Annotated in this window: 104 protein-coding genes and 3 pseudogenes (2 of these 107 cut by a window edge); 31 read left to right on the top strand and 76 right to left on the bottom strand. The window is 46.6% G+C overall.

Annotation, left to right across the window (positions count from 1 at the left end; translation table 11 throughout):
• The 9 genes from BLU97_RS09275 to BLU97_RS09235 form a co-directional block, all read right to left on the bottom strand.
• Positions 1-604 carry the 5' end (the start) of a glycosyltransferase family 4 protein gene (locus tag BLU97_RS09275; protein WP_074761278.1) on the bottom strand. The gene continues 665 nt to the left of window position 1, outside the view, so only the first 604 of its 1269 coding nucleotides appear in the window; its start codon is at positions 602-604; its stop codon lies beyond the left edge, outside the window.
• A gap of 12 nt (positions 605-616) precedes the next feature.
• The gene (locus BLU97_RS09270) at positions 617-2566 is read right to left on the bottom strand and encodes a glycogen debranching enzyme N-terminal domain-containing protein (protein ID WP_074761276.1); all 1950 of its coding nucleotides are present in this window, start codon (positions 2564-2566) and stop codon (positions 617-619) included.
• 151 nt (positions 2567-2717) lie between these two features.
• A complete protein-coding gene (locus BLU97_RS09265; protein WP_074761275.1) occupies positions 2718-3653 on the bottom strand; it encodes a diacylglycerol/lipid kinase family protein in 936 nt (311 codons plus the stop codon).
• Complete coding sequence (gene miaA, locus BLU97_RS09260; RefSeq protein ID WP_175456361.1) at positions 3644-4576, bottom strand: tRNA (adenosine(37)-N6)-dimethylallyltransferase MiaA; 933 nt, start codon at positions 4574-4576, stop codon at positions 3644-3646. Before miaA ends, BLU97_RS09265 begins: the two co-directional genes overlap by 10 nt.
• 19 nt (positions 4577-4595) lie before the next feature.
• On the bottom strand, positions 4596-5618 hold the full coding sequence (locus tag BLU97_RS09255) for an AAA family ATPase (protein ID WP_139208968.1): 1023 nt from the start codon (positions 5616-5618) through the stop codon (positions 4596-4598).
• 1 nt (position 5619) lies between these two features.
• Complete coding sequence (locus BLU97_RS09250) at positions 5620-6999, bottom strand: TMEM43 family protein (protein ID WP_074761272.1); 1380 nt, start codon at positions 6997-6999, stop codon at positions 5620-5622.
• 44 nt (positions 7000-7043) lie between these two features.
• Positions 7044-8468: a bifunctional metallophosphatase/5'-nucleotidase gene (locus BLU97_RS09245; protein ID WP_074761270.1), complete on the bottom strand. Its 1425-nt coding sequence runs from the start codon at positions 8466-8468 to the stop codon at positions 7044-7046.
• The gene (locus tag BLU97_RS09240) at positions 8465-8671 is read right to left on the bottom strand and encodes a hypothetical protein (RefSeq protein WP_074761268.1); all 207 of its coding nucleotides are present in this window, start codon (positions 8669-8671) and stop codon (positions 8465-8467) included. The genes BLU97_RS09245 and BLU97_RS09240 overlap by 4 nt, the downstream gene beginning before the upstream one ends.
• Before the next feature lie 38 nt (positions 8672-8709).
• Positions 8710-10353: a DUF2207 family protein gene (locus BLU97_RS09235; RefSeq protein WP_074761266.1), complete on the bottom strand. Its 1644-nt coding sequence runs from the start codon at positions 10351-10353 to the stop codon at positions 8710-8712.
• Positions 10354-10494: 141 nt separating this feature from the next.
• On the opposite strand from BLU97_RS09235, the gene BLU97_RS09230 reads away from it, so the two are divergent.
• Complete coding sequence (locus tag BLU97_RS09230; RefSeq protein WP_074761264.1) at positions 10495-10899, top strand: PaaI family thioesterase; 405 nt, start codon at positions 10495-10497, stop codon at positions 10897-10899.
• Positions 10900-10904: 5 nt separating this feature from the next.
• Here the strand turns inward: BLU97_RS09230 and BLU97_RS09225 are convergent, their stop codons facing one another.
• Positions 10905-11357, bottom strand: coding sequence for a YcbK family protein (locus tag BLU97_RS09225; protein ID WP_074761263.1), 453 nt, complete (start codon positions 11355-11357; stop codon positions 10905-10907).
• Positions 11358-11391: 34 nt separating this feature from the next.
• On the bottom strand, positions 11392-11715 hold the full coding sequence (locus BLU97_RS09220) for a hypothetical protein (protein WP_254771695.1): 324 nt from the start codon (positions 11713-11715) through the stop codon (positions 11392-11394).
• A 21-nt stretch (positions 11716-11736) separates the two neighbouring features.
• Between BLU97_RS09220 and BLU97_RS09215 the strand changes: the two genes are divergently transcribed.
• The 3 genes from BLU97_RS09215 (at position 11737) to BLU97_RS16065 (ending at position 13070) form a co-directional block, all read left to right on the top strand.
• A complete protein-coding gene (locus tag BLU97_RS09215; RefSeq protein ID WP_254771694.1) occupies positions 11737-11928 on the top strand; it encodes a DUF4113 domain-containing protein in 192 nt (63 codons plus the stop codon).
• A gap of 470 nt (positions 11929-12398) precedes the next feature.
• Positions 12399-12953, top strand: a complete 555-nt coding sequence (locus BLU97_RS09210) for a DNA-binding protein (RefSeq protein WP_074761261.1) — start codon at positions 12399-12401, stop codon at positions 12951-12953.
• Between the two features lie 15 nt (positions 12954-12968).
• A complete protein-coding gene (locus tag BLU97_RS16065; protein ID WP_175456354.1) occupies positions 12969-13070 on the top strand; it encodes a smalltalk protein in 102 nt (33 codons plus the stop codon).
• A gap of 101 nt (positions 13071-13171) precedes the next feature.
• Here the strand turns inward: BLU97_RS16065 and BLU97_RS09205 are convergent, their stop codons facing one another.
• From BLU97_RS09205 to gap, 3 genes are all read right to left on the bottom strand, one after another.
• On the bottom strand, positions 13172-13729 hold the full coding sequence (locus BLU97_RS09205; RefSeq protein WP_074761260.1) for an outer membrane beta-barrel protein: 558 nt from the start codon (positions 13727-13729) through the stop codon (positions 13172-13174).
• A 175-nt stretch (positions 13730-13904) separates the two neighbouring features.
• Positions 13905-14945, bottom strand: coding sequence for a hypothetical protein (locus tag BLU97_RS09200; RefSeq protein ID WP_139208965.1), 1041 nt, complete (start codon positions 14943-14945; stop codon positions 13905-13907).
• Between the two features lie 112 nt (positions 14946-15057).
• Entirely contained in the window at positions 15058-16083 is a 1026-nt protein-coding gene (gap, locus tag BLU97_RS09195) for a type I glyceraldehyde-3-phosphate dehydrogenase (RefSeq protein WP_027451058.1), read from the bottom strand.
• A gap of 260 nt (positions 16084-16343) precedes the next feature.
• Between gap and mscL the strand changes: the two genes are divergently transcribed.
• Complete coding sequence (gene mscL, locus BLU97_RS09190; RefSeq protein WP_074761257.1) at positions 16344-16742, top strand: large-conductance mechanosensitive channel protein MscL; 399 nt, start codon at positions 16344-16346, stop codon at positions 16740-16742.
• Positions 16743-16780: 38 nt separating this feature from the next.
• Here mscL and BLU97_RS09185 read toward each other — a convergent pair whose 3' ends face one another.
• From BLU97_RS09185 to BLU97_RS09165, 5 genes are all read right to left on the bottom strand, one after another.
• On the bottom strand, positions 16781-18541 hold the full coding sequence (locus BLU97_RS09185) for a RagB/SusD family nutrient uptake outer membrane protein (protein WP_175456353.1): 1761 nt from the start codon (positions 18539-18541) through the stop codon (positions 16781-16783).
• Between the two features lie 13 nt (positions 18542-18554).
• Complete coding sequence (locus tag BLU97_RS09180; RefSeq protein ID WP_074761255.1) at positions 18555-21773, bottom strand: SusC/RagA family TonB-linked outer membrane protein; 3219 nt, start codon at positions 21771-21773, stop codon at positions 18555-18557.
• 207 nt (positions 21774-21980) lie between these two features.
• Positions 21981-23585, bottom strand: a complete 1605-nt coding sequence (gene guaA, locus BLU97_RS09175) for a glutamine-hydrolyzing GMP synthase (protein ID WP_074761254.1) — start codon at positions 23583-23585, stop codon at positions 21981-21983.
• Positions 23586-23590: 5 nt separating this feature from the next.
• Positions 23591-24292, bottom strand: coding sequence for a nucleotidyltransferase family protein (locus BLU97_RS09170; protein WP_074761252.1), 702 nt, complete (start codon positions 24290-24292; stop codon positions 23591-23593).
• 103 nt (positions 24293-24395) lie between these two features.
• Positions 24396-27347, bottom strand: a complete 2952-nt coding sequence (locus BLU97_RS09165; RefSeq protein WP_074761251.1) for a TonB-dependent receptor — start codon at positions 27345-27347, stop codon at positions 24396-24398.
• Positions 27348-27503: 156 nt separating this feature from the next.
• Here BLU97_RS09165 and aroB point away from each other — a divergent pair, with 156 nt between their 5' ends.
• On the top strand, positions 27504-28553 hold the full coding sequence (gene aroB / locus BLU97_RS09160; RefSeq protein ID WP_074761250.1) for a 3-dehydroquinate synthase: 1050 nt from the start codon (positions 27504-27506) through the stop codon (positions 28551-28553).
• A 92-nt stretch (positions 28554-28645) separates the two neighbouring features.
• Here the strand turns inward: aroB and BLU97_RS09155 are convergent, their stop codons facing one another.
• From BLU97_RS09155 to BLU97_RS09115, 9 genes are read right to left on the bottom strand one after another with little or no spacing between them, the layout of a single operon-like run.
• Positions 28646-29617, bottom strand: coding sequence for an AMP-binding protein (locus BLU97_RS09155; protein ID WP_074761248.1), 972 nt, complete (start codon positions 29615-29617; stop codon positions 28646-28648).
• Positions 29605-30621 carry an o-succinylbenzoate synthase gene (gene menC, locus BLU97_RS09150; protein WP_410543911.1) on the bottom strand — a complete coding sequence of 339 codons (1017 nt, stop codon included), beginning with the start codon at positions 30619-30621 and terminating at the stop codon, positions 29605-29607. Before menC ends, BLU97_RS09155 begins: the two co-directional genes overlap by 13 nt.
• On the bottom strand, positions 30618-31469 hold the full coding sequence (gene menB, locus BLU97_RS09145) for a 1,4-dihydroxy-2-naphthoyl-CoA synthase (protein ID WP_074761245.1): 852 nt from the start codon (positions 31467-31469) through the stop codon (positions 30618-30620). The genes menC and menB overlap by 4 nt, the downstream gene beginning before the upstream one ends.
• A complete protein-coding gene (menD, locus tag BLU97_RS09140) occupies positions 31438-33129 on the bottom strand; it encodes a 2-succinyl-5-enolpyruvyl-6-hydroxy-3-cyclohexene-1-carboxylic-acid synthase (protein ID WP_074761243.1) in 1692 nt (563 codons plus the stop codon). Before menD ends, menB begins: the two co-directional genes overlap by 32 nt.
• A complete protein-coding gene (locus BLU97_RS09135; RefSeq protein ID WP_074761241.1) occupies positions 33116-34156 on the bottom strand; it encodes an isochorismate synthase in 1041 nt (346 codons plus the stop codon). The genes menD and BLU97_RS09135 overlap by 14 nt, the downstream gene beginning before the upstream one ends.
• Positions 34156-34569, bottom strand: coding sequence for a PaaI family thioesterase (locus tag BLU97_RS09130; RefSeq protein ID WP_074761239.1), 414 nt, complete (start codon positions 34567-34569; stop codon positions 34156-34158). Before BLU97_RS09130 ends, BLU97_RS09135 begins: the two co-directional genes overlap by 1 nt.
• Positions 34570-34609: 40 nt before the next feature.
• Positions 34610-35593: an ROK family protein gene (locus tag BLU97_RS09125; protein ID WP_074761237.1), complete on the bottom strand. Its 984-nt coding sequence runs from the start codon at positions 35591-35593 to the stop codon at positions 34610-34612.
• Positions 35594-35610: 17 nt separating this feature from the next.
• Positions 35611-36600, bottom strand: coding sequence for an ROK family protein (locus BLU97_RS09120; protein WP_074761235.1), 990 nt, complete (start codon positions 36598-36600; stop codon positions 35611-35613).
• 1 nt (position 36601) lies between these two features.
• On the bottom strand, positions 36602-37582 hold the full coding sequence (locus BLU97_RS09115) for an ROK family protein (protein WP_074761486.1): 981 nt from the start codon (positions 37580-37582) through the stop codon (positions 36602-36604).
• A 156-nt stretch (positions 37583-37738) separates the two neighbouring features.
• Between BLU97_RS09115 and lysS the strand changes: the two genes are divergently transcribed.
• From lysS to BLU97_RS09100, 3 genes are read left to right on the top strand one after another with little or no spacing between them, the layout of a single operon-like run.
• Entirely contained in the window at positions 37739-39466 is a 1728-nt protein-coding gene (gene lysS, locus BLU97_RS09110) for a lysine--tRNA ligase (protein WP_074761233.1), read from the top strand.
• Between the two features lie 27 nt (positions 39467-39493).
• Positions 39494-40489: an NAD(P)H-dependent glycerol-3-phosphate dehydrogenase gene (locus BLU97_RS09105; protein WP_013064950.1), complete on the top strand. Its 996-nt coding sequence runs from the start codon at positions 39494-39496 to the stop codon at positions 40487-40489.
• A gap of 2 nt (positions 40490-40491) precedes the next feature.
• Entirely contained in the window at positions 40492-41262 is a 771-nt protein-coding gene (locus BLU97_RS09100; protein WP_074761232.1) for a DNA alkylation repair protein, read from the top strand.
• On the opposite strand, the gene BLU97_RS09095 is transcribed toward BLU97_RS09100, so the two are convergent.
• Positions 41259-41597, bottom strand: coding sequence for an MGMT family protein (locus tag BLU97_RS09095; protein ID WP_074761230.1), 339 nt, complete (start codon positions 41595-41597; stop codon positions 41259-41261). The two genes, BLU97_RS09100 and BLU97_RS09095, sit on opposite strands and share 4 nt — an antisense overlap.
• The gene (locus BLU97_RS09090) at positions 41598-42761 is read right to left on the bottom strand and encodes an FprA family A-type flavoprotein (RefSeq protein WP_074761229.1); all 1164 of its coding nucleotides are present in this window, start codon (positions 42759-42761) and stop codon (positions 41598-41600) included.
• Positions 42762-42907: 146 nt separating this feature from the next.
• Between BLU97_RS09090 and BLU97_RS09085 the strand changes: the two genes are divergently transcribed.
• The gene (locus BLU97_RS09085) at positions 42908-44911 is read left to right on the top strand and encodes a polysaccharide biosynthesis protein (RefSeq protein WP_074761227.1); all 2004 of its coding nucleotides are present in this window, start codon (positions 42908-42910) and stop codon (positions 44909-44911) included.
• Here the strand turns inward: BLU97_RS09085 and BLU97_RS09080 are convergent, their stop codons facing one another.
• On the bottom strand, positions 44912-46006 hold the full coding sequence (locus BLU97_RS09080; protein WP_074761225.1) for a glycerate kinase: 1095 nt from the start codon (positions 46004-46006) through the stop codon (positions 44912-44914).
• A 182-nt stretch (positions 46007-46188) separates the two neighbouring features.
• Between BLU97_RS09080 and BLU97_RS09075 the strand changes: the two genes are divergently transcribed.
• The gene (locus BLU97_RS09075) at positions 46189-46641 is read left to right on the top strand and encodes a helix-turn-helix domain-containing protein (RefSeq protein ID WP_074761223.1); all 453 of its coding nucleotides are present in this window, start codon (positions 46189-46191) and stop codon (positions 46639-46641) included.
• Here BLU97_RS09075 and BLU97_RS09070 read toward each other — a convergent pair.
• The gene (locus BLU97_RS09070) at positions 46638-47588 is read right to left on the bottom strand and encodes a hypothetical protein (protein ID WP_074761221.1); all 951 of its coding nucleotides are present in this window, start codon (positions 47586-47588) and stop codon (positions 46638-46640) included. The two genes, BLU97_RS09075 and BLU97_RS09070, sit on opposite strands and share 4 nt — an antisense overlap.
• Before the next feature lie 59 nt (positions 47589-47647).
• On the opposite strand from BLU97_RS09070, the gene metF reads away from it, so the two are divergent.
• From metF to BLU97_RS09050, 4 genes are read left to right on the top strand one after another with little or no spacing between them, the layout of a single operon-like run.
• Complete coding sequence (gene metF, locus BLU97_RS09065; protein WP_074761219.1) at positions 47648-48613, top strand: methylenetetrahydrofolate reductase [NAD(P)H]; 966 nt, start codon at positions 47648-47650, stop codon at positions 48611-48613.
• Positions 48614-48619: 6 nt separating this feature from the next.
• Positions 48620-49732: an ATP-binding protein gene (locus BLU97_RS09060; protein WP_074761218.1), complete on the top strand. Its 1113-nt coding sequence runs from the start codon at positions 48620-48622 to the stop codon at positions 49730-49732.
• A 26-nt stretch (positions 49733-49758) separates the two neighbouring features.
• Positions 49759-50913, top strand: coding sequence for a stage 0 sporulation family protein (locus BLU97_RS09055; RefSeq protein WP_074761216.1), 1155 nt, complete (start codon positions 49759-49761; stop codon positions 50911-50913).
• Positions 50903-51367 carry a gliding motility lipoprotein GldH gene (locus tag BLU97_RS09050; protein ID WP_074761215.1) on the top strand — a complete coding sequence of 155 codons (465 nt, stop codon included), beginning with the start codon at positions 50903-50905 and terminating at the stop codon, positions 51365-51367. The genes BLU97_RS09055 and BLU97_RS09050 overlap by 11 nt, the downstream gene beginning before the upstream one ends.
• On the opposite strand, the gene rodA is transcribed toward BLU97_RS09050, so the two are convergent.
• From rodA to BLU97_RS08920, 26 genes are all read right to left on the bottom strand, one after another.
• Complete coding sequence (gene rodA / locus BLU97_RS09045; RefSeq protein WP_074761213.1) at positions 51353-52828, bottom strand: rod shape-determining protein RodA; 1476 nt, start codon at positions 52826-52828, stop codon at positions 51353-51355. The two genes, BLU97_RS09050 and rodA, sit on opposite strands and share 15 nt — an antisense overlap.
• The gene (gene mrdA / locus BLU97_RS09040; RefSeq protein WP_074761211.1) at positions 52809-54668 is read right to left on the bottom strand and encodes a penicillin-binding protein 2; all 1860 of its coding nucleotides are present in this window, start codon (positions 54666-54668) and stop codon (positions 52809-52811) included. The genes rodA and mrdA overlap by 20 nt, the downstream gene beginning before the upstream one ends.
• On the bottom strand, positions 54665-55165 hold the full coding sequence (gene mreD / locus BLU97_RS09035) for a rod shape-determining protein MreD (protein ID WP_074761209.1): 501 nt from the start codon (positions 55163-55165) through the stop codon (positions 54665-54667). The genes mrdA and mreD overlap by 4 nt, the downstream gene beginning before the upstream one ends.
• 4 nt (positions 55166-55169) lie before the next feature.
• The gene (mreC, locus tag BLU97_RS09030) at positions 55170-56039 is read right to left on the bottom strand and encodes a rod shape-determining protein MreC (RefSeq protein WP_074761208.1); all 870 of its coding nucleotides are present in this window, start codon (positions 56037-56039) and stop codon (positions 55170-55172) included.
• A gap of 20 nt (positions 56040-56059) precedes the next feature.
• The gene (locus BLU97_RS09025) at positions 56060-57082 is read right to left on the bottom strand and encodes a rod shape-determining protein (protein WP_013064665.1); all 1023 of its coding nucleotides are present in this window, start codon (positions 57080-57082) and stop codon (positions 56060-56062) included.
• Between the two features lie 35 nt (positions 57083-57117).
• Positions 57118-57720 carry an IMP cyclohydrolase gene (locus BLU97_RS09020; RefSeq protein ID WP_013065513.1) on the bottom strand — a complete coding sequence of 201 codons (603 nt, stop codon included), beginning with the start codon at positions 57718-57720 and terminating at the stop codon, positions 57118-57120.
• Positions 57721-57842: 122 nt separating this feature from the next.
• On the bottom strand, positions 57843-58358 hold the full coding sequence (locus BLU97_RS09015; protein WP_139208963.1) for a hypothetical protein: 516 nt from the start codon (positions 58356-58358) through the stop codon (positions 57843-57845).
• A 31-nt stretch (positions 58359-58389) separates the two neighbouring features.
• A complete protein-coding gene (gene asnA, locus BLU97_RS09010; protein ID WP_074761205.1) occupies positions 58390-59427 on the bottom strand; it encodes an aspartate--ammonia ligase in 1038 nt (345 codons plus the stop codon).
• 500 nt (positions 59428-59927) lie between these two features.
• Positions 59928-61352, bottom strand: coding sequence for an NADH-quinone oxidoreductase subunit N (locus tag BLU97_RS09005; RefSeq protein WP_074761203.1), 1425 nt, complete (start codon positions 61350-61352; stop codon positions 59928-59930).
• Between the two features lie 19 nt (positions 61353-61371).
• Positions 61372-62892 (bottom strand): NuoM family protein, encoded by a 1521-nt coding sequence (locus tag BLU97_RS09000; RefSeq protein ID WP_013064082.1) that lies wholly within the window; start codon positions 62890-62892, stop codon positions 61372-61374.
• A 4-nt stretch (positions 62893-62896) separates the two neighbouring features.
• Entirely contained in the window at positions 62897-64885 is a 1989-nt protein-coding gene (gene nuoL, locus BLU97_RS08995; protein ID WP_074761202.1) for an NADH-quinone oxidoreductase subunit L, read from the bottom strand.
• Between the two features lie 37 nt (positions 64886-64922).
• Positions 64923-65231 (bottom strand): NADH-quinone oxidoreductase subunit NuoK, encoded by a 309-nt coding sequence (gene nuoK / locus BLU97_RS08990; protein WP_013065623.1) that lies wholly within the window; start codon positions 65229-65231, stop codon positions 64923-64925.
• Positions 65228-65743, bottom strand: a complete 516-nt coding sequence (locus BLU97_RS08985; RefSeq protein ID WP_013065044.1) for an NADH-quinone oxidoreductase subunit J — start codon at positions 65741-65743, stop codon at positions 65228-65230. Before BLU97_RS08985 ends, nuoK begins: the two co-directional genes overlap by 4 nt.
• A gap of 6 nt (positions 65744-65749) precedes the next feature.
• Positions 65750-66295: a 4Fe-4S dicluster domain-containing protein gene (locus BLU97_RS08980; RefSeq protein ID WP_013064037.1), complete on the bottom strand. Its 546-nt coding sequence runs from the start codon at positions 66293-66295 to the stop codon at positions 65750-65752.
• A gap of 9 nt (positions 66296-66304) precedes the next feature.
• The gene (gene nuoH, locus BLU97_RS08975; RefSeq protein WP_028903147.1) at positions 66305-67393 is read right to left on the bottom strand and encodes an NADH-quinone oxidoreductase subunit NuoH; all 1089 of its coding nucleotides are present in this window, start codon (positions 67391-67393) and stop codon (positions 66305-66307) included.
• 39 nt (positions 67394-67432) lie between these two features.
• Positions 67433-68998 (bottom strand): NADH-quinone oxidoreductase subunit C, encoded by a 1566-nt coding sequence (locus tag BLU97_RS08970; protein WP_074761201.1) that lies wholly within the window; start codon positions 68996-68998, stop codon positions 67433-67435.
• Entirely contained in the window at positions 68995-69708 is a 714-nt protein-coding gene (locus BLU97_RS08965; RefSeq protein WP_074761199.1) for an NADH-quinone oxidoreductase subunit B, read from the bottom strand. The genes BLU97_RS08970 and BLU97_RS08965 overlap by 4 nt, the downstream gene beginning before the upstream one ends.
• Positions 69699-70049: an NADH-quinone oxidoreductase subunit A gene (locus tag BLU97_RS08960; RefSeq protein WP_028903144.1), complete on the bottom strand. Its 351-nt coding sequence runs from the start codon at positions 70047-70049 to the stop codon at positions 69699-69701. Before BLU97_RS08960 ends, BLU97_RS08965 begins: the two co-directional genes overlap by 10 nt.
• Positions 70050-70103: 54 nt before the next feature.
• Positions 70104-71615, bottom strand: a complete 1512-nt coding sequence (locus tag BLU97_RS08955) for an alkaline phosphatase family protein (protein WP_074761197.1) — start codon at positions 71613-71615, stop codon at positions 70104-70106.
• A gap of 58 nt (positions 71616-71673) precedes the next feature.
• Complete coding sequence (locus BLU97_RS08950; protein ID WP_175456352.1) at positions 71674-72951, bottom strand: AGE family epimerase/isomerase; 1278 nt, start codon at positions 72949-72951, stop codon at positions 71674-71676.
• Complete coding sequence (locus BLU97_RS08945) at positions 72948-74291, bottom strand: MFS transporter (RefSeq protein WP_074761195.1); 1344 nt, start codon at positions 74289-74291, stop codon at positions 72948-72950. Before BLU97_RS08945 ends, BLU97_RS08950 begins: the two co-directional genes overlap by 4 nt.
• A 6-nt stretch (positions 74292-74297) precedes the next feature.
• Entirely contained in the window at positions 74298-75488 is a 1191-nt protein-coding gene (locus BLU97_RS08940; RefSeq protein WP_074761194.1) for a glycosidase, read from the bottom strand.
• 268 nt (positions 75489-75756) lie between these two features.
• The gene (locus BLU97_RS16375) at positions 75757-78045 is read right to left on the bottom strand and encodes a glycosyl hydrolase (RefSeq protein ID WP_175456351.1); all 2289 of its coding nucleotides are present in this window, start codon (positions 78043-78045) and stop codon (positions 75757-75759) included.
• A gap of 249 nt (positions 78046-78294) precedes the next feature.
• Positions 78295-78837: an NADPH-dependent FMN reductase gene (locus BLU97_RS08930; RefSeq protein ID WP_074761190.1), complete on the bottom strand. Its 543-nt coding sequence runs from the start codon at positions 78835-78837 to the stop codon at positions 78295-78297.
• A 133-nt stretch (positions 78838-78970) separates the two neighbouring features.
• On the bottom strand, positions 78971-80038 hold the full coding sequence (locus BLU97_RS08925) for a Fic family protein (RefSeq protein WP_074761189.1): 1068 nt from the start codon (positions 80036-80038) through the stop codon (positions 78971-78973).
• Between the two features lie 73 nt (positions 80039-80111).
• The gene (locus tag BLU97_RS08920; protein ID WP_139208961.1) at positions 80112-80690 is read right to left on the bottom strand and encodes a superoxide dismutase; all 579 of its coding nucleotides are present in this window, start codon (positions 80688-80690) and stop codon (positions 80112-80114) included.
• 240 nt (positions 80691-80930) lie between these two features.
• On the opposite strand from BLU97_RS08920, the gene BLU97_RS08915 reads away from it, so the two are divergent.
• Complete coding sequence (locus BLU97_RS08915; RefSeq protein ID WP_074761484.1) at positions 80931-81179, top strand: hypothetical protein; 249 nt, start codon at positions 80931-80933, stop codon at positions 81177-81179.
• Between the two features lie 27 nt (positions 81180-81206).
• Here the strand turns inward: BLU97_RS08915 and BLU97_RS08910 are convergent, their stop codons facing one another.
• Together BLU97_RS08910 and BLU97_RS08905 are read right to left on the bottom strand one after the other, a co-directional pair.
• Entirely contained in the window at positions 81207-82205 is a 999-nt protein-coding gene (locus BLU97_RS08910) for a type II toxin-antitoxin system antitoxin SocA domain-containing protein (protein ID WP_081352943.1), read from the bottom strand.
• A gap of 5 nt (positions 82206-82210) precedes the next feature.
• Positions 82211-82561 (bottom strand): toxin, encoded by a 351-nt coding sequence (locus BLU97_RS08905; RefSeq protein WP_074761187.1) that lies wholly within the window; start codon positions 82559-82561, stop codon positions 82211-82213.
• Positions 82562-83070: 509 nt separating this feature from the next.
• Between BLU97_RS08905 and BLU97_RS08900 the strand changes: the two genes are divergently transcribed.
• Entirely contained in the window at positions 83071-83331 is a 261-nt protein-coding gene (locus BLU97_RS08900) for a DUF2188 domain-containing protein (RefSeq protein WP_254771693.1), read from the top strand.
• A 416-nt stretch (positions 83332-83747) separates the two neighbouring features.
• Here the strand turns inward: BLU97_RS08900 and BLU97_RS08890 are convergent, their stop codons facing one another.
• From BLU97_RS08890 to BLU97_RS08835, 12 genes and pseudogenes are all read right to left on the bottom strand, one after another.
• On the bottom strand, positions 83748-84494 hold the full coding sequence (locus BLU97_RS08890; RefSeq protein ID WP_175456350.1) for a transposase: 747 nt from the start codon (positions 84492-84494) through the stop codon (positions 83748-83750).
• A gap of 120 nt (positions 84495-84614) precedes the next feature.
• Positions 84615-85004 (bottom strand): hypothetical protein, encoded by a 390-nt coding sequence (locus tag BLU97_RS16215; protein WP_254771704.1) that lies wholly within the window; start codon positions 85002-85004, stop codon positions 84615-84617.
• A gap of 50 nt (positions 85005-85054) precedes the next feature.
• Positions 85055-85258: pseudogene (locus BLU97_RS16210) on the bottom strand (helix-turn-helix domain-containing protein); the annotation flags it as partial.
• A 179-nt stretch (positions 85259-85437) separates the two neighbouring features.
• A complete protein-coding gene (locus tag BLU97_RS08875) occupies positions 85438-86151 on the bottom strand; it encodes a hypothetical protein (RefSeq protein ID WP_074761179.1) in 714 nt (237 codons plus the stop codon).
• Between the two features lie 18 nt (positions 86152-86169).
• The gene (locus tag BLU97_RS08870) at positions 86170-87525 is read right to left on the bottom strand and encodes a DUF1848 domain-containing protein (protein ID WP_074761178.1); all 1356 of its coding nucleotides are present in this window, start codon (positions 87523-87525) and stop codon (positions 86170-86172) included.
• The gene (locus BLU97_RS08865) at positions 87522-88211 is read right to left on the bottom strand and encodes a hypothetical protein (protein ID WP_074761177.1); all 690 of its coding nucleotides are present in this window, start codon (positions 88209-88211) and stop codon (positions 87522-87524) included. Before BLU97_RS08865 ends, BLU97_RS08870 begins: the two co-directional genes overlap by 4 nt.
• 280 nt (positions 88212-88491) lie before the next feature.
• Positions 88492-90375: an Eco57I restriction-modification methylase domain-containing protein gene (locus tag BLU97_RS08860; protein WP_081352942.1), complete on the bottom strand. Its 1884-nt coding sequence runs from the start codon at positions 90373-90375 to the stop codon at positions 88492-88494.
• Positions 90354-91079, bottom strand: coding sequence for a hypothetical protein (locus BLU97_RS08855; RefSeq protein ID WP_074761176.1), 726 nt, complete (start codon positions 91077-91079; stop codon positions 90354-90356). The genes BLU97_RS08860 and BLU97_RS08855 overlap by 22 nt, the downstream gene beginning before the upstream one ends.
• Positions 91079-92176 (bottom strand): hypothetical protein, encoded by a 1098-nt coding sequence (locus BLU97_RS08850; RefSeq protein WP_074761175.1) that lies wholly within the window; start codon positions 92174-92176, stop codon positions 91079-91081. Before BLU97_RS08850 ends, BLU97_RS08855 begins: the two co-directional genes overlap by 1 nt.
• Positions 92176-94446, bottom strand: coding sequence for a sensor histidine kinase (locus BLU97_RS08845; protein ID WP_074761174.1), 2271 nt, complete (start codon positions 94444-94446; stop codon positions 92176-92178). Before BLU97_RS08845 ends, BLU97_RS08850 begins: the two co-directional genes overlap by 1 nt.
• A gap of 128 nt (positions 94447-94574) precedes the next feature.
• Positions 94575-95378 carry a transposase gene (locus BLU97_RS08840; protein WP_074761173.1) on the bottom strand — a complete coding sequence of 268 codons (804 nt, stop codon included), beginning with the start codon at positions 95376-95378 and terminating at the stop codon, positions 94575-94577.
• Between the two features lie 96 nt (positions 95379-95474).
• A pseudogene (locus BLU97_RS08835) lies at positions 95475-95672 on the bottom strand (helix-turn-helix domain-containing protein); the annotation flags it as partial.
• An 802-nt stretch (positions 95673-96474) separates the two neighbouring features.
• On the opposite strand from BLU97_RS08835, the gene BLU97_RS08830 reads away from it, so the two are divergent.
• From BLU97_RS08830 to BLU97_RS08780, 11 genes are all read left to right on the top strand, one after another.
• A complete protein-coding gene (locus BLU97_RS08830) occupies positions 96475-97323 on the top strand; it encodes an ABC transporter permease (RefSeq protein ID WP_074761172.1) in 849 nt (282 codons plus the stop codon).
• The gene (locus BLU97_RS08825; protein ID WP_074761171.1) at positions 97320-98591 is read left to right on the top strand and encodes an ABC transporter ATP-binding protein; all 1272 of its coding nucleotides are present in this window, start codon (positions 97320-97322) and stop codon (positions 98589-98591) included. Before BLU97_RS08830 ends, BLU97_RS08825 begins: the two co-directional genes overlap by 4 nt.
• Before the next feature lie 44 nt (positions 98592-98635).
• Positions 98636-99337 carry a hypothetical protein gene (locus BLU97_RS08820; RefSeq protein ID WP_074761170.1) on the top strand — a complete coding sequence of 234 codons (702 nt, stop codon included), beginning with the start codon at positions 98636-98638 and terminating at the stop codon, positions 99335-99337.
• Positions 99327-100457 (top strand): glycosyltransferase family 92 protein, encoded by a 1131-nt coding sequence (locus BLU97_RS08815; protein ID WP_074761169.1) that lies wholly within the window; start codon positions 99327-99329, stop codon positions 100455-100457. Before BLU97_RS08820 ends, BLU97_RS08815 begins: the two co-directional genes overlap by 11 nt.
• 27 nt (positions 100458-100484) lie before the next feature.
• Positions 100485-101444, top strand: a complete 960-nt coding sequence (locus tag BLU97_RS08810; RefSeq protein WP_081352940.1) for a glycosyltransferase family 92 protein — start codon at positions 100485-100487, stop codon at positions 101442-101444.
• A 195-nt stretch (positions 101445-101639) separates the two neighbouring features.
• Positions 101640-102440, top strand: coding sequence for a glycosyltransferase family 92 protein (locus BLU97_RS08805; protein WP_175456349.1), 801 nt, complete (start codon positions 101640-101642; stop codon positions 102438-102440).
• On the top strand, positions 102437-103360 hold the full coding sequence (locus BLU97_RS08800) for a glycosyltransferase family 2 protein (RefSeq protein WP_074761166.1): 924 nt from the start codon (positions 102437-102439) through the stop codon (positions 103358-103360). Before BLU97_RS08805 ends, BLU97_RS08800 begins: the two co-directional genes overlap by 4 nt.
• Before the next feature lie 10 nt (positions 103361-103370).
• A complete protein-coding gene (locus BLU97_RS08795; protein ID WP_074761165.1) occupies positions 103371-104252 on the top strand; it encodes a glycosyltransferase family 2 protein in 882 nt (293 codons plus the stop codon).
• 54 nt (positions 104253-104306) lie between these two features.
• Complete coding sequence (locus BLU97_RS08790; RefSeq protein WP_175456348.1) at positions 104307-105515, top strand: CDP-glycerol glycerophosphotransferase family protein; 1209 nt, start codon at positions 104307-104309, stop codon at positions 105513-105515.
• Positions 105512-106228: a 2-C-methyl-D-erythritol 4-phosphate cytidylyltransferase gene (locus BLU97_RS08785; RefSeq protein ID WP_074761163.1), complete on the top strand. Its 717-nt coding sequence runs from the start codon at positions 105512-105514 to the stop codon at positions 106226-106228. Before BLU97_RS08790 ends, BLU97_RS08785 begins: the two co-directional genes overlap by 4 nt.
• 17 nt (positions 106229-106245) lie before the next feature.
• Positions 106246-107286 carry an NAD-dependent epimerase/dehydratase family protein gene (locus BLU97_RS08780; protein ID WP_074761162.1) on the top strand — a complete coding sequence of 347 codons (1041 nt, stop codon included), beginning with the start codon at positions 106246-106248 and terminating at the stop codon, positions 107284-107286.
• Here the strand turns inward: BLU97_RS08780 and BLU97_RS08775 are convergent.
• The 3 genes and pseudogenes from BLU97_RS08775 to BLU97_RS08765 all read right to left on the bottom strand — a co-directional run bounded on the left by BLU97_RS08775 (position 107255) and on the right by BLU97_RS08765 (position 109797).
• The gene (locus BLU97_RS08775) at positions 107255-107692 is read right to left on the bottom strand and encodes a WbuC family cupin fold metalloprotein (RefSeq protein ID WP_074761161.1); all 438 of its coding nucleotides are present in this window, start codon (positions 107690-107692) and stop codon (positions 107255-107257) included. The two genes, BLU97_RS08780 and BLU97_RS08775, sit on opposite strands and share 32 nt — an antisense overlap.
• Positions 107693-107699: 7 nt before the next feature.
• A pseudogene (locus BLU97_RS08770) lies at positions 107700-108629 on the bottom strand (MraY family glycosyltransferase); the annotation flags it as partial.
• 211 nt (positions 108630-108840) lie between these two features.
• The gene (locus BLU97_RS08765; protein WP_175456347.1) at positions 108841-109797 is read right to left on the bottom strand and encodes an ORF6N domain-containing protein; all 957 of its coding nucleotides are present in this window, start codon (positions 109795-109797) and stop codon (positions 108841-108843) included.
• Positions 109798-110412: 615 nt separating this feature from the next.
• Between BLU97_RS08765 and BLU97_RS08760 the strand changes: the two genes are divergently transcribed.
• The 3 genes from BLU97_RS08760 to BLU97_RS08750 all read left to right on the top strand — a co-directional run bounded on the left by BLU97_RS08760 (position 110413) and on the right by BLU97_RS08750 (position 113145).
• Positions 110413-110892, top strand: coding sequence for a hypothetical protein (locus BLU97_RS08760; protein ID WP_139208955.1), 480 nt, complete (start codon positions 110413-110415; stop codon positions 110890-110892).
• A complete protein-coding gene (locus BLU97_RS08755; protein WP_073043770.1) occupies positions 110889-111149 on the top strand; it encodes a helix-turn-helix domain-containing protein in 261 nt (86 codons plus the stop codon). The genes BLU97_RS08760 and BLU97_RS08755 overlap by 4 nt, the downstream gene beginning before the upstream one ends.
• Before the next feature lie 61 nt (positions 111150-111210).
• On the top strand, positions 111211-113145 hold the full coding sequence (locus BLU97_RS08750; RefSeq protein WP_074761159.1) for an SIR2 family NAD-dependent protein deacylase: 1935 nt from the start codon (positions 111211-111213) through the stop codon (positions 113143-113145).
• A 96-nt stretch (positions 113146-113241) separates the two neighbouring features.
• On the opposite strand, the gene BLU97_RS08745 is transcribed toward BLU97_RS08750, so the two are convergent.
• A protein-coding gene (locus BLU97_RS08745) for a P-loop NTPase fold protein (protein ID WP_074761158.1) crosses the window boundary here: on the bottom strand, positions 113242-115343 show its 3' portion. It continues 157 nt past the right edge of the window; the window shows 2102 of its 2259 coding nt (coding positions 158-2259); its start codon lies beyond the right edge, outside the window; it ends in the stop codon at positions 113242-113244.

Genomic DNA, 115343 nt, shown 5'->3' with positions numbered 1-115343 from the left:
CGGATACACACATGATACAATCGGCCCAGTCCATACCATTCTTCTCGATGCTGTAAACGGTAGGATTAACCTTACCACGCGAGCGATCGAAGTCGGTAGCATGAACATGGATACACAGAGGTTTGCCACTTACCTGCTTGGCATGGATACCAGCGGGGAAGGTGAGCCAGTCGTGAGCGTGGATAATATCAAACTCCTCAGTGCGGGCAACCTGTCCGGCAATGATCGAGTAGTTATTAATCTCCTCGTGCAGGTTGCCAGGATAACCACCGGCAAACTCCATGGCACCAAGGTCGTTCACGTTCATATAGTTAAAGTCGGCGTAGATATGCTCGCGCAACTTAAAATAGTAATCGGGATCCATGATATTGCCCACGCGCTGCTTTACGTAGTCGTAATCTACATCGCGCCACACAATGGGCACAGCGTTCATGGCAACGATACGGCAGGCATGCTGACTCTCATCGCCAAAGGGGTGAGGCAAGCACAGAACCGTCTCGATATCGCCCTGAGCCTTCAGGCCCTCAGAGATACCATAGTTAGCGGTGGCCAATCCACCGAATACGTGAGGAGGATACTCCCATCCAAACATTAATACCTTCATAGCAGTTCCTCCTTACTTTTGATATGAATACTTTTCCATCAACTTGAGCGTGCGCAGAATCTCGGCCACGTTCATAGCAAACGACATGGCACCACGACCATGGAATGGCGGGTTACCGTCGAAAAGTTCAGAGATGGTACCAATGGCATGATAGTCCATTTCGTCTTCATAGCCCACCATCTGCCGCTCCACAAAGCTCAGGCGTGAGCGCTTGTACAGCTTCAGACAGGCCTCCATATAGAAACCACCCAGCCAAGGCCATGCGGTACCCTGATGGTAAGCATAGTCGCGCTGGGTCTGCGGACCCACATAGATAGGATTATAACCACCACTCTTTGGCGAGAGCGAACGCAATCCCTTCGGCGTCAGCAGCTCGCGGGTACAGATATCCACCACGCTCTTCATCTGCTGCTGGTTCAGTGGCGAGTAGTCGAGGGCTACAGCGAAAATCATATTCGGACGTACGCTCCAGTCCATCATCGTGCCATCCACATAGTCCAGCAGATAGCCGTACTCGTTTACAAAGGTTTCTACGAACGAATCCTTCACCTTGGCAGCCAGTTTTTCAATCATTTCAGCGCCCTTCACATCGCCCTTCTCGCTAGCCATCGAGGCACAGAATTTCAGAGCGTTATACCACAGGGCGTTAAACTCTACGATATAGCCCGAGCGTGGCACCACGGGCTTACCGTTGGCTGTAGAGTTCATCCACGTTACAGCCTTATCCTTTCCGTTCGAGTAGAGCAAGCCGTTATCATCCAGTCGCAGGTTGGGGTGCTTACCGTCCAGTATATACTTCACAATCTTGTGTAACAGTTTGCCATACATCTCGAAGCACTTGTCGCGACCCACCTCCTTGGCGTACTGCTGCATGGCCCATACGGCCCACAGGGGCACATCGGGCTGCTCCATCTCGTATATCTTTCCACTCAGTGGCTGCTCGTCCATAAAGGCACGCAGGTCGCGCTCGGCTGTCATCATCACCTTCTCAAAGTAGTCGATCTCGCCGATAGCGAGTGTGAGTCCTGGCAGGGCGATAAACGTATCGCGGGCACGACACTTGAACCAGGGATAACCAGCCAGCAGATAGCGGTCGTGGTTCTTCTCCTTGCGGTGGAACTGGTGTGCAGCTGTTACCAAGCAGTGGTAGAAGTTGTCGCGAGGCACGCGATCGGCCACCTCGTCGTCGAACAGCTTCTTCATAGCCGTTGGCTTGATGGCCGAGGTAGAGGCAGCAAAGATAATGCTCTCACCCTTCTTGATAGGCAACTCGAAATAACCAGGCACGTAAAGGTCCTCGTTCGAAGCGTAGCCACGCTCCTGCTCCTTCGGATACTCTATGCCACGATACCAGTCGGGCTGGAAGATAAACTCGTTTTTCTTCGAGAACTGCATGTACAGGTCGGGATAGCCGGCATACATACAGGTCTTGATTCCATTTTCAACTTCGCTGTACTCTCTGCTGGCAGTAGCGTTCTCGTGTGTAAACTGGCGCACGCTGCGGAAAGCAAGGAATGGACGGAAACGTAGTGTAGTAGCTGAGTGTGCATCCACCAAAGTGTAACGAATTAAGATGCGATCCTCATAGTGTTGGAAGATAACCTCCTTTTGCAAAATCACTCCGCCAACGCGATAGGTAGTAGTAGGTACCTTTGTAGCATCGAACTCGCGGATGTATTTGTGTCCATTAGGACTAAAATTGTTGCCCTGATACTTGTGCAGGCCGAGGTTAAACTCGGCGCCATGCTGGATAACCGTGCAGTCGAGCGACGAAAGCAACACGTGGTTTTCGTCATCCAACTCAGGCACGGGCACTACCAGCAATCCGTGGTACTTTCGCGTATTACAGTCCACCAGTGTAGAGCTGCTATAGGCGCCCGAACGATTGGTTCGGAGGAACTCACGGACCAGACTTTCCTGCAGGTTAGTCATCACGGCCTTTTCTAAACGTAGGTAGCTCATAGTTCCTGTCTAAAGGTATTTATTAGTGAATATTCAAGTTTGATTTTCCAAAGGTAGGCATTTTTATGCATAACTCAAAGAAACCAAAACGATATTTAACATTTATTTATAATTAATGAAAAAGGTGCGCAATCGTTGCGCACCCTTATTCTTATTCAGGTATCAAGAAATTTACAACTTCTTGTTCAACCGTAATTCTGTACGAGCCCACAGGCGTTTTCATCATGCGCCCATCAATGCCCACGATGGCTTTCTTGGCATACTCCACCTCAATCTCCTTGGTGCGGTAAGGATGCACGCTGCGATGGTTCAGGAATCGGCCTGCCACCAACAGCCACAAACCCTCGATCAACTGCACCACCTCGGGGTGGTAAACCACGCTCACATCCAGCATGCCGTTATAGGGCACTGCATTAGGTGTCTGCCCGTAGCCGGGGCCCGAACCTATGCACACCGTCATCACCTTGCGCTCTATCACCTCGCTGTTAATCTTCAGCTTCATTTTGTACTCCATGCGGTGGAACAGCATCACAAACAAACTTACCAAGAACGATAAGGTTTGCGATCCGAACAAACGACGCGTCTGGCGACGCAGATTCATGATGTCGGCAGTCAATCCGATGTTAATACAATTCAAGAAATAGCGGTGACATTTGTCGCCATTCTTGTTGGTATAGCGAATGCATCCCAGGTCGATCTTGCGCACACGGCGCTTGATGAGCCAATCGATGGTTTGCTCTATCTTATCATCATCGAAATCCCAGAACTTGGCAAAGTCGTTCAGCACGCCATTGGGTATCACGCCCAAGACAATCTCGTCGCGTACGGCTTTCTCTTCCATCATCAGGCAGTTCACGGCATCGTTCAGGGCCGAGTCGCCACCCACAATCACAATGGTTTTGTAGCCGTTCTGTATCAGCATTTTCACCAGTCGTTCCACACTGTCGGCTGTCTCACTCTGTACAAAGTCGTACAGCACGTGGCGCTCGTCCAGCGCCTTCTGTATTCTTTCCCAACGTTTGTTCGAGTTAAAGATACCTGTTTTAGGGCAATACAGAATGCCCCATCTTGTACTTTCTACTGCCATAGTTCTAATATTTTATTCACTTTTTCGTCCATTGGGAGGGTGGCATCAATCCAGTGGATGGTAAAGCCACGACGCTCCATGCCGCGGAACCACGTCATCTGTCGCTTGGCAAACTGATGAATGGCTATCTCGAGCTTGCTGAACATCTCATCGTATGTGAGCTGTCCTGTAATATATTCTGTCAAGAATTTATACTCCAACCCGTAGTAAATCAAATCCTCGGGTGCAATGCCTTCGTCGAGCAAACGGCGCACTTCGTCGACCATTCCCATTCCCGCTGACGCGCCTACCCGTTGCCTTTCCTCAAGTCTAGCTTTCAATCTGCGGGTAATCTTCTCACGTCGCAGCTCTCTGTCGATGTCGATACCGATGATGAGCGAATCCACAGGTGGCAGCTCGCGGCGGGGCACTGGGTTCTCGAGATTATACGTCTCAATCTCGATGGCACGGATGGCACGCTGGCACGAATCCACATCTGTTTTGTTATGCATGTTCGAGCCCGTTCTGGCCTTCAGCTCCTGCAGCATCTTGGTAAGCTCTGGTAGTGTCTTACCCTCCAGACTGTCGCGCAGCGCCTGGTTCTGAGGCACAGGCGATAGTTTGTAGCCCTTCAGCACAGCCTCGATATAAAGGCCCGTACCACCACACAGCACGGGTGTTTTGCCCCTACCCTGTATATCCTGGTAGACATCGTAAAAATCCTGTTGGTATTGAAACAAATTGTATTTGGTACCTGGTTCGCAGATATCTATCAGGTGATAAGGCACCTCGCCGTAGTCGGCCAGGTCCTTACCCGTTCCGATATCCATGCGACGATAAACCTGACGCGAGTCGGCCGAGATAATCTCGCCCCCGATCTTGGCTGCCAGGTGGGCCGCCACGGGTGTTTTACCCGAGGCTGTTGGTCCCAATATCGTTATCATTCTATTCATTAGCACATTGTTATATATTCGATTTAGATGCGAAGCCGGCCTTCAGGTCATCAGCCGTCAACTCCGTGAGCTGGTCCTTGCTCAGATTGCTCATACCACCCAAACGATTGGCCTGGGCCTGTATGCTCTTCTCAAACACATTACGCGCATAACGGGCATTACCAAAGTTGCGGTCCTTGTGCGCCACGGCATATTCAAAACGCTCCTTCAGATACTGCTCAGCATCGGCCGAGAGGGTGTACTGGTTCTTCTTCATGTACATCTTGAATATCTGAGCCAGCTCGCCACCTGTGTAATCGGGGAAATCGATATAGCGATTAAAGCGCGACTGCAAGCCGGGGTTCGAGTCGATAAAGCGCTGCATCTCGTTCTTGTAACCAGCCACGATCACCACCAGGCGGTCGCGATAGTCCTCCATACGCTTCAGGATGGTAGATATGGCCTCCTGTCCGTAGTCGTTGCCATTGCCCTGTTCAGGCACCAGCGAGTAGGCCTCGTCGATAAACAGCACACCATCCAGCGCCTTCATAATCACGCTGTCGGTCTTTGGGCCTGTCTGTCCCACGTACTGGGCGCACAGGCCTGCACGGTCGGTCTCCACGGTATGTCCACGCTTCAGCACGCCAAGGTCCTTATAAATACGACCCACGATACGAGCCACGGTGGTTTTACCCGTACCTGGCGATCCGTAGAACACCAGGTGGTAGCTTACCTTAGCCGTTTTCAGTCCCTTGGCCTCGCGCTGCTTCTGCAGCTTTACAAAGTTGGCCAGCGATCGCACCTCGTCCTTCACGCTGCCCAAGCCTATCAGCTCGTCGAGCTCCTGGTAGGGGTCGCCCTCCAGGGGCTCGTTCACAATCACGCTGTCACGTTTCTCTACCTGTTCCGTCTGGGCCGTCTGGTTCTCATCCTTGTTCTCCTCTTCCTCATCGGGCACGAAAATGCAGATGAGGGCTACCAGAACGAAGCAGATGATGCTCACGCAGCCACACCCTTTCAGAAACTTATTGGCAAACTCTTTAAAATCCATCATATTACTTGGTTGCAGCCTTAGCGGCCAGTTCCTTCAACTTATCCTTGCCCTTAAAGGCAAATACCCATACCAGGAAACCTGCGATAACCAGCAAGGTAATGCCCAACAGCGGACGATAGAACAGCCATGCCAGGGCAATCACTATCAGGCTCCATACCACACCCAGGATGGTGCATACCAAGCCAACACCCCAGCCGAAAATGCCAGCGATGAATGGTACCACCTTCAGGATGGTCTCCAGGAATCCGAAGATGCCCTTCAGTCCGCCAATCACCATCAGGATACCCACAATGCGCAGGGCCCACTTAATAAAGTTGTTACCCTCTTTCTTGGCCTCAATAATCTCGTCGCCACTCTTCTTGCCCATCACCAGTGTCTGGAATCGCTTGCCGTTCTTGGCTTTAAAGGGCTTAAAGGTGTCGCCATCCACCACGGCCATCACCGTTACCTTGGCAGGCACCACTTTCTCAAAGGTCACGCGCACATCACCTACCTCAGGACTTCCAGGCACACGTCCAAAGTACAGCACGTTGCCAGCCTGGTGTACATAGGCCAGATCCTTCTTGTTCTGGGCAGCCTCCATGGCTTTGTTTATCGAGTCGTTCACAGCCTGTATCGAGTCCAGCTGGGCCTTTACCGAATCAGGCAGCAGGGCCTTGATCGAATCGGGGATGGCAGCAGGCTGCTGGGCCTCAGGTGCAGGCTGATTGTTATTCTTTGGGGCACCATAGAATCGCTCATAGGCAGTCTGGGTATTCTTATCCAACTGCTTCAGCAGATCCTCGGCAATGGTCAGGTCGAGTGCCTCACGCGAAGAGATGGCGTGAATCAAGCTCTCGTTCAGCTTGTAGGCGCCCCACTCTACGTTCTCGGCATACTGCTGGTCGTCCTCAACGGTAGTCAGCACCATGTTCTTTTTCTGATAAGCGGGATCCTTGAATTCGGCACTCTCAACGGGACGGCTCACCCACTCTTTTGTATAGGTATAGGTGGTGGTAGTTACCTCTTTGCCACCCAACTTGTCTTCGCTCTGCTCCTTAGCATGCTCTACCCACTGGTAGTACTCTACGCTACGCTGCATGGCAATGGCTTTAGCGCCTACGCCAAAATCCTTATCTATCAGCGAATCCTGCGTGGTGGCCAGTGCCGTACCACAAATCAGTTCGCCCTCCAGCTGGGCATCTTTCTTGGCGGGGTTAGGCATCTCTACATAGGCGCTGCCTGCCTCTTCCAGCATTTTTTCTGTCTTCACGGCACGCCCTTCGTTCCACCACAGTAATGCAGTACCCAGACAGAACAGCACAATGCCGCCGCCTATTGCCTTAAACGAATTTCCCACACGGGTTCCATATCCCGTTGTTCTTACTTCTTGATAAGCCATAATAATAAATAATAGGTTATTGGTATAATGTTAATGTTTAATCTTTAATGTCTAAAGATTCTCCTGCTGCCCTGATAGCTCACGTGGCCCTGGTGCTCCAGATAGTCCATAATCAGCTGCGCTGTAATCTTACCGATACCCTTACCTGGGTCCTTGCGGTTTGTAGCGCTGATGGCCACCGTATAGCTGTTGGTAATCACCTTGTAGGTCTTTTTCAGGTTCAGCTTCTTGCCGTCCTCGCCATACAGCACCACCTTTGTCAGGGCCTTGGTAGCTGGGTCTACAGTGTAGTCCACCTTCATGCCACTCACATAGGGGAATCCCTGGTTATCGTTGTCGTAGCACTTCTTCATCATATCTATCAGCTCCTTACCTGTCAGCTGCAGTTCGATAGCCTCGTTCTGGAATGGGTCCAGTCTCAGGGCATCGGCCACGGTAAAGCCACCCACGGGCTTGGTTTCATAGCGCACGCCACCCGGATTCTGGAAACTCAGGTCGGCATGCCCCTCCACCTTGTAGGCATCACACATCATGTTACCCAACTCCTCGTAGCACTCAAACGGCGTGTCAACCTGTGCCAGCACACGGTAGAAGGCAGGGTTCTGCGAGAAATAATCCACCAGGCCCCTAACCACCTTGTTCTCGTTCTTACCACCACGAATGGCAATGTTCTCGGCCTGGCGATCCACCACCTTGCCATCCTCAAGCGTCAGTGTGGTATGGGTAACACAAGCCAGGCGGTTCTTGTTCTGAGTGATAAACAAGCCATTGTGCATCTCGCCACCCTTCAGCTGGGTATGACTGTGTCCACCCACGATGATATCCACCCAAGGCAGATCCTTCGATAGCTTCACATCGCTCTCAAAGCCCAGGTGCGAGAGAAACAGCACCACATCGCACTCCTTGCGCAGGAACTGGTACTGCTGCAAAGTCTCCAAGGGATCGGTAAACTTAATATCCGTGGTGTTCATAGGGTGACTCTCGGGGATACCCATCGCGCCCAGCGCCACAGCACCTACGATACCTACCTTGATACCGCCGCAATCAAACACCTGATAGGGTTTTACGTGCATATTCCACTTGGCATCGGGCTGCACATTGGCACACAGCGTGGGGAAAGCCGACATACTGATGAGCTTGGCCAAGCCCTCCTGACCCGAGTCGAACTCGTGGTTACCCAGCGTGGTTGCATCAAAACCTATGATATTCATCAGCGCCACCATCGGATAGGCAGGTATCTCGTACATATCGTTCAGGGGCTCGCCCGAACGGTTATCGCCGGCGCTCAGCACCAGCAAGTTAGGATACAAGGCACGCAGCGAGTCGGCCACGAATCCTAAGCGTGGCATGCACTCTATAGCCGCATGCATATCGTTAGCACTCAGTATGTGTAGCTCTTTCTTTTCGCCCGCCTGAACACCCAGTCCTGCCAGCAGCATCAGCGATGCCAATACCAGTTTCTTCATCATTGCTCTTTAAATGTCAGTCTGATTTGGGTAAATGCACTTGCGGGAGCATCCAGATCTATCTCATGCCCCCACACGTCGCGTACTTCTAACTGTTCCAAAAACTTCAAGCTCATCCGCCTTCTGGTCAGATAAGTAATCAATGCGTGGCGTATCTCTGCGCCCTCAAACAACTCGATGGTTGTACGATTCACTTTCAGTTTCATTTAGCTATACGTTCCTTAATTATTATATCGTTTCATGTTTAACGCACGCCGCCACCTCCGCCGCCGCCCGAGAAGCCGCCTCCGCCGCCTCCCCACGACGAGTGTCCGCCACCACCGTGTGCACGGTGTTCGCGTGCTGCCTTGGCAGCCACAGCACTCGATGTACTACGCTGCAGGGTACTGTAAATCAGTGGCAGCGTCATGTTGTCGGCCATGGTACTGGCCACGCGGTCCATATCAAAGTAGGCAGGGTTCACCTGCTTCATCTCCTTAATCACCTTATCGGCAATACCAAACAGCGTGGCATATATCATATAATCCTTCCACAACTTTACTTCCTTCAGTTCGCGCTCGTCAAGCAGTGTAAATTCTTTCAAGAATTTTCGTAACCCAAACACCTCGTTCACATCCTTATCGTATGGAGGATATTTCGACAGATCCTTCTTGGCGTGCAAGGTAGTAATAAACTGGTCGATAGCACTCTGGTGGGTTCTGCTCTTCATATACGACTTCAGCTCCCAAGGCTCCAGTATCCTGTCGCTGCCTGCCGCATCCTTAAACATCTTGTACAGCTGGCGCATCAGCACAGGCTGCTTGTCAATATCCTTATAGTCGTGCATCACAAAGTTAGGCTCCATCTTCCCCTTCGAGTTAGGTTTCGTCTCGATGGTGATAATACCCATACTGATGAGCTTCAGAATACAGGCCGACATCAGATTGTTATAATCGCTGTTAAAATATTTATAGGCATTCAATATTTTATTAGCCTCCTGCAGATCGCCTTTCAGCGGCACGCCGCGATACCACATCAGCCCCTTGTTCAGTTGGCGATTAGCTCGCCATACGCGGTAAATCTGCCACACGGCGCCACCAATAACCACCAGGGCTGCACCGCCGTAAAACAGGATGAACAGCACCCACTCAAAGGGGCTCATATCGTCCTCGTCGTCCTCATCATACACGTAGTCGCTACCCTCAAAGGCCTCGTCTTTCTTATTCTCAAAGGTATCGTTCTCCCATACGGTAGGCTCAAACATGCTCTTGGGGAATTTCACCATCAGGTACAGACCTGCCTCGCTGCTCATGGGCTTGGTGGTCTCGGCCATCACAAAGCCATCCTGCATCCATATCTCGCCCTCGAACTTAAAGCCCCACACACCGCACGAGTCCTCGTTAATCACCATCGTACTGTCGGCCATGGTAATAGCCACACGGGCATGCTCGGGTTTAGGCGATACAGCGGTATCCAGAAACACGTGGCGGATGGCACAGGCATCGGGATAGCCGCGCACCAGTCCAGTCATCACATAGGTAGTGGTGTACGTGCGCTCGCCCTCGGCACCCAGGCCCCAACACAGCTCAAAACCGCGCTTGGTAGTTACAATACCGCATTTGTACTGTTTCCAACTGCGACTCTCGTTCACGTCCCAATCCGTATATACGTATCGCGCGCCCGTTTCGTCGGTCACTGTCAGGTTCTTTACAATGCTTGGGCCCATGTTAGCCAAGCCGATATAGCACTCTGTACCCTCGCTGTCGATGGTCATCTGTCGTGTTTCAGTAATCAGGGCATCGCCATTCCTGTCGAGCACCACCCGTATGTCCAGATCGTGCAACTGCGGACGGGCCAACACCTGTATCACCCCAAGCAGTAAAAGTACAATTGTCAATTTCGCTTTCATTACAAGGTGCAAATTTAAAAAATAGTGCCGAAAGTTGCTCCTTTCGACACTAATATTTAACGTTTCTTCCTTTAAACTATGTTAATTGGCTTTAATAAAACATATTTTTATGTATCTTTGCACGCAAAAAACAGTATAAACATGGATATTAAAGAATTACTTAACCAGACCGACCACTTTGCAGCTGGCGCTGGTTGCAGGATTGTAGAGGTAGACGATCAGCATGCTGTAGCAGAGATGACCGTTACCTCCATGCACCTGAATGGCGGTCATGTGTGCCAGGGCGGTGCCCTCTTCACCTTAGCCGACCTTGCCATCGCCGCCTTAATGAACCAGCACGGCGAGTTGACCTTCGGCATCTCCAACAACATTATGTTCGTGGCCAGCGCTATCGAGGGCGACCATCTTAGGGCCGAAGCCACCTTCGTGGCCGATCACCATAAGATTCCCTCCGTTCAGGTAAGCGTCACCAACCAGGACGGCAAACTCATCTGCCACGTCACCGGCATGGGCTACCGCAAATCCAAGCCCCTCCCGAAAGAATAGCTTGTCTACGCTCGTATAAACGCGACCTTGCGCCTGTTTTCTTTGGGTCGTACAGCAAAGTGCAACCATACGGCGCCATAGCGGTTCTTCTCCATCAGCAGTTCGTCATAATCCTGTGCTGATTCATTGGCGTAGGCTATGAGGATGGCTGCATAACAGATGGCCTGCTCCATACCGTTAGTGCGGATATCCACGGCACAACCCGTTAAGTGATTACTGGTGGGCGCTCCCCCAACCTTTCGGTTCAACTGTGGCGATCGATAACCTGAGTTAATGATAATCGGTTGTGAGGCTTTCTCTCGCAAAACCTCCAGCCAAGTGCAGAGGTTTTTCAAATGCGCAATAACCTCATGACTAGGGATATTATATACTTCAGGATACTTGCTCCTGGTGAACTCTCCGAGCACAAAATGCTCGGAGAGGTTTGCTTTACTGTTTAACTGTACTATTGGTTCCATTTTCTTAATGTTAGTTTGTTAGGATGTTAGGACGTTAGATCATGAGCAGACCGGTTTTACGATAGCGCACCTTGGCGCAACCATCTTCAACATAGTCTTCGGCCTTTTCTATCAGTCGGTCCTTAGTCAGACGACTTATTCGCATATAGGCTGTAGCAGCACTCTTAAGCTGGAAACAACGCACCACATCGTCGGTTGTAAACACATCGGGCAGGCGTTCGAAACCTTCGTAGGTTTTCTGACGTCGCTGCACGTTTACGCTGGCATCCTTCAGTTTGTTGTCGAAGTAGGCTTCGGCCATCGCACCAAAGTAATAACGCTGGCAGGCATACTGTATGTTTACTATCAGTTCAGCCAATCGCCAATCTATCTACAAAAGATGAGAAGACTTGACGAAGTGGTAGACCGTATTAACCGCATGCATGGATCGGAAACAGTTGTTATTGGAGCTCAGCAATACACGCAAAAAAACGGAAAAGGAAAGGCCAATGTATTTGCCAATGCCATTAAGCACGACCACAAAAGTCCCTGCTATACCACTCGCTGGAAAGATGTGATTAAACTGAAGTAACGCTGTTGCGCTGTTGCGCCGTTGCACTGTTGCTTTAAGTAATTGCTATATTGTGGTGCGCGCGTTAAAAATCTAATATAATATTTATATATATTATATATTATAATATATAATATATATAAGATAATAAGTAACTGTTTAGGCTACGTTGTCGGTACCAAATGCAACTGCGCAACTGTGCAACTGTGCAACACCGACAAAGTAGTCTAAAAAAATATTTGATTTTATGAAAAATAATCGGGGGAAACTATTGTTTTGTATTTGAATTTTTCGTACCTTTGCATTGTCAAATTGAGAGAGCAAGAGCAGCGGCATTAAGGCTAAAAATTGCGAGAATTAATTCTAGAAATTGCGCGCATTAATAGTAACAATTGAAAGTACTAATAGCGGTTAAAACCTGCACTCCAAAGCGACAAAGCGAGAATAAGTAAAATATTTAACAAACAAACTATTTAAAAACTAATTGAATTATGGCGATTAAAGTAATTGCTCAGCGTCGAGAGCTTAAAATCGGCAACAAACCAGGTAAGCGTTTCATTATGCGCCCCGACCTGTATAGTGCAATCGCAGAGAAGAAGGTGTTTCGCGACGCAGCCACTCGTAGTGGTATCTCTGCAGGTGTAATTAAGGCAGCTTGGGATGCTGCAGGTGACGTAATCCGCACGTGGGCCACCGAAGGTCACTCAGTGCCCCTGCCAGGACTGGGAACCATGCGATTTGGTGTGCGCAGTAAGGCCGTGGAGGACCTGGAGGATGTGAAGACTGGCCTGATCACCACCCGTCGTATCGTGTTCACCCCCAGCACCGACGTAAAGGACGAGCTGAAGAATACGGCCATCCAGATTACCTGCCTGGACGAGGACGGTAAGGTGCTGAAGCGCGTGACCAGCAGCGACAGCGGCGACATCGAGGATCCTGACCAGCCATCGAACGGCGGCGGCAATACCGGTGGAAACACTGGTGGCGGCGGTAACCAGAACCAGGGTGGCAACAGCGGTGACGACGATGAGTCGTACGGAGACTAAGAAAGGAGGTGAGCTATGACAAAGAAGGAAACATTTAAGTTCATCGTACAGATGATTGCCAGTATCGCAACGGCGATTGTAACGGCACTGGGTGCCACCTCGTGCATGGGGCTTTAGAAAATAGCCAAGGACCTGCACTGCAAAAAGAAAACGATGATGGCTGCACCGGGAAGGGCGCAGCCATCTGTTTTTGATTTATATAAACTAAGCTGTTACTATTAGAAGTTGTAGTAAACACCGAAGCTGAGGTCAGAACCATCGAGGTCGAAACCGAAGGTGTTAGCAGCCTTGGCGCCATCAACATCCTCCTTCTCGCTCTGCCAACCCAGGAAACCTGCGTGAGCTACGAAGCTGAGGTTCTTGTTGAGGTTAACAGCGATACCTGGCTTGATGCCCAGACCGAAGGTGTTTACCTTGTTACCTGCTGCGGGATCCTCGTGGATATAATCGAAACCACCATCGAGGAAGAGGTTTACCTTATCGAACTTAGCAAAGGTGTAACGTGCGTATGGGCTGATCTGGAACAACTTGTCCTTAACTGATACAGTCTTAGTAGCAACCTTGGTTGAATACTCGTCCTCAGCATATCCGAAAGCTACACCAATGGCCCAACTGTCGTTGATGTTGTAACCAATCTCGGGCATGAGCTTGAGCTTAGTGTTGGTGTTGCCATCCTGAGATGTAGAAGCCAGACCAAGACCACCACCTACGTAAACCTGTGCATTCATTGTTGCAGCTACACACACTGCTGCGAGTGTCATAAAAATCTTTTTCATTTCTTTTCTTTTTAATAATTAAACACACTGCAAAGGTAAGGCGAAAACTTAAATCTGAAGCAATAGTTTTGCAGAAAATGCCAAATTAGGCCGATATTGTTGACTAGAATCACAAAAATCGGCCTAATATAAAAAAATAGTAAAAATCCTTTGTGGATAGGGGAAACCCTACGGATTAGAAGTTCTTACGGACACCTTGCCACTCGGGGAATTTGAGCTTGAGGTACTCATCGTCGAGGAAGAGGGCCGACTGAGCTACCTGGCCTTTGAGCTGCCAGTCGAGCCACTTTACTACGGCCTTGGCATAGTTGCCGCCATGGGCCTCGTAATAGGTGCCGCTGTGGCCATCCTTTGAGTTGAGCATCACCACGGGGATATCGTCGGCAATGCGCTCGTAATCCTTCTGGGCGTTGGCATAGGCGATATCAGCAGGACCACCAATCATATAGAACATAGGGGTGTGCAGATTCTTAAGGCACTCCTTGGTGGCGCCCATCATCTCCATATCGCCAATACCGGTGTTGAGCATCACACAGGTGCGGATACGGGGATCGTAAGCGATGGCAAGTACCTGGGCACCACCACACGATTGCCCCATAGCGGCTACACGCTGCAGATCCAAGCAGTGGTAATACTCGGAACCAGCAGCAGCATTCTGCTCGGTAAGCCAATCGAGCACCTCGAGCAGCATCTTGGGATAGGTGCTGAACTGTGGGGCAGCGGCCTTCTTGGCCTTCTTGGTGGCCTGGGCCATCATCTTGGCCTGCTCTTCCTGCTGGGCCTTAATCTCCTCAGGGGTAAGGGGCTTAATCTCCTCGCCATTGGCCATCACTACCTTGCCTTTGGTGGCAGGATAGGCCGACTTGAGCACACCACGCCACTGGGCCATCACATCGGCCTCGTCGTAAGGACCGATGGCTGCTGCCACGTAGCCATACGAGGCCACCTCGCTCAACAGCAGGCGCATCTCCACATTATTATTAAAGCAGGCGCCGTTGGCATAGACAATGACTGGCAGGGCGCCTTTCTGGGCTACCACCTGCTGCAGGTTCTGCGGGCGATACACGGTGAAGCCTGGGCAGGAGGCATCGCCTACCACCTCGGACTTAAACGGGCCTGTACCACCCTCTTCTACAATCTGTTTCTGAACTGTCTGGGCAGTAACCAGCCCGGTACTTGCTGCGAACAGCATAGCTGATAATAGTAACTTTTTCATTTTTACGTTAGGTTTACTGTAATAATACGTTATTTTACGAAGGCAAAGGTACACAAAAAAAGCCACCCGACAAAATCGAGTGGCTTAAAATATGTCAAACTAAGATTTGATCTTATTTGAGCTCAGCGAGGTACTTGATAGTACGAACCATCTGAGAAGTGTAAGAGTTCTCGTTGTCGTACCAAGAAACAACCTGTACGAGTGAGTTGCCGTCCTCCATCTTGCTTACCATTGTCTGGTTAGCGTCGAAGAGTGAACCGAACTTCATACCGATGATGTCGCTTGAAACGAGCTTCTCCTCAGTGTAACCGAATGACTCGTTCTGAGCAGCCTTCATGGCAGCGTTGATGCTCTCAACAGTTACATCACCCTTAACAACAGCGTGCAGGATAGTTGTAGAACCAGTTGGAGTTGGAACGCGCTGAGCAGCACCGATGAGCTTACCGTTGAGCTCAGGAATTACGAGACCGATAGCCTTAGCAGCACCAGTTGAGTTAGGAACGATGTTCTGAGCACCAGCACGAGCACGCTGAACATCACCCTTGCGCTGAGGACCGTCGAGAATCATCTGGTCACCTGTGTAAGCGTGAACAGTTGTCATGATACCGCTCTGGATTGGAGCGAGGTCGTTCAGAGCCTTTGTCATAGGAGCCAGACAGTTTGTTGTACAAGAAGCAGCGCTGATAACAGTGTCAGCAGGAGTCAGAGTCTTGTGGTTTACATTGTAAACGATAGTAGGCAGATCGTTACCAGCAGGAGCAGAGATAACAACCTTCTTAGCACCAGCAGTGAGGTGAGCAGAAGCCTTCTCCTTAGATGTGTAGAAACCTGTGCACTCCAGAACAACGTCTACATCCAGCTTACCCCAAGGGAGCTCAGCAGCGTTAGGAATAGCATAGATAGTGATCTTCTTACCATCAACAACGATGAAATCCTCACCAGCCTCTACAGTGTGCTTGTTCTCACCGAACTTGCCGCAGAAACCACCCTGAGCGGTATCGTACTTCAGCAGGTGAGCGAGCATCTTAGGACTTGTCAAGTCGTTGATTGCTACTACTTCATAACCTTCAGCCTCGAACATCTGACGGAATGCGAGACGACCAATACGGCCAAAACCGTTAATTGCTACTTTTGTCATTTTACTTAATTATTTAAATGGGTTATACCTATTATTACTAACTTTTTTAGCTCGAAAAACGAACTTTTTTTTATTTTCGGATGCAAAGTTACAAAATTATTCCTATATTTGCAGCATAAATCACTTAAAAATAAAGTGAAAAGTGAAAACTGAAAAGTAAAAAGTATAAAAATCGGCGGCAAAAAACCAATGATTGCAAAATACAGATTACAATTCACACATTAATATATTAAACATTAAACATTAAACATTTAAAGCTTATGGGATTTATTAAAGAATTCAAGGAGTTTGCCGTTAAGGGCAATGTGATGGACATGGCAGTGGGTGTTATCATTGGCGGTGCCTTTGGTAAGATTGTTAGCTCGCTGGTTGACGATGTACTGATGCCTGTTGTAGGTATGATTACTGGCAATGTAGATTTTACCAGCCTGGCTTTCCAGATTGGCGACGGCGAGGGTGCAGCTGTGCTGAAGTATGGTACGTTTATACAGAACGTGGTAGATTTTGTGATCGTAGCATTCTGTATCTTCCTGATGCTGAAGGGTATTAACAAACTGAACCGCAAGAAGGAAGAGCCTGCTCCAGAGCCCGAGGCTCCTAAGGGTCCCACCCAGGAAGAGCTGCTGGCTGAGATCAGAGATCTGCTGAAAAATAAATAAACAATAAAAAAGCCCCGCCGATTAGCGGGGTTTTTATTTTACTTGAACTTATACGGCAGGTCGCCCTTGGCCCAGTTGGTGCCATCGCCCCAGCCGGGGTTCTGCTCGAGCACACCCTCCGACAGGGTTACCTGATCCTCAGGAATCTTGAAGAATCCACCACCTGTTTCGTTATAACGCTGCATGAAATCGTTGGTAAAGGCATACTCGCCAGGGATGCCCTGGTTGGTAATCTTATTGCCTACCTGATTCTTAACCTTATCGGCCACATCGCCCCAACGGCGCAGGTCGTTCCAGCGCAGAGCCTCGAAACACAACTCGTAGCGGCGCTCCTTTTTCAGGGCGGCCAGACTATAGGTGATATCGTTCAAGCCGGCACGCTGGCGAACGGCATTCAGTCCGCTCTTGCCATTGAGCACAGCCTTACCATCGGTAAGCTCGGAGTGCATGAGCAGCACATCGGCAAAGCGCAGCCATACCAGCGACTGAGTAAGACCCGACTGGCGGTTGTTCTCAGAGCCATAGTAGTAAGCATAGCTAAGGTAGCGGCTGCTGTGATCCTCGCTATAGGCCTCGCAACCTATGTACTTCTTAGCCAGCAGGTTGGTGTTCTCTACCTCCTTGGCGGGATCGCCCTTGTACTTAGGAATCTCGACGGCACGATCGCAGATAGAACCTACACGGCGATAGTCGCCCTGATAGTCGGGATCGGCAGCCCAATCGGTCCACAGTTTTTCGCACACAGGACCGTTAGAATAACCCTGAACTGAGAATGGGAAGGCATCAACAGTGGTCTTGCGCAGGCCGTAGAACTCAACAATACGGTTGTGGCGCAACTGCGAGTCGGCACTCCAACCGGCCTTGTTACTCATCTTAACGGCAAACATGTTCTCCATATTCTCGTCGGTCACCCAATTCAAACCGTTGTCGAGGGCATAAGGATAATCCTTGGCGGTATAGGGGTTGGTGTAAGGCCACAGGTTGCGCTGATCGCTAACCAGGCCAAAGCCAGAGTTCTGGATACAATCCTCGAGCCACGAGGCTACCTGAGCCTTTGAGATGCTACCACCCTCGGCCAAAGGCAGCTCGCTCTTGTTATAGAAGCCTGTATAGAACAGCCATACACGGGCCATCAAACCCTCGGCTGCCCATTTTGAGGCACGACCCTCGCCAAAGGCGGGATACTTGGTTGAAGGACCATTCTCGATAGCAGCCTTCAGGTCGCTACCAATCTGGGCATACACATCGTCGGCTGTGGCGCGTGGCAGGTTCTGCGGCTCGGTGCTGAGCACCAGGGGCACACCATTAAACACCTGTGCAAGGTTGAAATAATAGAATGCACGCAGGAAGTAGATTTCGCACAGCAACTGCTTTTTCTTATCGGGCGAGCTCCACTCGGTAACGTTGTCGATGGTTTCGAGGGCGTTGTTGGCACGGTTGATACCTGCATAGCGCTGCTTCCAAAGGGGTTTCATCCAATCCACATAGGCATTCATGAGGCGATCGACACCCTGAGCGCCAATGTTACTCTGACTACCACCACCCAAGCGGTCGTCGCCAGCGATATCGAATATAAAGAAGGGGTCTTCCTCGGGGTCGGCCAGGTTGCGGTTCATAACAGAGTAGATACCATTTACCATCTGCACGGCATCGGTCTCGTTAACAGGGAAGTTCGAGGTATCCTTCATCGTAAGGTTCTCGGTATCCAGGAAATCGTCGCAGGCGCAAGCCAGCAATATGGCTGCTACTGCTATGCCAAAATTACGTAATTTAAGCATGAAAGATTTATCGTGTTTCATAATTACCATGAGTTTAGAAGTTTATATTCAGTCCTACCTGCCATGAACGAGCCGATGGATAGTAACCACAGTCGATACCCGAAGCCCAGCTGGTGCCATTGCCGAAACCAACCTCAGGATCCATACCCGAGTAGCCGGTGAAGCAGAAGTAATTGCTGAGGGCCACATAGAGGCGGCACTTCTGCACGGGCAGCTTATGATAGAGCTTCTTAAAGTCGTAGCCAAAGGCGATGCGAGAGATCTTGAAGAAGTCGGCATCCTCTACCCAAACCTTCGAGATTTCGCTCATGTTCACGTTCTTACCATCGGAGAAGCGTGGATACTTGTTGGTGCTACCCTCGCCTGTCCAGTACTTGGTGTAAACATCGGTACAGTAGTTGTCATCGGGGTGATCGGAGAACTGACGATAGCTCTTGGCCACCTGCTGTCCGAACGAGCCGTAGCCATTCAGAGCCAGGTCGAAGCCCTTATAAGCCAGATTGATGTTGAGACCAACGGTAAAGTCGGGGTTAGGATCGCCAATCATGGTCTTGTCGGCATCACCTGTGTCAATCTTACCATTGCCGTTCACATCCACGAACTTCACGTCGCCAGGCTGCAGCGATTCGCCCTGCAGCGAGTTCTTCTTATCGCCACTACAGTTACGGTTGATGTAATCCTGCAGGTCGGCCTCGTTCTGGATGATACCCTCCATGGCATAGCCCCAGAAGTAGCCGATAGGATAACCTACCTGCAAGCGATACAGCTCGGCCGTGTTCTGGGCGATGGCATTAGAACCACCATGGATGATACCCTCGGAGTTGGCCAGGCGGGTAACCTCGTTCTTATTATGCGAGAAGTTGAAGGTTACGCCATACACAAAGTCCTTACCCACCTTATCGTTCCAGGTAAGCTGCACCTCGTAACCCTTGTTCTGGATATCACCACCGTTTACGTAAGGCGCACCTGTACCGTACGACAGCAACATGGGCGCACGTACCAGCCAGTCCTTGGTGGTTTTGTTATACCAGTCGAAGGCCACGCCCAAGCGGTTGTTCAGGAATCGGGCATCGAAACCAAGGTCTAACTGCTCAGAGGTTTCCCACTTTACATCCTTGTTAGGCAGGATGTTAGGATAAGCACCGATGCCAGGATTATCCTTGCTCTCGAAATAGTAAGGATCGTCGAATGCGATGGTACCTACATACTGGAAGTTAGAGATGTTACAGTTACCATTCTGACCCCAGCTGGCACGGATCTTCAGGAAGTCGAGCCACGACTTGGTCTTCTCCATAAACGCCTCGTTGCTGATAACCCAACCAGCGCTGACTGATGGGAAATACCCCCAGCGCTTGCCACGGGCAAAGTTCGACGAACCATCGGCACGCAGCACGAGCGAGAGCAGATAGGTCTCATCATAGTTATAGTTGATACGACCGAAGAACGACGACAGGGCTCCCTGATCCTCGGGGCTACCACCTATCGAGGTGTAGGCAGGGTCAACCACATTGGCGTTGGTGATATAGGCATGATCGAACGAGCCTGGGAACAGCGAGTTACTGTTGGTGACGCTGACGCTGCTGCCATAACCCCACTTCTCGATACTCTGACCCAGCAGGGCGTCGATATTATGCAGGCCGAACGACTTAACGTAGTTGATAGTGTTCTCTAACGACCAGCGGATGCTGTACGATTGGTTCTGGCTCACGTCGTCGTTAGGATTCGACTTCTTGGTACTGAGCTCGTAAACAGGCTTGTAGCTGCGGCCCTCGCGATGGCGATACAGCCAACCGGCACTGGCACGATAGGTAAGATCCTTGATGGGCGAGAACTCGAGGAAGAAGTTGCTCTGCAGGCGCCAGCCCTTGGTATAGCCGTAGCCCTCGTCGTACTTCATCTGAGCCAACGGGTTGGCCATCTCGGCACTGAAATCCCAGCCATCGGCCACAATATCCTTGTACTCGTAGAAACTGCCATCCTCGTTATAGGCAGGCAGTAGCGGGCTCATGGCCAGCAGGTTACGGATGCTGTTACCATAGATACCACCAATGCTTACACCTTTCTTATTAGTAGCCGAGAAGGTGATGTTCTCGCCGAACTTGAGCACGTCGCGACCCTTCTTGCGGATGAGCGAGTAATCGGAGTTAAGGCGAACGGTATAGCGATCGTACTTAGGATCGGCAGGATAGCCGATAGTACCCGTCTGGTGATACTTACTGAAACCTAACGAGAAGCGCGACACATCGCTACCACCAATGATATTGATAGAGGCATTGTGCATGGGCGCATCGTGGATGGTGGTCTCCTCCAGCCAGTTGGTGCCATTCCAAGTGCCATTCATAATCTGTGCATACTGCTTGGGGATAAGCTTGGCCCAGTCGTAGGTGCTCACACCCTGTATCTGATAGGCCTTATCGTTAATCTCCATATACTGCTTGGCATTCAGCGGGGTAACACCATTGGTATTAGGATTCTGCCATCCCATATAACCATCGAAGGTTACCTGCACCTTGCCACTCTTACCCTTCTTGGTGGTTACCAGGATAACACCGTTTGAGGCACGGGCACCATAGATGGCACTCGAAGCAGCATCCTTGAGCACGTCGATACTCTCGATATCGTTAGGCGACAGGTCGGTGATAGATCCACCAGGCACACCATCGATGACATACAGCGGGGTGTTGCTACCGGCTGTACCCATACCACGGATAACTACCTTGTAGCTCTCGCCTGGCTGACCAGAGTTCATCACAATGTTCATACCGGCAGCCTGACTCTGCAGAGCACCAAAGGCATCAACAGCATTGATGGCAGCAATATTGTCGGATGTTACGTGTACGGTTGAACCTGTAACCAGCTTTTTGCGCTGGGTACCATAACCCACTACCACCACATCGTTGAGCACCTCGGAATCCTCTTCCAAAGTAACATTCACGCTCTTGCCGGCGGTAGGCTTAACAGTTACATTCTTGTAACCCACAAAAGAGATACGGATACTTGCACCCCTGGCAACGGTAATGCTGAAGGAACCATCGGCTCCTGTAAGCGTTCCATTACTCTGTGTGCCTAACTCAATGACACTGGCGCCTATAACAGGTTCGCCACTGGTGTCGAGAACCACACCCTTCACCTGCACAGTAGGCTTAGCCTGAGTAACAACCTGACTAGCTCGCGCCTGAGCCACGGGCATGGTTGAACCCATCACCAACATTCCTGCACAAACAGCAGAAAGGATCTTTGAATAGTTGTACATAATGATAATAATTAATTAGTAATATAACCGGTATTTGGTTTTTAGTTCCATGTTATATCAACCCTATGTTTATGGCTAGGATTGATTAATTCAGCATGTCCGCTTTTTAACGTCGCAAATATACGATATATATCTGATAGTTGCAAGTAATTTAAGGATTTTAACAAAAAAGCCCTGCCAACCGGCAGAGCTTTAAAGTATTGATGTTTACTCCCACTCGATGGTTGCGGGTGGTTTCGACGAGATATCGTAGCAAACGCGGTTTACGCCACGTACCTTATTAATAATCTCGTTACTTACCTTAGCCATGAAGTCGTAAGGCAGATGTGCCCAGTCGGCTGTCATCGCATCAGTTGATGTTACAGCGCGCAGGGCAACGGGATGCTCGTAGGTACGCTCATCGCCCATCACACCTACACTGCGAACAGTAGAAAGCAGGATGGCACCTGCTTGCCAGATCTGATCGTAGAGCGAAACCTCGATCTCGCCATCCTTCATATCGGCAGGGATACCGGCAGCCAGCACCTTGCGGGCCTCTTCGCCACTCAGCTTTACCTTGTAATCGCGCAGACCGCGGATATAGATATCGTCGGCATCCTGCAGGATACGTACCTTCTCAGGAGTGATATCGCCCAGGATACGAACAGCCAAGCCAGGACCAGGGAAGGGGTGACGGGTAATCAAGTGCTCGGGCATGCCCAACTGGCGACCTACACGACGAACCTCGTCCTTGAACAACCACTGCAGGGGCTCGCAAAGCTGCAAGTGCATCTCCTTAGGTAGACCGCCTACGTTATGGTGGCTCTTGATGACCTTACCTGTGATATTCAAGCTCTCGATACGGTCGGGGTAGATAGTACCCTGAGCCAGCCACTTGGCATCGGTAATCTTCTTAGCCTCGGCATTGAACACCTCGACAAAGTCGCGACCGATAATCTTACGCTTCTGCTCAGGATCGGTAACACCAGCCAGATCGGCAAAGAACTTAGCGCTGGCATCAACACCTATCACATTCAGGCCCAGCACCTTGTAGTCCTCCATCACCTGTTGGAACTCGTTCTTACGCAACATACCATGATCTACAAAGATACAGGTAAGACGATTGCCGATGGCCTTGTTTAGCAGTACAGCAGCAACAGATGAATCAACACCACCTGAGAGGCCGAGAATCACACGGTCGTCGCCCAGCTGAGCCTTGAGTTCGGCTACTGTAGAATCGACGAACGAAGCGGCACTCCACTCCTGCTTACTGCCACAGATATCAACTACGAAGTTCTTCAGGAGCTGTGTACCCTGCAGGGTGTGGAACACCTCGGGGTGGAACTGTACAGCCCATACGCCATCGCGCCAGAAAGCAGCGTTCTTAACGTCCTTAGTAGAACCAATAACCTCGAAACCCTCGGGGATTGAGGTGATGGTGTCGCCATGGCTCATCCATACCTGTGAGTGCTGCTCGAAACCTTTGAACAGAGGGTTCGTGGTGTCGACAGTCTCAAGATTGGCACGTCCATACTCGCGAGAGTCGGCCTTTTCGACCTTACCACCCAGGGTGTGACTGATGAACTGAGCACCATAGCAGATACCCAGCACTGGCACACGACCTACAAACTGCAACAGGTCGACCTTGAAAGCCTCAGGATCGTGTACCGAGTAGGGCGAACCACTCAGAATTACACCAATCACCGAGGGATCGTCCTTCGGGAATTTGTTGTAGGGCATAATCTCGCAGAAGGTGTCCAGCTCGCGCACACGACGGCCGATAAGCTGCGTGGTTTGCGAACCGAAATCGAGAATAATAATCTTCTGTGTCATATAAACTATAATGATTTGATAAATTTTTCAGCGTTGTCGAGGGTATCAAGCTTACCCACATCAAGCAGGCGCAAATCCTTAGCCTCGTAACCACGGATCAGATGGGTGCCACAGGCCTTGAGATAAAAGTCCATAATGGGGAAGCGATCGGGCCACTCATCCAACAATGGCACGAGTGATGGGTGGAACACGTGAATGCCCGAAAAAGCTAATAGCTTATCAGCTTTTTCGCCCTTAATCTGACCTGTTTCGATGTTGGTCCAGCCATGCAGGCGCATCTCGTCATCGAACATCAGATAACGCTTGGTCTGGCGCTCGCTGACTACCAGCAAGGGGGCATCCATGGGCAGCGCCTCGAGGTCGAGATTGCTCAGGATATCCACATTATGAATCAGGATGGGCTCATTAGCATCAAACAAAGGCAGCGCCTTCTTGATGCCACCACCTGTTTCGAGCAGCGCACTGGTTTCGTCGCTGATACGGATATCCAAACCAAAATTATGATTTTCCTCGAGATAGGTTACAATCTGATCGGCAAAGTGGTGAACATTTACCACAATGCGCTCATAACCAGAACGTTTAAGTTTTTGTATTACATGCCAAATGAGCGGCTGCCCCCCTACCCTCACCAGTGCCTTAGGCATGGTGTCGGTTAGTGGCTTGAGACGAGTGCCAAGCCCTGCGGCAAATATCATCGCTTGCTTCATTCGGCGCACTATGCTTTATTTGGGGTGCAAAGGTAGCACTTTTTTGGGAGATAAAAAAGAAATTGCCCCAAAAAATTTTGGAGCAATTCCGTTAATAAGTTAGTTAGAACATACGTGGGCCGCCAAAGCCGCCACCACGTGGGCCACCAAAGCCGCCACCGCCAAAGCCACCACGGCCACCACGGCCACCGCGACCACCAGGACCACCAGGACCACCAAAGCCACCCTGACGACCGGCACGGCCACCAAACAGGTTCAAGCGATAGATGACGTGAACCATGCCATAGCTGGTAACAGCGTTGTACTGGGTATCGTTACGCATCATAGCTGTGACTGTGCTCGACAGTGTGCTCTGCTGGTGCAGGATGTCGTACAGCTGCAGCGAGATGGTAAGGGGCTTACCCTTGAGGAAGCTCTGCGAAAGCTGGGCATTCCAGATAAGCTCGTTGGTGTTCATCGAGGCATCGTAGTAACCACGACGGCTCTGCATGTTCAGGTTGGTGGTAAGCGATGTGCCCCAAGGAGCTGTTACGCCCAACATACCTCCGTAGGTAAACTGCCAGGTATCAAGGTTATTACTGGTTTGCAACTCACTACGGTTGCGGTTGTAGTTGAGCGATCCGTTAAGCTCGATCTCCAACCAATCATTACGATAGCTGAAGGCCAGACGCTCCATGATGGTCTGCGATTTGGTAACAGCCTTGGCATCGCTCACACCATCATTAACAAAACCAACGTTGTGGTTGTATCCAAAGTTAGTAAATGTATTCACGTTAAAGTAGCCAGCCGAGTCGATAGCTGTATTGAACATCAAACCCACGTTGGCGTTCCAGTTACCATTCACGTTCTCAGGACGGGTCATACGTGCACCACCATCCAACAGGGTTACCTTGTTGGCGATAGAGTTAGCGGTGGTAGAGAAGTTTACGAATGTCATCACAGCACGCTGGTGCTTCTGGAAGTAATCGTTGTAGAACAAACGGAAGTTCTGGGTGAACGAAGGCTTCAGGCCTGGGTTACCTCGTGTAATGTTCAGGGGGTCGCTGTTATCTACGATATCCAGCAGGTCGCTCATAGAGGGCTGCGAGGTGTTAGCACGATAGGTGAAGCGCAACTGACCAGTCTGCGACTTCTTCCAACGGAAATCCATCGTTGGTGCAAAGTTGGTTACAGTGCGGGTGGTATCGGCATGGATACCCTTGTAGTCCTGAATAAAGTGCGACTTCTGAGGCACCATCTGCACACCAATATTAAAGGTATACGAGTTGCGAACAATACGCAGCATCATCTCAACGGTGTGGATGTAGTTCTGGTACTCAGAGTAACGGCTCTGGCTATCGTCGCGATAAGGATCGAGCGATGGGATACGACCAAACTGGCTCAGATACTCATCCCATGAGCGATAACCACCATTCCAAGCTGCCACTGGATCAATCTTACTGAAATCATAGGTACCACGATCGCTCTTCTGGAAACGATACTGGTACTGATAGCTGAACTGCAAGTAAGTGCGAGGCAGAATAGGCTCGCTATAAGTAATGCGTGCGCTATAGTTGTAGTTCTTGGTTGGGGTGATAGAATAACGATTGGTAATGGTTGTAGAATCGATAATTCCTAAGGTGTAATAGTTAATCAGGCTGTTAGAAGCCGATTTGCTGGTGCCATCGCTCCAACCAGCATTCAGCTGTACAGTGATGTTACGACCTGTATTGCTGAGACGACGGTTGAACTGCAACATACCACTTACATTCTTTGAATCGCTATACGAAACGCTGTTCTGCGTACGATTATTCTTCAGGATATCCTTCAGCTCATCCAACTGGTCGAGCGGACTAAGGATACTCTTATTGTCGAAAGGATTGGCTGTGAAGGTAGCCTCGGCACCCTCGTTATCGCCATCCTGTGAGTTATAACGGAAGTTGGGACGGAACATGATGTTGGTCATCGAGTCGGGGGTCCACTCCAAACGCATCTGGGCATTCCAGTTGTTAGAACGGGTATAGTTCTGTGTAAGACTGTTACCATACTGCGAGTTGGTGGCACCATACATGGTCATGCTGGTAACCTTTGAGAGGGCATCGCCATCGCTGTGGTTCCAACGTACACTACCATCCAGAACCAGCTTGCCTGTATTCTCGTAGTTCAGGTTGACACCTGTCATCTTATTAGCAGTAAGACCCTGGCGACCACCACCAAAACGGCCACCACCGCCACCACCTGGGAATCCCATATCGTTGGTGTTGTTGGCATTGGTCATCAGGAACACCTTCATATTGCTATTCATGATACCACCAAAGATACGACCCGAATAACGGTTCTGGGTACCTGCGGCGATATCGGCATTCATCATAAAGCCCTTGTTCATACCCTGCTTGATACCAAAGTCGAGCACTGTCTCCTCTTCGCCATCCTCGATACCTGATACACGGGCCAGGTCGCTCTGCTTGTCATAAGCCTTAATGCGGTCGATGATATTGGTAGGCAGATTCTTCATGGCAGTCTTGGTATCACCAGTCATGAACTCCTTACCATCCACCAGAATCTTCTTCACCTCCTTACCATTAATCTTAATCGTACCATCGTCGCTCACCTCGGCACCTGGCAGGCGCTTAACCAGCTCCTCAACTACCGAACCCTCGGGGGTACGGAAGGCGGCTGCATTATATACAAAGGTGTCGGCCTTCAGCGTTACCTTCGAGGCGCGCGCTGTAACAGTGGCACCCTTCAGCATGATTGCATCGGGACTCAGCGAGATGGTGCCGGCATTGTAACCCTTACCATCCTTTAATGTAAACTTCTTGGTGTAAGTTTTAAAGCCCACATAGGTAATCTTTAAGGTATATGTACCATCGCTGGGGGCTGTAACACGGAAAGCACCATCAGTGTTGGTTACACCATTGGCCACAACCTTCTCACCAGAGAGAATAGAAGCGGTGGCCTGAATAACTGCATCCTGCGTATCCTGCTCAATCACTTTACCTGAAACCACGCGCTGTGCGTGTACTGATAATACCGTTAAAGATACGGCCATCATGAATAGTAATAATCTTCTCATTGTTACTTTTTTCTATGTTTTTTTGAAAGTTTGACGCCTTTTCAAAAAAAAAGTTTAACCTATAGGCGTTTTTTTTGTTTAATTTGTTACGATTTAAAAAAATAATGTTATCTTTGCACACAATAAAAATTAAAAAGTCAACTACGGCACCAAACAATGAGCCCACAAAAAGTTGTCATATCAGACCAGCTGGATCGTACACTCGCTGAAGCTATAGCAGAGTGTGAACACGATAAGGTTTTCGTCCTGGCCGACGAGACCACAGCAGAGTTCTGTCTGCCAGTCATCGAGCAGTTCGATAGCATGGCAGGCGCTAAGCGCATCGTAATCGAGGCTACTGATACGCATAAGAACCTGGCTTCGCTGAGTCATGTATGGCAGGAACTAAGCGATGGTGGTGCTACACGTCACACCTTATTAATAAATATAGGCGGTGGCATGGTAACCGACTTAGGTGGTTTTGCGGCTTCGACTTTTAAGCGCGGCATAAACTACATTAACATCCCCACTACCCTGCTCTCGATGGTTGACGCATCGGTAGGTGGTAAGACAGGCATCAACTTCCTAGGCCTGAAAAACGAGATTGGCGTGTTTAACAATGCCAAGAGCGTGATACTGGACACTGAATTTCTGAAAACCCTGGATACTGAGAACATGCTGTCGGGTTATGCCGAGATGCTGAAACACGGTCTGATTAACGACGCAAAGATGCTGGGCGAGTTGCTCTCGTTCGATATCGAGCACCCTGATCTGGAACAGTTAAAGCGTATGGTGGCCGAATCGGTAGCTGTTAAACAACGTATCGTAACTGAAGACCCCACCGAGAAGGGCATCCGTAAGGCATTGAACTTAGGTCATACCGCAGGACACGCGTTCGAATCGTTCGCCCTGAAGCACAAGCCTGTACTGCACGGCTACGCTGTGGCATGGGGCCTGATAGTAGAATTGTACCTGAGCGCCATCAAAACGGGATTCCCCACTGACAAGATGCGCCAGACGGTGAGATTCATATTGGATCACTACGGAAAGATGAACATTACGTGCGATGATTACCCCACCCTGTTGGAGCTGATGACGCACGACAAGAAAAATATAGCTGGCATCATAAACTTCACACTGCTGGGAGGTGTAGGCGATATCCTTATCGACCAGACAGCTACGAAGGAGGAAATCTATGAGGCATTCGACTTTTATAGAGAAAGCTGATGCTGGTGACTTAACACAAACCAATTCAACTTAATAGACCTAATCATATTACTAACTAATCAGAGTAGGACTGCTCGCGAGAGTAGTCCTATTCACTTTCTAGCCAGTTCCTCGGCCTTTTTGCGGGCTGGTTTGCCTGTTTCGGTAAGCGGAATTTGGTTTACATGCAAGTATACTTTAGGTTGATGGTACTTAGGTAGCACCTGCTCGCAGATGGTCTGGGCCTCGGCTGTATCACCCTCTGTCAACAGCACCACTATCTCGCCAAACTTCTCATCCTTACGTTTACTTATAATATAAGGTACGCGCATGTACTTTTTTAAAGTTTGCTCAACCTCCTCGATCTGTATCTTGATACCACCCGAACAAATCACATTATCCTTGCGACCACGGATGCGGAACCGGCCATCGGGCTTCAGCTCCACAATATCGTTGGTGGTCAACCTCTGGGCGCAAACCTCAGGGGCATCAATCACCAGACAACCTTCGTCGGTAGTACTGAGCTTAACAGTGGCGAAAGGCGTGTACCACTCTGAGGCCTCAGGTCCGCTGATGCGTCGCAGGGCGATATGTGAGAGTGTCTCCGTCATGCCATAGGTGCTCCACACGGCATGGGGGAAAGTACGCAACTCGGCCTCCATCGCCTCATCAATCGCACCACCACCAATAATCAGATGTCGGATAGCCATCAGTCGCTCCTTCTCCTCAGGCACCTGCAACGAGTTATACACCTGCATCGGTACCATAGCGGCAAAGTTCAGTTGATAGTTGATAGTGGATAGTTGATAGTTATCGGCTAACGGGTGCCCACAGGGCTCCACTTCAATCAATCTCAGTCCTCGCTCAATCGAGCGCACCACCATCATCTTACCAGCAATATAATCGGTACTCATACACAGCAGCGCCGTATCGCCAGGCTTCAATCCCAAAAAGTCGCAGGTTATGCGGGCAGAATTCAGCATCCTGCGCTTCTCCACCAGCATACGTTTAGGCTCACCAGTACTACCACTGGTTTTCACCTCAACGTAGGCCGAATCATTATTCCACTCGTCTATAAACGCCATAGTTGATCGCCTTGAATAGTGAGGGGCATGGGAATGTTATCTGTAAACAGCTGACCAGTGCCCAAGCCCTGTGGCATGCTGATATCGTCGCCATACACACTCGAAGCAAACTGGGCAATGGCATTCAAGCCGATATTACTCTCGAGAGCCGAGGTAATCCACGAGCCGATATGCAGACTGCTAGCAATATCAATCCACTCCTTACTGCCCATCATGCCTCCATGCAACGAGGGCTTGAGGATGATATAACGGGGCTTGATAATCTCGAGCATGTGACGTTTCATCTCAGCATCGTTCACACCTATCAACTCCTCGTCGAGGGCGATAGGCAGAGGCGACTCCCTGCAGAGTTCGGCCATATAAGCCCATTGACCTTGTTTGATGGGTTGCTCGATAGAATGGATATTGTATTGCGACAGGAGTTCGAGTTTATACAGCGCCTCATCATAAGTAAAGCCACCATTGGCATCCAGTCGGAGCTCCACCTCGTGATGCGAGAAGCGATCGCGGATACGTTTCACCAAATCAAACTCCTTCTCAAAGTCGATAGCACCAATCTTCAGCTTGACACAACGGAAGCCCAATTTCAGCTTCTCCTCCATACGCTGAAGCATCTCCTCGTAGTTGCCCATCCACACCAGACCGTTGATGGGGATGCCCACCTCGCCACGGGCAAAAGCGGTATCGAAGAGTTTTTCGCCTTTCTGCAGATTCAGCCAGGCTGTTTCCAATCCGAACAGCATCGAAGGATAATCGCGCAGGGCATCGTAATCTATCTCGCCCTTGGCGCAGAATGCCTCACAAAATTCATTCAGTTTGGTCTCATACTGCTCATCAGGCATCGCATCGCAACTCAAATCGGGCAACGGTGCACACTCACCCACGCCATGCTTATCGCCATCACTCAGATGAACCAACCACAGCTTGCGGGTTAAATAAACCCCGCGAGAAGTCCCCGCGGGTTGTTTAAAATGCAATATCTTTTTTTCTATTTCAAACATCATGGCATTTTGGGGTATTTTTTGAAGTTGGGCTTGCGCTTTTCAAGGAAAGCCTTGCCACCCTCCTGAGCCTCATCCAGGAAGTAGTACAGCATGGTGCAATCGCCTGCCAACTCCTGGATACCAGCCTGACCATCCAACTCGGCATTCAGTCCAGCCTTGATCATACGCAGGGCCAAGGGCGAACGTTCCATCATAATCTCAGCCCACTCTACGCACTCGTCCTCCAGGCGCTCGATAGGCACCACCTTGTTTACCATACCCATCTCTTCGGCCTCCTTGGCTGTGTACTGGCGACAGAGGAACCAAATCTCACGCGCCTTCTTCTGACCCACGATACGTGCCAGGTACGACGAACCAAAACCAGCATCGAACGAACCAACCTTAGGACCAGTCTGACCAAAGATAGCATTCTCAGAGGCAATCGTCAGGTCACAAACCAGGTGCAGCACATGTCCACCACCAATGGCATAACCATTTACCATCGCAATAACTGGTTTGGGCAGTCTGCGAATCTGCATCTGCACATCGAGCACGCTCAAACGGGGCACACCCTCTTCATCCACATAGCCTCCACGACCCTTTACGTGCATATCGCCACCAGAGCAGAAAGCATGCTTCACATCGGCCAGAGTCTTACCCTCAGGCACCTCGCTCATGGCACCAGTCAACAATACCACACTGATATCCTGCATCTCACGACACATAGCAAAAGCCTGACTCAGCTCCCAAGTGGTCTTGGGGGTGAAGGCATTGCGATAGCGCGGACGATTAATGGTAATCTTGGCGATACCATTATACTCCTCAAACAAAATCTCCTTAAACTCTCTTATCGTTTGCCAGTTTCTCATTTTTCAAAATTTGATAATATGTTTTTACAACACGCTCGTCCTCATCGGCATCGGTAAATATCTCGAGCAATACAGGACGAGTAGATTTCTTATTTAATAAAGTGTCGACACACTGCTGCATCTCCTCCATATTGGTGGCCTTCATATAACGGATATTGTTCTGCTTACAGATGCCCTGGGCCGTGGTGTGATGCGCACCCGAAATGAAACTATCACGAACAGGACTCTGCTCCAGACCCTTCAGCATGTTAAAGATACCGCCCTTACCATTGTTCAGCACCACAATATGCAGGTTGCCATTCAGGTTCTGATTCCACAGGGCATTCTGATCGTAGAAGAAACTCAGATCACCCAATATGCACAATACCTTCTCGTCGCCAGTAACTATCGAGCAGCCTGCAGCTGTAGATAGTGAACCCTCGATACCATTCACACCACGGTTACAGAACACATAGTGCTTGGCAAAGAGATTGGCAAAACGAATAGGACTGCTGTTGCCATAATGGATATAGCGATAGATGGCCTTGCCCAGTTTATCCTCCAGATACTTGACAGCAGCCATCTGCGAATACTCGGGTTCGAACTTCATGGCACGATAAGCTGCCAGTCGGGTGGCCTGATCCCATCGGGCTTTAAAGGTAGCAGTAGAACTGATGGCCTTGAACTTGATGGCGTTCACCAGATCCTCGATCACATCGGCAGGACTACCCTCAATCACACCATACAACTGCATAGAGGTATCATGAATGCTACCATCCTCGGTAACAGCCCAGATATGACAATTCTTCAGGCCACGCAACCATTTCTTGATACGTTTGCTAACCAGCGTATCGCCTAAGTAAAGCACAAAGTCGGGTTGGTAAGCGGGATTGTCGCCCAGCACATGTATCACCTCATCGAAATTGGTGCCACCCCTACCCACACTCAGCGCCTCATGTACCACCACAGCACACTGCGAGAGCATGAACAGTTCCTGAGGAATCAGGTCTTCGGTAGACATCTGACCAATAACCACCATGGGTTTCTTGGCCTCGGCAAACTGGCCTGCGCACTCTAACGATATCAAAGCCGCATTGCTACGTGGCGTGAGCAACTGGATGACACGCTCCTTGGGCAACTCTTCGACATTATACTCGAACAGAGGCTCGGAGATAGGCACGTTGATGTGTACAGGACCACAACCATGATGGCGTGTCTCGTTCATGGCCTCGTTAACCAGGCGGTTGCAGTACCAATGCAACTCATCGTCATACACCTCGGGCAGATTAACAGCCTTTTTTACAAAGCGCCCCAAAGCATCGGGCTGAGGTAGCGTCTGCCCATCCAACTGATCGATCCATTGTGTAGGACGATCGGCAGATATCACCACCAATGGCATATGCTGATAATAAGCCTCGGCCACTGCTGGGGCTACGTTCAACAAAGCCGTACCACTGGTTACACATACGACTACGGGGCGATGAACCACCTGTGCGATACCTAAAGCATAGAATCCCGCACTGCGTTCATCTGTAACTGGATAGCACTCGATATCTGGACACTCATTCAGGTTGTGTACAATAGCCGAATTACGACTACCAGGACAAACCACTGCGTATCTAACGCCATGTTCTACCAACAAACTTGTCAGTATGTTTACGTTCTGCTTACTGCTGTACATATAATAGTTTTTTCATTGTTTCCATTTTCGCTTCAGTTTCCAACCACTCCTGCTCTTCAACGCTGTCTTTCAACAGTCCGCCGCCAGCATAGAGATGACACACATCGCCATCGATATTCATACATCTTAGCGACACATAGAGATGGGTATCCTCCTGTGCAACAGGTCCCATAAACCCACTGTAGTATCGGCGTGGGGTATGCTCGTTCTTTACTATAAACTTAAAAGCCTCGCGCTTAGGCAGTCCGCACACAGCTGGTGTGGGGTGCAAGACTTGTAACAAATCGCCAATTTTATTGTTGTCGGCCAACTTAAAGGTAAAGTCACTCCTCAGGTGTACCAGGTTTGCAGCTCGTACTGTACGAGGTCCCTCCTCACGGAAATCGCCAGTAAACTGCTCCAGGCATTCGGTAATATAAGTGGCCACAATGCGCTGCTCCTGAATATTCTTGGTACTCCAGGTCAGCGTTTCGCCCTCGCCATCCAACTGGTCGCCTTCCAGTTTCATGGTTCCTGCCAAAGCGATGGTTCGCCAATCGGTCCCATGCCCATCCAACAGGATCTCTGGCGTGGCAGTTAACCAGCAACCGCTTTTCTCAGTATCCACCAATGCGATAAATAGGCGGGGATAAAGCTGACAGGCACGATAGAACAAATCGATAGGTTTAACACCCTTGGGCATCTGTTCATCGGCACAGCGTGCCAACACTATCTTGCGGAACTTATCAGTCTCTAACTGCGAGTGATAGTTCGCAAAGTCAACCTTATAATAGTTCGACATATCGCTTGGCAACCTGTTTTTACCATCATCAGCAGTTAGTTGCTCGTTGCTCAAAGCAATCGTCTCTGTTTTTCCTTGTATCAATACCACGGGCTGATCGGCCTTCACCTCGAAGGGGGCCACAACAAAACCCTGTTTACCATTCAACTCTGTCAGCGAATGCAATTCCATGGGTTCACCTACCGATTGGGTAATCAGTGTGGCGTGGTCTTCATGGGGTAATCTGTAAATAGCGTATGCTGACATTATTTCTTCTGCTTAATAACATAGTTAGTAACTCGCACATTTGATATCAGATCGCCTGCAGTGTCTTTGATATCCACATTCCACACATGCAACGTCTTACCCTTGTGCAACATCTTTGCGAAGGCAGTTACCGTGTCGCCTTCAACCACAGCTTTCACATGGCTCCCACTAACCTCGATGCCCACACAGGCGCATCCAGGACAAAGAGCCGACGACGCCACCCCGGCCACATTCTCGGCCAGAGCCAACGAAGCGCCACCACTCAAAAAACCGAATGGCTGGCGATTTCGCTCATCAACTTTCATTTTTGCCAAACAAGTATCAACCTCGGGAGTAGAAATAAATTCCATCCCGAGGGCTGTACTTAAATTCGGCTTTGCGTTAATAATCTCTACTATCTTCTCTACGTTCACTCTGAATTTTTTAATTCTTAAATTTTTGAATTTTTACATTTTATTTAAACAGCGAGTACTCTGGTACACTCCAGGCCAGGGCACTGGCACCAAGCACATCGCGTTCTCTATCTTCAAGTTTCGAAACAAGAATCTTAACCTTGCCCCGCAAATTTCCAAATACATGCTCCTCGAACGCCTGGTAGGTTGGTTCGAGCAACCATTTACCAGCATGCGAGATACCACCCGTCAGGATGATGGCCTCGGGGTCAACAAGCGATGCATAGTTGGCCAAGCCCAAACCCAACATTTCACCAGTACGGCGGTACACCTCGATAGCCATTTCGTCGCCCTGGTCGCAGCACTCCTTGATGGTACGTGGTGATAACTTCTCCAGATTGCGCATCAGTGTAGGCGCATCGCTCTCGGTCATCAGTTCCTTGGCTGTATTCACAATACCTGCGGCACCAACGTACGACTCCAAGCAACCTGTATGACCGCAACCACAAGCACGACCATTTCTATTAACTATACAAGTGTGTCCAAACTCGCCAGCATAACCATTATGACCAGTATGATCGTCACCTGCAGAGAAGAAACAGCTGCCTATGCCAACACCCAGACTGAGAATAATGAAATTCTTCATACCATGGGCACAGCCAAAGGTAAACTCGCCAAGAGCCGACACGTGGGCATCGTTCGACAAACCTACAGCCAAGCCAATGCGGTCGCGCAGCATAGCACTCAGAGGTACGATACCCTTCCAAGGCAGGTTGGCAGCATTCTCGATACAGCCCGAAACCGAACTGGCACTGGGCGAACTAACACCGATAGAACGAATGGTTTCGTAACCGCCATTAGCCTCAACCAGATTCACAATCTTATCGCTTAAGGCAGTCACAAAGTTGTTCACATCCGAATAGCCGCTGGTAAGGAACGATTCCTCAGCGATAATATTACCGCGGATGTCCACAATGGCATAGGTGGTCAGTTCATTACTGATGTCGACACCTACAACTTTCGTTTTAATCTTGTACTCCTCCATAGATATAGGTCTAGTTATTATTTAAACAACGAATATTCCTTCACATCCCATGCCAAAGCGCTGGCGCCAAGCACATCACGCTCGCCTTCCTTCAGAATCGACACCAGGATACGGGTCTTATTCTTGATGTTATGGAAAACGTGCTCCTCGAACGAGGCACGCATGGGTTTCAACAGCCACTTACCTGCCTGCGTCATATCGCCTGTCAGGATAATAGCCTCAGGGTTCAACACTGATGCATAGTTGGCCATACCCAATCCCAATATCTCGCCAGTCTTACGGAATACCTCGATGGCCACTTTATCACCTTTATAACAACAGTCAGCAATCGTCTTGATGCTCAGCTCCTGCTGCTCACTCAGCAATGTGGGCTCCTTACTGGCAGCAATCAGCTCTTCGGCAGTCTTAATCAAGCCCTTCTCCGAGCAATAAGCCTCCAAACAGCCTTTGTTACCACAACCACACTGCCTGCCGTTCAACTCTACACAAGTATGACCCAGTTCGCCAGCAAAGCCATTAAAGCCCAGATGGGGCTGACCGTTTGAGAAGAAGCAGCTGCCCAGTCCACCATGACTGATGGACACCACCACGAAATCCTTCATGCCGTGCGCACTTCCGTACGATTTCTCACTCAGTGCCGTGATATGCGCATCGTTAGCCACTGCCACAGCCAGTCCTAACTGGTCTCTCAGCATTGCTCCCAGAGGTATCACACCCTTCCAAGGCAGATTGGCCGCATTCTCAATGCAACCTGTTACCGCACTGGCACTAGGCGCACTCACGCCCACGGAACGTATAGCCTCATATCCGCCATTCTCCTCCATCAGTGCTATCACCTTCTCGCAGAGGGCGGCCACAAAGTCGTTCACATCATGATAGTCGGTCGTCAGAAAGTAGTCTTGCGCAACTATCTCTCCCCTGATGTCCACCACGGCAAAAGTCGTGCGGTCCACCCGGATGTCTATACCCACTACACGGGTTTTGATTTGATCAATAGTCTCTGTCATATCATTTAAATAATGAATATTCCCTTACTTCCCATGCCAGGATACTGGCGCCCAGCACGTCGTTTTCCACCTTGTCCTCATCCGACACCAGAAACTGGGTCTTGCCACAGGTGTTATGGAACACATAGCGGTCGAACACCTCCTTAGCCGGATCCAGCAACCAGTGACCCGCTTTCGAGATACGACCTGTAAAGATGAAAGCCTCAGGGTCCACCATCGAGGCATAGTTAGCCAAGCCCATGCCCAGCAACTCGCCCGTTCGGCGATACACCTCTATGGCCAGCGCGTCGCCCTGTTCGCAGCACGCTGTAATCCGCTGTGGCGTCAGATCCTCCACATCCCTCATCAACGAGGGTGCCGCCGTTTGTGCCATCAGCTCCTCAGCAGTAGCCAGAATGCCCTTTTGGGCCACATAAGCCTCCAGGCACCCCTTGTTGCCACAGCCGCACCGCCTACCGCCATTGACGATACACGTATGACCGATCTCACCGGCAAATCCACCATTACCCTGATGAATCATGCCATTCGAGAACAAGCAACTACCAAGACCACTGCCCATCGTAAGCACCACAAAGTCGCGCATACCTCTGGCCAGTCCGTAGGTATGTTCGCCCAAGGCTCTCACAGCAGCGTTGTTAGCCACAGCCACAGCAAACCCCGTACGGTCTCTCAGCATCGCCCCCAATGGGATGACACCCTTCCAAGGCAGGTTAGGCGCATTCTCAATACAGCCGGTCATGAAGTTAGCGCTGTGTGCACTGATGCCCACCGAACGTATGCTTTCAAAGCCACCATTGTGCTCCACCATATCCTGAATGTGCTCACTCAAGGCCGATACAAAATGGTTTAAATCGGGATAATCCAATGTCGGGAAACTCTCCATCACGACCACATTACCCTTCACGTCAACAATGGCGTAAGTGGTGGCTTCAAGACTGATGTCAATCCCGATGACCCTTTTCTTGATTGTTTCTTGTTCCATCAAAGTGTTCTCAGTTATCAGCCACAAATATATACTTTTTTTAGAGACTGAGCAAATCTTTCTCACTTTTTTTGCAAATATTTACTCGAATCTTGCATTTTTCGAGAAATTTCCGTAACTTTGCAGCCATAAAATTGAAATATTCGAATATTAAAGATGAACATTTTAGAGTTAAGCGAACAAGAAATCGGAAGGCGTCAGAGCCTTCAGGAACTGCGCTCGATGGGCATCGATCCCTATCCTGCAGCTGAGTTCCCAACAAATGCATTCAGCACAGAAATTAAGGAGAATTTCAAGGACGATGAGGATCGTGAGGTCGTTATCGCAGGTCGTATGATGAGCCGTCGTGTCATGGGTAAGGCATCTTTTGCCGAGCTTCAGGACTCAAAGGGCCGTATCCAGGTGTACATCACCCGCGATGATATCTGCCCAGGCGAAAACAAGGACCTATATAATAATGTATTCAAGCGTTTGCTCGATATTGGCGATTTCATCGGTGTTAAGGGTAAGGTATTCCGCACCCAGACTGGTGAGATTTCTGTACATGCCTCAGAGCTTACACTGCTTTCAAAGAGCCTTAAGCCACTGCCTATCGTGAAGTACAAGGATGGTGTGGCCTACGATAAGTTTGATGATCCCGAGTTGCGTTATCGCCAGCGTTATGTCGACCTGGTAGTTAACGAGGGCGTAAAGGATACCTTCCTGAAGCGTGCAACAATCATCCGCACCATGCGTAGCATTCTCGATAACGCTGGTTATACCGAGGTTGACACTCCTATCCTGCAGAGCATCGCAGGTGGTGCTTCAGCCCGTCCATTCATCACTCACTTCAATGCCCTGAATCAGGACATGTACATGCGTATCGCCACCGAGCTTTACCTCAAGCGTCTTATCGTAGGAGGTTTCGAGGGTGTTTATGAGATGGGTAAGAACTTCCGTAACGAGGGTATGGACAAGACCCACAACCCTGAGTTCACCTGCATGGAGCTCTACGTGAGCTATAAGGACCTGCTGTGGGGTATGACCTTCACCGAGAAGATGCTCGAGGAGATCTGTACAGCCGTAAACGGCAAGCCCGAGGTTGAGATCGATGGTAAGGTTATCTCATTCAAGGCACCATTCCGTCGCTTGCCTATCCTCGATGCTATCAAGGAGAAGACTGGTTTCGACTGCGATGGCAAGACCGAAGACGAGATTCGTGCATTCTGTCTCTCTAAGGGCATGGATGTAGACGAGACCATGGGTAAGGGTAAGCTTATCGACGAGCTCTTTGGTGAGTTCTGCGAGGGAACCTTCATCCAGCCAACCTTCATTACCGACTATCCTGTTGAGATGTCACCACTTACCAAGATGCATCGTTCTAAGCCCGGTCTCACTGAGCGTTTCGAGCTGATGGTTAATGGTAAGGAGCTGGCAAACGCATATTCAGAGTTGAACGATCCTATCGACCAGGAAGAACGTTTCATCGAGCAGATGAAGCTTGCCGATAAGGGCGACGACGAGGCTATGATTATCGATCACGACTTCCTGCGTGCCCTCCAGTATGGTATGCCTCCTACATTCGGTATTGGTATCGGTATCGACCGTCTGGTTATGCTGATGACTGGTAAGTTTGCTATTGGCGAGGTGATGCTGTTCCCACAGATGAAGCCTGAGAAGAAGATTCCTCAGTCGTCAGTAGCCGAGTGGGCCGAGATTGGTGTACCCGAGGATATCGTTCCTGTACTCCGCAAGGCTGGTTTCAACCTGATCACAAACATCAAGGACGAGAAGCCTCAGGGTCTGCAGCAGAAGATTGGTGAGATCTTCAAGAAATACAAGCTCGAACTCCAGAAGCCTTCAGTTGATGAAGTAGCCGCCTGGATCGAGAAGGCGCAAGCCTAATGGTCAATGATCAATGTTCAATGAACCATGTACGATTGTGGTAAGATAGCAATTATCGGAGGTGGCAGCTGGGCAACAGCTATTGCCAAGATTGTGGTGAGTCATACCCACCATATTGGTTGGTATATGCGTCGCGACGACCGTATCGAGGATTTCCGTCGCATGGGTCATAATCCCGCCTACCTCACCAGTGTCCACTTCAATATCGATGAAATCAACTTCGATAGTGATTTGAATCGTATTGCGCAGCAGTACGACACGCTGGTATTTGTCACCCCTTCGCCTTACCTCAAGAGTCACCTTAAGAAGTTGAAGACGCGTATTCGCGACAAATTCATACTTACCGCTATTAAGGGTATCGTACCTGATGAAAATCTCGTATGTAGCGAGTATTTTCATCAGGTTTACGACGTACCTTACGAGAATCTTGCTTGCATCGGTGGTCCTTCTCATGCCGAAGAGGTTGCACTCGAGCGCCTAAGCTATCTCACCGTAGGTTGTGCCGATCGTGAGAAAGCCCAGGCCTTCTGCGATGTATTGTCGAGCGAGTATATCAAAACCAAGACCTCTACCGACGTGGTTGGCATCGAGTATTCTTCCGTTCTGAAGAATGTCTATGCCATTGCTGCAGGTATCTGCAGCGGCCTGAAATATGGCGATAACTTCCAGTCGGTACTCATGGCCAATGCCGTGCAGGAGATGAATCGTTTCCTCACAGCAGTTTATCCTTTGGATCGCAATGCTTACGATAGTGTTTATCTGGGCGATTTGTTGGTTACGGGTTATAGCAACTTCAGTCGTAACCGCACCTTTGGTACCATGATTGGAAAGGGCTACAGCGTGAAGTCGGCCCAGATCGAGATGGAGATGATTGCCGAGGGTTACTTCGGTACCAAGTGTATGAAGGAAATCAATCGCCACTGCCACGTAAACATGCCTATCCTCGATGCCGTGTATAACATCCTATACGAACGCATCGCCCCCCAAATCGAGATTAAACTCCTTACCGATTCATTCCGCTAATAATGACAGCCAAAGAAGTTATCAACCATATGGAATCGCTGCGCAACGATGCTCAGCGGCATATCCTGATGGGCTTCTTCAAGACTGGTCCAGGCGAATATGGCGAGGGTGACGAATTCCTTGGCCTGAAGGTTCCTCAGACGCGCGAGGTGGTTAAGCTCGTGGGGAAAGATTTCCCATTAAGCGAAATCCCCGAACTCCTCATGTGCCGTTGGCACGAGGTTCGCCTTTGTGGTCTGCTGATATTGGTAGCGAAATTCGAGGAATTAGCCACCAAACGCCTTCAGAACAATCAGGAAGCTATCCGTGGCCGCGACGAGATACTCACCCTTTACTTGCAATATGCCGAACAAGCCAACAACTGGGATCTTGTAGATCTATCTGTCCACAAAATCCTGGGTCACTGGCTCCTGTTGCCATCGGACTTAGGCGATAAAGATTACAAGATTAAGGTTCTCGATAGCCTTGCCCAGAACCCATGCCTGTGGAAACAACGCATGAGTATAGTCTGTTCTTGGAAGACCTCGCAGATGGGCGATCCCACCTGGTGCCTTCGCTATGCCGAAATCCATCTGCACCACCCACACGACCTGATGCATAAGGCCGTAGGTTGGATGCTTCGCGAAATGGGCAAGCGTGTTAGCGAAGACCTCTTATGCAATTTTCTCCGCCAACACGCTCACGAAATGCCTCGCACCATGCTCCGCTACGCCATCGAGAAACTCCCCGACCCCGAGCGCCAGTATTGGATGGGCATCAAATCTCCTATTTAAAATAACGTTACCTGCCAAAGATGCTGGCTCATATCCACATGGCCATTGGACTTGAAGTGGACACCCTCTTCTTCCAGCAAAGTTCTTTGTCTACTCCAACCAGGAGCAGTACGACCTGATTTATTCACTACGCGATGACAAGGTAACGACTCGGCACCAGGTGTATAGCGAAGCGTTCTACCAACCATACGCGAATGACTGGGCCAGCCTGCCAAGGCAGCGATATCTCCATAAGTTGTTACACACCCGCAGGGTATCTGAGCCACAATATTGAGCACTGCATCACGAAAAGCTCTCGCCTGCTCTGGCGACATCTTATCAGGATAATCCTTCATTTACAATAAGCTATCTGCCAACTGCTGCAACAGGGGCTCATCAGTAGTTTTCATGCGCGAGCGGATGGTAACCATGGGATCTACAATCTCACAATCCTTCAAAGCCTCGATCATCGTACGCATGGTCTTACCGGCTGTAGGGGCCCAGCTACCATTTTCGATGATACCAAACTTGCGCTTCTGGTAGTTCTTGATTTGCAGGTGATACAGGAAGTCGTGCATCACTGGGAACACACCTGCATCGTAGCTTGAAGCAGCCACAACGACTGTAGGATAGCGGAAGGCATCCTCGATGACCTCGGCCATGTCTGAACGACTCAGATCGCTTACTACAACCTTTGACGCACCCTTTTCGCGCAGTATCTCGCCTAAGCGCTGGGCTGCAGCTGCTGTGCCACCATGAATACTGGCGTAGGCAATCAAGATGCCCTCGCTCTCGGGCTCGTACTTACTCCAGATATCATACAGGCGTACAGCCTCAGTCAGAGCCTCACCCTTAAGCACAGGGCCGTGCAGCGGACATATCGCCTGCACATTCAGTGCAGCCAACTTCTTCACTACCATTTGCACCTGCGAGCCATACTTACCACAGATATTAAAGTAATAGCGACGCGCCTCGCAAGCCCAGTCCTCAGTCTCATTCACTAATGCACCAAACTTACCAAAGCCATCGGCACTGAACAGCACCTTATCGGTGGTATCGTAACTCATGATTACCTCGGGCCAGTGAATCATCGCAGCTCCGATAAACTGCAGTGTGTGCTTCCCCAATGCGAGGGTGTCGCCCTCTTTTACAGTAACCACACGACCAGTAAAGTCTACCCCCTCAAAGAAGTTAGACAGCATCTTTACGGCCTGGGCACTGCACACCAGCTGCACGCCAGGATAAGTCTCCAGCATCCAAGCGATGAGTGCCGAGTGATCGGGCTCCATGTGGTGAACTACCAGATAGTCGGGCTGACGACCATTCAACGCAGCAGTTAGGTTAGCCTTCCACTCCTCACCCTTACGACGATCGGCAGTATCCAGTACCGCTATCTTCTCATCGTCGATGAGATACGAGTTATAACTCATGCCCTCGGGCACCACATACTGACTCTCAAACAAATCGATGTCGAGATCGTCCACACCGATGTACTTAATTGTATCGCTAAAAGTATTCATAAATCACACGCTTTAAAATATAGCATCCATTTTTTGGCTACAAAGATAGTATTTTTTTCGATAAATGCAAAAAACTTAATAAAAATTTGGCGTTTTATAGTATTTGTACTAACTTTGCACCGAATTTTACGATAACTTAAAAAATAATGAGGAATCCCTTTGACAAGATTTTAAACTGGTATTTTACCAAAAATTCGCTACCATATTGGATCATATTGCTGATTGACTGTGCAATAGTGATGTTCAGTGGCGTGCTAACCTACTGGATATTTAATGATGCTGTAACACTGTTCGATAACACGTTACAGGTCATCAACACCATGCTGATATTTGTATTACTGAGTATACCCGGATTCCGAATCTTCCATACCTACTCGGGATTTATGCGTTACTCTAGTTTTGTCGACTTGATGCGTGTAGCCTATTGCAATGGCGTAACACTGGTACTGGCTTGGATTGCAGAGTATTATATGCACTACCTGCCGGGCAACTATTTCGCACACTTTAATACCACCAGCATATTCCTTATTTTTATTATAGTCACCCTGCTGATGTGGGCTCTGCGCATATTTGTGAAGACACTGTACGATGTAGCTTTCTCTAACACTCGCGCTATACGCATCCTGATATATGGTGCTATGAGTGGTGGTGTGGGATTGGCTAAGTATATTAATTCACAGCGTCCCCGAAAATATGTAGTAAAGGGCTTTATTACGCACTACGAGAAAGCCAAGCATCAGGAAATAATGGGCCAGAAGGTATATACGGTTAACGACAATATCGCTGATGTAATACATAAGAACGACATCGATGCCGTAATGGTATCGCCCCTGCGTGTAAAGGGCTTCCGTGATAATCAGGAGTTGCAGGATATCATTATTGGTGCTGGCGCCAAAATCTATATGGCACAGAATGCAGTAGAGATGGATCAGGACCAATTGGATGAGAACGCCAATATCGACTATACCCAGATGCAGTTGCGCGAAGTAAGCGTTGAAGAGCTGCTGCCCCGCTCTGAGATTCGTGTGGATATGAATTCGATAGGTGAACTGCTGAAAGGACAACGCGTGATGGTAACAGGTGCTGCCGGTTCTATCGGATCGGAGATATGCCGCCAGGTGGCAAAGCTGAATCCAGCTGCCATGCTGCTGATTGACCAGGCAGAGACACCTGAGCACGACATCCGATTGATGATGAAAAAAGAGTTCCCCAATATCCCTGCAGAAACGGTGGTTACATCCATCTGTAAGGAAAAGCGTATGGAGGAACTGTTTAAGCGCTTCCGTCCCGACTATGTGTTCCATGCTGCAGCCTACAAACATGTGCCTATGATGGAGGACAACCCCAGTGAGGCAGTGCAGAACAATATCTACGGCACCAAAGTGATAGCCGACCTAAGTGTAAAATATGGCGTTAAGAAATTCGTGATGGTATCGACAGACAAGGCTGTAAACCCCACTAACGTGATGGGATGCTCTAAACGTATCTGCGAGATATACGTACAGAGTCTGGACCTGGCCATCAAGACACGCCGCATAGGCGCATATATGGAGAAACTGGGCAATGAGAACAGTTTTGTTACTGCAGGACAGATTGCCAGCCCTACAGCCCGGACCCAGTTTGTTACCACCCGTTTTGGTAACGTGCTGGGATCAAACGGAAGTGTTATTCCCCTATTCCGCGAACAGATTAAGAATGGTGGCCCTGTAACGGTGACAGATGAGCGTATTGTACGCTTCTTCATGCTGATACCCGAGGCTTGTAAGCTGGTGCTCGAGGCAGGTACCAAGGGTAATGGTGGCGAGATTTTTGTTTTCGACATGGGCAAACCCGTGAAAATTGCCGATCTGGCTAAGCGTATGATTAAACTCTCGGGGGCCAAGAACGTAGAAATAAAGTTTACTGGCTTGCGCCCTGGTGAGAAGCTATACGAGGAGGTGCTGAACGAACTGGAAGGCACCAAACCAACATTCCACGAAAAGATACGTATCGCTGAGGTGCGCGAATATGCCTACGATCAGGTTTGCAAGGATATAAACGAGTTGATAGAGATATCGCAGGAATACGACGATATGGCTACAGTAGCCAAGATGAAAAATATTGTGCCTGAATATAAATCTAACAACTCTATCTACGAGAAGTTAGACTAGTCATCCTTCAAGAACGTTCATTAATGTTCTACAGATATTGGTCTTTGCTGTTGCGGGTTGCATAGCAATATCTAAGGGTAATCCTGAGGGATTGATGCTGGTAACATGCGAGAAGCCGGCATCGAGGAGTTGCTGCTCGTCGGCAATGCGACCGGCTATGAGCATCACGGGCACACGATGTTTCTGAGCACATTGCAGGATGCCAAAGGGGAGCTTGCCCATCAGCGTCTGGCGATCGGCAGACCCCTCACCAGTAATCACCAGATTGGCATCCATCAAGAGTTCGTCGAAATGGATGGCATCCAACAGGAGGTCGATACCAGAGCGACATTCGGCTTGCATATATTGCATGAAAGCATAGCCCAAACCACCTGCAGCACCTGCGCCAGCCTTATCCTGGCAATCGCGCCCCAGATGCCTGGCCGATGCCTCAGCAAAGCGTTTAGCACGGGCATCGAGAACAAGAACATCATCCCGCGAAGCACCCTTTTGTGGTCCAAACACATAAGCAGCCCCACGCTCGCCACATAACGGATTTGTTACATCAGTAGCTATCGTGAAGTGTACATCATCCAACTGGCGCACGTCGTCCCAAAGACTACGGGTAGGCGCCCCAACGGGACTGTTTTCACCTTTCGAAAAGCTATCGATAATGGCCCGCAGCATACCTATGCCACAATCACTGGTAGCACTGCCACCAAGACCTACAATAATATCTTTACAACCTCTACGCACAGCATCTACCACCAACTGCCCAGTGCCATAACTTGTAGCCACCATGGGATTGCGTTCCTCAGGCTTCAGAAGTGTTAATCCGCTGGCTTTGGCAATCTCAATCACAGCGGCATCGCCCTGCACCAGATACTGCGCTACAACGGGACGCATCAGCGGGTCTTTCACGTTCACCTCCACAATATCACCACCCATGGTTGCTTGGAAAGCCTCCATAAATCCCTCACCACCATCACTCACTGGTACCTGCACCACTCTTGCATCGGGCACTCTGTTAAGAATACCCTCACTGGCTGTCTGATTAGCTTCAGCAGATGTCAAACAGCCCTTGAACGAGTCGATTGCAACGATAACTTTCTGCATTACAGCGGCAAATATACGCTTTTTTTTGTTTAGTGCCAACTTTTCGCTTTTATTTATGTGTTAAAATAGCGTTAACATAACGAAGTGATGTGCGCTATGTCGCCGATTTTTTGTACCTTCGCATCCGTTTTGCCCTTTTCGGGCTGTGATTTCATGAAAAATGTAAAAAGATTGTTTAAAAGATGGCAACAGGAAAATATCAAATTACTGAACTAAAGAAGTGTACAGCCGATTACCGAAATATATTAGGCGACGAGCGTAAGGACGAGCTCCATGACAGGATTATTGAAATTATTGTAGATGACAAGAAATATCGCGATAAGGATTACACAGCCAGCAGATTGGCTGCCGACCTTGGCACCAACTGCCGTTATATCTCGGCAGTGATGACAGAGCGATTTCACACCAACTTTAATGGATTGATGAACAAGCATCGTATCGAAGAAGCTATGACACTATTGGCCGAGGAGGAATATCGCGATAAATCAATCAGCGAAATTGGTGCGATGGTGGGCTTTGGTACCCGTCAGGCGTTCTATGCCTCATTCTTCAGATTCCTGAACACCACCCCACGCGAATTCCGCGTCAAGCACCTTGGTCCTAAAAAGCGTAAGCGTTACAGCAAAAAGGCTTAATGCTTTTTTCGATATTCGTACAACTCCAATGAATTAACGATATTCTGCCACAGCACGTAACAGCCTGCACCTACCGATGCCACTGGGTTTAGGTAGGTATAGGCAACCCAGATGCTCAGGGCAGTATTTTTTTGGAACGAGGCCTGACCGCCATCGATCTCATCGCCTAACTGGCGACCAATCCAGCGCCCCATCAGGAAAAGAACAAAGCAAAGAATCAACGACATCATGGCTATCAACAGCAGCGTACGTAGTGCAGCATCGCTATGAACGATGTTACGCACGGTAACACCCGACGTAACAGCCAACTGCGCTGCCCAGAGGTAGAACGAGAGGTCGGGTATCGACACAATCCATGCGCAAAGGCGCTTGGCATAGTGCTGCACCAACCATCCCAGCACCAGCGGAGCTACCAGTACCATAGCCAACTTTTGCAAGATGATAAAGAACACCGCCCAGAAACCAGTGCTTACGCCACGCTCCAACAACGGGAACACTGCAGGAATCATGAGGGCTGAAGCAAAGGCCGACATCACAACATAGGCCGTCATGGTATTGATGTTACCGCCAATCTTGGCAGTAACCACAGGGGCCGCCGTAGCTGCAGGGCCAATAATACATGTAAGCACACTCTCCCAAAGCAACTTCTGTTCGGGGTCGGCATCAACCTGGAAGATAATCCACACATTAAGCGCCACCAAAGCCACCTGCGCCACCAGCACACCTATATGCCAGCGGTGAGGGCGCATCTGATGAAAGTCAATACGACAGTAGGTGGAGAACAGCGTAGAGAACACCATAAACGGGAAAATGGTATCCACCACCTCGCCCAACGTATCGCCTGCGCCATCGAGAAACGGCACCAGATAAAACAGCAGATATACCACAGTACCAACAGCTATAGCCACTGGAAGAGTCCAGTCTTTAACAAATTGCTTCAGTTTCATGCCGCAAAATTACAAAAAATTTTTGTAATAAAGAAATTTTTAGTATCTTTGCAGCCAATATGAGTGTTACTGAGTTTATACATCAAGATAAGGAGGCAAAGCGATTCTCGTTCGAAGTGCTGCCACCGCTGAAGGGTACTGGCACAGCCAAACTGTTTGCCGATATCGACAAACTACGAGAATTCGACCCAGCCTACATCAACATAACCACCCATCACTCGGAGTTTGTATATCGCGAACTTGAGAATGGGCAGTTTGAGCGTCGTCGCATTCGTCGCCGCCCAGGAACCATCGCCATTGCCGCAGCCATCCAGCAGCGTTACCAGATTCCCGTTCAGCCCCACGTTATCTGTAGTGGTGCTACTATCGAGGATATCGAGTACGAACTGCTAGACTTGCAATTCTTAGGCATCAACGATTTGTTGCTGTTACGTGGCGATAAGGCCAAGGAGGACAGCCGATTCCAGCCTACCCCTGGCGGTCATGCGCACACCACCGACTTGATGGCTCAGGTAAAACGCTTTAACGAGGGCTTTTTTGCTGATGGCACCCCCATCAAGAATCCTGGTCGCCCGTTCGACTATGGTGTGGCTTGCTACCCCGAGAAACACGAGGAGGCACCCAACCTTGAGATGGATATGCAGTTTCTGAAGCAGAAGCAGGACCTGGGTGCCCAGTATGCCGTTACACAGTTGTTCTTCGACAACGAGAAGTACTACGCTTTTGTGGAGAAGGCACGCCAGATGGGTATTACCATCCCCATTATCCCTGGCATCAAACCCATGGCCAAGCTGAGTCAGCTAACGGTAGTGCCCAAAACATTCCACTGCGATATCCCTGAGCCACTGGCCAAGGAGGTTGTGAAATGTAAGACCGATGAGGATGCCAAGCAGCTAGGTATAGAGTGGACCACCCAGCAGTGCAAGGATCTGTATGCGCATGGGGTACACAACATCCACTTCTACACCGTCTCTGCAGTAGACAGTGTGGCAGAGATCGTTAAGAGATTAGTGGTTAGAGGTTAAAGACAGATGAGTTTCGACGAGGTTATAGGACAGAAAGAGGCCGAGGAGCGATTGCTACAGCTGATACGCGAGGAGCGATTGCCCCACGCACTGATGTTGTGCGGTCCGCAGGGGTGTGGCAAGCTGCCATTAGCAGTGGCATTTGCCTGCTATCTGTTGGATAATGGCACACCATCTGCCAAAGCCATGCTGGCCAAACTGGAGCATCCCGACCTGCACTTCACCTACCCCACCATCAAACTGCCATCGATGGGTGCCGATCACAAACCTGTAAGCGACGATTTTGCCAAGGACTGGCACCAGCTGGTAATGAACAGTCTGTACTTTACGATGGAAGAGTGGATGACAGCCATGGGAGCCGAGAACCAGCAGGCCATCATAACTGCAGGCGAGAGCGACGATCTGGTACGCAAGCTCAGCTTGAAATCAAGTCAGGGAGGCTATAAAGTCAGCATTATCTGGCTCCCCGAACGCATGAACATAGAGTGCGCCAACAAGCTGCTTAAACTGATCGAGGAACCCCCACAGCAAACAGTATTCATCATGGTATGCGAAGAGCCCGATAAGCTATTGGAAACCATCCGCAGTCGTGTGCAGCGCATCGATGTGAAGAAGATATCCAACGAGGCCATCGAACAGGCACTCGTAGAAAAACGTGGCATCAGTGCCGACGATGCCCATCGCATAGCCCGACTGGCCAATGGCAGTTGGATAAAGGCACTCGACGAGCTTCAGGTTGGCTCCGAGAACGAGTTGTTTCTCGACATGTACGTGATGCTGATGCGCCTGGCTTATCAGCGTAAGATAAAAGACCTGCGCAAGTGGAGCGAACAGATGGCAGGCATGGGACGTGAGAAGCAGAAGCGCTGGCTGACGTATTTTCTGCGTATGACCCGCGAGAACTTTATGTACAACTTCCAGAACGAGGAGCTGGTATATATGACACAGCGCGAAGAGGACTTTGCCAAGAACTTTGCCCGCTTTGTGAACGAGAAGAATATCCTGCCCATCACCGATATGGCTAATCTGGCCATTCGCGACATTGGACAGAATGCCAACGGAAAGATTGTATTCTTCGACTTGGCCCTACAAATGATAGTACTGCTTTTGCAGAAGTAATAGTGAACAGTGAATAGTGATTATATATGGAAAAATCTAAAGAACATATCGTACACGTAGGTTGCGACCGCGGTTTGTGCCACCAGGCAGTGGGACGCCAGGACAAGCAGCTTAACACTTACGACTGGTTGGCCGATGTGCCTGGCAACCCCTACACTACCGATCTGGTAGAGGTGCAGTTCAAGCACACCCGCAAAGGCTACTACCACAACGTAAATAATCTGGACCTGAAGAAAGGCGACATCGTGGCTGTAGAGGCCAGTCCAGGTCACGACATCGGCGTGGTAACCCTCACTGGTCGCCTGGTAAAACTGCAGCTCAAGAAGGTAAACATCAAGTCACCCGACGATATCAAACGAATCTATCGCATAGCCCGCGAGAACGACATTCAGAAATGGCGTGAGGCACAGGCCCGTGAGCACTCTACCATGATCGAGAGTCGTAAGATAGCCAAGGGTTTGGGGCTCGATATGAAGATTGGCGACGTAGAATATCAGGGCGATGGCAACAAAGCTATCTTCTACTATATCGCCGACGAACGTGTCGACTTCCGTCAGCTCATCAAGGACTTAGCGCAAGCCTTCCATGTACGTATCGAGATGAAACAGATTGGTGCGCGCCAGGAAGCAGGACGTATTGGCGGAACAGGTCCTTGCGGACGTGAGTTGTGCTGTGCCACCTGGATGAAGAACTTCTCGAGTGTGAGCACCAATGCCGCCCGCTTCCAGGACATCTCGCTCAACCCACAGAAGCTGGCAGGTATGTGTGCCAAGCTGAAGTGCTGTCTGAACTACGAGGTAGACGATTACGTAGAGGCTGGCAAGCAGTTGCCAGGCAAGGATATTATCCTGCAGACCCAGGATGGCGACTATCACTTGTTTAAGAACGATATTCTGGCAGGTCTTTGCACCTACAGCACAGATAAGAACATTGCCGCCAACTGCGAAACCATTACTGCCGAGCGTGCCAAGACCATTATCGAGATGAACAAGCGAGGCGAGAAACCCGTATCGCTCACCCACGACGAGGGTAAGAAGGCAGAGCCTAAGCCACATATCGACCTGGCAGGTGGTGATATCAGTCGCTTCGACAAGGCCAAGAAAAAGAAGAAGAAGAAGAAGAACAAGCCCAACAACAACCGACAGCCTAACGATAAAAAGGAGGCCAAGGATGCAAAATAAGGCACTCATACTGATACTGGCGATGGCAGGTTTCCTGATGATGGCAGCCTGCGATCGTTCAGTGGTATATAATCACTACAAGCATGTGGATAACGAGGGATGGGAGCGCAACGATACCATGCACTTCTACGTGCCCCCCATCAAACAAGCCGGCACCTATCACCAGCAACTGATGCTGCGCACCAACAACCAGCTGCCCTTCTTAGGCATCAGCGTGATTGTTGAACAGGACATCTACCCTGTAGGTCGCAAACTGCGTAAACGTATCAATTGTAAGCTGGTAGAGCAGAATGGTCACGTGATAGGCAGTGGCATCAGCTGTTACCAATACACGTTTGATGTGGATAGCGTACAGCTTAACGAGGGCGACTCGCTGCACATGTACGTGATGCATTACATGAAGCAAGAGAACATGCAAGGCATCAGCGATGTAGGTATCTTAATTTCTCAGTAGATTTCTTCCTGCGTCAATACGTAGGAAAATAAACAGCAGCAGGGTGAAGCCCCACAACGACGAACCACCATAGCTGAAGAATGGCAACGGGATACCGATAACCGGTGTAAGACCTAATACCATACCCACATTGATAAACACATGGAATAGGAATATACTTACCACACAATAGCCATACACACGTCCGAACCTGTGTACCTGACGTTCGGCCAAGTGTATCAGGCGCCATATCAGCGCCAGGAACAGCAGCAACACACCTGCTGATCCCACAAAGCCCTCTTCCTCGCCTACGGTACAGAAGATAAAGTCGGTATCCTGTTCAGGCACATATTTCAATTTGGTTTGTGTACCATTCAAAAAGCCCTTACCTTGCAGTCCACCCGATCCGATGGCAATCTCACTCTGGTGCACGTTATAGCCTGCACCCTTCAGGTCCTCCTCCAGTCCCAACAGCACGTTAATACGCACTCGCTGGTGGGGTTCCAGCACATGGTTCAGCGCATAGTCGGCCACATTGTAGAACAGCAGCGAGCCCATTGCAAAGGCAGTAATCCAAAGATAGTTACGCATGCGCGTGGCCAGGAATCGGTATAACAGATAAATCACCAATGCCGCACACAGCACCATCTCTACATAATTCAGGTCGAAGGGAATAATCAGCAGTCCAAAGATGAGTGCCACAATGGTTGCACCCAGTCCTATCAGCGCCATGCGTATGATATTACGCTTATCATTGCAGTACACATACAGCAGTCCGGTAGAGAACAGCTGTACCATCAGTAGCACAGCAAACTTACCCACCGATGTAGGCGTATATACCATCATGGTATCAGCATAGCGTATGCCCACCACAAAGTAGACCACCATAGCCACACCTGTAAACAGGATACTGCCAGGCATTCCCTCGCGATACAGCATCAGGAAGAACGACAGATATACCAGCGCCGACCCCGTCTCACGCTGCAGCACGATAAACAGCATAGGCACAAAAATCACACCTAATACCAGCGCAAAATCCTTCCATTTGGCAATGGTAAAGCCGTAAGTATTCATCAGTTTGGCCAAGGCCAAGGCCGTAGCAAACTTGGCAAATTCGGCTGGTTGCAGTCGTATGGGTCCCAACACCAGCCACGATCGGGAGCCCTTGATACTATGCGGGTTAAAGATGGTTCCGAATAGCAGTAGCAGCATGATGCCGAATATAATATAGGCAAACATATCCAGATAGCGATCGTCGAGCATCAGGATTACAAAGCCCAACACAATCGAGGTACCAATCCACACAATCTGCATACCCGAACGGGTGCCCAGACTAAACAAGTCGGTCTCACCATAACTATAGCTGGCACCACACACACTCACCCATCCAAAGGTAAGCAGGGCGATGTAAATGATAATCGTCCAGTAATCGAGCGAGCGAATCACTCCTTTTTCTTTTCTGTTACCTATCGCCTGCGCCATAAGCTATTCTGCGTTCCTGAATACTCTTGGCCTTTGCTATGCTGGCCTCCGAGAGTTTACCTTTTAAATATTTCTCCATAATCAAACCGCCGATGGGCACACCGTAAGTGGCACCCCATCCACCGTTCTCAACATATACGGCTACAGCGATTTTCGGATTCTCCATGGGTGCAAAGCCCATAAACACCGAGTGGTCGTGTCCGCGGTTCTGGGCAGTACCCGTTTTTCCGCAGGCATTAAAGTCGTACTTACCTAACTCCTTACACGTACCACCTAACACCGATGAGCGCATACCCTGTACCACATAGTCGTAAGCCTCTTTACTGGCCTTGGTGTAATGCTTGCGGGTGTAAAGCGTATCAAGTGGCTGTCCCTGTACATTCTTCACTACATGAGGCACCAGATAATAGCCACGATTGGCAATGGTAGCCCCCAGGTTAGCAATCTGCAGTGGCGTAGCATTCACCTCACCCTGACCAATGGCTATTGATATGATAGTCAGTCCATTCCACGAGCCCTTATAGGCCTTATCGTAGAACATGGCATTAGGTATCAGTCCGCGTTTCTCACCAGGCAGGTCGATACCCAGACGATAACCGAATCCCATCGATACCATATAGTCGCGCCAGGTGTTCATGGCATTCTGTACCGAACCGTACTTGCTTACATTGGTATTAATCATGTGATACAGTCCCCAACAGAAGTAACCGTTACACGATGTACTCAGGGCAGGCACCAAAGGCAGTGGCGCCGCATGTCCGTGACAGCCCACGTGCAAACCTTTGAAGTTAAATCCATGCGAACAGGGGTACATGGTGTGCGAGTTGATGATACCCTCGGTCATAAACGTCAGTCCCTGGGTAGTCTTGAAGGTAGAGCCTGGTGGATACTGTCCCATGATAGCACGGTTCAGCAGTGGTTTCCACACATCCTGCGACAAGGCACGATGATTCTTACTGCGCAGTCGTCCCACCATCTGTCGGGGGTCGTATGTTGGCGATGATACCATACACAGTACCTCACCTGTAGCAGGTTCTATGGCCACGATAGCACCAATCTTTCCCTCCATCAGTCGCTCGCCCAAAGCCTGCAACTCAGCATCAATACCCAGTGTCAGGTTCTTACCTGGAATGGCACGCTGGTCAAGGGCTCCGTTCTGATAACGTCCCTGGATACGTCCGTGGGCATCGCGCAGCAGTATCTGTATACCTTTCTGTCCACGCAGTTCTTTCTCGTACGAGCGTTCTATGCCCAGCTTACCGATATAGTCGCCAGGCTGGTAGTACTCATCCTCCTCAATATCGCCAGGCGACACCTCGGCCACATCACCCAACACGTGCGCACCCATATTATAGGTATATTGGCGCACACTGCGCTTCTGGATATAAAAGCCTGGGAAACGGTACATCTTCTCCTGGAACACACTAAAGTCCTTATCGCTCAGTTGACTCATAAACAGCTGCTCGGTAAAGCGCGAGTATCCAGGATTCTTACTGCGATCCTTGATGTTGGCCATTCTACGGTCGAACTCCTCCTTGGTAATGCCCAAAGCCGTACAGAAGTCAAGTGTGTCCAAACGGTCCTTCATCTCGTTCATCACCACCATGATATCGTACGAAGGCTGGTTGTACACCAGCAGTTTACCCTTGCGATCCAAAATGGCACCACGCGAAGGATATTCTATCTTTTTTAAGAAAGCATTCGAGTCGGCACTTTTCTTGTAGTCATCACTTGTAATCTGGAGCATAAACAAACGGATGATGTAGATGAACACAATCAGTGCGGCCACCCCAGCAATCACGTATTTACGGTATTCCAGATCAAAGTCTTTCTGCTTCACCGGCTTCTAACACTTTCTACGGCCAGAATCAGTACCATCGTAAGCACAAAGCTGATGACCGATCGGGCCAACCATAACAGCACATCAAAAAAGTTAAACGCCTCGAGTGCAAAGAACACCAGGCAGTACAGCAGTGTAAGCAGGGCGCTTAACGTCACAAACTTACTAAGACCAAGCACTTTGGCCGATGCCTCCAGATCTTCGGCCGAGTCGCGTGGTGCAACCAGATCAATCAGGTATGTCTGCGCCAGTGCCACCAGTGTCATCGTGCTGGCTGCAAGCCCTGGCGTATTCGAGAACACATCAATCAACAGTCCTAACAAGAAGCACGATACCAGTACCAGCCACTTAGGGAAGTTTCTACGGAAGGTGATGGCAAAGTAAACGTAAAGCAGCGGAGTGCCCACACCTAACAGGTGTACATGGTTCAGGATCAACACCTGAGCCAGAAGCAAGGCCACAAACATCACCAGTCGGTTTATCAATTCTATCTTCATAAGGCTACTGTCGCTGTTTATAACTGATTGAGTCGCGGGCGGCCTGCATCAGTGCAGCACGCTCGGCAATACTCTTATCGCTGATCACCACCACATCGCGCAGGTTACCAAAGTCGGTACTCAGACGCACTTTCAGCTTGTAACTCAAACCATCGCTCGAGTTATAAACCTGTTCAATCTTACCTACCTGCACCCCCGATGGGAAGATACTCGAGAAGCCGCTGGTTACCATCCACTCGCCCAGATTAAACTTGGCGTGGCGTGGCACATCCTCCACATAAGCCACCGATGGATCGCCACCATACCAGTGCAGATAGCCAAAGTAGCCACGGTTACGAATGCTGCAGCTGATGCGCGACGAGGCGGCATTCAAGGCCGAGATAACCACCGAATAGTGGTCACTCACCAGATAAACCACACCAACCACGCCATTACCGCATGCCACACCCATATCGGGCTCAACACCATCCTTACGACCTTTGTCGATGGTAATCAGATTCTCAGCCTTGTGTATGGAGTTCTCCACCACCTTAGCGGGTATCAGCTGGTAATTACTCAAGAAAGCCAGCTCCTCGCGCTCAGCGGCAGTCGTGTCCTTGGTCACCTCGGCATACAGGCGTCGCAACTGGTCAAGCTGTCGCTCCTGGTAGATGTTTCGCAGGGTGAGCTGTTCGTTCAACTCGGCCATGGCCATATAGCTGGTCACCTTGCTCTCCATCTCATATACCTTGCCTGCCACGGCATTGGCACTTGTAAACCACACACTATTCTGATAACTGTTGTACTTAAACAACAGAACAACACTGACTACTTCGAGTAATACGAAAACTAGCCAGTGATGATACTTGTATAGGAAATCCAGCAGATTGCGCATCGGCCCAAACTACCTTTTTATTATCTCATCAAGAAATTAAATCTATCGATATTCTTCAGTGCAATGCCGGCACCCTTAGCAACACTGTGCAAGGGATCCTCGGGCACGTGGAATGGAATGTGCATCTTGTCGGTCAAACGACGGTCCAAGCCACGCAGCAGAGCGCCACCACCTGAGAGATAGATACCATTCTTCACGATATCGGCATACAACTCTGGTGGTGTATTCTCGAGTGCCGAGAGTACAGCGTTCTCGATCTTGGCCACAGTCTTATCCAGACAGTGTGCAATCTCCTGATAGCATACGGGCACCTCCATAGGCAGGGCTGTAATACGGTTTGGTCCGTGTACAATAAAGTCCTCTGGAGCCTCGTCACCCAGGTCGGTCAGAGCCGAACCTACGTTAATCTTGATACGCTCAGCCATACGCTCCGAAACCTTCACGTTGTGCTGACGGTACATATATTCCTGAATATCAGCTGTCAGGTCGTCACCAGCAGTACGGATCGAGTTGTTCGATACGATACCACCCAGTGAGATCACAGCAATCTCGGTAGAACCACCACCGATATCAACAATCATGTTACCCTCTGGTGCCTCTACATCGATACCAATACCGATAGCAGCAGCCATAGGCTCAAAAATCAGGTAAACGTCACGTCCGTCAGCATGCTCTGCTGAGTCGCGTACAGCACGCAGCTCTACCTCAGTAGAACCTGAAGGTACGCCAATCACCATACGCAGTGAGGGCGAGAACAGGCGACTACCTGTGTGTACCATCTTAATCAGTCCACGCATCATCTGCTCGCAAGCCGAAAAGTCGGCAATCACACCATCACGCAGTGGACGGATAGTACGTATATTCTCATGAGTCTTCTCATACATCATCTTCGCCTCATTACCCACAGCAATCATCTTGTCGGTACGGCGATCCAAAGCCACAACCGAAGGCTCATCTACCACAATCTTATCATCGCTGATAATGATGGTGTTGGCAGTGCCAAGGTCCATGGCAATTTCCTGTACGAAACTAAAAAATCCCATTATGATTTACAATTTTACTATTTACAATTTACCATTTATTTGGCGGTTTTCTCAAACCAAGCGTTGATAGCAGTATCGTAGTGGCTGCTTACGCCAAAGGCGCGTGTAGCAAACATACGGCGATCCTCAATATCAGTCTGTGCACCCTTCTTGTTCAGGATATCGAGCAGTACACTGTACTCAGCCTTGCTGGGCACGATAACCACATCCTTAAAGTTCTTGGCTCCAGCACGGATCAGTGAAATACCACCGATATCAATCTTCTCAATGATATCAGCCTCGCTGGCACCGCTGGCCACAGTCTGCTCAAATGGGTAAAGGTCAACAATCACCAGGTCAATCTCAGGAATCTCGTACTTCTTCATCTGCTCCTGATCGCCCTCATTGTCGCGACGTCCCAGAATACCTCCAAACACCTTTGGATGCAGAGTCTTTACACGTCCCCCCAGGATTGAAGGGTAGGTGGTAACATCCTCTACCTTCTGACACTCATAACCAAGTGATTCGATAAACTGCTGTGTTCCACCAGTCGACAGGAACTTTACGCCCTCAGCGTTCAATTTCTTCAAAAGTTCATCCAGTCCGTCCTTGTGGAAAACAGACACCAATGCGGTTTTAATCTTCTTAATTTCAGCCATTTTTTATCCTTATAACGTTATAATATAAATTTTGGGTGCAAAGGTACAAAAAGAAAACGGATTAACCTCAATTTCTCGGCGAAATTTTCAGATTAATCCGTGTTAAAAATATGATAGGTCAATTATTTCAGTGTAAAATTGCGCACCCACTCCTTCATGGGCTCTACAGCTTCGCTGTGTTCGGGCTTGTATCTCAGCATCACGGTTACCAGACGTATGGTGCCATCTTCAAGCACCTTACCATAGTAATCCCATTCTTCGTCCGAGCCCTCCTGTATGCTGTAGTCATCCCCTACCTCAACCAGGTCGGCCCCCATGGCCAACATCAATTGACTGGCAGGTCGATGATTGCCTGTGAGCGAGTCAACCATTACCGATATACTCATCTCGTCGGCCATCAGCACCTCTTGGTTAGGCTCCTCGGGCAGATCCTGCAGGTATAGGAACGAGGGGTAGTTAATATCGAGACCTAGTTTCTCGCTGTGATATTTCAGCAGATCCCACTGTCCCATGCGTATGGTCAAACTGTCGCTGCTGGTCAGCTCTGTACCGCCATAAGCCCTAGGCTGCCGCTGTCCGCCACAAGCACACAGCATGCCCGCCATCAAGCCAGCTAATAACCCACACCTAACCCTCATCAACTCTCCGCTGTTAATTGGCAATTTTCAATTAAATAAGGTTCATGCCCAGTGCCTTGCACTGCTTGCGCATCTCCTCAGGCCAGATACTAGCCTGAATCTCACCAATATGGCCCTTATGCAGTAGCACCATACACAGTCGACTCTGTCCGATACCACCACCAATACTCAGTGGCAACTTATCGTTCAGCAACTGCTGGTGGAAGTAAAGCTGCTCGCGTTCCTCCTTGCCTTCCAGCTTCAACTGGCGCAGCAAGCTCTCCTTATCCACACGGATACCCATGCTCGACAGCTCAAAGCTTCTACCCAGCACAGGATACCATATCAGGATATCACCATTCAGTCCGGCACGTCCGTCCTCAGCAATGGTACTCCAGTCGTCATAGTCTGGTGCACGTCCGTCGTGTTTTTTACCATCACTCAGCTTACCGCCAATACCAATCACAAATACAGCGCCATATTTTTCACAGATAGCATCCTCACGCTCCTTGGGAGTCTTGCCAGGATACATCTCCACCAATTCCTCAGCATGTACAAAGTGAATCTTTTCAGGCAGGAATGGCTTTATCTGCGGATAGGTCTCGCAGGTAAGATACTCTGTTCGGCGGATGGCTGCATAGATACGCTCCACAATATTCTTCAGGAATGCCAGGGTGCGATCCTCCTTGCAAATCACAGCCTCCCAGTCCCACTGGTCAACGTACAGCGAGTGCAGGTTATCCAGCTCCTCATCGGCACGTATAGCGTTCATATCGGTATAGATACCATAGCCTGGCTCAATCTTGTACTCTGCCAGGCTCAAGCGCTTCCACTTAGCCAGCGAGTGTACCACCTCGGCCTTGGCATCACCCAGATCCTTGATGGGGAAGCTCACAGGACGCTCCACACCGTTCAGGTCATCGTTAATACCCAATCCTTTCAGCACAAACAGTGGTGCTGTTACACGTCTCAATCTCAGTTCTGTCGACAGATTCTGTTGAAAGAACTCCTTTATCAGTTTAATACCCTGTTCCGTCTGCTTCATATCCAGCAGCGGTTCGTACATCACGGGTTTAATTACTTGTCCCATTTTAAACGTTTATGATAATTCTGCGTGCAAAGGTACACATTTTTATCAAATATGCAAGTAAAATTGAGATTATTTTTGCAAAATGACACAAATACATTGATTATTACTAACTTTTTGACACCTTACACCTGACCGATTATAGAAAAGCAAAAGGGCGCGCGCCTCACGGCGTACGCCCCTTCAGATATCAAAAAATTAATGGACTGATAGATCTTTATAGAAGATAAACTTCCTTCTTTTCTCTTATTCTCTACTATACTTTTATTAATACTAAAAACACCCAATCTATTTTCGTGATGCAAAGATAAGCATAAAACCGCAACTAAAAGACTGGTTTTTCGAAAATTTACATATTTTAAAAGATTTATTGACCAATATCATTAAATCGACACAATCTCAGGTTCTGTCGCTTAAAATATTTTAAAACAAGCCATAAAAAAGTCCCAACCACCCTTGCGGGCAATTGGGACCTATACATTCATTAATATAACCAGTCAATCTTAGATACCAGCGGCAGCAATCCACTCGTAAACGCAGCTTGCAACGCCGAACAGGGCAATACCTGCAGTACAAATGGCCAGTGCCACCTTGGTGTTAGCATCGCTCTGGAATGTGGGCAGAGGTGCATCAGTCTTGGTGATATACATAGCCTTCACAATGAGCAGATAGTAGTAGAGTGATACTACTGTGTTAACCAAGGCAATGAACACCACGCCATAGGCCATAGGCTCGCCATTCTGCACACCAGCCATGAACACGAAGAACTTAGAGAACATACCTGCGAATGGAGGAATACCAGCCAACGAGAACAGAGCCAGCGTCATCAGGAAGCTCAGCTTGGGGTTAGTCTGATAGAATCCGTTGTAGGCAGCCATATCGGTGCGACCACCATTGTTCTGCTCAACCACATTAATCACAGTAAACACAGCCATGTTAGCTACGATGTAAACCAGCACATAGTAAGTCAGAGCGGCAACACCCAGCTGACCATTGCCAACTACTGCCAGCATAATGTATCCAGCCTGAGAGATAGAACTGAAGGCCATGAAGCGCTTCAACTCATTCTGACGGATGGCAAACAGGTTGGCCACGGTGATTGAGAGCACAATCACGATATACAGCATATAGTCCCAGTACTCAACCATAGGCGCGAATGCCTTCATCAGGATGGTACACAGTGTGATAGCGGCAGCACCCTTAGAGATAACGCTCAGGTAACCGGTAACAGGTGTAGGTGCACCCTGATAGGTATCGGCAGTCCAGAAGTGGAAAGGCACCAACGAGATCTTGAAGCCCAGACCACTGAAGAAGAATACCAAGCCCATGATACACAGAGGCGAGTTAGATACTGCAGCACAAACATCATCGAAGTACAGGGTACCTGTAGCAGCGTAGATGAACGAGATACCAAACAGCATCACACCGCTCGAGAAGGTAGCTACCAGGATATACTTGGCGGCACCCTCGGCACTCTCCTTACGATGGCGATCGAAAGCCACCATACAGGCCAGGGGCACTGAGGCCATCTCCAAGCCCAGGAAGAACAGCAGGAACGAGCCTGATGACATCATCATAAACATACCCAGCAGGGTGCTCAGAATCAGCATATAGAACTCGCCAGCCAGCTTCAGGTTCTTCTCAACCCAAGATGTGGCCATCACCACTACAACGAGCGAGCCAAAGGCCAGGATAGCCTTCATCACATTGATGGCAGCTGTGGTAACATAGATACCACCAAAAGCCTGTGTAGGCTCAGTCATAGCGCTGGTAACAGCAGTACCTATCAGCATCAGCATGGTAAGATAGCCCAACGATGCCTTGCGCTCAGCATTGCGAGAGGCGAAGAAGTCAGCAAAGAAGACTATAATCAGAGCAAGCACCAGTACAAACTCTGGAACCATATTCAAAAATTCACTATAATTCATATCTTTAGTCCTCCTATTTTTACATTACACCAATTGACTCCAAGATTGTACCTGCTGCAGGCGAGATCATATCGCTTACCCAGAATGGGAACGAACCCAAACCAGCTACGCAGAAAATCAGGCAAATAACAGCCACGCGCTCATCCCATGTAGCATCGGTCAGCTCCAGGAAGTGCTTGTTCTCTACCTCGCCATACAGAATCTTACCAACCACACGCAGGATGTAAACAGCTGTTACAACAATCGACATACAAGCGATGATGGTAGCCACCATACGGAACGAGGTGTTGGGGTCGCCACTGAGTGGGTGAGCACCAAACGAACCTACAAAGATGGTCATCTCGGCAATGAAACCAGAGAAACCAGGTAATCCGAGGTTAGCCAAACCGGCAATCACATAACCAACAGCCAGGAAAGGCATAATCTTCATCAGTCCAGCCAGCTCGCGGATGTCACGTGTATGAGTACGACCGTAGATCATACCGATGAGGGCGAAGAACAGGGCTGTCATCAGTCCGTGTGAGAGCATCTGCAGCACAGCACCGGTCACAGCAGTCTGACTCATCATCAGCAGGGCGAACAGCACCAGTCCACAGTGCGAAACCGAAGAATAAGCATTGATATACTTCAGATCGGTCTGTACACAGGCTGAGAGTGCACCGTAAACTACCGAGATAGTAGTGAGGATGAGGAAGATCCACGAGAGATCCTGAGCAGCCTCAGGGAGCAAGTACATAGCTACACGGAAGCAGCCGTAACCTCCCAGCTTCATCAGTACACCAGCGTGCAGCATTGATACTGCTGTAGGGGCCGAAGCATGACCATCGGGGCTCCATGTGTGGAATGGGAACAGCGCACCCAGCACACCGAATCCGATGAAGATGAAGGGGAAGAAGATGTTCTGGATGTGACCAGGAATGCAGTGGTTAGCTGCGATTGTGGTCAACTCAAAGGTGTAGTTGCCGCTATAGATACCGTTAAAGTAGTAGATACCCAGCAAGCCAAGGATCAACAGGGCCGAGCCTCCCATCAGCATCAGGGTCAGCTTCATGGCCGAGTACTCCTTACGACCTGAACCCCATACACCAATCAACAGGTACATTGGGATCAGAGCCACCTCGTAGAACATAAACATAGTGAACAGGTCGGTAGAGATAAAGAAGCCATACACACCTGTAGAGAGCAGGGTGAACCACAGGAAGTACTCCTTGGTCAATGGCTTCAGCTGCCATGAGGCAAAGGTACCGGTAAACACGATGATGCTCGAAAGCAGCAACATCACTACCGAGATACCGTCAACACCAACACTGTAAGCGATATTCAAAGGCTTGAACCAAGGCGTGCTATAGGTCAGCAGCATCTCGGCTGTGTTACCTGCTGCACGCTCCTGAATAAAGTAGATGGTTAACCAGACAGAGAGGGCCAACAGACACGAAGCTCCCGTTACCATCACACCACGCACCTGATTAACGTTCTTGGCCAGCCAGAGGCCCACCAGCATCAGGGCTGGAATTATTACGAAAATACTTAATATACTCATATCTTTAGATGCATAAAAGGATTAATGTCAGGGCCACAGAACCCGTGATAAACCATACGGCATACTGGCGAACATCGCCACTCTGCCAGCTACGGATACTCTCACCAGCCTCGTTAGCACCCCATGCCAGGAAGTTAAAGGTACCATCCACAACGTGACGGTCGAACCAGGCAATAGGTGTAGAAACCAGACGGAAGATGATGCGATGTGTCACATACTGCCAGATCTCGTCCTGATAGAAACGCTTGTAGGCTGCGCGATGCAGCTTGGGGAAGGTTGCATACAGACGATCGGCAATAGGCTGCTGCTCACCCTTATAGATATAGGTGGCCAGACAGATGCTCAGAATCGCAATCACAGTAGAGGTAGCAGCAATCTGCATGTTGAAGTGGATGGTGTAGTCGGTACCGGCAGCACTTACGAAACTACCGAACGAACCACCCCACTCTGCAAATCCTGCAATTGTGGTATAAACACCCACACCAACGGTAATCACTGTCAGCACAATCAAGGGGATTGTCATGGTCAGTGGTGCCTCGTGTGGCGTGTGATGTGCATGAGCCTCCTTGTTTTCAGTACCCCAGAAGATACCGTAGTACAAACGGAACATGTAGAAGGCTGTCATGGCAGCGATACCTGTCATAATCCAACCTACCACCGGACTGTACTCCATGCAGGCAGTGATAATCTCATCCTTTGAGCTGAAGCCCGAGAAGAAGGGGATACCAGCGATGGCCAGACATGAAATCAGGAAGGTGATATGTGTGATAGGCATATACTTGCGCAAGCCACCCATCAGCGCCATCTCGTTGCTGTGTACAGCGTGGATGATACATCCGGCACCCAGGAACAGACATGCCTTGAACATAGCATGAGTAAACAGGTGGAACATACTAGCCATGTAACCCAGCTGAGCGTGGTTATCAAGGATAGCACCATGATGTCCGGGCAGTGATACACCCAGAGCCACCATCATAAAGGCAATCTGCGAGATGGTCGAGAAGGCCAGCACACGCTTGATATCGCTCTGGGCACAAGCCACAGCAGCTGCATAGAAAGCGGTGATCACACCCACCCAAACCACAATGCTCATAGCCTGTGGGGCATACTCAATCCACAAGGGGAACATACGTGCAATCTGGAACACACCAGCCACAACCATGGTAGCAGCGTGAATCAGAGCTGATACTGGTGTAGGACCCTCCATGGCATCTGGCAACCAAATGTGCAGGGGGAACATCGCACTCTTACCGGCACCACCGATAAACATCAGTACCAGTGCAGTAGGAATGATGAAGCCACCAGCAGCCACAGCCTTAGCCAGATTACCCTCGATGAAAGGTGTGGTACCCTGTCCCATCACGATGTCGCCAGCAAAGTTAAAGCTGAACGAATCAACGAAGTAACCGAATGTCAGGATACCTACCAGGAAGAACATATCGGCAAAGCGGGTCACGATGAATGCCTTTTTAGAGGCAGCGATGGCAGGCTTCAAAGGATAGTAGAAGCCGATGAGCAGGTATGAGCTCACACCTACCAACTCCCAGAACATGTACATCTGGAAGATGTTGGTGGCCAGTACCAATCCCAGCATCGACATCGTGAACAGTGAAAGGAAAGCGTAGTAACGCTGGAATCCCTTCTCACCATGCATATAGCCGAATGAGTAGATATGAACCATCAGTGATACGGTCGAGATCACAATCAGCATCATCACGCTGATAGGATCCAACAGGATACCGAGGTCGAAATGCAGGTTACCCAGGGGCAACCAGGTGAAGTTATACGGAACAAAGGTCTGATACACGCCATTCACACGGTCCAGTCCGAAGAAGTACTGGAAAGCGGTGATATAAGAGAGTATCGTAACCATTCCCAATGAGCAGGTGCCGATCAGTCCGGCCACCTTATGCTGCATCTTCATACCAGCCAGTCCAAGAACAATGAACGACAGCAGTGGCAGAAGCATTATGAAAATTGTGTAACTAAACATAATTTCTTAATTCTTAATTCTTAACTTTTAACTACTACTATCGTTTCATATTCTGGATAGCCTCAACACTATCACTCTTGAACTTGCGATACACATTGATGATGATAGCGATAGCCACAGCACTCTCAGCAGCAGCCACACCAATCACGAAGAGTGTCATGAACATACCCTCCATACCGTTTGGATAAAGCAAGCGGTTGATAGCGGCAAAGTTGATATCCACGGCGTTCAGCACCAGCTCAACCGAGATGAGCATGGCAATCAGGTTGCGACGTGTGGTGAAACCATATACACCGATAAAGAACAACAGGGCACTCAGTGCGAAATAACATTCTACTGGAATCATGCTTTATCCTCCTTTCTTGCTACAACCAAGCCACCGATGATACATGCCAGCAAGAATACTGAGATGAACTCGAAAGGCAGTACATACTGATATTTACCCGAACCAACGAGAGCAGTACCAATCTCCTTCATAGGTACCTCTACGCCAGCAATCTCCTGTGTATAGAAACCAGTCTTAAGCAGAATCAATCCTACCACCACCAGTCCGGCCAAAGCAGCCAGGGCGCCAGTAATCATCTTGCTACTCTTAACTCGCTCCTCCAAACCCTGAAGTGTGCGCTTGCTCACCAACTGGATGGCAAACACATAGATCATCGTAACGCCACCGGCATATACGCTAATCTGAGCGGCTCCAAGGAAGGTGTAATCCAGCAGGAAGTAGATACCTGCCACACCAAAGAGCACAAACAACATGAATGTTGCGGCTCGCATAATCTTCGTCGTGGTCACACACATCAGTGCCGAGGCAATGATGAATACCGCGAGAATGATAAACATAACTGTATTACCCATAATGCGTTACTTGGTTTTAGTGTTAAACTTACCGACCTGCCATTCGGCACCACCCTCAATCAGGTTGGGCAGTGAGCCGCCAGCGTAAACCTCCTCGTTCAGGTGCAGCACCAGACGAGAGCGGTCGAACACAGCGTTCTCAAAGTCGTTTGTAAACTCGATGGCGTCGAAGTTGCAGGCGTTGGTACACAACTGGCAGAACATGCAGTCGCCCAGGTCGTACGCGTAATCATCCAGCACCTTCTTTTTCTTACCTGTCTCAGGATCCTCAGCCATGTGGGCAGTAATCTTGATGGTTCCGTTTGGACAGGCCTTTTCGCACAATGTGCAAGCGGTACACTTGTAGCTGCCATCCTCGTTACGCTTAAAGGTCAAGCGACCACGGTGACGCTTTGATACGTGCAGTGTAGTCTTGCGGTTTTCGGGATACTGCTCTGTCGACTTATTGGTGAAGAAATCCTTGAAATACTCCTTCCAAGTAATCTTCATACCTGTAGCCAAAGTCTTCAGGCCGTGTCCGATTTCTCCGAAATATGTTTTGTTATCTTCCATTGCTATACCTTATTTAATATATAGGCCCAGGGCCACAACAACAGTCATAATTACCAGGTTGATAAGTCCCAGAGGCATCAAGTACTTCCACTCCAGCTTCAGAATCTGGTCGATACGCAGACGTGGGAAAGTCCACTTCACCCACATCAGCAACCATACCACCAGCAGAGTCTTGCCAAAGAACCACACGATACCGGGGATGTAGTTCATCACGGTATCAAAGGCATCCACACCAATGTTGATAGGTGCCCAACCACCCAGGAATACAGCCGAAGCCAATCCAGCAATAATAAAGAGGTTCAGGAACTCAGCCAAGTAGAAGAAACCGAAGCCCATACCCGAGTACTCAGTGTGGTGACCGGCAGTCAACTCACTCTCAGCCTCAGCCATATCAAAGGGACCACGGTTAGCCTCGGCGTTACCTGCAATCAGGAACACTACAAAGGCGATGATGGCAGGGATATGACCCTGGAAAATCAACCACTTGAAGGCACCTGTCTGAGCCTCCACGATACCACTCATCTGCATGGTACCTGTCAGGATCACAGCAGTAATCAGACAGAGGCAGAGCGACATCTCGTACGAGATCATCTGAACAGCAGCACGCATGGCCGAAACCACCGAGTACTTATTGTTCGAACCCCAACCAGCCAGGAAGATACCAACCACACCTATCGATGAGATGGCAGTTACCAGGAAGATACCTACATTAAAGTCAAGCACATGGGCACCATTGTTCCAAGGCAGGAAGCTGAAGGTTCCTACCGAAGCAATGATCACCAGCAGTGGAGCTACAGCATACAGCAACTTATCAGCACGATCCACAAAGAAGATCTCCTTCACGAGCATCTTCAATACATCGGCAAAAATCTGCAGGGTACCGTGGAAACCTACACGTGTAGGTCCCAGTCGGCACTGGAAATAAGCGCATACCCAACGCTCCATCATAATCATCAGCATGGCAATCAGCGCATATCCAGCCAGGATACCAGCGCCAACCAGCACGCACTCAATCAATATCGACCAGAAATCTCCCAAACCGAGTGTATCACGCAGGAGAGCGTCGAACCATGTTGTAAATATAGAAAAGTCGAACATAATCTTTACTTTTTACATTATTACATTTTTACATTTCGACTATCTGTCGATATCAGGAATTACAACGTCAATAGCAGCACAAGTGGCAATCAGGTCGGCAATCTTCTGACCACGCAGCATGGGGTCGAAAGCACCTACCAGCGAGAGACCCATTGGACGCATCTTCATGCGGTATGGACTCTTGTCGCCACGAGAGTCGAGATAAACACCAAACTCACCAGCCACACCCTCAACCGAGTAGTACCACTGACCCTCGGGCACCTTGATGATAGGCTTCTGCTTCACGTAGAAGTCGCCCTCAGGGATATTGTCGATGAGCTGCTCAATAATGTTCAAGCTCTGGTACATCTCGTTGATGTGAACCAGGTAGCGATCCATAGAGTCGCAACCAGTCAGTGTGCACTGCTCCCACTCTACCTTGTCGTACATATCATATGGGTGGTTCTTACGCACATCGCTCTTCCAACCCGAAGCACGTCCGGCAGGACCGGTTACTGCATACGAGATACAGTCCTCCAGACTCATTGGTCCGCACTTCTCCAGTCGGTTGTGGGTAATCACGTTATCACCAAACACATCCATATACTCCTTGATCATGGGGCGCAGGTACTTCACCAGTGCCTTCACGTTCGATACAAAGTTAGGATCGATATCGTCCTGCAGTCCACCTATTCTATAATAGTTCTGAATCAGACGTCCACCGGTGGTTTCCTCCATACAGTTCAGCACATGCTCACGATCGCGCATACCATACAGGAAGGCTGTGAGTGCACCCAGGTCCTGAGCCACACACGAGGTGTACAGCAGGTGACTGTCCAAACGCTGCAGCTCATCCATAATGGTACGGATGTACTTGATGCGGTCGGTCAACTCAACCTCCATGGCCTCCTCAATCACACCTACCAATGCATGACGATGCTGCATGGCACCCAGATAGTTCAGACGGTCGGTCAGAGCCAGTGTCTGAGGATAGGTCATACCCTCCCACATCTTCTCGATACCACGATGGATATAACCAAAGTGAGGATAGATGCGCTTCACGGTCTCACCGTCCAGCACAGTCTGCAAACGCAGCACACCATGGGTAGCAGGGTGCTGAGGACCGATGTTAATCACATAGTCGTCAGCCTCAAACAGCTTGTTCTGCTTGCACTGCAGCTTACCATCCTTATCCAGGTAGTACTCCAGTCCGTAGTTAGGCTCTACGTCATCCTCCAAGGTGTACTTATCGTTAAACTCCCAGTCCTTACGGAAGGGGTGACCCTTAAAGTCGCTACGCAGGAACAAACGACGCATATCCTTATGACCCAGGAACACGATGCCGAAGAAATCATAAACCTCGCGCTCCAGCAGGTCGGCCACCTTCCAGATATCTGATACAGTAGGGATATAAGGAGTGTCGTTCTGAGTCTGGGCCAGCTGCTTCACAGCACAACGCTCGTGGGTGTTGGTATTCTCAAGGATATACACACAACCCAGACCTTCTTCTCTACCAAAATCCTCACCTACGATAGTTACAAGATAGTCAAAGCCTTTCTTGCTCTTCAAGTTCTGCATCTCCGAGGCGAACTTCTCAAAGTCGAATGATAAAAATTCTAATTTCATGCCTTGTCCTCCCCGTTCTTTAATTCTTCAACAAACTCCTGTGGAACATCAGTTACCACGATTGGCTCACGGCGATGATCACCCAGGTTGTTACGGAATGCCAACTCCTCGTTCGATACGCCCAGCTCACGCTCCTCAGCGTTCTGCTTGTGGTTAGCACCTCCAAAGAATTTCTCTACCTTCACCTTACGCTGCAACTGCATCATACCATACATGATAGCCTCGGGACGTGGGGGACAGCCAGGGATGAACACATCCACGGGCACAATCTCCTCGATACCCTTTACCACATGGTAGCTCGACTTGAAAGGACCACCGCTAATGGCGCATCCACCTACAGCCACCACATACTTAGGCTCAGCCATCTGGTCGTACAAACGCTTCAGGGCTGGGGCCATCTTGTGGGTGATGGTACCTGCACACATAATCAGGTCGGCCTGTCGTGGTGAGTTACGTGTTACCTCGAAACCAAATCGGGCAAAGTCGTAACGTGAGCAACCACAAGCCATAAACTCAATACCACAGCATGAAGTCGCAAAGGTGAGCGACCACAGTGAGTTACTACGTCCCCAGTTAATCAACTGGTCAAGCGAACCTGTCACCACGTTCACGCCACCCTCATGCAGCTCGTCGATAATCTTCTCCAACGACTCGTTGTCGTTCCACTCCTCGTAAGGAATGCTCTTGATGTGGGGCTTTCTTACTTCCATTCCAAGTCTCCTTTCCGCCAGGCATAAGCCAAGCCTAATACCAGAACTACTAAGAAGAAGCCGATGCTAAGCAGAGCCATCGAACCGAACTCCTTCACTACCACAGCCCATGGATACAGAAACACCGTTTCCACATCGAACATGAGGAACAAGATGGCAAAGAGATAGAAACCTACCGAAACAGGCAACCATGAGCTGCCGCGGGTAGGAATACCGCTCTCATACGGCTCACCCTTGACCTTTGCGTAGGACCTTGGTCCCAACAGCTTGGCCATCACGTAAGCCGCTACCACCAATGTAATAGCCGTCACCAAGACGGTAATTAACAAAGTAAAGTTCATAAAAAGCTAACTATAATTATTTATTAATGTTTTAATTATTCCATTATCAAGTAGTTACTCACCCATCACCTCTGTAATAGGCTCACCCACACAGGCGTTTGGCTGCTGTATGTGCAGCTTGTGGCAGATGGTGGGCGCAATGTCGGTAATGTGTACCTCTCTGCTGGTTTCGCCGTGCTTCACCTTCCAGCCGTAGAACAGCAGGGGTATGTGGGCATCATAGGGGTTCCACTCGCCATGGGTGGTACCGATGGGCGACGAGCCCTTGCCAAATCCATACCAACCAGGCTCCAGAATAAAGATGATATCACCCGAACGATCGTGGTGATACCCCTTCAGGGCACGTTCTTTCAGCATCTCTGGCACGGGAGCTGTGGCAGCCTTCTTGAAATCAAAGGCGAAAGCAACATGAGGTGTCTTCAGCAACTCCTCTACCACCACCTCGCGCACTTTCTCCTCGTCGAGCCCCTGCTCACGGATAGCTTCCTTGTCCAGCACCAGACGGTAGTCCAAACAGTCTTTGATGATATTCTTGGTCAGGTGCAGTCGCTCTTTCAAGCGCTTAGCAGCCTCTCCACTATACATCTCGTCGAACATAAACGGACCTCCGCCCAAACGGTGGTCTTCCATGAACTTAAAGTTATGCGCAGCGCCATGGTCGGCAGTCAGGAATACCAGATAGTTACCCTCGCCCACCTGCTCGTCGAAAGCCTTCAGCAGTTTGGCGATATCCTTATCCAGTTCCAGATAAGCCTCGTCGGTATGCTCACCACGGGTGCCGTACTCATGCCCAATCACATCTGTCTGCGAGAAGCTGACACACAGCATATCCGTCTCTTCGCCCTTACCAAGCTGTTCGCCTTTTAAAGCAGCAATGGCCATATCAGCAGTGATATGACCACACAATGGATACAGTCCTACGTTCTTACCCACCTTCTGCAACTCCTTGTTTTTCTTCAGCTGGGCGTTATAATCCTTCACCCATTGTGGCAGTTCCTGCATATACCAGGTGCTGCTGATAAACTGACCGGCTTTGGTATCAATCCAGTAGGCAGCGTTGGCACTACGTCCGGCAGGCAGAATGGCTGCACGGTCCTTGTAGCTCACGCCAATCACCTTCGACTTAAAGTCGGTATGCAGTCGCAGCTGGTCGCCAATGGTGCTCGCCAACAGGTTCACGGGCGACGAAGCATCTTTCTTGTTGCTGCCCACGGTAGTCACATCGTGATCCTCGCAACTGTTAATCTTCACGCCATTCTTGTAAAAGGCGTTACCGCAGATGCCATGAAAAGCGGGAGTTGAACCTGTATAAGCACTGGTATGTCCGATGGCAGTTACGGTGGGCAGATAATTAATTAGGCAGTTATTACACGAGTATCCTTGGTTAATGAGGCGCTTCAGTCCGTCCTCCTGATACTGATTGTAATATCTGCCTAGATAATCCCAACGCATCTGATCGACTACGATTCCTACCACGAGCTTAGGGCGCTCGTTAAACTGCGTTTGTGCTTGAATATCAACGATATAGCACAACGCTATTGCAACGAATAGTATCAATCTTCTCATAATTGGTTGCAAAGGTACGAAAAATCCGCCAAAGTTCCAAATTCTCTGGCGGATTTTTTTACGAGCGCTCGATGATTTCCAAACACATGCGCGTGTTGTGGTACGGGCACTTCCAGAAACCGGCTTTGTCGTCGGTGGTGTTCAACAGTCCGTTGGCATGCCTGCTCCAGTACCACTCGCCATGTTCAAAGTCTATCAGCTGTTTCTTGATATATTGCCAGCATTTTTCAGCACGATTCAGAGCCTCTTCATCGCCAAAGTGCTGCCAGATATTGTACCAGCCCACCACGTTCTCGGCCTGTACCCACCAGTGCAGGTCGTCATCCACATGCCCTGTATCCAGATTAGCCTCGTGTATCAGAGCGCCATCAGGTCGCAAACCCTTGGCAGATGCCTCTGCAACCGCCTGTACGATAGGCTCTACCTTAGCCAGCACATTGGCATCACCCAACACCAGTGCGGCCTCGTGCAACAGCCAAGAACACTCTATATCGTGCCCATAGCTCTCCAGATGTCCGGCACCTCGTGTCCAGTCCATCCCGAAGAACAGATCCAGGTGATTGGTCTCCTGGTTCAGAATCTTATCTGTAAAAATATCTACAAGATTTCTCAAAGCGCCTTCCACCTCGCTGATGGTCTTCTGGGGCACACTGATACCTACAGGCAACACAGCGCCTAAGGCAGGCACATAATCACAACTTTCCTGGGCTTGCACTTCTTTTAAGCATCTGAGAAGATTGGTGTATGGTTCGATAATGTGCAAGTGGGTATTCTGCGATTTGGGGTAGTTGGCATCCAGGTCCGACAGGCGCATATCCGCTATCTCGCCCCACTCGCGCGTGCAGGCCTCAATATAGCCGTTATGTTCACTGTCAAAGGCGTGCTCCTCTATACAGTCGTACAGGTCCAGCGCATAGTCCAGCGCCTCTCTGTCGCCCGTCGCACGGGCATATTCCGATAGTCCGTAGATCATAAAGCCGATGGCATAGAACTGCTTCTTGGTATCCAGCGGGTTACCCTCGCAATCCACGCTCCAGTACACGCCACCATACTCCTGATCGATGAAATGCTCTATGATATAGTCCTTGGCACGTGTGGCAGCCTCCAGATACTCCGGATGCTTCAGCACACGGAAAGCAGCCGAGAAGGCCCACAGAATACGGGCATTCAGGATAGCACCTTTCTCTGCCTCAGGGTGCAGCTCACCCTCACCATCCATCCGACCGTAGAAGCCGCCATGCTCATAGTCCATCATCTGGTCGAGCCAGAAACGCAGGATGTTATTCTCCACCACATCCTGCATCTCCCGTTTCATCATATCTACTTGTCCCATCATTTCTTAATCGGATAAATCCAGGTCAGTACAATAATCAGGCCGGCAATAATAGCTGGGAACAGAGAGAACAGACTCCATACCATCGAGAGTACCGAGTCGGTAATCGAGGCTGGGTCCACCATGGTGTTACCCATATCGTCGGTAATCATGCTGGCACCTGCCAAACCTAAGAACAGAGCTACCAGCGAACCAGAGATGGCGGTACCGAACTTCTGGGCCATGGTACCCGACGAGAAGATCAGACCTGTGCTCGAGGTACCGTTCTTTTCTGTCGCATAGTCAGCCACATCGGCATACATACTCCACAGCAGGGGCGAATACAAGCCGATACCTATCGAGGTGAGCACCACCAGTGCCACCATCACCCAGATATAGCTGGGATCCATGGGCACAAAGAAGAAGGCTACCGAAAAAATCACACAAATCAGCGCAGCCGCCATAAAGGCCTTACGCTTCGAGCCCACAATCTCCGTAAACTTGGGTGATACACCACCGAAGATCATACAAGTCAGCTCACCAAAGGTCATAAACACGGTGTAGTTGATAATCAGTCCGCTCACCGTCACATCCCCATGCAAGCAGTATTCCAACAGATAACCGGCCACAGCGTAGCGGAATCCGTTAAAAAAGTTGGTACAAATACCTATCAGCGTCAGGATGATCCAGGGCTTGTTCTTAAACAGATCACCAAACTGCTTAAACTCGAATTTCTCGGCACGTACGGGCTTCAGACGCTCCTTGGTCAGGAATCCGCAAGCCAGGGTACCAGCAGCAGCTATCACACCAAAGAAGGCACCTAGCACCGCATACTGGTGCTGCTCGGTTCCACCCACCAGTCGCTGCAGGTAAGGGAACGACAACAGGGTGATAAAGCCCATGGCATAGGCACCCACCATACGGAAACTCGAAAACTGGTTCTTCTCGTTGTCGTCATCCGTCATCACACCCAGCAGCGAGCCATAAGGCACATTTACAGCGGTGTACAGGGCCATCATCAGCAGATACAGACTATAAGCCCAGATGCGCTTACCTGTCAGTCCGAAGTCGGGTGTATACAGCAGCAGGGCAAACACCAGTCCGAAGGGGATGGCGCCGAATATCAGCCAAGGACGATAAGTACCCCATTTGCTCTGTGTACGGTCAGCGAGCGAACCCATTAGCGGGTCGGTCACCACATCAAACATACGTGCAATCAGCATCAGCGTGGCTGCATCAGCAAATGTCAGTCCAAACACATTTGTAAAAAACAGCGGGAAGGCAATCGACATGATTTTCCATGTGATACCACCAGCCGCCGCATCGCCTAAAGCGTAACCTATTTTCTCCTTTAATGTCGCCATAATGTATTACTTACGATTCTTTGCTATCAGTTTCTTGATTGTCTCTACACTAGCCGCGGTATAATAGCCATCCTCTGGGGTGTTCATACAGTAATCGATAAGCTTATCGATAGTCGATGTAGCCACATGCATGCGGGTGTCGGCCGAGGCATAGTAGATAAACACCTTGCCATCCTCATCAGCTATCCAACCATTGGCAAACGCCACATTCATCACATCACCGTAATACTCATTACCCTCAGGCACCAGGAAGTAGCCACCCGGACGTGCAATCACCTTCGTGGGGTCGTCCAGCGCCGTCATATACATATACAGCACATAGCGCAGTCCGTCAGCCGTGGCACGCACACCGTGAGCCAGATGCAACCACCCCTTAGGCGTCTTGATGGGGTGTGGTCCCTCACCATTCTTCACCTCGGTGATTGTGTGGTATTTGCGCTCGTAGATAATCGTCTCGTCCTTGATCTCAGCGTGGGTGATGTCATCCACCAGTGCCCAGCCGATTCCTCCACCGCTACCAGTGTCGATAAAACCATCCTGCGGACGGGTATAGAAGGCGTATTTCTTGCCTTGCAAGCGGCCATCGGCCGAGCGACCATCCACGAATTCCGGGTGCAGCACCACGTTTCGCTGTTGACTTTTTGTTTTCAGGTCAGGTAGTCTGTACCAGGTTTTCAGGTCCTTGGTACGGGCGATACCCGCAGTAGCAGTAGCAGCACTCAGATCACCAGGCTGCGAGTCGTCATGACGCTCTGCACAGAACACGCCATAAATCCAACCATCCTCATGTTGGGTCAGTCGCATATCATAGATATTGGTAGCAGGCACCACATCATCAGGCATGGTGATGGGCTCCTCCCAGAAACGGAAGTTATCGATACCATTGGGACTCTCTGCCACAGCAAAGTAACTCTTACGGTCAGCACCCTCCACACGCGCCACCAGGCAGTACTTCCCCTGCCACTTAATGGCACCTGCATTCAACGTGGCATTACACATAATGCGTTGCATCAGGTACGGGTTGTCCTGCTCGCTGAAGTCGTACTTCCACTCCAGAGGCACGTGTTCAGCTGTTAACACGGGGTTCTTGTACTTCTCGTAAATCCCATTCCCCCACTCCATGGGTTCGTTCTTCTTTGCCAGCAGCTCCTCATGATGCTTTCTCAGAGCTGCCACCTTCTGTTCAAATTCGCTCATATTGATTTTAAGTTTACCGCTGCAAAGTTACGACAACTTTCTCAAACTCCCATACTTTTTTTTGCTCAATCATTACACTTTTCCACCAATCCGCCCCTGACAGAAAGCAATAAAGGCCGAAGTCCCGGCCTACCAAAACATAGCATGGATTTGGGTCTTCCCAAATCCAGGATTTAAGCCCCTTGCCAAAGATTGGCGAGGGGTTTGGAGAGTGGTTTGAAGCCCTCCTTAGGATGAAGGAGGGTTGGGTGGTTGTGAAAAAGAGATGTCATTGCTCAATATCCTTAAGGAAAAGGACGTTTGGGGCATTTTTAAATGCCTTAGCATAATCATTGCCAGAGGGCGTATTAGGCACTGGCCCGAACCACTCCTTCTCATAATTCCTCCAAAGGAGGAAGTAACAAATCGGATACTTATCCATCTGTGGCTTCAGCACCCTGCTGAACCACGTTTGGTCAGGCGTATTCTTATAGCCACATTCCGTCATAGCCAATAGCTTGCCATGATCCTTGGCAAATTTTGCTAAAAAAGTCAAGTCACAGTTCAGGGCTGATACAAAATCCTGCTCCGAGCCCCACTGATAGGCATCCTCACCTATCAGCGTCACACGGTCGTTACCCGGGTAGCGCTGCATAAAGCGCTCCAGCGTCCAGCCACCATCCAGATTGGGCGAGTAGCTCCACAACAGGTTACTGAATCCACGCGCGTTCATTTCATCCTGTAGCAGGTTCCAAAGCGCCTTGAATTCGGTGTCGCTACACAGCTTCTGTCCCCACCAGAACCACGAGCCGTTATTCTCATGCCAGGGACGGAAGATGATGGGCACAGGCTGGCCTGCTTCATCTTTCAGACTCTCGATAAAGTCAGCCACACGCGTCATCCACAGCTTGAACTTATCTGCCATCACACCACCAGGCAGGATACTCTTCACCACCTTGTTGCTGGTCACATCCCAGGCTGTACCACCTGTCAGCGGATTACGTGGATGCCAACTGATAGTCACCACACCACCACGCTTCACATGCGCCAACAACTCATCGTGTATGCGGGTAAAGGGCACACTGTCCAGGTTCTTCTCGTCGCCCATCTCTATGCCACCCAACTCAAAGCCCATCACTGCAGGGTAATCACCCACGGTCAACTTCACATCGCTCTTTCCATCCTCGTAAGCCCAGCCAATACCGTAGAACGGGTCATCCTGATGTCCCGCCATATAACCTTTCTGCTGCAAGGCTTGCAGTCTGTCGGCCAGTTCAGTGGCTGTGGTCGATTTCAGTTCCTTCAGCAACCAAGCCTCCCAGGTGTCCCACTGCTCCTGATGCCAGAAGTGCCAGGTGGCCTGATAAGGTTTGATTTCCTTCGGCCCCTTTACGATATTATAGGTAGCCCATGCGCTCGTTGGTGGCACCACATCGTCGTTATAGCCAAACGAGAACCAGCCCTTCTGCCCGTTGTTAATCAGTCGCGCAAAGTTCACCCCATCATAATATCGAGAAGTTTCTATCTCCTTCGTTCTTCCTCCTTCGTCCTTCGTCCTTCCTCCATAGAAGTAATGTGGCCATCCGCAGGCAGCCCCTTTCAGCGAGTTGGTATGATCGCAAAGCGCTGCATGCACAGGCGCATAGCAGGTCATGCGCTTATCCAGTCCGGCACTCACCAGGGTCAGGAATCCTCCCTGACTCGATCCTGTCACACCAGCCTTCTGTCCGTTCCAGGGGGTGTACTGCTCGATATAGTCCATCGCACGGATACAACCCATAATCACATGGTGATAGTAGTGCTTGTCGCGATTGTCCATATGGTACTCCCAGTAGCCCTGCAGCGCACCATTGCCCAGGTTGTCGTACACACCCTGCTCCATTGTCACAGGAATGCCATGGATACCAATCTCCAGTGTAATCACACCCTGTGAGGCTGTATATACATCGCCACCATAGGGACGCACGCCTGCACCAGGCACACGCAACAAGGCAGGATATTTGCCCTCGCGCACGGGCACGCATAATATACCATAGGTACGCGAGCCCCAGCGTTCGTTGTTAAAACTTACTTCATATACGTTTACATCCTTCGTACAACGCTCAGGCAACAAACGTTTGGTTGGGTTCAGGTCGGTTTTGCGTGCTTCTTTGATGGCATGTTGCCAGTACTGCTCAAAATCCTCGGGCATCACGGTCGATGGTTGCAGTCTCTCGGGATTAAAGGCAGCCCCACAGGCTCCGCGGTAATCCACGCCGTTCACATGGGCCGTCACATCCAGACGATAGAATCCCGGTTTCGCCATCGTGCCCTGCAACTTCAGACTACCGTCTTTCAGAGTCACGCTTTTGCGGATGTCCTGATACATCTCAGGTCCCATCGCATAATCTATAGCAACGTTTTTAAGTAATGTACCCTCCTGGCGCACTTCTACGGTAAAGTTCACCTTTTCGCCCGTTTTGTAATGCCAGTCAGCATGGTCAGGTTCCACAGTCACCACCACACTATTTCCACGAATCTGTGCCTGCAGCATCAGCACCGCAGACAAACTAAAAATAATAGTAAGCAGTCTTTTCATTTTTAATTACCGATTGTCGTTTTTTAATTTTAAGTTTACGGCTGCAAAGTTACGACAACTTTCCCAAACCGCCATACTTTTTTTTGCTCAATGATGACACTTTCCCACCAATCAAAGAAAACATGCCGGACCTTTGATGGTCCGAGCATACCTTAATGAAAGAGCGACGAGCAGGAGCGGTTGCATCCCCCTTTGAAGGGGGCCTTGTCCTGTCAGGGGACAGGTCCCTGGCAGGATTAATATTTTCCATCAGCCCTTAATTAACTTATCAGCCAGCGCCTTTAGGGCGGCCTTCTGCTCATCAGTCAGCACCAGCACATCCGTACCCCAGGCCTCTGCAGGCACAGCAATACCCACCTGATCCTTGATCACCTCAGCCTTCATAAAGGTGAGCAGTTCCGTGAGTTTGGCCCTACAATCAGCGGTAGCAGCCTTACCACCAGCCCCACTGATAGCCACACGCTTGCCGTTGATGCACGTCGGCGTAGCATAGTCCATCGGTTTTACAGGGCGCGACAGCCAGTCCAGCAGGTTCTTCAAGTGCCCCGGATAACTCATGTTATACTCCGGCGTAAAGATCCACAGCCCATCAGCCTCGCTCACTTCCTTTCGAATGCGAGCCACAACCTCCAATTCTGGTTGCTCAATATCCTGACTCAGCAGCGGCAGATCGCTATAGTCCAGTTCCTGCACCTCAGCACTTCCGCCGATGATTTCCTTAGCCACACGAGCCACCTGCCGATTAAACGACTTCGCTCTCAACGACCCAATAATAAACAAAATCTTTTTCATACCTTTCTAGTTTTTAGTTATTCATCTCTGCCAGGGGACAGGTCCCTGGCAGGTATTCACAAAGTCGAGCAGATTCTCTGGCTGTCCGCCACCGATGTTATATAATCTTCTCCATATTTTTATTTTCCGTTTATCACTGCGTCACAAACACCCGCCAACTGCCGTCTTTCTCGCCCCGCTCCACATACTTCTTCTGAATCAACTGGTCCAGCAGCTTCTGTATGGCAGCCATGCTGATGCCCGTCTCGTCTCTCATATCCGCCAGCGTCAGCGTAGGCTGCGTGCGCATCGCGTTCAGAATCTTCGTGTAGTTCGGCGTACGGAAAGCTATCCGCTCCCCGTCATACCACCACACGTTCTCATCCCGCTCGCTCACAAACAGCACATCGTTATACACCTCCGTAGCCACCAGCTCATTAAAGTACTTCATAAACGGTCTGATGTCCTTAATCTCCGCATGAGCACCGTCTACAGGCACAGGCCCCACTTCCATATCAGCCTGATGCAGAGCCTCCAAGTATTCGCTCTTCTTTCTACTGCGAACCACAATCATCGGATAGTCGTGCCGAGCCAAAATAAAGTTCACCATCAGGCGGGCAATACGTCCGTTACCATCCTCAAATGGGTGGATACGTATGTAGCGGTAGTGGAACAATGCCGCCAGTTCTATAGGCGATAGTGTACCTTCCTTTTCTGCCTCGTTGTACCAATCCACCAAATCTGTCATCAGCCCCGGAGTCTCCTCAGGCGAAGCATACTCGAATCTATCGCCATAGCGGGTAATCACGCTGTTTGGTCGAGTTTTATACTGCCCTGCATGGATAACGTAACTCGTCTGTACCCCTCCCGGAAGATCACGATACACCGTATAATCCTCCCTCAACAGTGTCTTATGCAGTGTTCGGATAAAGTTCTGCGTCAGCGGCATCTCCTTCACCCGGGCCTCCTCCGTCATCATCTTCAGACCCACGTTGCTCGCCGTCATCTCCTGTACGGCATGCACGTCAGCCTCTCCTATCACCTTACCAAACAGCAACAGAATCTCCGTCTGTCCATACGTCAACGTATTTCCTTCGATATGGTTGCTGTTGTAGTTAAAGTCCACGGTGAATCTACGGCTCAACCGCTCCCTATCCTTCTCCGATAGAGGCTGCAACTCCTGCCATGCCGCCAGTGCCTTTTTAATATTCAGATGCTTCATAGATGCCAGCTATTATTTTTTATGCCGCAAATATACAAAATATTACCCAAATGGTTGTAACGTTACAACCTTTTTAACGTTTTTCAATAACCTGCCAGTCAATAATCTGCCACAAGGCAGCGAGATGATCGGGCCTGCGGTTCTGATAATCCAGGTAGTACGCATGCTCCCACACATCAAACGTCAGCAACGGCTTTAAGCCCTTCTGCACAGGGTTCGCCGCATTCGTTTCCTGCGTGATAACCAACTTACCGTCTTTATCAGCAGAGAGCCACACCCATCCAGAACCAAACAACGTAGCCCCAGCTTTCTGGAATGCCTCCTTGAAAGCCTCAAACGAACCAAAGTCACGAACGATTGCCTCTGCCACCTTTCCGACAGGCTGATTGTCAGCCTTTGGCGCAGCAAACTGTCCGAAGTACAACTCATGATTCAGGATCTGCCCAGCATTGTTAAGGATCCCACCCGTTGCCTGACAAACGATTTCTTCTAATGCCAGGTCGGCCATCGGATTTCCTTCCAGCAAACCATTCAGGTTATTCACATAAGCCGCCAAGTGCTTCCCGTGATGAAAAGCAATCGTTTCGCGACTAATCACCGGCTCTAAGGCCTCAGGCGCATACGGCAGCGCCATTAATTCAAACTTTCCCATATCGTTCCCAGTTTTAAAATTAAACATAATGTTTCCTGGGCAAATATACGAAAACATTTCGAAAAGGTTGTATCCCAACAACCTTTTTAACCATTTTTCATATCCAAAATAGCCTATTATTTCATAAAAACGACTATCTTTGCAGCCAGATATGAAACAACAGTTAAGCGATATTGCCTCGTAATGTTTAACCGAGTGGCGCAACGAGAGTTTGCGACCGCTCACAACATTACAGGTAATATGAGTAAAAGTAGAAAAAGATTTCCAGCAGGCACATGTTGCTGCTGTAAGTCGCAGAAGCGCGGAAAACAGATTAGTCATCGCAAATTCCGCCGACGAGAACATGTGTTGATGCATAATCAACATTTTGAGAAACTTCCTAGGCGCCAATACGAGATTACATGCCAATGGGATCTTGGTGGTGACGGAAAGTGCTTCTGGGGCTGGGCTCCTGAAGAAGAATGGTTCCAGAAAGAAATGCGAAAATGAGGGCATTACACCCTCATTTTCGCATTTCTATATTGCTTTCAGCGAGAAGGCCATTTCAAAACTGATAAGCCTGTCACTGTTTAGGTATTTCTTCCAGGCATCCTCATGATGGCTTGTTTCCGAGATTTTCGCCGGTGTTTCCTTCTTGAATCTCTGGTAAACATATTCCAGCATCTCCTTTTCATCCTCACTAAAATAAGTCATGTCTGGAGACAGATTTGAAACCAACTTAGTACCAGCCCTTCCATCAGAATATTGCACAATCTCCTGGTTAATATCGTTATAGAAACTATATACACGATCCCAATGCAAGGGCACAGGGCCATGAGTAATGGCTTTGTAGCACAAGCCGGTCATTCCTTTGCCCGTCAAGCGGTATGCTAAGAAGTCCGTATAGAACAGGAGCTTGTTCATTTTAGTAAAGAAAACGCCATCACCCCTCTCTATGTAATATAATAGGATGTTCTTCAGCTTATCTATCGACTGTGCAGCAAAACCATTATAGATGGTTCTACGACAGATGTTAAACACATGTTCTATCTCAAACTCCGAATGCTTCGCGCTCTTCCACGACCTGGTCTTCTCCATCAATTTGGAAAAATCGTTTTCAGAGAACTGTTCACGAGAATTAAGCACAAAAGCAAGGAAGAAGTCAGGATTCATGATCGACATCAGCACCTTTCCGTTTGCCTCACTAGGCATGTCACCATTCTCATACAAGCGATACTGGTTCTCGCCAAACCCAAGGATTGCCGACATTTTTGTAGCTGAAAGACCATAATGCTGGCGAATGCGCTTGATTTCCTCTGGGAACGGGATGCCATATTTTGCACGATATTTGTTATACACCTGAGCTAAATTTGCCTCGTCCAGTTCCGTTGTAGTAAATCGCTCATGAGTATCCTGGCACTCGTAAAACTGGTGAACATAACAGAATTGTTCCTTGCGGAAAGTCAGCACAGAGGGCTCATGGCACAGTTTTGCATCCCCTCCTGAGAAAGGACTCTTCATTGTTTGCTTAATCATAATCGTCAGTTTTTAAATGGGTACGTCATCGGATGTTCAGCTATATGGAAAGAAATGCAGATCGTGCTGTTGTTCGGTTGCCCAAACGTGATTTTGATATACACCTCATGACCTTTCACGTCCTTGCCGAAAACCCACATCTCTCCCATTCTATTGAGAGTGTCCACAATTGGTCCTTCCGAATAGTCTTCTGGTTCAATATTCAGGATAACCTGCTTGCGGTAAGTTGGAGTGATTTCCAAAGTGGCCAGTGTCTGTAGGTTCTTCCCCCTGTCATCCCGGAAAATGATATCAAACACCTTGATTTTCTCCTTTAGCCTCTTCAGAAAATCTTCTACTTGTTCTTTTGTAGCCATTATGTTTATTAGTACTCTTTTGTATATGCAATGCAAAGATAACGCATTTTCAACGAAAAAGTTTATTGTTTACAGTTTTTAACACAAATATTTCACTAAAAAGTTGGTGTTATGAAAAAAGATTGGTAATTTTGCAGTCGAAAGGACGGCAATTGGGATAACTTAGAAACTCAATCCTCCTTATTTGTTATAATAACGTTAGCCCCACAGGGGCAACTGCAGGGCTGAACTACTCTCGCGCGTGCTCTGGGCACAACTACGAAGTTCTATTTACTATTGGTCTAGATTTTATAGAACGGAATATTTTTTCAATTATTGTATTTTGCTGATTGAAATTATGGCTACAAGAACAATACGAGTTCGCACTAGAATCAATACGACAACTCGTGTCAGAACCACAGTCAAAATCACACGTAAATAGATTTAAGAATCTTTTCCGTGTATCTTTGGATTATACTTACCTCTATTATGATTGAGGTTTCCTCTCGTATGGGGCACCATGCCCAGTTATGAAAAGCATTTTTTCAGAACTTAATATCTGTAAAGCTATGGGAAATCAAATTCACGTAGTCAAGAACGGAAATGTCTGGAAAGTCAAGCAAGAGGGCTGCACTCGCAGTTCCGGTGTCTTCGGCCATCAGTACCAAGCGATAGAACGTGGTAGGCAGATTGCCATGAACCAAGGCAAGGAACTAACCATTCATGCAGTGGACGGACACATCCGCGACAAAAGAAGTTATGGTAACGACCCTTTCCCTCCTAGAGGATAAAGTGATGTTGCAGTAATTTGTTTTGATTTTTTAGTTATTAGAAAACTGCCATCGGGGTGCTTTTTGCACCCCTATTTTAGGCTTTCACTTATTCATACATATTGATTTACTCGCCTATACCTCTCACACAATTCCAGCAGTTTCGAGAACTTACTAAACCTCGGTTCTTTCAATTCCCCAGCATTCATAAGCTTTCTATTAGCTTTTAACCAATTGAGCATATCATGCTCTTCTATCCTGTGTCGTGAAGGATTCCTGTGATTGGCCTCAATGAAATCTACGATCTCCTTATATTTGGTTTGCCATCTTGTTTCTTGATCCATAACCGTTAACCTTTACCCCTGAACTGTGCGCTCGGCTCTGCCGCTTGGCTAGTCCAAGAACGACTAAAGGAAACACGGGGACAGGTTCCTGTTTCATTTCAATCGATATATCATGCTTTTCCCGATTCCTGTCAATCTTTCCAGTTGGCGCAGCGAAGCCCTCCTATTCTTCAACTCAATCAATACAGATTTCTTTATATCTGCAGGTAATTGCTGAAAAGCACTGCTATTCGTTACACCTGTCTTTTCTTTTATCAGCGACATCACCTGATCATCTGAAGGACGTCCTTTCGAAACATCTTCAACGTCAAGACAAGCCACATCATCAGAAAGGGAGGCATTCACAAGTTCATTCAATTCATTGTATGATAGTCTATTCAAGATAGTACAAGTATCACATAGTGGGAACAATGTTCCATTTTTGTCCATGTATTCACCCCAACTGCTGAATTCATAATCCCCAACAGCCTCTACCATCCCTGCTTTTACAGGATTTTGATGTATATATCTCAAAAGTGTAACGAAATACGCCATATCGTTCACAGGCTCACTCTTAAACCGCTCGCGGAACAGATGACCATCTCTAGAATACTTATGATTATAATAATAAGCATATGAAGATGCTATTCTTTTTATTGCCATCCCAATTGTGTCCTCGCGTTCACGAATGAGAAGATGAATATGATTAGGCATCAGACAATAAGCATACAGAGTATAGTTCCTCCCTGCCGGAGTACCATCAGGCTCGTACGACAGAGCCATCAAATCCAATGTTTTGAGAAACTGATAATAGTCCTCCTGCTCCTCAAAGATATTCTGATGATTTATACCACGCATCATCACATGATATATACCCGTCCCCGATGGTTTTCTGGATTGCCTTGGCATTTGCTATTAATATATTTCTTAAATAATTATTCCTTGTATGAAACAGGAACCTGTCCCGGTGTTTCCCTCGTCTCATTTTACATAATATCCACCCGTTTTCTTGCTTCCACGACGTTCTATTATATTCAGTTCAAGAAGTACATTCATATGCTTAACAATAGTTCTGAATGGCTTTCCGAGACCGTCTGCTATTCTGGTTGTATTATAGCCCTCGTGAGTCTTTATAAACTCCAATGTCTCTTTCTGGCTATCGTTTAATTGACCCCTTAATTGACCATTTAATTGACCATTTAATTGACCATCACCCATTTCTTTACCTGCATCTTTATAATCAACTGAATATATCACTGTCATGAACTGACTGGGCGATGATTTAAATACAGGCCGTCTCTCCTCCTTATATGACTCCAGCGCCTTCGTCTCGTTGCAAATACGCTTCAGGCCGCTACCACGTTTCTCCATATAGTCCAGTTGCGCCATCACGTCAGCCAGTACTGGGTTTCTGTCACGTGCTGAATATCCTCCAGCCCCTTAACGTTGCCATCATTGTCCACTCCAAAGAACAGCGAGCCACCCAAAGTATTGGCAAAAGCACTCACGCTCTTCAGCCAACTCTTCGGTTTTTTATCTTCCAGCATCTCCTTATAGTCGTATACCGTACATTCAGCAATCAGAGTCTGAAACTCCGTCGATTTCTGTATATCTTCTATTGTCATATCGTATCCTCTTTCAATAGGGTATCACAATCTGTGACATCCATTTTTTCGTATCCATCAGCCCGTAAGTATTCCTTACTACCTGCTTAATTCTCCATTAACGTCAAATTTGAACCATTCACCTTGAACCATGAACCATAAATGTTCCACCGTTCTTCCTATGTCATGCCTCTATCATCTTAACTAAACATTCGTCTCAACCTGCACAACGACTCACTATAACTATAGTCCGCAGTAGCCTCAAGGTGTGAAAATAAATCATCCAACGTTGTCCAAGAACGAATATCACCGATATTAAGTATCAGCTTCCATAAATTCGGGTTCTTAACAAACAATGGGTACATCATAACGGCTATAGCGTTATACAAATCCCTTTTATATTTCTCATTTTTAAGTATCTCTGACTTCTCCAAATACCATCCTCCTGACGCATTCAAATTATATGCATTATTCTTCGTCAACAAGTTACCAAGATACACCTGTACCGACGAAGAATACCCCGGCAATCCATTTGTACTACAGAAGTCTACCATCTTATTTAGATTGTAAAGAGAAGACAACTCACATATTGTTTCTTCAAACCAAAGCAAATTAGACCATTCACCCGTAAGCGTTCCATCAATCAGATGATGGCAATACTCATGGGCAAACTGATAAACCCACTGACACCAGTAGTTTTCTTTGACATTCAGAAAGATTATATGTCCTTCCCCTACTTTTGAGCACATGGGGGCACCCTCAGTAGGCACCACGATGCACCGTCGAGTAGAGAAAAATGGACGTTCTATTGCGCTCATCATATTTACATCCACCATATAGAGCAATAATCTTATTACCCCATAATTAGTATTCCCAAACGCCCCATTCTCATTAATAATAATATTTGGCATCATCTTCTTTGGAACATCCCTCTACAACATCGATTCATTAATCTTCAGCCTATCCTCTTGGTGATGTTTTCGCAACCAGTGCTGCACCTCATGCACATATACCAGTTTTTTCTTCGCAACTAACACTCTAAATGACCTGTGTCTCTCATCAAAGCAGTGCTCAAAAGCATCCATATAATACGAATAATCCGTCCTGTGCGCAGGGATCTCATCCCCAGGAAAAACTATAGAAGCAGCTATTACGGGGTCATAATATATCCATCGGTCTTCTACCCCATCTATAGCAACAGGCTTCACTTGTGCTAATGAAACTTCCGTCTGGACACCAGCCAATCTGACCACATTCCCCCTTATCTCCACAATCTTATACAGATTCGTTCCATATCCGTAAAAATCGCTTGCTTTCTTATAAAGTTCAGGATGCTTAAGTTTCACAATATCGCCTGCCTTAAATGGCTCCGGAATTTTAATAAATGAGAAGAGCTTTCTCTCAAACACCTTGTCATCAGTCCCAAGGGCACCTATCAATAGTGGAGAATTCGGGTCATGTGCCATACGGTTCTTGGCCACCACCCCGTCCTTAAAGTTGGCATAACAGTATTTGCAGCCATGGGCGCATGTGTTGTACTCTCCTATATCTATGCTCTGCACACAACCGCATTCTTTCCTTTGGTTCGGATCTTTGTCAACCACCAGTTTTACGCCCAAAAGGTCTTCAATGAGCGCATTATCTATACATTTGCCATGCTTAATCCCAACTGATTCCAACGCTATCTCTTCTGCACAAGTCTGAATCTTAATACCGTAGCGGCTCGCAATGAAGAACAGCTTTGTTGCCAAATCTGCCATTTCCTTCAAAGAAGGCTCGCGTGCTAGAGAATCTTGTAGATTCCGCTGAGTTTTCTTATAGAGGTCAACAAAACTGATAACACAAGTATCAGTAAAGCCAGCCAGCCTTTTTGCTATTTCCTCAAAATAGCGTACATGGTAGTCTATTCCCATGCTATCGGTAAGCAGTATTGGGTCATATCGCCAAATCACTCTTTTGGTGCCTATCTTTTCTGACAGCTCTTTAAAAGTTTGAATGATTCCTTCTTTGCGAGGTACGCCTAATTCCAAACCCTTATCGTATGGATTGATAGTGAACTGGAAATAATACATGTAGTCCTTCAGTTCATCCAAACGGTTCAACATTGGTCTGGGGTTCTTGCTCCATAACACAATGCAGTCTATCACGTCAGGTGAAATCGTAATCTTACTCACCTGGTGAATGTTCATCGGATTCCTCACATACACAAAGCCTTCCTTCAGGCGGTTAAAGAACCATTCTGAATAGAAGGCTGGTATATCTGTCCTGCGACTTACGCTCAATATCATTGGAATTTAATATATGTTTGGATACTGTTTGTCTCTGAAAAAGGATTGTATTTTTGTACGATAGAAGCATCTGACATCACAAACGGCTGTTTGGCCACTTGCTTACCAAACTGACCTATATATGGATGGAAAACATGGTATTGCAATTTCGCCGATTTAAAACTCAAGCCAGCATCTTTCAGAAATCTCAACATTTTATTGGTAGCTCCTAGAGAAACCAGAAGATAGACATCATTAACTAAAAGATAGCGAGGTCGCTTTTGACGTATCAACATAATAAGATTATTCAAGAAATTGTCATATTGCGCAAAATGGAACTTCATCATATCGGACAGCATGTAGTTCAATATAATAACATTTATTGGTTCTTGAGATTGCATATAATATGAAAAGACATCTTGGCAAAAAGTTTGCGCATCCGCCGTCTGGACGCAGGCTTGAACCTGATTCATAACAGGTTGCCATAACGGTTCGGTATCAAATCCTCGAAAGTGAAAGTCCGCGTCATTTTTGCCGATTGTACGCCAAAAACTTAACGTTCCAAACAACTCTGAACAGGGACCACAACCAATAGATGCTATATTTATTTCTTGCCAATTAATGAAATCGTTCTTCAGTCGGTTTATTTCATAGAACACCTCGGCTCCAAATCTATAACTGTGTTTGAGAGTGTAGTACAACATCATCTTGTCACAGTTATAGTGATACGTCCGATTACCATAACTATGAACTCTCTGTATACAAGGGTAACAATTGGTTTGTTGTCCTCTGCAGTAATTTTCGTTTGTACATGCAATTCCACATTGACAGTGTTGACCGTTGATGTATTCCGTATCGCACCAAGTTAGGAGCTGATCAAGTTCTTGCATAACTCAATTATCAAAATGGTTCTTATTCATCCTACTCTGGATCCCCCCCTCGTGGCACAAACAAATAAGCATAAAACGCCCATCCCCTTCAACAATCCTAATCCACTCTCCATATTCCATAGACCTCATTTAACCATTCATTCACTTCATCCTGATTGTGCAAGGATAGCAGTATATGCTCCTGCTCTTCCGTTAATCTAGGAATACCAAAATGCTGTATATATCTCTTTTCTAAAGAGAAGAACCCTCCACTGTATGGTTTACTCGTTTTTGTAATATAATACCAGAAAATATCTGATGACAAAATACGTTTAATAATCTCTAATTGTCTTGGTGTTTCTGCTAATATTGAATACCCGTCATAAAACAACAGGTTTTCATTGTCACAAAACACAAAACAGGGAGTATCACATATGTGAGGTAACAACAAGCGCTTTCCTTGTATATTCAAGGCCTGCGATCGGCCATATGCATACCATTTCGGATATTTCTTATGGCCATTATCGCGTTTCGCAAGCTCTTCTCGGTTTCCTTCTAGATAGTGGTAAGCAAAAGGATAGTTCCTTTGAAAGACTTCTTCGTCTATTACTTCCTGTTGTCCGTTTACAGAACGATACGGAAAGATAATATATTCACGAAGGGTTTCTATATCACTCTCTTGTCTAACCAAATTGGCCTTTATAGCTTCTCGGCATACAGCGCGTTCAACCTTGAACTCGCTACCTTTTTTTTCAAAATAAAAAAACTTCCTGTCCTTACGTATTGGTCGGATTAAATAAACATCATTGCGAAGAGTCGCAAATCCGTTTCTTATTTCCACCACCTTTCCCAAAGGTGTGCCAGTTGATTCTATGGCACCAATATTCAATGAAGTTTTCTTGTCTTTTAATATCCAGCCCTTCTTATTGTCAAGTGTATTGTATGAAATATCCTCAAAAGCATCTTCATGAATAAATGATAGCAGGCCGCTCGCAGTTTCTTGATAATGAATTCTATCGGTAGGTATATTTCTAATAATACATATACATGTATATGTAGAACATCCTCGAAATAATTGTTCGGCACCAAAATCAACTATCGTAAAATCAAGTCCTTTTTCCGAAAGATAGTTTCTAAATGCACCGCCATTTAAACTGCGGTAAAATGTATTAACAGTAATATATCCAAGAGTTCCTCCTGGTTTCAAGCTGTCAAGGCTTAACTGAAAGAAAGGCAAGTATAAGTCCGACTTTCCTGTCTTTGATACTGACCAATTCTTTACGTATTGCCTATTTTCTTCAGACATCTTAGAAGAGGCTACATAAGGTGGGTTTCCTATAACGATGTCGATGCCCCCATTCTGCAAAACGACTCTGGTCTCCATAAACTCATTACTCAATGAGTTTTGACAGAATATATTGAACACATCCCCTCTTAGTTCCTCTCCTTCTTGGAGAGCATACAATGATAATAATATTTTCGTTCGTTCGACGCTATATTCTTTGATATCAACACCAAGGATACTGCGAAGCAGAAAGTCACTGATTGAAAAATCAGCATGCTCTTCCCTAATTATCTTTATCAATGTATAAAAAAAGCCACCACAGCCGCATGATAAGTCGGCATATAACAAATCAAGCCATCGTTCTTTATCATATCCGGCCAAAACCCTCCTAACTATAAACTCTCGTATGAATGCTGGAGTATATACTGCACCATTTACTTCCTTATCTGCAGGTGAAATGACAAATTCAAATACCTCAACTAATTCTTCTAGACCAAATCGGTTGTGCGACCGCCGTATTGTTTTCAACAAACTTGTTAGAGTCTCGTCACCTTTATCGATTAGATATTTATAGAGAAAATTTCTTTTCCCCACTTTCAGCTGATGTGACTCCACGTATGAACTGACAATAATTTTATTAATATAGTCAGTTCGTTTGTCTTCCAGTTTCTTAAAGAAAGACAATATCTCTCTATCTATGCTGTCAGATACGGACATAGTGATTTGTCATAATCAGAAGTTACTCCCTCAGTCCATGGCACTTTTGAGAGGCTCTGGTAATATGGAGTAAGTATATGTTTTGCGGAGTCTCTACATAAGCCCATGAAAAGTCCATCGTTAAGGAGTTTCTTGTACCCTGTCAGGTTGTAATTAGCATAGACAAGCAGTATTCCCAACAACACATCCACGGGGTGATGCATCAAACGTGGAACATCCATTGCCAACACTTCGGTTCCTTCAATTAGACTTTCGTTGAGAAAATGTACATGATAGAGAGGATGCATCTCTGAGGAGTCATCTTTGTCATCTACCCTATCTATATGAAAACCTGTTTGGAATTTCTTCTGAGGATCCTTTTGGTTCTTCTCAATTACTTCCACCTTAAAACACAGATTCTTAATGCAATCTTCCTCGTTTTTCCATCCTTTTCCACTGCCTTCCATGCTGATAGAAACAAACATCTTCAAATTACCTTTCAATTTGCTTGGCTTTAGATGTTTTGGATTCTCTATTGGCAGTTCCATGTCATCAATCTGTACCGACCAGTCATCACCTTTACACTTTTCGCGGATAGTTGAGGCTGCCTCTGACAAATTTCGAAGCCAAGCCACATCACCAAGCGTAGATTTTAAGCTTCCAACTGCCTTATCTAAATTAGCAGCTTGGGCCTGCACAATATTTCTATAGTTCTTCTTTCCCATCAGTCTTCCAAAGCCGCCAAATCCTCTTCATAACGTTCCTTCTCGGATGGTACTAGACGAACTTCGCCTAAATTACCTGACTCAATGGTATCAAATGACACAAAACGTGGTTCTTGCCAAGACTTCAAGCCTCCTTCTTCCTGTATCATATAACCTTCAGATGAGTCCAAAGGTTTTCTTGTTACTTCATCAATAGCCCAGCAATAGGTACTTGCATCTTTGTCAGCAGGCTCGTAAGCTATCAACCCTGAGGCATCTTCTGCTTTATCTTTCAAAGCCTTTACTCGCTGAATAGTAGTCAAAGACGCAGCACTTTTCCCTCCACTTAAAGTCATAAACACTTCCTGTGTTTTTTTACTCCAATAGCAGTTTGCAATCTCACCAAATAATCCTCTGTATTTTGCTACTTCAAGGTATTTGGTCTTAAATCTCTGCCAACCTTCGCCAGATTTCTCCATATCAACGCCATATCGCGCAGCAAGCAGAGGTTCCGATATTAAAAGACCTGGATGCAAGAAAAGGTCATTCAATATAAAGGATGCAAACTCACGTACATTAAACGACGCTAAGTCTGTAAATGGCGCAAAATAAGTAGCTGTTGTATCTATACTATCCCACTGGAGTAAATTCGACAGTTTCTTCTCTTTATCATTGTTTAGCTTGTCATAGCCTTCAGCAATAATAGCCAAAACCTTGGCAAACCAATCCCATTTTAACCCACCACTACGTTCTAACACCATGTCAAACAGATCGTGGCTGGTTATGTCTGCTTTGAAATTAGCACATTCAAGGTCATTGGAAAGCAATACAAGGGGCTTGGCAGCTTTACGCTCGGCTATAACATACGAAGAAATCCATTGAGCAAGACTGGTGGCTGTAAATTTCGTACTGTCAACACCTCCTCCATCAAGTTTCAGGTCAAGTATCAAACCGTCAAAATTGTCCCATTCACTCCTAAGACGCTCAGTCAAATTATCAAATTCCTTATGCTTGCCAAGAGGAAAAACATCAACTTGTACAAGTTTACACTCATTGATACCGTCTGCTATCGACTTTATGGTATCCACTTCGTCATCTATGTAATAATATCGCTTCATCAGTTTGCTGGTATTGAAATTTGAAATGTTGTTTTATAATCTAAATATGGGGCTACTACCTTTATTTCCCCACTATAACTCGTCACAATTTCTCTTATAATAGTAAGGCCCAAACCTGTTCCTGTATAACTATCGCTACCACGACCAACAGGCGAAGAGGTTGTGAAGAACGCATTGAAAATATTATCCCAGTCTTCTTCCGGTATACCCTTTCCAGTGTCAGAAAACTGTAGATAAACATTTCCATCAGCTTTCCAACATCTTATTAATAATCTTCTGTCATCTTTATCCTTCATCGCTTTTTTTGCATTAGTGTAAAGATTAAACAGAATTGACATCCATTCTGATGGGTGCATCGGAATTGTTATTAATCCTTTTCCTTCAAAAACGGGTTCTGACATATCAATGTGTGCCCGCTGAATATCGTTTTGAATATTCTTATAGAAGGTATTTACCTGCTCTTTGATATTAATAGGCTCAAGCTCACGAATAACATTTCGCGAAATTGTTCTGTCAAAATAGGCGGTATAGGAGTGAAATGCATTGAGTTTTTCCTCCATTTCACTTATCTTTTCCAAAAGAGCCTCATTTCCTGCCATTCTGTTTCGAAGAATACTAATATCCGCAGAAAAAGAAGGTTCAAAGCGTTTTATCTCATGTATAAACTCTCCTATCACAAGACCCGTTCCAGCAAGAACACGAAGCATATTGTTCTCATCAATCAGTTTCTGTGTTTCCTCTTTTTCTTCACTCCTCGCCTTTATAATAGTCTCAATCAGTTCACTAGCTTGATTATAGAAAGAATTGGCTTCTTGATCACTTTCATTCCCTTTTTCTCCTCCATTCTTCTTTTCTACAATATTTCTAAGCTCTTCTATAGCAGTGTCAACACGGATTGTAGAATTCTTCTTTTTCCAATCCTTCTGACCAGCACTACCTTTACGTCCACGTAGATCTGCAATTTTCAGTACAGCCGATGTAATAACACGATAAAGATAGTCTACTAATTCATCGTAAGCCTCACCTTGGATAAGGCCTTCTCGACTAGACGTCTCCTCGAATACTTCAGCCCCATCATTGTCTATCTCTACTAATCCAAAGAAACTGATATTCTGGTGGGGGGCTACAATAGAACGTCTTCTTGCTGACTCGTCCAATCCTAACCAGTCATCTCCTTTTTCTCCGTATGGCAGTACTCGGAATCCCTTTCTATATAGCCGGACTCCCCCTTGTTCTTCGGCAATAGCTTTTATGTCATTACGTTTTTGTCCAGACAACAGGGAAGCCTCATATATAAAGTAGTAAATACGTGCGCGCACACCACGTACATAAACCATTTTTGAAGTTTCAACATCAGGATCTTTTCCTATCAATGACTCTTTATAGTAATCTAATTGATTACTTTTCAGAGACCAATGGGCCTGCCCTTCTGAATCTACATATGTATCAATAACGGCTAAAGCGAATTGTGTTATCTCAGAAACTTCATCTACTATTTTATGTGCTTCATCCTTAACATCTCGGTAGAAATAAGTCTTAAAGCCTGGGTCATCGTCACTATGGAACGATTTTGAAAGCGGATATGGCTGGAGCAAAGTGGAAATATTGCGATATATTTTCTTAACATAGCCATCTGACCAACCTTCCCTAAGCCCATCAATTTTCAACCATGTACCTTGACTTTTCTGTTTGGGCAGAGTTTCTATCTTGCTTTCAATAGAGTTCAGGTCTTTATCCGACTCAAATGCATCCCATCTTATTTCAACTTTAAGTGCGGTATTCGAAGCCCTCGTCTGAGTTATAATAGTCAAGTAACTTCCTAACCTCTGGGCAGCAAAACGTCCAATACCTTTTCTTCCAGCTCGTGTACGATTGAAAACAGGTGAAACGGGATTGTGAATTTTGTCCGCAGACGACAAACGCATAAAACCATCAATTAATTGCGTTCGTGTCATTCCTAATCCATTGTCATCAATAATTAGGGTTCCACCTTCTGTCCATGCGTTCTGAAATATAACATCAACTTCAGTTGCATCAGCATCGTACGCATTCTTGATGAGTTCAGCCACAGCAGTGTCTCTCTTACCAACTAGCTCTTCACCTAAACGACTTATAATGCCTGCATCAACAGAAAAACGCACATTCTCACTATCGAACTTGGCAAGTTCGTTAGTAAGTGCCACCAGCTGACTATAATCCACTGGCGTGTGAGTAAGCAAATCTGTTATCATTTGCTTTATCTGTTCTTCTGTATGCGTATTCTCTGCCATATCTTATTTATTCTAATCTGCAAAAATAACGCTTTTACGCCATCCTAATTGCATTTCTAGCCAATTATTACTCTTTATTAACTATTTCGCTGTGGATTTCAGAAGCAAGAAGCGGTTCTGCTATCCATTTACATCCTCCCCCTCAACCTATTAATCACCCCGTACGTCACGCCAGTCAGTCTGGACAGCTGGCGCATTCCGGCGCCCCTCTCCAAACAACAGACGATTATTTCGTTACGCTTCTCCTTGTCCATTTCCTGCACCTTGACAGAGTCCGTAATGCCATAACTATCCAGCAGGTATTGACGTATTTCGCGGTCACCCACACTTATCTTTATGCCCTCATCAAGGTCAAGACATTGCACATCGTCATCAAGCGGCACCTCAACCAGTTCCTTCAGTTCGTCAAGACTCATCCGCTTCAGTATCGCATTGGTGGCACAAAGTCCCAATGCCGCAGGTATCTCACCCGTATATTCCTTCCAGCTACTCCAGTGATAATCATCTACTTTGCCCACCATCCCAGCCTTTGTGGGATTCTGATGGATGTACCTCAGCAACGTCACAAAGTAAGCCAGATCGTTCACCGGTTCGCTCTTAAAACGATCTTGGAACACGTGGCCAGAGCGAGAGTACTTCTGATTATAGTACATGGCATACATCACAGTCAGATGCTTGATGGTACTGCCAATATCCTCCTGATTCACGCGCAGCAACAAATGTACATGGTTCGACATCAGACAGTAGGCATAAAACGTGCAGAGAGGCGGCAGGCGATTGCCCTGGTCATCGTACTGTTCTTGCATCAGTTGCATGCATCTGAGCATACGCATATAGTCCTCCACATCCTCGAAGATATCCTGCCTGTTGATGCCCCGAAGCATCACGTGGTAGATACCCGACCCCGATTCCTTCCTCGCCTGTCGCGGCATATATCACTTAATGACTTTTATTCCTTACAGGATACTTTAATCCCTTAATTAAGAACGGATCAAAGAACCGTCCCCTGATTCCCGTGATTCCCGCACACTGATGGTTTCTGTCACGTGCTGAATATCCTCCAGCCCCTTAACGTTGCCATCATTGTCCACTCCAAAGAACAGCGAGCCACCCAAAGTATTGGCAAAAGCACTCACGCTCTTCAGCCAACTCTTCGGTTTTTTATCTTCCAGCATCTCCTTATAGTCGTATACCGTACATTCCGCAATCAATTCTTCTATAGTCATATCGTATTCTCTTTCATTTCGCCCTTACCCATCAGTTTCTGTTGGTGGCGCATCCAATTCCAGTTATTCCTCTCCTCCAAATAATACTTCGATGGCCTCCGATGGTTCTCCGCCATGAAGGCCAATATTTCATTAAGCGAGACCTCCGCGTAGCGCCTGAGCACAGAAAGGAGCGCAAGAAGGCTCGAATTCTCTCCACCAACAGTACCATGACCTACTTATTAATATTATAGCTTATGCGAACATTGGTTCGCATCATCCATAGTCATCTTACTTTAAGATGTCCACATCCGAGATCGGTTCATACTTCCCATTCTTCATTTCCAGAATCACCGTGCCTGATTCTAATGCCTGCACTGTGTGCCACTGGCCAGAGGGGATGTTGAGAAGGCGGTATCTATACCTCCGTCCACAACAATTTTCCGCGCTTTATTCATAAATAATTATGAATCAGCACCTTACACCAAAATTAACTTTTATTATATCAAGTACTCGGGTTTCTTTTAGTTTTTTAAATTCCCCTTTCCGTTGGCAAATATAGTAAAATAGTTTTTACCAACCAAATCAAAATGTAAAAACTTACAAAAAAAATTGAGCCACAGACATTTCAGCCTGCGGCTCAATTCCTTTTTCCGCGAAACAGGTACCTGTCCCCTGGCAGGGGGATAATGGAAGCAAACATCCGCAACCCACCAAAACTTTAATAAATTAACCATATTTAATGAGCGAGTGTGCAGAGTTTAACAAAATCTTCGTACCTTTGTCCCCGAAAAATGGCTTTTTGGTGAGCAGCAGAAATTATATGCAACAGCAAGTCTGGACAATGAAAATCCGACCCCATGAAAGATTGTGGCACATCGATCTGGGCGAAATCTGGCGTTATCGCGACCTGATAGAACTGTTCGTCAGGCGCAATATCGTCGTACAGTATAAGCAAACTATCCTTGGTCCGCTTTGGTATCTGATACAGCCCATTTTAACCGTCATCATGAATATGGTGGTGTTCGGAAATATTGCCAAGATGAGCACAGACGGTATGCCCCAAGCCCTGTTTTATATGGCAGGCAACATCTGTTGGTTCTATTTCTCCGACTGCCTGAACCAGTCATCGAGTACGTTCACTACCAATCAGAATATGTTCGGTAAGGTCTATTTTCCCCGTCTTGTTGTGCCCATCGCTGTGGTGATATCTAATCTGCTTCGATTCGCCATTCAGGCAGGTCTCTTTGTGGCACTCTATCTCTATTTCTTTGTTAACGGCGCTCCGATTGCCCCCAATTGGGCCATCCTGCTTACGCCAGTGTTTATCGTGATATTAGCAGGTCTTGGTCTCGGCTTAGGCATCCTGATATCCTCACTCACCACCAAGTATCGCGACTTTTCCATTCTCTTTACATTCATCGTCCATCTCTGGATGTACGCTACCCCCATTGTCTATCCCATTAGTATGGTGGAAGAAGGAACGCTTCGCACGCTGATTATGGCCAACCCGATGACCTCCATCATCGAGGCCTTCAAGTATGCTACCCTAGGACAGGGCTATTTTTCATGGCTTGCCTTAGGTTATAGCTTCCTGTTTATGAGTGTATTGTTGCTATTCAGCGTTGTTATATTTAATAAGGTACAACGTAATTTCATGGATACTGTATGAAAGCAATAGAGTTTAATCACGTAGGCAAGCAGTATCGCTTGGGAGTAGTCTCTACTGGCACGTTCAGTCACGATCTGAACCGTTGGTGGACCATGAATGTGCTGGGCAAGGAAGATCCTTATCTGAAGATTGGCGATACCAACGTGCGTTCCACGAAGGGCGAAAGCGATTTTGTATGGGCATTAAAGGATATCAATTTCAGTGTGGAGCAAGGCGATGTGGTGGGTATTATTGGCAAGAATGGCGCAGGAAAAAGCACTTTGCTGAAGCTACTTTCGCGAGTAACATCCCCTACAGTTGGCGAGATTAATGTTTGTGGGCGCATCGCCTCATTGCTTGAGGTTGGCACAGGTTTCCATCCTGAAATGACAGGTCGCGAGAATATCTATATGAATGGTGCCATCATGGGCATGACCAAGGCAGAAATCACCCGCAAACTCGACGAAATCATCGATTTCTCTGGTTGTGAACGCTATATCGATACGCCTGTAAAGCGCTATTCATCGGGTATGAAGGTACGCTTAGGTTTTGCTGTAGCCGCTCATATGGAGCCAGAAATTCTGGTTGTCGATGAGGTACTGGCTGTGGGCGATGCCGAATTCCAGAAGAAAGCCATCGGCAAGATGCAGGATGTATCGAAGGGAGAAGGAAGGACTGTTCTATTTGTGAGCCACAATATGGCTGCTGTTCGTAGCCTCTGTCATAAGGGTGTTGTGCTTCGCGATGGTATGACAGATTTCATCGGCACAGTCGATGATGCAGTCAACCACTATCTGGAATCATCTGCTGCTCAAGCAGAGGAACAGAAACTGATGACAGAATATATCCAAAAATGCAAGAGCTTCTTGAAAATTAGTGAAATCCAGATAAATAACACACCATATAACTTCACCTCACTTACTCAAGGTCAGGATGTACTTGATGTGCTGATTAAAGGTACCACTACAGAACCCATGAGATGTCAGGTAAAAATTGTTATTAGAAAAAAAGATAATACAGCCCTTGCTAGCTTTGCAGAAGGACGCTATAAAGCTCAACTCGTTACAATTGAGCCTGGAGAGTTCACAATCGAACGCCATGTTGCTCTACCTAGATATATGGCAGATGGTGACTACACGTTAGATCTTGTCCTTAATGATACTGGTGTTCAATGTTACATGATCGCATGGGGTTGTCAAAATCTTCATGTCGAAGGTTTTTATGATCAATATGCTCATAGTCTTAGGCTTGAAAAAGAAGGTTTCATTGGTCTAGAGTCTGCATATTAAGATTATTCGATTAGTGATTATTTATGAAAAGACAACATTGAAGTATGATATATTATGAACTATATGGCCTCCCAGGAGCTGGGAAGACAACAGTAGCGTCATCGCTTGTTGACAAACTAAAAGTGGATGGCTATAAGGTCGCGGAGCATAAAGAAGTTTATCATAGGCGGGGATTAAAATTAGGTAGTATTTCAGCCTATCTTGAAATGCTGTTCCATCCGTCAGAGTACAAACTCTTTTGGTTCTATCTGATGCTGTATCTAAAATGTGGACAGAAAAAACGAGTATATTTTGACGAATTGCTTTTCTATTCACATCAAATTTTAATGACAAACAAAGAAAGAAAATACGATATAATGTTCCTTGATGAAGGAATAATCCAATATCTATCTTCTTTATTCTATTTGGAAGATTGTCCAATTGACAACCAATTAGGCAAGATTGCAAATTTTTTATTAAAACAAAATATCACCCCTATATTTTGTTCTGTTGATATCTGTGAAAGTATGAAACGAATAAAAGATAGACCATATTCTCAGAAGGGGCGGTTCTCACATTCTGTAGGAACAGAGAAACTTGAAATGGCTTTAAAATTTAAAAATCATAATTTAAAAGTTATTGCTTCATTTTTTCCCGATCGTTACAAAATAAACATGACAGATAGTATACAACATAATGTTAGTTTGCTGCGGTCATATGTAAATCAAAAATTAATGGATAAGAAAGGTAAAAAAAATGAAAAATGAACATGCAGATTTTGTATTGTCTAAAGCAATTGGTGTTTTTTCAAATGATTTTAGCAAAAGTAATAGAGGGAAACAGCCGTTGTTTGAAGAATATCATAAGACAGGAGATATCAACATATTTAAGTATGGTTATTCTATGCCATGGGGGAAAAATGATATGATACATCTAAAAGGAATACTTAATACTTATTTGAGCTTTTTAAAGCCCATAATAGTGCGGATATATAATACGTGTTATATACCAATAAAAAGAAGTTATAATAGACGATGGACACAATACACTAGAACTGGAAAGATTGCCTTATGTTGTATTGCTAAGATGGAGAATGATTATATTAGATTCTTTGTTGAATATTATAAGAATCTACATTTTGATAAAATCTTCATCTATGACAACAATGATCCTGACGGTGAACGTTTTGAAGATGTAATAAATGATTATATTCAGAGTGGCTTTGTTAGTATTATAGATTTTAGAGGCAGGAAGGTTGCCCAGTTACCAGCATATCAGGATTGCTATGACAAATATAACAAAGAATATGATTGGATAGCCTTCTTCGATTGTGATGAGTTCCTGACATTTAATGATGATATAAATGATATTCATAAATTCCTTAGCAAATACAAATTCCTGCCATATCAGCTAATGCATATCAACTGGAAAACTTATGGTGATAACGATTTGTTAGATAATGACGGAAGAAATGTGATTGAAAGGTTTGTTGAGCCACTCCCCAATAATACAAAAATGTATTATTGTGATCGTCTTGAAAATACTCAAATTAAAAGTATAGTTCGTGGGGGACTGACGTATGTAAAATGGATCCAAACGCCACACACCCCTAAATGTATAGACTATCATTGCTGTAACCCATTAGGAGAGTCTGTTAATACTAATTCCCCTTTTCAAAACTATGATTTCAGTGTCGCCTATATTCGCCACTATTCAACGAAAACGATTGGTGAGTGGGTAAGGAACAAAATGAAACGTGGCATACCAGATCGTTCTGTTGAATCATGGAAAGAAACTCATAATTTGGAGTTATTCTTCAAATATAATCGAAGAACTGATGAGAAGCAATTATATGCTGAACGTATTTTAAAAGACGAGTTAGAATGAATTAGATTAAGAAAAATGTAATCATCAATGGTTATGATATATCTAAAAAAAATACTTAATACTTATTTGAGCTTTCTAAAGCCTATAGCAGTGAGGATATATAAAGTGAGGATATATAATACGTATTATATACCAATAAAAAGAAGTTATAATAGACGATGGACACAGTACACTAGAACAGGGAAGATTGCATTATGTTGTATTGCTAAGATGGAGAATGACTATATTAGATTCTTTGTTGAATATTATAAGAATCTCCATTTTGATAAAATCTTCATCTATGATAATAATGACATAGCCGGAGAAAAATTTGAAGATGTTATAAATGATTATATTCAGAGTGGCTTTGTAGAGATTGTTGATTTTAGAGGCAGGGAGCTGGTTCAACTGTCTGCTTATCAAAATTGTTATGATAAGCACAATAAGGAGTATGATTGGATTGCTTTTTTTGATATTGATGAGTTTTTGACTTTCTCTGACGAGAATGATGATATTCACAGATTCCTTAATAAAAAGAAGTTCTTGCCTTACCAGTTAATGCATATCAACTGGAGAGTCTATGGTGATAACGACCTGTTGGATAATGATGGAAGAAATGTGGTTGAAAGATTTGTCGAACCACTTCCTGATGAAGATCCAGAAAATAGTCATATAAAGACTCTTATACGTGGCGGACTATCATATATTAAATGGGAGAATCCTCATACACCGTTTAGTGATAGCTATCATTGCTGTAACCCTTTAGGAGAGCCTGTTAATACTAATTCCCCTTTTCAAAACTATGATTTCAGTGTCGCCTTTATTCGTCACTATTCAACGAAAACGATTGGTGAGTGGGTAAGGAACAAAATGAAGCGTGGCTTAGGAAATCATTCCGTAGCCGCATCGAAAGAAATCCTTAATTTGGAATTCTTCTTTAGATATAATCGAAGAACTGATGAGAAGCAATTATATGCTGAACGTATTTTAAAAGACGAGTTAGAATGAATTAGATTAAGAAAAATGGCATTATCAATGTTTATGAAATATCTAAAAAAAATACTTAATACCTATTTGAGCTTTCTGAAGCCCATAATAGTGTGGATGATTAAAACGTGTTGCACACCTATAATAGGTTTTTATAATAGACGATGGACACAGTACACTAAAACTGGGAAGATTGCCTTATGCTGTATTGCCAAAATGGAGAATGATTATATTAGATTCTTTGTTGAATATTATAAGAATCTACATTTTGATAAAATCTTCATCTATGATAACAATAACATTGACGGAGAAAAATTTGAAGATGTGATAAATGATTATATTCAGAGTGCCTTTGTAGAGATTGTTGATTTTAGAGGCAGGGAGTGTGTTCAAATGCCTGCTTATCAAGATTGTTATAATAAGCACAATAAGGAGTATGACTGGATAGCTTTTTTTGATATTGATGAGTTCTTGACTATCGCTGATGGGAATGATGATATTCACAGATTCCTTAATAAAAAGGAGTTCTTGCCTTACCAGTTACTCCACATCAACTGGAAAATCTATGGTGATAACGACTTGTTGGATAATGACGGAAGAAATGTGATTGAAAGGTTTGTTGAGCCGCTCCCTTATAATACAAGAATGTATTCAAACAATCTTCCTGAAAATAATCATATTAAAAGTATAGTCCGTGGGGGGCTATCGTATGTGAGATGGAACAACACGCCACACACGCCCTCATGTATAGGCTATCATTGCTGTAATCCTTTGGGGGAATCTGTCGATGCCAAATCCTTCGTTCAGGATTATGATTTCAGTGTCGCCTATATTCGCCACTATTCAACGAAAACGATTGGAGAGTGGGTAAAGAACAAAATGAAACGTGGTATACCTGATCGTTCAGTCGAGTCATGGAAAGAAATTCTTAATTTGGATTTTTTCTTTAGATATAATCGAAGAACTGATGAGAAGCAATTATATGCAGAACATATTTTAAAAGACGAGTTAAAATGAATAATCCATTAGTATCTGTTATAATACCCAATTATAACCATGCGCAATTTCTGGATGAGCGCATTCAAACAGTGCTCAACCAGACTTACCAGAATTTTGAACTGATCATTTTGGATGATAAGTCAATCGATAACAGTTTGGAAGTTATCAATAAGTACAAGGATGATCCGCATGTCTCTAAAATTGTAGTTAATGAGGAGAATAGTGGCTCTACCTTCAAACAATGGCACAAGGGCTTTGAACTAGCGAAAGGGGATATTGTCTGGATTGCCGAGAGCGATGATTCTTGTGACACAAAGTTACTGGAGGTCTTAGTTCAGGGGTATTTGGATAGCAATGCTGTATTAGCATTTTGCAAGTCATGTAAATACGATGTCGATGGAAATAGATGTTGCTATTTTCCTCACGACAAACTGGTCAAAAGTTTCTCCATGACTGGCCATGATTTTATAAAAGAACATATGATTCATGGAAATATCGTGGCCAATGCCAGTTCTGCTATTTTCAATCGTCAAGCCGCCCTTTCTGTCGATAGGAAATATATGTCTATGCGAGGAGAGGGAGACTGGTTGTTTTGGATAGAGCTCATGCAATTGGGAAATGTATTTTTCTGTAAGGAAGAATTGAATTATTACAGATTATTTCCATTGAATACAACAAAGTCGCTTAAATATAGAGGTATATCTCAAACGGAACATAAGATAGTATTTGACTATCTTGTAAATAATGGCTATATTGAGCACTCCAATATTTGGAAAGAGAGGGTGGTATACCTAAGTTTTTGTATTCATGAAATATATGAGTCAAGAGCGATAAAAAGGAAAGTCCTGAATGCATGGGACAAGTATAGACTAGGAAGATTGTTTATCTGCGCCAAGAATTTTGCAAAATTCCTACTCTCTGTCTGGGATCTGTTCTAAACCTATAAATATGATTTCAATTGCCCTTGCAACATATAATGGAGAGGAGTTCCTTCGTGAACAATTGGACTCAGTTCTGAATCAAACCTTTCAGGACTTTGAAATAATTGTCTGCGATGACTGTTCCACGGATCATACTTTGGCAATTTTGGAAGAGTACAAGAAACGGGATGCACGCATTACGGTTTATCAGAATGATTACAATTTAGGATATATCAAGAATTTCGAAAAAGCAATCAGGTATTGCAAAGGAGAGTATATTGCCTTATGCGATCAAGATGACCGATGGGTGCCTGAACATCTATCTATATTGTTAAACATAATCGGGGATAAACCTATAGCATGCGGTAATGCTCGTTTTATTGATAAATATGGAAACAGCCTTCATTCGAATTTAATAGATCGTGATAATTTGGTTATACCCTTAAAGTCCGAAATAGATCTGCTTTATCGGCTTTTCTTTTACCGTAATACATTTCAAGGAGCCTCGATGCTTATTAATAGGAAGTTTATAGAAGTTGCTTTGCCTATACCAGAAGTCGCAAAGTACCATGATTTGTGGCTTTCCATTTTGAGTTGTATGTATGGCGGTCTTGCTTTTACCTCAGAAATCGTAAATGAGTATAGGCAACATGGAAATAATTACTCGAATTCAAGCGAAAAAGGTACCAACCGATATAAGCATTTCTGTTATACCCTACTCATAAATGTATATTCAGATTATCGTATGGATATTATTAATGAATTACTCTCTGGTAGATTTGTTTTTGCTGATAAATATGTAGAACAAATCAGGATATTTAAAGAAAAACTGATTAATGCTCGATCATTATATGGGAGAATCATGAATATTCCTTTCTTGATTACCCATTTCAAGGAGATTTATTGTTAGTTTGCTATGGTGAATCAAAACATATGGAGATGGATTAGGCCAGTCCTGAGGCCTGTGTTAGCGGTAGGGGTAATGCTGCTCTTCTACCTGCTACGCGTGTTTCCAATAAAAAATAATAAGGTGATAGTTTGTGTGTCAGCAGGCCGCCGTTATGATGATAACCAGAAGTACATCATAGAAGAATTCCATAAGCTTTGCCCTGATGCAGACATCGTTTGGGCGAAGGATCCGAAATATGAATATGAGGTGCCTGAGTGGATGAGAACTGTGAGATGGTATAGTCTGAGATGGATATATGAACATGCAACAGCTAAGATATGGACTAATAATTGTAGTGTACCAGACTATTTTGTGAAGCGCAAAGGACAGATGTATATCGAAACCTGGCATGGCGGACTGGGCATAAAAAAGATGGCAAGAGATTGTGATGGCCAAGTAGGAGATACTTTTGATAAAACGTTGTTTCTGAAAAATGCCTCGGATATGGCGGATGTTTATATTTCGAATTCCGACCATCTCTCCAAGATTTATCGCAGAGCTTTCAGATATCATGGCCCTATATGGAAATGTGGCTACCCCAAAAACGATATGTTGGTGAATGGGAATCCCGAGGATGGCGCAAGGGCTCGAAAGGAGTTAGGCATCCCTGAGAACCACAAAATACTGCTTTATGCACCCACATGGCGAGAGCGATTTACGCTGGAACAGAGAATAGATATGCAGGTATATAATCTCGACCTGCAGCGATTGAAAAAATTGCTCACGGATAAGTTTGGAGGCGAGTGGACAATGCTCATCAGATTCCATCCCAATTTAAGACTCTATTCGAAAGGTTATCAGGAGACGCATCCTGAGGTGAAGGATGTGACTGATTATCAGGATATGCAGCGGCTGCTAATGGCGACAGACGTAATGGTGAGCGACTATTCGAGCTGTATCTTCGACGCAGCCTTGAGGCGGATTCCCTGCTTTACGTTTGCCACTGATTTTGAGAAGTATAAGTATGAAGAGCGTGGCGTGTATTACGAGATGAAAGAACTGCCATTCCCATACGCCAAGGATAATGATGAGATGGAACAGAACGTGAAGGCTTTCGATATGGACGATTATCTGAAAAAGTGGGATGCCTTCACAATAAGAATGGGGCTGAATGAAACTGGCCATTCGGCAAAGGACATCGCACAGAAGATGGCTGATTTTCTACATGGTAAAAAAGTAACATGGCAAAATGATTATCCAGTAACAATACCTAAGGAGATATGAATATAGCAGTAATATTTGCAGGAGGGCACGGGAATAGACTACACACCCAGAGTCGCCCCAAGCAGTTTTTTGAGTTTCGAGGTAAACCCATCGTGGTTTATACCATCGAGGTGTTTCAGCATATCCAGGAAGTTGATGCTATCGTGGTAGCTTGCCTGGATGACTGGATTCCTTATCTTCGTAGTCAGGTAGAGAAATATGAATTGACTAAAGTTATAGATATCGTACCTGGTGGCGAGAAAGGGCAAGACTCTATCTATAATGGACTGGTATGCGCAAAACAACATTTTTCTGACGATTCAATAGTACTGATACATGATGGTGTGCGACCGTTACCGATGGAGAAAACTGTTATTGAATGTATAGAAACGACCAAGAAGAAAGGAAACTGCGTGGTTTGTGTACCAGCAACAGAAACAGTAGCCATTAAAAATACTGATGGTTCTCTGGAGGTACCAAATCGCGACAACGTTCTGATGGTCAGGGCACCACAATGTTTTATCTTGAAAGATGTACTAGAAGCCCATCAGAAAGCATTAGCTGAGGGAAGGCACGACTTCATAGATACCAGTTCGATGATGAACCATTATGGTTATGAGCTACATACTGTTACAGGAACGGCTGAGAATATCAAGATTACTACACCTGCCGACTACTTTATGTTCAAGGCCATCATAGAAGCAAGAGAAGAAAGTGCCGTATTTGGTTTTTAAGATTGTAAACATTGCATATGAAGAGCGAGGTTATCATAGAAGATTTACAGAGTATAAGTGAGGCTGATTTGCCTTGGCGTGAGCTCGACGGAAAGACTGTCCTCGTGTCAGGAGCCACAGGTATGCTGGCTTCGTATGTCACAGGGCTGTTGCTCTATCTGCACGAGCATGCTGGCATAAATATCACAGTAATAGCCCTTTGCAGGAATCGTCAGAAAGCAGAGCAATACTTTGGCTCGTATTTAGCCAAGCCTTATTTCCATTTGCTCATTCAGGATGTATGCACTCCTATCGCCTATGAGGGTAAAGTGGATTATGTTTTTCATTTGGCAGGTAATGCCAGTCCTTATTTCATCAATTCCGATCCTGTTGGCATTATGAAGTGCAATCTGTTGGGTACGATAAACGTGCTGGAGTATGCTCGCAAATGCCTGTCGAAGAAGGTGCTCTTTGCTTCCACACGCGAAGTGTATGGCAAGAACGAAGAGGCCGAGCTATTGGATGAGCAGGCCTTTGGCACACTTAATCCTTTGGACGACAGATCGTGCTATCCCGAAAGCAAACGGGCTGCAGAATCTTTGCTTAAGAGCTATTATCTGCAATATGGCGTTAATTTTAACGCTATTCGTATTGCCCATTCGTATGGTCCTACGATGAAATTAGAGAACGATGGAAGGGTGATGGCCGATCTGATGGGCGATGTGGTGGCTGGCAGAGATATTGTACTGAAAAGCAGTGGAGAGGCTGTTCGCGCTTTTCTATATATAACAGATGCTGTCGTGGGCATGTTTACAGCCCTGTTTTATGGAGAGCCTGCTATGGCATATAATCTGGCCAACGAATCAGAACCCGTCAGCATCAAAGATTTAGCCCACATGCTGGCAGCGTTGAGAGAGGATAAGAACATTCAGGTGGTAGTATCAGAGGGCGAACACAGAGGTTATTGTGCCTATCGTCGCACGGCTTTAGATACATCAGCCATAGAGCAATTGGGCTGGAAACCTCAGATTTCCCTTAAAGAAGGAATCAATCGTGTGCTTCGCACTGCTGCAATGTAGAATACGTTTCGCTCCCATCGGCACCGTATTTGCCATCCTTCCCCTCATATATCACCGAGGGCTCTAGCACCTCTACCGTATGCCACACGCCTTGGGGCACTTGGCAGCCGTAGGCGCCTTCTTCGGGGCACAGGTGTATGCGCTCTGCCTCCTTCAGCGATATCTTGCCATCTGCTGTAGTCACCTCCTCATACAGCACCTCATCCAGGCGGCCCTTAATGAGGATTACGTTCTCATTACTCATCGGATGCCTGTGGATAGCCACCTCCGTTCCTGGCAGCATCGCGTTCAACATACGCTGCGAGCCATCCTCAGCCGATGTTCTCAGGTCCAGATTTGTCCTCAGACGGGCATTCATCTTCGCTTCCTCAAACAGCCTTTCCAGTAAATCTTGATTAATCGTCATAATTCTGTTATTTTTTGAGCGATGCGAGGTATTCCTCGTGCAAGTGATAGTATTTCATCTTAAACAGCACATACGCCACTGCGAACATCACGCTCATACAGATAAAGAATATCCAATGAGCCGCAGTTGTATTTGGTATCAGATAGATGAATCCCAAGCTCACTGCCAACTGCAACACCATATACAGCAGTGATATCTTTACATGTCCAATCTTCAGCTCATTACACATCAACTGGTAGGCATGCTTACGGTGCGCCTCGCCCAGGTTCTCATGCAGCATAATACGATGGCAAATCGTCAGAATACTGTCTACACTGTAAATCAATATAAGTATAAGATAAGTCACGTCGCCAGTCTGGACAATCAGTCTGCCAGCAGCAAACAGAATGATAAAAGCAATGCCTATGCTTCCTACATCCCCCGCAAAGCACTTCGCCTTGCCCTTCGGTCTGAAATTAAAAATGCTGAATACCAAAACGCCCAGGATAGCCACAATAAGGTACGATTCCTCTATAAATCCATATTCCCTATTCTGCAGCAATAGCGGAACCAGCATTGCCAACGCATAACCAGCAGTTATGCCATTAATGCCATCCATAAAGTTGATAATGTTCGAAGCGCCAACACATACTACAAGTGCTATGGGTACAGTCCACCACATAGTCCAATTCATAATGCCCATACTCCATAACATCAGCGCTATCGCAACGAATTGAGCCACCAACCTCACCGAGTCTGGCAGCGATTGTACATCATCCCAGAAGCTAATGCCAGCAATAAGTAACAAGCCACATAAAAAAGGCAGATAACCAGTAATGTCATTACCTTGGATAGCCATCATCACCGCCCACGCTACCATTGATAGAGTGAATATAATTCCACCTCCACGTAATACGATCGTCGAGTGGCTCGAGCGCTCGTTGGGTTTGTCGATGATGACACACCAGCCTTCCCCGACTCAAAAATTGCCGTGGTTATCAACCCCTGAAAAATAGGTAATAGAAATGCTCCTAATGCGAATCCCATATTGTTATACCCGTATTATATTTTCACTGCCTTAAGCTTACCAAAGCACTTCTCGTCTATTTCCATTTGGTAAAAATCCACAGGGTATCTGTCCCCCTGGCATCCATGTCCCCTGGCATCCACTATTTTATCATAGCCATCACAATCTCGGGAGTAAAACCCACTTTAATGATTGTGCACAAGCTCCTTCCCATGTCCTTCACCGAAGTACCCAACAGCCACACATCATTGTCAACTATCAAGTAGCGGTCATGTACTGCATGTGGCAGTTGTACATAACTGATTGGCTCATATTGTTGATTGTGCTTATCAAAATCCAGTTTCGTCTGCTCATAATAGCGAGTATGTACTTCTGCAGGAACGCCCTTGTTTCGTTTGTCCAACATCGTCAGCACCCGCTCATCCACAAAATTATCAACCAAGATGATTCTCTTCTTAGCACTCCTAATCAAGTCACACACAAACATATACGCATCCCACACACATCCCGACGGAAAAAGTTGTTCGGTGGTTACCGCAGGTGATAGTTCTTCGATTTTATCCAGCACAGCATCCAACTTCTTGTCTGTTTCCAACTGCTTTTGCTCAATCATATCCATTCGTTGAAACAAGGCAGCGTTAGCAGTAAGGAACCGTCGCATAGCAACAAAAGCACGAATAATCTTCACGCTCATCTTTTCAGCCAATTCATTGTGCAGAACTCCACTGAGTTGTGATACGCCTTGCTCCGTAAACACGTATGGCAAAGAACGCCTATCACCACCTCTTGTGTTTGAAATGCCAATTTGGCACTTCAAACCCTCCCATTCTTCTTTGGTTAGTTGAAACATAAAATCTTCGGGGAACCTACCGATATTACGTTTCACTTGCCTATTAAGTTGACCAGTCTCAACCTTGTAGAATACTGCCAAGTCACGATCTAACATCACTTGAACGCCTCTTACCAGAAAGATCCGTGCCTGTATGTTGGCAAGTGTCACATCATCTTTGTGCTCACCATGCACTATTATTATTTTTTCCTTCTTATCGTCTCCCATATTAATTGATTTCATTTTTGAAATGCCATTTTGGCGTTTCATACCCTGAACCATGAACCCTGAACCATAAGTTGCCTTGGCATTGTTCAACTATTGATTATTACTGACTTAGTCATTCCGTAAAACAGGTACCTGTCCCCCCCCGGTCCCTATACCTTCGTCCACAACAATTTTCCGCGCTTTATTCATAAATAATTATGAATCAGCGCCTTACATCAAAATTAACTTTTATTATATCAAGTACTCGGGTTTCTTTTAGTTTTTTAAATTCCCCTTTCCGCCGGCAAATATAGTAAAATAGTCTTTACCAACCAAATCAAAATGTAAAAACTTACAAAAAAATTGAGCCACAGACATTTCAGCCTGCAGCTCAATTTTTTTTCTACGAAACAGGTACCTGTCCCGGTGTTTCATTGTGCTCTTTTTTTGTTCTGGATAGCCGTAAGACTATGAAAAACACACGAAAAATAGCACTAATACAGCAAAAAGGCCAAAAGAACCTATAATATATGCATAATTACCACATTTTGTAAAGTATTGCGAAAATATATACATTATTAACAAAAATAAATTAGCTTTTATGATAATATCTCATTTTTCTTTGTATCTTTGCAGCGGAAATTTACTATACAAACAAGATTCAAAAGAGCTGTAAATATGAGCAAAGTTAAAATTCTCTCTGTGGAGCAGACCGAGAAGGCAGGTCTGTTTACTATCTGTTTCGAGAATGAAAATTTCTCTGAATTCGAGAAGTTTATCCAAAAATTCAAGGATAATGCCGAATGCAAAAGAGATTTTCAAATAATTCTCTCAGCTCTGCGAAGAATGTTGGAAACAAGTGGATTTCTTGAAAGGTATTTCCGTCCAGAGGGGAAAGTTAAGGATCAAGTTTGCGCCCTCCCCATAGAATACGGAAAACTGCGTTTGTATTGTTTGAGAATGTCTGATTGCGTTTTAATTGTAGGTAATGGAGGCAAGAAAACAACAAGAACATACAACGAAAGCGAAGAGCTTAGCGGCTACGTAATAAGTCTTCAGAAACTTGACGAGCTAATAAAAGTCGCCGTAAAGAATGGAGACATAACTATAGAAGAAAGGACAATAACAGGAATAGAGACTAAAGAGTTTGACTTATGAATGCGACAAATCTATTTAGGGAAGCCGTTGCCGCAATTCCAAAAGATGTAACAACACAAGTCAATTGGTCTTTTGCTATTGCGGACAAGATTGATGCCAAACTTAAAGAAATTGGCATGACCCAAAAGGAGTTTGCGAAGGAAGTGGGCAAAACAGAACCTGAGGTATCTAGATGGCTAAGTGGTACTCACAACTTTACACTCCGTACCCTCGCAAAGATTTCTTCTGTATTAGGAGAAGATATTATTAAGATATGATTAATGCAACGATCCCGGATCATTTAAGTGATTCGGGATTGTTATATAAGCCAAATAATGTATGAAGTTTGAAAGATTAATAAAACTAGTAAGGAAGTGCAAAGTTTCTCCCTTCTTAGGAGCTGGTTTCTCAATAGAAGCTAAGGCTCCATCTGTAGATGATCTTAAAACAGCCATACTATCTGAATTTGATAATGAAAAACTACGAAATGAGCATAAGGATGACTCTTTGCAAGATTTAACCAACTTCTTTGTGGAAGAAGTATGTAATGGTAGTAGGAATCAACTCATAGAGTTACTGCATGAGAAATTCAATTTCGCACCTGCGTGTATGAATGACCATAGCATGCTGGCAACAATTCCTCATTTCAAACATATCTTCACCACAAACTATGACACACTGTTAGAAGACTCATATCCTATAGCAGAAAGAAACGTAGTTAGAAATGACAAAGATTGTACTTATATACAGGAAAAGAAAACTACTATTTTCAAAATTCACGGAGATTTCACTGACCCAGATTCTGTTATAATCACATCAAACGACTATGAGCAGTTTTTTGAGGAGCCAATTAATTCAGGATTGTGGGACTTGACTAAGACTGAGTTCTTAACAAAACACATTTTGTTTATCGGATATAACTTGTACGATGATAATATCATCGATATCATCAAGCACATATCCGATGCCGTAGGCAGAAACCAAAAAGAAATGTTCCTCATCGTTCCACGCATAAACGAGAGCAGGAAGACACAATTAAAGAAGCTCGGAGTTACATATTATGAAGCATACGCATCAGAGTTTCTTAATGAGCTAATAACAGAATTAAGATCCAACATCAGCAAAGACTTTAAACACGGAGAGATTTCCTCTGAAGTGTATACTAAGTTCTGCAACTTCCACGACTTCACGCCAGGTATTATAATGCCGCCAGATGGTGAGAATCAAATAAAAGGCTTTAAACCTCTGGAGAAAAAATCTATCGAACAGAAAATACAATTCACGGTCGATGATGTTTATAAAGAGATTGCCAACAACATGGATTTTGAAAAATATGGAGTTATCATTGATAATCCCATATATCCAGCAATACCCAAAATAGAATTCAAGGGAGAGCACCTTCTTAATTGTGTCCATTCTGTTAATGGCATTGTTATAGACGACAACATCTCTGCAATATTAGTAATGCCCGTACCCAAAGACCTTGAGTTAACTATACATATTCCATCGCGTAACTTTATTGAGATTATTAAGGGAAAGGCATATGCACTTAATAAGCAGAAAGTTGTCTTTGATATTGATTTTCACATCTACACGATGAAAATGATAGTCGCCATCAATGAGCAAGCTTCTATAGATCGGAAGTTTGATGTTAACTTCACTTTTAAATCAAAAGACACCTTTACGGACATCGATTTAGCTATAAAATGGATTGATTTCATTTCGGCATTTTTCAGTGGAGAAGATGTATTTATTAAGGATGTCTCGAACATTCCTTTTAACATAAAGAATACAACTAAAAATATTGAACATAATTTTGAGAAGTTTAAGGAATACTACAAAAACATCAAGCAAATTGAACAATTAACAGGAGAAAAGTTTTCTTTATACCACGATTGTTCAGAACAAGCATATTATGCCTCTTGTAAATATCTCGCTTATCTTAAACATGAACCAGTGATAGTCAAGAGCCCTGGTGGAGTGAAAATATCTGCAGAAGCAATTACATTACCAGATTTTGCAGAAAGCAATTACGAGAATAAGGAGATGGCTGCTGTTTCTACAAGTACAGATATAGTTCTTGATCTAAATGGCAAGACTTACAAAATACCATACATGCACTCAATTTACAGTCCATGTAAAGTTATTAAATTGCAACGCAAAGATCAAGATAAAATAGATATAGAATTCAAATACGAAGCTGACCAGTATTATGCTCTTTACTCTGACAAGCCTACGTTAGAAGAATTCCCTAAAGTGAAAGCGCTAAACTGACAAACAACAATTATAAACAATAACCGCTAACTAAGTACTTCAACTTTGTTAGCGGTTTAATAACTTAATTAATAAACACGCAGTAAAAAATGCAAATTAGTTTATTGATTTGAATATTTTGTAATAAGCTTCGTAATCGCCTACACTTACCTGCTTATCATATCCATAGAATGCAAATGGATTGTACTCGGTCTTTTTAAATTTTTCCCAAAATAGTTTTAAAACATCCTTTACCAGAGAGGGAACTTTTTCTGAGTCTTCAATTACCTGCAAATATTCCTCAAAATTTTCCCAACCACCAAAAATCTGAGAGGCAAGGAAAACATTGCAAATGTTAAATTTCAAATATCCATCAAAAGTGAAATGAGTTATTATTGCACCCGCATATTTTTCCGGTTTATCCTCCATAGAGTCTTTGATAGCATTAATTGCATCATTATCCATCTCTATATAATCAATCCTTTTGGGATTCATTTTGGAAATACGTGATATTTCCCATGCAGTTTGAGCAGACCACGTTTCCTCATCTATTTTAGCTATGTATCCTTTCAAAAGCTTCATTAAGAAATCTTTACAGTCTTCAATATTAATAATAGAATGATATATAGACAAAGGTTCATCTATCATAGAAGTATAAAGCGCATGAACATAACTATAAACTGGCCTTATATCAATAACAGCCAACTGGCCAAGTAAACTTTTAAGATGAAGGATGTAATCATTATCATCTTTAAACCCATATATTTTCTTTATTTTTTCAATACCTTTATCATGACCATCAGTAACAAAAAAAGTTCCAAGCGCAGCCCTTAGCATGTAATCGTTATAAATGTAAGCGCAATAAATGGTAAGTGGAATGTATAAATCAAAATTCTTTCTTGAATTAAGCCGAAAAGCATCACGAGTTAGCAGGAAATCCCGTACATTATTTACATTATCTTTCCAGGAATCAATTTTATCAATAGCATCTTTTAAGCTCATTTGGAACAATCCTTGTAAGTCCTTGTTATATATCACACCTTCACTTTGTTGATAGAAATATATATCATAAGACAAAACGTTACATATTCTATTCCATCTAGATTGGTACCAATCATCACTGTATGTTTTATTCTTTGCAAGCGGGAACAAACGAAGTAAAATGTCCCAACATTGTGGGCTATCATTTTCATCGAGGCTATTGAGATAAATTAGTTCTTTATTGTAGTTTATTTCTTTATCATACATTTTTTCCCCCTTCGATGTATAATCGCCACATCTGAGTTTCTCATACTCTTCTTTATATCTATACTTGATTAGCTCTAAAAAGAAATAATCCTCAAATCTTACATCATTCAGAACAGGTTGATAATCAAATCTAAATTGGTTATAAAAACGCTTAACATCTCTCATAGTTGATAGCCTCGGTTCAATAATCTTAGCATTCTGAGCAAAAAATTGTCTTATTGTATCTATGCTTACATTTACGAATTCCTTTTTATTGATAGAATCTTCAAAGTATTTTAGTAGTTCGCCAAGAAGCACCAAATAGACTTTCTTTGGTAATGAGAACTCTATATTAATATACTTATCAAGGAAATCGTCTGTTTTTTCAAGTTCTAAATAACTACCTAATATATTCTGTACATAAACCTTATCATATGAAACAATATAAAAAACATTGGGAAAAGAGCCGTTCTTATCAACAACTTTACATACTTCCATTATTTCTTCACCAGTAAGTCTATCAAGATCATCAAGACAAATAACGACTCTCCTGCCCGTATTTTTGATGGCCTTATCTAAAGACTCCCAACTAGAGGACAGGTTAGGCCATGAGCCAATTTGAAAAAACTTCAAAGCCGGATTGTATTCTTCAGTAACCTGCAAAGCTTTACCATATTTTTTTATGACTCCAGATATACCAACATAATAGTTACTTAATGAATTTCTTAATGAAGCTAAGAAATCTTCTTGTATCTCATTACAATTAGCAGAAGCCCTTGCATTAAAATCTACTATAATATAGCCATATTCTTTCAACTCTGATTTAAGAAGATTTACAAATGACGTTTTTCCCTGCCCCCATACACCTTCTATACCTATAGAGAAAGAACTTTGTGAGCAATCTGTATCATTCATAAATTTAGCCACAGCCTTTGCATAATCAGAATATCCTAAATGATCATCCTCTACATATCGAATTGGGGTATCTCCTA

This window comes from Xylanibacter ruminicola (assembly GCF_900107775.1).
In the GTDB taxonomy this organism is placed as follows: Bacteria; Bacteroidota; Bacteroidia; order Bacteroidales; family Bacteroidaceae; genus Prevotella; species Prevotella ruminicola_C.
Note: the sequence above shows the minus strand (reverse complement) of the source record. Positions and strands in the feature narration are given on the sequence as shown.

Bases quoted from the DNA above. Each gene is read 5' to 3' on its own strand.
- BLU97_RS09270 (WP_074761276.1), bottom strand. From the start codon at position 2,566: ATGAGCTACCTACGTTTAGAAAAGGCCGTGATGACTAACCTGCAGGAA.
- BLU97_RS09265 (WP_074761275.1), bottom strand. From the start codon at position 3,653: ATGGCAGTAGAAAGTACAAGATGGGGCATTCTGTATTGCCCTAAAACA.
- miaA (WP_175456361.1), bottom strand. From the start codon at position 4,576: ATGATAACGATATTGGGACCAACAGCCTCGGGTAAAACACCCGTGGCG.
- BLU97_RS09255 (WP_139208968.1), bottom strand. From the start codon at position 5,618: ATGATGGATTTTAAAGAGTTTGCCAATAAGTTTCTGAAAGGGTGTGGC.
- BLU97_RS09250 (WP_074761272.1), bottom strand. From the start codon at position 6,999: ATGGCTTATCAAGAAGTAAGAACAACGGGATATGGAACCCGTGTGGGA.
- BLU97_RS09245 (WP_074761270.1), bottom strand. From the start codon at position 8,468: ATGATGAAGAAACTGGTATTGGCATCGCTGATGCTGCTGGCAGGACTG.
- BLU97_RS09240 (WP_074761268.1), bottom strand. From the start codon at position 8,671: ATGAAACTGAAAGTGAATCGTACAACCATCGAGTTGTTTGAGGGCGCA.
- BLU97_RS09235 (WP_074761266.1), bottom strand. From the start codon at position 10,353: ATGAAAGCGAAATTGACAATTGTACTTTTACTGCTTGGGGTGATACAG.
- BLU97_RS09230 (WP_074761264.1), top strand. From the start codon at position 10,495: ATGGATATTAAAGAATTACTTAACCAGACCGACCACTTTGCAGCTGGC.
- BLU97_RS09225 (WP_074761263.1), bottom strand. From the start codon at position 11,357: ATGGAACCAATAGTACAGTTAAACAGTAAAGCAAACCTCTCCGAGCAT.
- BLU97_RS09215 (WP_254771694.1), top strand. From the start codon at position 11,737: ATGAGAAGACTTGACGAAGTGGTAGACCGTATTAACCGCATGCATGGA.
- BLU97_RS09210 (WP_074761261.1), top strand. From the start codon at position 12,399: ATGGCGATTAAAGTAATTGCTCAGCGTCGAGAGCTTAAAATCGGCAAC.
- BLU97_RS16065 (WP_175456354.1), top strand. From the start codon at position 12,969: ATGACAAAGAAGGAAACATTTAAGTTCATCGTACAGATGATTGCCAGT.
- BLU97_RS09205 (WP_074761260.1), bottom strand. From the start codon at position 13,729: ATGAAAAAGATTTTTATGACACTCGCAGCAGTGTGTGTAGCTGCAACA.
- BLU97_RS09200 (WP_139208965.1), bottom strand. From the start codon at position 14,945: ATGAAAAAGTTACTATTATCAGCTATGCTGTTCGCAGCAAGTACCGGG.
- gap (WP_027451058.1), bottom strand. From the start codon at position 16,083: ATGACAAAAGTAGCAATTAACGGTTTTGGCCGTATTGGTCGTCTCGCA.
- mscL (WP_074761257.1), top strand. From the start codon at position 16,344: ATGGGATTTATTAAAGAATTCAAGGAGTTTGCCGTTAAGGGCAATGTG.
- BLU97_RS09185 (WP_175456353.1), bottom strand. From the start codon at position 18,541: ATGAAACACGATAAATCTTTCATGCTTAAATTACGTAATTTTGGCATA.
- BLU97_RS09180 (WP_074761255.1), bottom strand. From the start codon at position 21,773: ATGTACAACTATTCAAAGATCCTTTCTGCTGTTTGTGCAGGAATGTTG.
- guaA (WP_074761254.1), bottom strand. From the start codon at position 23,585: ATGACACAGAAGATTATTATTCTCGATTTCGGTTCGCAAACCACGCAG.
- BLU97_RS09170 (WP_074761252.1), bottom strand. From the start codon at position 24,292: ATGAAGCAAGCGATGATATTTGCCGCAGGGCTTGGCACTCGTCTCAAG.
- BLU97_RS09165 (WP_074761251.1), bottom strand. From the start codon at position 27,347: ATGAGAAGATTATTACTATTCATGATGGCCGTATCTTTAACGGTATTA.
- aroB (WP_074761250.1), top strand. From the start codon at position 27,504: ATGAGCCCACAAAAAGTTGTCATATCAGACCAGCTGGATCGTACACTC.
- BLU97_RS09155 (WP_074761248.1), bottom strand. From the start codon at position 29,617: ATGGCGTTTATAGACGAGTGGAATAATGATTCGGCCTACGTTGAGGTG.
- menC (WP_410543911.1), bottom strand. From the start codon at position 30,621: ATGATGTTTGAAATAGAAAAAAAGATATTGCATTTTAAACAACCCGCG.
- menB (WP_074761245.1), bottom strand. From the start codon at position 31,469: ATGAGAAACTGGCAAACGATAAGAGAGTTTAAGGAGATTTTGTTTGAG.
- menD (WP_074761243.1), bottom strand. From the start codon at position 33,129: ATGTACAGCAGTAAGCAGAACGTAAACATACTGACAAGTTTGTTGGTA.
- BLU97_RS09135 (WP_074761241.1), bottom strand. From the start codon at position 34,156: ATGTCAGCATACGCTATTTACAGATTACCCCATGAAGACCACGCCACA.
- BLU97_RS09125 (WP_074761237.1), bottom strand. From the start codon at position 35,593: ATGGAGGAGTACAAGATTAAAACGAAAGTTGTAGGTGTCGACATCAGT.
- BLU97_RS09120 (WP_074761235.1), bottom strand. From the start codon at position 36,600: ATGACAGAGACTATTGATCAAATCAAAACCCGTGTAGTGGGTATAGAC.
- BLU97_RS09115 (WP_074761486.1), bottom strand. From the start codon at position 37,582: ATGGAACAAGAAACAATCAAGAAAAGGGTCATCGGGATTGACATCAGT.
- lysS (WP_074761233.1), top strand. From the start codon at position 37,739: ATGAACATTTTAGAGTTAAGCGAACAAGAAATCGGAAGGCGTCAGAGC.
- BLU97_RS09105 (WP_013064950.1), top strand. From the start codon at position 39,494: ATGTACGATTGTGGTAAGATAGCAATTATCGGAGGTGGCAGCTGGGCA.
- BLU97_RS09100 (WP_074761232.1), top strand. From the start codon at position 40,492: ATGACAGCCAAAGAAGTTATCAACCATATGGAATCGCTGCGCAACGAT.
- BLU97_RS09095 (WP_074761230.1), bottom strand. From the start codon at position 41,597: ATGAAGGATTATCCTGATAAGATGTCGCCAGAGCAGGCGAGAGCTTTT.
- BLU97_RS09090 (WP_074761229.1), bottom strand. From the start codon at position 42,761: ATGAATACTTTTAGCGATACAATTAAGTACATCGGTGTGGACGATCTC.
- BLU97_RS09085 (WP_074761227.1), top strand. From the start codon at position 42,908: ATGAGGAATCCCTTTGACAAGATTTTAAACTGGTATTTTACCAAAAAT.
- BLU97_RS09080 (WP_074761225.1), bottom strand. From the start codon at position 46,006: ATGCAGAAAGTTATCGTTGCAATCGACTCGTTCAAGGGCTGTTTGACA.
- BLU97_RS09075 (WP_074761223.1), top strand. From the start codon at position 46,189: ATGGCAACAGGAAAATATCAAATTACTGAACTAAAGAAGTGTACAGCC.
- BLU97_RS09070 (WP_074761221.1), bottom strand. From the start codon at position 47,588: ATGAAACTGAAGCAATTTGTTAAAGACTGGACTCTTCCAGTGGCTATA.
- metF (WP_074761219.1), top strand. From the start codon at position 47,648: ATGAGTGTTACTGAGTTTATACATCAAGATAAGGAGGCAAAGCGATTC.
- BLU97_RS09060 (WP_074761218.1), top strand. From the start codon at position 48,620: ATGAGTTTCGACGAGGTTATAGGACAGAAAGAGGCCGAGGAGCGATTG.
- BLU97_RS09055 (WP_074761216.1), top strand. From the start codon at position 49,759: ATGGAAAAATCTAAAGAACATATCGTACACGTAGGTTGCGACCGCGGT.
- BLU97_RS09050 (WP_074761215.1), top strand. From the start codon at position 50,903: ATGCAAAATAAGGCACTCATACTGATACTGGCGATGGCAGGTTTCCTG.
- rodA (WP_074761213.1), bottom strand. From the start codon at position 52,828: ATGGCGCAGGCGATAGGTAACAGAAAAGAAAAAGGAGTGATTCGCTCG.
- mreD (WP_074761209.1), bottom strand. From the start codon at position 55,165: ATGAAGATAGAATTGATAAACCGACTGGTGATGTTTGTGGCCTTGCTT.
- mreC (WP_074761208.1), bottom strand. From the start codon at position 56,039: ATGCGCAATCTGCTGGATTTCCTATACAAGTATCATCACTGGCTAGTT.
- BLU97_RS09025 (WP_013064665.1), bottom strand. From the start codon at position 57,082: ATGGGATTTTTTAGTTTCGTACAGGAAATTGCCATGGACCTTGGCACT.
- BLU97_RS09020 (WP_013065513.1), bottom strand. From the start codon at position 57,720: ATGGCTGAAATTAAGAAGATTAAAACCGCATTGGTGTCTGTTTTCCAC.
- BLU97_RS09015 (WP_139208963.1), bottom strand. From the start codon at position 58,358: ATGAGGGTTAGGTGTGGGTTATTAGCTGGCTTGATGGCGGGCATGCTG.
- asnA (WP_074761205.1), bottom strand. From the start codon at position 59,427: ATGGGACAAGTAATTAAACCCGTGATGTACGAACCGCTGCTGGATATG.
- BLU97_RS09005 (WP_074761203.1), bottom strand. From the start codon at position 61,352: ATGAATTATAGTGAATTTTTGAATATGGTTCCAGAGTTTGTACTGGTG.
- BLU97_RS09000 (WP_013064082.1), bottom strand. From the start codon at position 62,892: ATGAGTATATTAAGTATTTTCGTAATAATTCCAGCCCTGATGCTGGTG.
- nuoL (WP_074761202.1), bottom strand. From the start codon at position 64,885: ATGTTTAGTTACACAATTTTCATAATGCTTCTGCCACTGCTGTCGTTC.
- nuoK (WP_013065623.1), bottom strand. From the start codon at position 65,231: ATGATTCCAGTAGAATGTTATTTCGCACTGAGTGCCCTGTTGTTCTTT.
- BLU97_RS08985 (WP_013065044.1), bottom strand. From the start codon at position 65,743: ATGGGTAATACAGTTATGTTTATCATTCTCGCGGTATTCATCATTGCC.
- BLU97_RS08980 (WP_013064037.1), bottom strand. From the start codon at position 66,295: ATGGAAGATAACAAAACATATTTCGGAGAAATCGGACACGGCCTGAAG.
- nuoH (WP_028903147.1), bottom strand. From the start codon at position 67,393: ATGTTCGACTTTTCTATATTTACAACATGGTTCGACGCTCTCCTGCGT.
- BLU97_RS08970 (WP_074761201.1), bottom strand. From the start codon at position 68,998: ATGAAATTAGAATTTTTATCATTCGACTTTGAGAAGTTCGCCTCGGAG.
- BLU97_RS08965 (WP_074761199.1), bottom strand. From the start codon at position 69,708: ATGGAAGTAAGAAAGCCCCACATCAAGAGCATTCCTTACGAGGAGTGG.
- BLU97_RS08960 (WP_028903144.1), bottom strand. From the start codon at position 70,049: ATGAACTTTACTTTGTTAATTACCGTCTTGGTGACGGCTATTACATTG.
- BLU97_RS08955 (WP_074761197.1), bottom strand. From the start codon at position 71,615: ATGAGAAGATTGATACTATTCGTTGCAATAGCGTTGTGCTATATCGTT.
- BLU97_RS08950 (WP_175456352.1), bottom strand. From the start codon at position 72,951: ATGATGGGACAAGTAGATATGATGAAACGGGAGATGCAGGATGTGGTG.
- BLU97_RS08945 (WP_074761195.1), bottom strand. From the start codon at position 74,291: ATGGCGACATTAAAGGAGAAAATAGGTTACGCTTTAGGCGATGCGGCG.
- BLU97_RS08940 (WP_074761194.1), bottom strand. From the start codon at position 75,488: ATGAGCGAATTTGAACAGAAGGTGGCAGCTCTGAGAAAGCATCATGAG.
- BLU97_RS16375 (WP_175456351.1), bottom strand. From the start codon at position 78,045: ATGAAAAGACTGCTTACTATTATTTTTAGTTTGTCTGCGGTGCTGATG.
- BLU97_RS08930 (WP_074761190.1), bottom strand. From the start codon at position 78,837: ATGAAAAAGATTTTGTTTATTATTGGGTCGTTGAGAGCGAAGTCGTTT.
- BLU97_RS08925 (WP_074761189.1), bottom strand. From the start codon at position 80,038: ATGAAGCATCTGAATATTAAAAAGGCACTGGCGGCATGGCAGGAGTTG.
- BLU97_RS08920 (WP_139208961.1), bottom strand. From the start codon at position 80,690: ATGGGAAAGTTTGAATTAATGGCGCTGCCGTATGCGCCTGAGGCCTTA.
- BLU97_RS08915 (WP_074761484.1), top strand. From the start codon at position 80,931: ATGAGTAAAAGTAGAAAAAGATTTCCAGCAGGCACATGTTGCTGCTGT.
- BLU97_RS08910 (WP_081352943.1), bottom strand. From the start codon at position 82,205: ATGATTAAGCAAACAATGAAGAGTCCTTTCTCAGGAGGGGATGCAAAA.
- BLU97_RS08905 (WP_074761187.1), bottom strand. From the start codon at position 82,561: ATGGCTACAAAAGAACAAGTAGAAGATTTTCTGAAGAGGCTAAAGGAG.
- BLU97_RS08900 (WP_254771693.1), top strand. From the start codon at position 83,071: ATGAAAAGCATTTTTTCAGAACTTAATATCTGTAAAGCTATGGGAAAT.
- BLU97_RS08890 (WP_175456350.1), bottom strand. From the start codon at position 84,494: ATGATGCGTGGTATAAATCATCAGAATATCTTTGAGGAGCAGGAGGAC.
- BLU97_RS16215 (WP_254771704.1), bottom strand. From the start codon at position 85,004: ATGGAGAAACGTGGTAGCGGCCTGAAGCGTATTTGCAACGAGACGAAG.
- BLU97_RS08875 (WP_074761179.1), bottom strand. From the start codon at position 86,151: ATGATGCCAAATATTATTATTAATGAGAATGGGGCGTTTGGGAATACT.
- BLU97_RS08870 (WP_074761178.1), bottom strand. From the start codon at position 87,525: ATGATATTGAGCGTAAGTCGCAGGACAGATATACCAGCCTTCTATTCA.
- BLU97_RS08865 (WP_074761177.1), bottom strand. From the start codon at position 88,211: ATGATGTTGTACTACACTCTCAAACACAGTTATAGATTTGGAGCCGAG.
- BLU97_RS08860 (WP_081352942.1), bottom strand. From the start codon at position 90,375: ATGTCCGTATCTGACAGCATAGATAGAGAGATATTGTCTTTCTTTAAG.
- BLU97_RS08855 (WP_074761176.1), bottom strand. From the start codon at position 91,079: ATGGGAAAGAAGAACTATAGAAATATTGTGCAGGCCCAAGCTGCTAAT.
- BLU97_RS08850 (WP_074761175.1), bottom strand. From the start codon at position 92,176: ATGAAGCGATATTATTACATAGATGACGAAGTGGATACCATAAAGTCG.
- BLU97_RS08845 (WP_074761174.1), bottom strand. From the start codon at position 94,446: ATGGCAGAGAATACGCATACAGAAGAACAGATAAAGCAAATGATAACA.
- BLU97_RS08840 (WP_074761173.1), bottom strand. From the start codon at position 95,378: ATGCCGCGACAGGCGAGGAAGGAATCGGGGTCGGGTATCTACCACGTG.
- BLU97_RS08830 (WP_074761172.1), top strand. From the start codon at position 96,475: ATGCAACAGCAAGTCTGGACAATGAAAATCCGACCCCATGAAAGATTG.
- BLU97_RS08825 (WP_074761171.1), top strand. From the start codon at position 97,320: ATGAAAGCAATAGAGTTTAATCACGTAGGCAAGCAGTATCGCTTGGGA.
- BLU97_RS08820 (WP_074761170.1), top strand. From the start codon at position 98,636: ATGATATATTATGAACTATATGGCCTCCCAGGAGCTGGGAAGACAACA.
- BLU97_RS08815 (WP_074761169.1), top strand. From the start codon at position 99,327: ATGAAAAATGAACATGCAGATTTTGTATTGTCTAAAGCAATTGGTGTT.
- BLU97_RS08810 (WP_081352940.1), top strand. From the start codon at position 100,485: ATGGTTATGATATATCTAAAAAAAATACTTAATACTTATTTGAGCTTT.
- BLU97_RS08805 (WP_175456349.1), top strand. From the start codon at position 101,640: ATGGAGAATGATTATATTAGATTCTTTGTTGAATATTATAAGAATCTA.
- BLU97_RS08800 (WP_074761166.1), top strand. From the start codon at position 102,437: ATGAATAATCCATTAGTATCTGTTATAATACCCAATTATAACCATGCG.
- BLU97_RS08795 (WP_074761165.1), top strand. From the start codon at position 103,371: ATGATTTCAATTGCCCTTGCAACATATAATGGAGAGGAGTTCCTTCGT.
- BLU97_RS08785 (WP_074761163.1), top strand. From the start codon at position 105,512: ATGAATATAGCAGTAATATTTGCAGGAGGGCACGGGAATAGACTACAC.
- BLU97_RS08780 (WP_074761162.1), top strand. From the start codon at position 106,246: ATGAAGAGCGAGGTTATCATAGAAGATTTACAGAGTATAAGTGAGGCT.
- BLU97_RS08775 (WP_074761161.1), bottom strand. From the start codon at position 107,692: ATGACGATTAATCAAGATTTACTGGAAAGGCTGTTTGAGGAAGCGAAG.
- BLU97_RS08765 (WP_175456347.1), bottom strand. From the start codon at position 109,797: ATGAAACGCCAAAATGGCATTTCAAAAATGAAATCAATTAATATGGGA.
- BLU97_RS08760 (WP_139208955.1), top strand. From the start codon at position 110,413: ATGAGCAAAGTTAAAATTCTCTCTGTGGAGCAGACCGAGAAGGCAGGT.
- BLU97_RS08755 (WP_073043770.1), top strand. From the start codon at position 110,889: ATGAATGCGACAAATCTATTTAGGGAAGCCGTTGCCGCAATTCCAAAA.
- BLU97_RS08750 (WP_074761159.1), top strand. From the start codon at position 111,211: ATGAAGTTTGAAAGATTAATAAAACTAGTAAGGAAGTGCAAAGTTTCT.